The sequence below is a fragment of the Pseudomonas sp. W2-17 genome (genome assembly GCF_041060445.1).
In the GTDB taxonomy this organism is placed as follows: domain Bacteria; phylum Pseudomonadota; class Gammaproteobacteria; order Pseudomonadales; family Pseudomonadaceae; genus Aquipseudomonas.
Genome location: NZ_JAUFNS010000013.1, coordinates 56,571 through 170,227 on the forward strand (window position 1 = coordinate 56,571; position 113,657 = coordinate 170,227).

110 protein-coding genes, 1 pseudogene and 1 riboswitch (1 of these 112 only partly in view) are annotated in these 113,657 nt (G+C 61.2%); of the genes and pseudogenes, 52 read left to right on the forward strand and 59 right to left on the reverse strand.

Annotation, left to right across the window (positions count from 1 at the left end; translation table 11 throughout):
* Positions 1-35: 35 nt before the first annotated feature.
* The 8 genes from rpsA to mtnA form a co-directional block, all read right to left on the reverse strand.
* On the reverse strand, positions 36-1,727 hold the full coding sequence (rpsA, locus tag QWI20_RS17150; protein WP_065992985.1) for a 30S ribosomal protein S1: 1,692 nt from the start codon (positions 1,725-1,727) through the stop codon (positions 36-38).
* A 121-nt stretch (positions 1,728-1,848) separates the two neighbouring features.
* Positions 1,849-2,538 (reverse strand): (d)CMP kinase, encoded by a 690-nt coding sequence (gene cmk / locus QWI20_RS17155; protein WP_065992981.1) that lies wholly within the window; start codon positions 2,536-2,538, stop codon positions 1,849-1,851.
* Positions 2,535-4,742, reverse strand: a complete 2,208-nt coding sequence (locus QWI20_RS17160; RefSeq protein WP_369306553.1) for a bifunctional prephenate dehydrogenase/3-phosphoshikimate 1-carboxyvinyltransferase — start codon at positions 4,740-4,742, stop codon at positions 2,535-2,537. The genes cmk and QWI20_RS17160 overlap by 4 nt, the downstream gene beginning before the upstream one ends.
* Before the next feature lie 28 nt (positions 4,743-4,770).
* Positions 4,771-5,883 carry a histidinol-phosphate transaminase gene (hisC, locus tag QWI20_RS17165; protein WP_369306465.1) on the reverse strand — a complete coding sequence of 371 codons (1,113 nt, stop codon included), beginning with the start codon at positions 5,881-5,883 and terminating at the stop codon, positions 4,771-4,773.
* A 54-nt stretch (positions 5,884-5,937) separates the two neighbouring features.
* On the reverse strand, positions 5,938-7,032 hold the full coding sequence (gene pheA, locus QWI20_RS17170) for a prephenate dehydratase (protein WP_369306466.1): 1,095 nt from the start codon (positions 7,030-7,032) through the stop codon (positions 5,938-5,940).
* On the reverse strand, positions 7,032-8,117 hold the full coding sequence (gene serC, locus QWI20_RS17175) for a 3-phosphoserine/phosphohydroxythreonine transaminase (RefSeq protein ID WP_369306467.1): 1,086 nt from the start codon (positions 8,115-8,117) through the stop codon (positions 7,032-7,034). Before serC ends, pheA begins: the two co-directional genes overlap by 1 nt.
* 122 nt (positions 8,118-8,239) lie before the next feature.
* Positions 8,240-11,035 carry a DNA gyrase subunit A gene (gene gyrA, locus QWI20_RS17180; RefSeq protein ID WP_369306468.1) on the reverse strand — a complete coding sequence of 932 codons (2,796 nt, stop codon included), beginning with the start codon at positions 11,033-11,035 and terminating at the stop codon, positions 8,240-8,242.
* Between the two features lie 305 nt (positions 11,036-11,340).
* A complete protein-coding gene (gene mtnA / locus QWI20_RS17185; RefSeq protein ID WP_369306469.1) occupies positions 11,341-12,417 on the reverse strand; it encodes an S-methyl-5-thioribose-1-phosphate isomerase in 1,077 nt (358 codons plus the stop codon).
* Positions 12,418-12,580: 163 nt separating this feature from the next.
* Between mtnA and QWI20_RS17190 the strand changes: the two genes are divergently transcribed.
* The 5 genes from QWI20_RS17190 to QWI20_RS17210 all read left to right on the forward strand — a co-directional run bounded on the left by QWI20_RS17190 (position 12,581) and on the right by QWI20_RS17210 (position 17,632).
* Complete coding sequence (locus tag QWI20_RS17190) at positions 12,581-13,912, forward strand: TRZ/ATZ family hydrolase (RefSeq protein WP_369306470.1); 1,332 nt, start codon at positions 12,581-12,583, stop codon at positions 13,910-13,912.
* A 67-nt stretch (positions 13,913-13,979) separates the two neighbouring features.
* Complete coding sequence (ubiG, locus tag QWI20_RS17195; protein ID WP_369306471.1) at positions 13,980-14,678, forward strand: bifunctional 2-polyprenyl-6-hydroxyphenol methylase/3-demethylubiquinol 3-O-methyltransferase UbiG; 699 nt, start codon at positions 13,980-13,982, stop codon at positions 14,676-14,678.
* A 3-nt stretch (positions 14,679-14,681) separates the two neighbouring features.
* Positions 14,682-15,353: an N-acetylmuramic acid 6-phosphate phosphatase MupP gene (mupP, locus tag QWI20_RS17200; protein ID WP_369306472.1), complete on the forward strand. Its 672-nt coding sequence runs from the start codon at positions 14,682-14,684 to the stop codon at positions 15,351-15,353.
* A gap of 320 nt (positions 15,354-15,673) precedes the next feature.
* The gene (locus QWI20_RS17205; protein ID WP_369306473.1) at positions 15,674-16,420 is read left to right on the forward strand and encodes a YciK family oxidoreductase; all 747 of its coding nucleotides are present in this window, start codon (positions 15,674-15,676) and stop codon (positions 16,418-16,420) included.
* Positions 16,421-16,705: 285 nt separating this feature from the next.
* Positions 16,706-17,632, forward strand: a complete 927-nt coding sequence (locus tag QWI20_RS17210) for a GGDEF domain-containing protein (protein ID WP_282367524.1) — start codon at positions 16,706-16,708, stop codon at positions 17,630-17,632.
* A gap of 4 nt (positions 17,633-17,636) precedes the next feature.
* Here the strand turns inward: QWI20_RS17210 and QWI20_RS17215 are convergent, their stop codons facing one another.
* The 5 genes from QWI20_RS17215 to QWI20_RS17235 form a co-directional block, all read right to left on the reverse strand.
* On the reverse strand, positions 17,637-18,434 hold the full coding sequence (locus tag QWI20_RS17215; protein WP_369306474.1) for a TenA family transcriptional regulator: 798 nt from the start codon (positions 18,432-18,434) through the stop codon (positions 17,637-17,639).
* Between the two features lie 35 nt (positions 18,435-18,469).
* Positions 18,470-20,935, reverse strand: a complete 2,466-nt coding sequence (locus tag QWI20_RS17220; protein ID WP_369306475.1) for an EAL domain-containing protein — start codon at positions 20,933-20,935, stop codon at positions 18,470-18,472.
* 266 nt (positions 20,936-21,201) lie between these two features.
* Complete coding sequence (locus QWI20_RS17225; protein ID WP_369306476.1) at positions 21,202-23,088, reverse strand: ABC transporter ATP-binding protein; 1,887 nt, start codon at positions 23,086-23,088, stop codon at positions 21,202-21,204.
* A complete protein-coding gene (locus QWI20_RS17230; protein ID WP_369306554.1) occupies positions 23,036-23,638 on the reverse strand; it encodes a DsbA family protein in 603 nt (200 codons plus the stop codon). The genes QWI20_RS17225 and QWI20_RS17230 overlap by 53 nt, the downstream gene beginning before the upstream one ends.
* Positions 23,639-23,674: 36 nt before the next feature.
* Complete coding sequence (locus QWI20_RS17235; protein ID WP_369306477.1) at positions 23,675-24,646, reverse strand: rhodanese-related sulfurtransferase; 972 nt, start codon at positions 24,644-24,646, stop codon at positions 23,675-23,677.
* 224 nt (positions 24,647-24,870) lie between these two features.
* Between QWI20_RS17235 and QWI20_RS17240 the strand changes: the two genes are divergently transcribed.
* The 3 genes from QWI20_RS17240 to QWI20_RS17250 all read left to right on the forward strand — a co-directional run bounded on the left by QWI20_RS17240 (position 24,871) and on the right by QWI20_RS17250 (position 27,001).
* Complete coding sequence (locus tag QWI20_RS17240; RefSeq protein WP_369306478.1) at positions 24,871-25,497, forward strand: FMN-dependent NADH-azoreductase; 627 nt, start codon at positions 24,871-24,873, stop codon at positions 25,495-25,497.
* Between the two features lie 133 nt (positions 25,498-25,630).
* A complete protein-coding gene (locus QWI20_RS17245; RefSeq protein ID WP_369306479.1) occupies positions 25,631-26,332 on the forward strand; it encodes a glutathione S-transferase family protein in 702 nt (233 codons plus the stop codon).
* Positions 26,333-26,437: 105 nt separating this feature from the next.
* Positions 26,438-27,001 carry a TetR/AcrR family transcriptional regulator gene (locus tag QWI20_RS17250; protein WP_369306480.1) on the forward strand — a complete coding sequence of 188 codons (564 nt, stop codon included), beginning with the start codon at positions 26,438-26,440 and terminating at the stop codon, positions 26,999-27,001.
* A gap of 52 nt (positions 27,002-27,053) precedes the next feature.
* Here QWI20_RS17250 and QWI20_RS17255 read toward each other — a convergent pair whose 3' ends face one another.
* Both QWI20_RS17255 and QWI20_RS17260 read right to left on the reverse strand, forming a co-directional pair.
* Entirely contained in the window at positions 27,054-27,350 is a 297-nt protein-coding gene (locus tag QWI20_RS17255) for a BolA family transcriptional regulator (protein WP_065992949.1), read from the reverse strand.
* Positions 27,351-27,362: 12 nt separating this feature from the next.
* Positions 27,363-27,899: a DUF2059 domain-containing protein gene (locus QWI20_RS17260; RefSeq protein WP_065992947.1), complete on the reverse strand. Its 537-nt coding sequence runs from the start codon at positions 27,897-27,899 to the stop codon at positions 27,363-27,365.
* Positions 27,900-28,160: 261 nt separating this feature from the next.
* Between QWI20_RS17260 and QWI20_RS17265 the strand changes: the two genes are divergently transcribed.
* The 3 genes from QWI20_RS17265 to QWI20_RS17275 all read left to right on the forward strand — a co-directional run bounded on the left by QWI20_RS17265 (position 28,161) and on the right by QWI20_RS17275 (position 30,579).
* Complete coding sequence (locus QWI20_RS17265) at positions 28,161-29,555, forward strand: class II fumarate hydratase (RefSeq protein ID WP_369306481.1); 1,395 nt, start codon at positions 28,161-28,163, stop codon at positions 29,553-29,555.
* On the forward strand, positions 29,548-30,162 hold the full coding sequence (locus QWI20_RS17270; protein ID WP_122535668.1) for an NAD(P)H-dependent oxidoreductase: 615 nt from the start codon (positions 29,548-29,550) through the stop codon (positions 30,160-30,162). The genes QWI20_RS17265 and QWI20_RS17270 overlap by 8 nt, the downstream gene beginning before the upstream one ends.
* Positions 30,163-30,357: 195 nt before the next feature.
* Positions 30,358-30,579 carry a DUF6316 family protein gene (locus tag QWI20_RS17275; protein ID WP_369306482.1) on the forward strand — a complete coding sequence of 74 codons (222 nt, stop codon included), beginning with the start codon at positions 30,358-30,360 and terminating at the stop codon, positions 30,577-30,579.
* A 13-nt stretch (positions 30,580-30,592) separates the two neighbouring features.
* Here QWI20_RS17275 and QWI20_RS17280 read toward each other — a convergent pair whose 3' ends face one another.
* Both QWI20_RS17280 and QWI20_RS17285 read right to left on the reverse strand, forming a co-directional pair.
* Positions 30,593-31,183, reverse strand: coding sequence for a tRNA-uridine aminocarboxypropyltransferase (locus QWI20_RS17280; RefSeq protein ID WP_369306483.1), 591 nt, complete (start codon positions 31,181-31,183; stop codon positions 30,593-30,595).
* A 9-nt stretch (positions 31,184-31,192) separates the two neighbouring features.
* The gene (locus QWI20_RS17285; RefSeq protein ID WP_369306484.1) at positions 31,193-32,086 is read right to left on the reverse strand and encodes a LysR family transcriptional regulator; all 894 of its coding nucleotides are present in this window, start codon (positions 32,084-32,086) and stop codon (positions 31,193-31,195) included.
* A gap of 166 nt (positions 32,087-32,252) precedes the next feature.
* On the opposite strand from QWI20_RS17285, the gene speB reads away from it, so the two are divergent.
* Positions 32,253-33,203: an agmatinase gene (gene speB / locus QWI20_RS17290; protein WP_065992936.1), complete on the forward strand. Its 951-nt coding sequence runs from the start codon at positions 32,253-32,255 to the stop codon at positions 33,201-33,203.
* A 352-nt stretch (positions 33,204-33,555) separates the two neighbouring features.
* Complete coding sequence (locus QWI20_RS17295; RefSeq protein WP_369306485.1) at positions 33,556-33,846, forward strand: hypothetical protein; 291 nt, start codon at positions 33,556-33,558, stop codon at positions 33,844-33,846.
* A gap of 123 nt (positions 33,847-33,969) precedes the next feature.
* Here QWI20_RS17295 and QWI20_RS17300 read toward each other — a convergent pair whose 3' ends face one another.
* The 3 genes from QWI20_RS17300 to rmuC form a co-directional block, all read right to left on the reverse strand.
* Positions 33,970-34,095, reverse strand: a complete 126-nt coding sequence (locus QWI20_RS17300; RefSeq protein WP_122535674.1) for a PA1414 family protein — start codon at positions 34,093-34,095, stop codon at positions 33,970-33,972.
* A gap of 182 nt (positions 34,096-34,277) precedes the next feature.
* A complete protein-coding gene (locus tag QWI20_RS17305) occupies positions 34,278-35,729 on the reverse strand; it encodes an NCS1 family nucleobase:cation symporter-1 (RefSeq protein ID WP_369306486.1) in 1,452 nt (483 codons plus the stop codon).
* A gap of 366 nt (positions 35,730-36,095) precedes the next feature.
* The gene (gene rmuC / locus QWI20_RS17310; RefSeq protein WP_192172952.1) at positions 36,096-37,460 is read right to left on the reverse strand and encodes a DNA recombination protein RmuC; all 1,365 of its coding nucleotides are present in this window, start codon (positions 37,458-37,460) and stop codon (positions 36,096-36,098) included.
* 1,079 nt (positions 37,461-38,539) lie between these two features.
* Here rmuC and QWI20_RS17315 point away from each other — a divergent pair.
* From QWI20_RS17315 to QWI20_RS17325, 3 genes are all read left to right on the forward strand, one after another.
* The gene (locus QWI20_RS17315; RefSeq protein WP_122535677.1) at positions 38,540-38,764 is read left to right on the forward strand and encodes a hypothetical protein; all 225 of its coding nucleotides are present in this window, start codon (positions 38,540-38,542) and stop codon (positions 38,762-38,764) included.
* A gap of 291 nt (positions 38,765-39,055) precedes the next feature.
* On the forward strand, positions 39,056-39,547 hold the full coding sequence (locus tag QWI20_RS17320; RefSeq protein WP_369306487.1) for a hypothetical protein: 492 nt from the start codon (positions 39,056-39,058) through the stop codon (positions 39,545-39,547).
* Between the two features lie 138 nt (positions 39,548-39,685).
* Positions 39,686-40,978, forward strand: a complete 1,293-nt coding sequence (locus tag QWI20_RS17325; RefSeq protein ID WP_369306488.1) for an OmpP1/FadL family transporter — start codon at positions 39,686-39,688, stop codon at positions 40,976-40,978.
* A 110-nt stretch (positions 40,979-41,088) separates the two neighbouring features.
* On the opposite strand, the gene QWI20_RS17330 is transcribed toward QWI20_RS17325, so the two are convergent.
* The 18 genes from QWI20_RS17330 to QWI20_RS17415 form a co-directional block, all read right to left on the reverse strand.
* On the reverse strand, positions 41,089-41,640 hold the full coding sequence (locus QWI20_RS17330; RefSeq protein ID WP_369306489.1) for a glutathione peroxidase: 552 nt from the start codon (positions 41,638-41,640) through the stop codon (positions 41,089-41,091).
* A gap of 93 nt (positions 41,641-41,733) precedes the next feature.
* On the reverse strand, positions 41,734-42,681 hold the full coding sequence (locus QWI20_RS17335; RefSeq protein WP_369306490.1) for a GlxA family transcriptional regulator: 948 nt from the start codon (positions 42,679-42,681) through the stop codon (positions 41,734-41,736).
* Positions 42,682-42,748: 67 nt separating this feature from the next.
* Positions 42,749-43,486, reverse strand: coding sequence for an adenosylcobinamide-GDP ribazoletransferase (locus QWI20_RS17340; RefSeq protein WP_369306491.1), 738 nt, complete (start codon positions 43,484-43,486; stop codon positions 42,749-42,751).
* On the reverse strand, positions 43,487-44,059 hold the full coding sequence (gene cobC / locus QWI20_RS17345; RefSeq protein ID WP_369306492.1) for an alpha-ribazole phosphatase family protein: 573 nt from the start codon (positions 44,057-44,059) through the stop codon (positions 43,487-43,489).
* Entirely contained in the window at positions 44,056-45,108 is a 1,053-nt protein-coding gene (cobT, locus tag QWI20_RS17350) for a nicotinate-nucleotide--dimethylbenzimidazole phosphoribosyltransferase (RefSeq protein ID WP_369306493.1), read from the reverse strand. The genes cobC and cobT overlap by 4 nt, the downstream gene beginning before the upstream one ends.
* Entirely contained in the window at positions 45,105-45,626 is a 522-nt protein-coding gene (gene cobU / locus QWI20_RS17355) for a bifunctional adenosylcobinamide kinase/adenosylcobinamide-phosphate guanylyltransferase (RefSeq protein WP_369306494.1), read from the reverse strand. The genes cobT and cobU overlap by 4 nt, the downstream gene beginning before the upstream one ends.
* Positions 45,626-47,095, reverse strand: coding sequence for a cobyric acid synthase (locus QWI20_RS17360; protein ID WP_369306495.1), 1,470 nt, complete (start codon positions 47,093-47,095; stop codon positions 45,626-45,628). The genes cobU and QWI20_RS17360 overlap by 1 nt, the downstream gene beginning before the upstream one ends.
* Positions 47,092-48,084 (reverse strand): threonine-phosphate decarboxylase CobD, encoded by a 993-nt coding sequence (gene cobD, locus QWI20_RS17365; RefSeq protein ID WP_369306496.1) that lies wholly within the window; start codon positions 48,082-48,084, stop codon positions 47,092-47,094. Before cobD ends, QWI20_RS17360 begins: the two co-directional genes overlap by 4 nt.
* Positions 48,077-48,985: an adenosylcobinamide-phosphate synthase CbiB gene (gene cbiB / locus QWI20_RS17370; protein WP_369306497.1), complete on the reverse strand. Its 909-nt coding sequence runs from the start codon at positions 48,983-48,985 to the stop codon at positions 48,077-48,079. Before cbiB ends, cobD begins: the two co-directional genes overlap by 8 nt.
* Positions 48,982-49,632, reverse strand: a complete 651-nt coding sequence (gene bluB, locus QWI20_RS17375) for a 5,6-dimethylbenzimidazole synthase (protein ID WP_369306498.1) — start codon at positions 49,630-49,632, stop codon at positions 48,982-48,984. The genes cbiB and bluB overlap by 4 nt, the downstream gene beginning before the upstream one ends.
* A 165-nt stretch (positions 49,633-49,797) precedes the next feature.
* On the reverse strand, positions 49,798-51,099 hold the full coding sequence (locus QWI20_RS17380) for a cobyrinate a,c-diamide synthase (RefSeq protein WP_369306499.1): 1,302 nt from the start codon (positions 51,097-51,099) through the stop codon (positions 49,798-49,800).
* A complete protein-coding gene (gene cobO / locus QWI20_RS17385; RefSeq protein WP_369306500.1) occupies positions 51,096-51,707 on the reverse strand; it encodes a cob(I)yrinic acid a,c-diamide adenosyltransferase in 612 nt (203 codons plus the stop codon). Before cobO ends, QWI20_RS17380 begins: the two co-directional genes overlap by 4 nt.
* Before the next feature lie 106 nt (positions 51,708-51,813).
* Positions 51,814-52,040: riboswitch (cobalamin riboswitch) on the reverse strand.
* A gap of 127 nt (positions 52,041-52,167) precedes the next feature.
* Entirely contained in the window at positions 52,168-52,704 is a 537-nt protein-coding gene (locus QWI20_RS17390; RefSeq protein WP_192172855.1) for a C40 family peptidase, read from the reverse strand.
* Between the two features lie 88 nt (positions 52,705-52,792).
* Positions 52,793-53,482, reverse strand: coding sequence for a C40 family peptidase (locus QWI20_RS17395; RefSeq protein WP_369306501.1), 690 nt, complete (start codon positions 53,480-53,482; stop codon positions 52,793-52,795).
* Positions 53,483-53,548: 66 nt separating this feature from the next.
* Positions 53,549-54,322, reverse strand: a complete 774-nt coding sequence (locus QWI20_RS17400) for an NAD-dependent deacylase (RefSeq protein ID WP_369306502.1) — start codon at positions 54,320-54,322, stop codon at positions 53,549-53,551.
* A gap of 8 nt (positions 54,323-54,330) precedes the next feature.
* Complete coding sequence (gene hda, locus QWI20_RS17405) at positions 54,331-55,035, reverse strand: DnaA regulatory inactivator Hda (RefSeq protein WP_074890952.1); 705 nt, start codon at positions 55,033-55,035, stop codon at positions 54,331-54,333.
* A 216-nt stretch (positions 55,036-55,251) separates the two neighbouring features.
* On the reverse strand, positions 55,252-56,325 hold the full coding sequence (locus tag QWI20_RS17410; protein ID WP_133776344.1) for an AI-2E family transporter: 1,074 nt from the start codon (positions 56,323-56,325) through the stop codon (positions 55,252-55,254).
* Positions 56,326-56,379: 54 nt separating this feature from the next.
* Complete coding sequence (locus QWI20_RS17415) at positions 56,380-57,441, reverse strand: DUF2066 domain-containing protein (RefSeq protein ID WP_369306555.1); 1,062 nt, start codon at positions 57,439-57,441, stop codon at positions 56,380-56,382.
* Between the two features lie 331 nt (positions 57,442-57,772).
* On the opposite strand from QWI20_RS17415, the gene purM reads away from it, so the two are divergent.
* The 4 genes from purM to QWI20_RS17435 all read left to right on the forward strand — a co-directional run bounded on the left by purM (position 57,773) and on the right by QWI20_RS17435 (position 60,700).
* Positions 57,773-58,831 (forward strand): phosphoribosylformylglycinamidine cyclo-ligase, encoded by a 1,059-nt coding sequence (gene purM / locus QWI20_RS17420; protein ID WP_369306503.1) that lies wholly within the window; start codon positions 57,773-57,775, stop codon positions 58,829-58,831.
* Positions 58,832-58,839: 8 nt separating this feature from the next.
* Entirely contained in the window at positions 58,840-59,490 is a 651-nt protein-coding gene (gene purN, locus QWI20_RS17425; RefSeq protein ID WP_369306556.1) for a phosphoribosylglycinamide formyltransferase, read from the forward strand.
* Positions 59,491-59,498: 8 nt separating this feature from the next.
* Entirely contained in the window at positions 59,499-60,215 is a 717-nt protein-coding gene (locus tag QWI20_RS17430) for a DUF3108 domain-containing protein (protein ID WP_369306504.1), read from the forward strand.
* Positions 60,216-60,511: 296 nt separating this feature from the next.
* Complete coding sequence (locus QWI20_RS17435) at positions 60,512-60,700, forward strand: hypothetical protein (RefSeq protein WP_172609298.1); 189 nt, start codon at positions 60,512-60,514, stop codon at positions 60,698-60,700.
* A gap of 87 nt (positions 60,701-60,787) precedes the next feature.
* Here the strand turns inward: QWI20_RS17435 and QWI20_RS17440 are convergent, their stop codons facing one another.
* From QWI20_RS17440 to QWI20_RS17470, 7 genes are all read right to left on the reverse strand, one after another.
* The gene (locus QWI20_RS17440) at positions 60,788-61,330 is read right to left on the reverse strand and encodes a DUF2058 domain-containing protein (RefSeq protein WP_369306505.1); all 543 of its coding nucleotides are present in this window, start codon (positions 61,328-61,330) and stop codon (positions 60,788-60,790) included.
* A gap of 26 nt (positions 61,331-61,356) precedes the next feature.
* The gene (mazG, locus tag QWI20_RS17445; protein ID WP_369306506.1) at positions 61,357-62,190 is read right to left on the reverse strand and encodes a nucleoside triphosphate pyrophosphohydrolase; all 834 of its coding nucleotides are present in this window, start codon (positions 62,188-62,190) and stop codon (positions 61,357-61,359) included.
* Between the two features lie 170 nt (positions 62,191-62,360).
* Positions 62,361-64,604: a GTP diphosphokinase gene (relA, locus tag QWI20_RS17450; RefSeq protein WP_192172862.1), complete on the reverse strand. Its 2,244-nt coding sequence runs from the start codon at positions 64,602-64,604 to the stop codon at positions 62,361-62,363.
* Positions 64,605-64,760: 156 nt separating this feature from the next.
* Positions 64,761-66,116, reverse strand: coding sequence for a 23S rRNA (uracil(1939)-C(5))-methyltransferase RlmD (rlmD, locus tag QWI20_RS17455; RefSeq protein WP_369306507.1), 1,356 nt, complete (start codon positions 66,114-66,116; stop codon positions 64,761-64,763).
* On the reverse strand, positions 66,116-67,018 hold the full coding sequence (gene cysM, locus QWI20_RS17460) for a cysteine synthase CysM (protein ID WP_369306508.1): 903 nt from the start codon (positions 67,016-67,018) through the stop codon (positions 66,116-66,118). Before cysM ends, rlmD begins: the two co-directional genes overlap by 1 nt.
* 260 nt (positions 67,019-67,278) lie before the next feature.
* On the reverse strand, positions 67,279-68,646 hold the full coding sequence (locus QWI20_RS17465; protein WP_369306509.1) for a histidine kinase sensor domain-containing protein: 1,368 nt from the start codon (positions 68,644-68,646) through the stop codon (positions 67,279-67,281).
* Positions 68,647-68,654: 8 nt separating this feature from the next.
* Positions 68,655-69,401, reverse strand: a complete 747-nt coding sequence (locus QWI20_RS17470; RefSeq protein ID WP_369306557.1) for a response regulator transcription factor — start codon at positions 69,399-69,401, stop codon at positions 68,655-68,657.
* A 351-nt stretch (positions 69,402-69,752) separates the two neighbouring features.
* Here QWI20_RS17470 and QWI20_RS17475 point away from each other — a divergent pair, with 351 nt between their 5' ends.
* From QWI20_RS17475 to QWI20_RS17495, 5 genes are all read left to right on the forward strand, one after another.
* Complete coding sequence (locus QWI20_RS17475; RefSeq protein ID WP_369306558.1) at positions 69,753-72,506, forward strand: response regulator; 2,754 nt, start codon at positions 69,753-69,755, stop codon at positions 72,504-72,506.
* 177 nt (positions 72,507-72,683) lie between these two features.
* On the forward strand, positions 72,684-73,670 hold the full coding sequence (locus QWI20_RS17480) for a 2-hydroxyacid dehydrogenase (RefSeq protein WP_369306510.1): 987 nt from the start codon (positions 72,684-72,686) through the stop codon (positions 73,668-73,670).
* Between the two features lie 85 nt (positions 73,671-73,755).
* Entirely contained in the window at positions 73,756-74,193 is a 438-nt protein-coding gene (locus QWI20_RS17485; RefSeq protein ID WP_065992852.1) for a hypothetical protein, read from the forward strand.
* Positions 74,190-74,594 (forward strand): META domain-containing protein, encoded by a 405-nt coding sequence (locus QWI20_RS17490; RefSeq protein WP_369306511.1) that lies wholly within the window; start codon positions 74,190-74,192, stop codon positions 74,592-74,594. The genes QWI20_RS17485 and QWI20_RS17490 overlap by 4 nt, the downstream gene beginning before the upstream one ends.
* A gap of 279 nt (positions 74,595-74,873) precedes the next feature.
* Positions 74,874-76,793, forward strand: coding sequence for an ATP-binding protein (locus QWI20_RS17495; RefSeq protein ID WP_369306512.1), 1,920 nt, complete (start codon positions 74,874-74,876; stop codon positions 76,791-76,793).
* A 29-nt stretch (positions 76,794-76,822) separates the two neighbouring features.
* On the opposite strand, the gene QWI20_RS17500 is transcribed toward QWI20_RS17495, so the two are convergent.
* The 6 genes from QWI20_RS17500 to QWI20_RS17525 form a co-directional block, all read right to left on the reverse strand.
* The gene (locus tag QWI20_RS17500; protein WP_369306513.1) at positions 76,823-77,389 is read right to left on the reverse strand and encodes an ankyrin repeat domain-containing protein; all 567 of its coding nucleotides are present in this window, start codon (positions 77,387-77,389) and stop codon (positions 76,823-76,825) included.
* Positions 77,390-77,442: 53 nt separating this feature from the next.
* Positions 77,443-78,918, reverse strand: coding sequence for a catalase KatB (katB, locus tag QWI20_RS17505; RefSeq protein ID WP_369306559.1), 1,476 nt, complete (start codon positions 78,916-78,918; stop codon positions 77,443-77,445).
* Between the two features lie 222 nt (positions 78,919-79,140).
* A complete protein-coding gene (locus QWI20_RS17510) occupies positions 79,141-79,305 on the reverse strand; it encodes a hypothetical protein (RefSeq protein WP_369306514.1) in 165 nt (54 codons plus the stop codon).
* 194 nt (positions 79,306-79,499) lie between these two features.
* Positions 79,500-79,928: a molybdopterin-binding protein gene (locus QWI20_RS17515; protein WP_369306515.1), complete on the reverse strand. Its 429-nt coding sequence runs from the start codon at positions 79,926-79,928 to the stop codon at positions 79,500-79,502.
* 91 nt (positions 79,929-80,019) lie between these two features.
* Positions 80,020-80,370 (reverse strand): gamma-glutamylcyclotransferase family protein, encoded by a 351-nt coding sequence (locus QWI20_RS17520; protein WP_369306516.1) that lies wholly within the window; start codon positions 80,368-80,370, stop codon positions 80,020-80,022.
* 45 nt (positions 80,371-80,415) lie between these two features.
* Positions 80,416-82,227: an ABC transporter ATP-binding protein gene (locus QWI20_RS17525; protein ID WP_369306517.1), complete on the reverse strand. Its 1,812-nt coding sequence runs from the start codon at positions 82,225-82,227 to the stop codon at positions 80,416-80,418.
* 240 nt (positions 82,228-82,467) lie between these two features.
* Between QWI20_RS17525 and QWI20_RS17530 the strand changes: the two genes are divergently transcribed.
* Entirely contained in the window at positions 82,468-82,851 is a 384-nt protein-coding gene (locus tag QWI20_RS17530; protein ID WP_369306518.1) for a response regulator, read from the forward strand.
* A gap of 28 nt (positions 82,852-82,879) precedes the next feature.
* Here the strand turns inward: QWI20_RS17530 and QWI20_RS17535 are convergent, their stop codons facing one another.
* The 4 genes from QWI20_RS17535 to QWI20_RS17550 all read right to left on the reverse strand — a co-directional run bounded on the left by QWI20_RS17535 (position 82,880) and on the right by QWI20_RS17550 (position 86,313).
* A complete protein-coding gene (locus QWI20_RS17535; RefSeq protein ID WP_237253660.1) occupies positions 82,880-83,320 on the reverse strand; it encodes a DUF421 domain-containing protein in 441 nt (146 codons plus the stop codon).
* Positions 83,321-83,327: 7 nt separating this feature from the next.
* Positions 83,328-83,840: a hypothetical protein gene (locus QWI20_RS17540; protein WP_369306519.1), complete on the reverse strand. Its 513-nt coding sequence runs from the start codon at positions 83,838-83,840 to the stop codon at positions 83,328-83,330.
* A gap of 203 nt (positions 83,841-84,043) precedes the next feature.
* Positions 84,044-85,042: an NAD(P)H-quinone oxidoreductase gene (locus QWI20_RS17545; protein WP_369306520.1), complete on the reverse strand. Its 999-nt coding sequence runs from the start codon at positions 85,040-85,042 to the stop codon at positions 84,044-84,046.
* Between the two features lie 95 nt (positions 85,043-85,137).
* Complete coding sequence (locus QWI20_RS17550) at positions 85,138-86,313, reverse strand: trans-acting enoyl reductase family protein (protein WP_369306521.1); 1,176 nt, start codon at positions 86,311-86,313, stop codon at positions 85,138-85,140.
* 110 nt (positions 86,314-86,423) lie between these two features.
* Between QWI20_RS17550 and QWI20_RS17555 the strand changes: the two genes are divergently transcribed.
* The gene (locus QWI20_RS17555) at positions 86,424-87,323 is read left to right on the forward strand and encodes a LysR family transcriptional regulator (RefSeq protein ID WP_369306560.1); all 900 of its coding nucleotides are present in this window, start codon (positions 86,424-86,426) and stop codon (positions 87,321-87,323) included.
* A 72-nt stretch (positions 87,324-87,395) separates the two neighbouring features.
* On the opposite strand, the gene QWI20_RS17560 is transcribed toward QWI20_RS17555, so the two are convergent.
* Complete coding sequence (locus tag QWI20_RS17560) at positions 87,396-88,289, reverse strand: LysR family transcriptional regulator (RefSeq protein WP_369306522.1); 894 nt, start codon at positions 88,287-88,289, stop codon at positions 87,396-87,398.
* A gap of 142 nt (positions 88,290-88,431) precedes the next feature.
* Here QWI20_RS17560 and QWI20_RS17565 point away from each other — a divergent pair, with 142 nt between their 5' ends.
* The 5 genes and pseudogenes from QWI20_RS17565 to QWI20_RS17585 all read left to right on the forward strand — a co-directional run bounded on the left by QWI20_RS17565 (position 88,432) and on the right by QWI20_RS17585 (position 93,653).
* Positions 88,432-88,758 carry a YciI family protein gene (locus QWI20_RS17565; protein ID WP_369306523.1) on the forward strand — a complete coding sequence of 109 codons (327 nt, stop codon included), beginning with the start codon at positions 88,432-88,434 and terminating at the stop codon, positions 88,756-88,758.
* A gap of 85 nt (positions 88,759-88,843) precedes the next feature.
* On the forward strand, positions 88,844-89,452 hold the full coding sequence (locus QWI20_RS17570) for an NIPSNAP family protein (RefSeq protein ID WP_369306524.1): 609 nt from the start codon (positions 88,844-88,846) through the stop codon (positions 89,450-89,452).
* 172 nt (positions 89,453-89,624) lie between these two features.
* Positions 89,625-89,860, forward strand: a pseudogene (locus QWI20_RS17575) (cation:dicarboxylase symporter family transporter); the annotation flags it as partial.
* Positions 89,861-90,278: 418 nt separating this feature from the next.
* Positions 90,279-93,269, forward strand: a complete 2,991-nt coding sequence (locus QWI20_RS17580) for an ATP-binding protein (RefSeq protein WP_369306525.1) — start codon at positions 90,279-90,281, stop codon at positions 93,267-93,269.
* A 3-nt stretch (positions 93,270-93,272) separates the two neighbouring features.
* Positions 93,273-93,653 (forward strand): response regulator, encoded by a 381-nt coding sequence (locus QWI20_RS17585; RefSeq protein WP_369306526.1) that lies wholly within the window; start codon positions 93,273-93,275, stop codon positions 93,651-93,653.
* A 198-nt stretch (positions 93,654-93,851) separates the two neighbouring features.
* Here QWI20_RS17585 and QWI20_RS17590 read toward each other — a convergent pair whose 3' ends face one another.
* The gene (locus QWI20_RS17590) at positions 93,852-94,028 is read right to left on the reverse strand and encodes a hypothetical protein (RefSeq protein ID WP_369306527.1); all 177 of its coding nucleotides are present in this window, start codon (positions 94,026-94,028) and stop codon (positions 93,852-93,854) included.
* 487 nt (positions 94,029-94,515) lie between these two features.
* Between QWI20_RS17590 and QWI20_RS17595 the strand changes: the two genes are divergently transcribed.
* From QWI20_RS17595 to QWI20_RS17605, 3 genes are read left to right on the forward strand one after another with little or no spacing between them, the layout of a single operon-like run.
* Entirely contained in the window at positions 94,516-94,770 is a 255-nt protein-coding gene (locus QWI20_RS17595; RefSeq protein ID WP_369306528.1) for a hypothetical protein, read from the forward strand.
* A gap of 21 nt (positions 94,771-94,791) precedes the next feature.
* Entirely contained in the window at positions 94,792-94,866 is a 75-nt protein-coding gene (locus QWI20_RS17600) for a DUF6555 family protein (protein ID WP_369306561.1), read from the forward strand.
* A 27-nt stretch (positions 94,867-94,893) separates the two neighbouring features.
* On the forward strand, positions 94,894-95,406 hold the full coding sequence (locus QWI20_RS17605; RefSeq protein ID WP_369306529.1) for a GNAT family N-acetyltransferase: 513 nt from the start codon (positions 94,894-94,896) through the stop codon (positions 95,404-95,406).
* A 50-nt stretch (positions 95,407-95,456) separates the two neighbouring features.
* Here the strand turns inward: QWI20_RS17605 and QWI20_RS17610 are convergent, their stop codons facing one another.
* A complete protein-coding gene (locus tag QWI20_RS17610; RefSeq protein ID WP_369306530.1) occupies positions 95,457-95,924 on the reverse strand; it encodes a TlpA family protein disulfide reductase in 468 nt (155 codons plus the stop codon).
* A gap of 134 nt (positions 95,925-96,058) precedes the next feature.
* Between QWI20_RS17610 and arsC the strand changes: the two genes are divergently transcribed.
* The 16 genes from arsC (at position 96,059) to QWI20_RS17690 (ending at position 111,837) form a co-directional block, all read left to right on the forward strand.
* Positions 96,059-96,412 carry an arsenate reductase (glutaredoxin) gene (arsC, locus tag QWI20_RS17615; RefSeq protein WP_369306531.1) on the forward strand — a complete coding sequence of 118 codons (354 nt, stop codon included), beginning with the start codon at positions 96,059-96,061 and terminating at the stop codon, positions 96,410-96,412.
* Entirely contained in the window at positions 96,409-97,014 is a 606-nt protein-coding gene (gene wrbA / locus QWI20_RS17620) for an NAD(P)H:quinone oxidoreductase (RefSeq protein ID WP_369306532.1), read from the forward strand. Before arsC ends, wrbA begins: the two co-directional genes overlap by 4 nt.
* 146 nt (positions 97,015-97,160) lie before the next feature.
* Positions 97,161-97,832, forward strand: coding sequence for a DNA-3-methyladenine glycosylase I (locus tag QWI20_RS17625; protein ID WP_369306533.1), 672 nt, complete (start codon positions 97,161-97,163; stop codon positions 97,830-97,832).
* A gap of 90 nt (positions 97,833-97,922) precedes the next feature.
* Complete coding sequence (locus QWI20_RS17630) at positions 97,923-98,606, forward strand: GntR family transcriptional regulator (protein ID WP_122622244.1); 684 nt, start codon at positions 97,923-97,925, stop codon at positions 98,604-98,606.
* A 944-nt stretch (positions 98,607-99,550) separates the two neighbouring features.
* Complete coding sequence (locus QWI20_RS17635; protein ID WP_369306534.1) at positions 99,551-100,501, forward strand: 4-hydroxyproline epimerase; 951 nt, start codon at positions 99,551-99,553, stop codon at positions 100,499-100,501.
* The gene (locus QWI20_RS17640) at positions 100,498-101,634 is read left to right on the forward strand and encodes an NAD(P)/FAD-dependent oxidoreductase (RefSeq protein ID WP_369306535.1); all 1,137 of its coding nucleotides are present in this window, start codon (positions 100,498-100,500) and stop codon (positions 101,632-101,634) included. Before QWI20_RS17635 ends, QWI20_RS17640 begins: the two co-directional genes overlap by 4 nt.
* Complete coding sequence (locus QWI20_RS17645) at positions 101,627-101,863, forward strand: (2Fe-2S)-binding protein (protein WP_065992824.1); 237 nt, start codon at positions 101,627-101,629, stop codon at positions 101,861-101,863. The genes QWI20_RS17640 and QWI20_RS17645 overlap by 8 nt, the downstream gene beginning before the upstream one ends.
* Positions 101,860-103,140 (forward strand): FAD-dependent oxidoreductase, encoded by a 1,281-nt coding sequence (locus tag QWI20_RS17650; RefSeq protein WP_369306536.1) that lies wholly within the window; start codon positions 101,860-101,862, stop codon positions 103,138-103,140. Before QWI20_RS17645 ends, QWI20_RS17650 begins: the two co-directional genes overlap by 4 nt.
* 284 nt (positions 103,141-103,424) lie before the next feature.
* A complete protein-coding gene (locus QWI20_RS17655; RefSeq protein ID WP_369306562.1) occupies positions 103,425-104,174 on the forward strand; it encodes a helix-turn-helix domain-containing protein in 750 nt (249 codons plus the stop codon).
* Positions 104,175-104,530: 356 nt separating this feature from the next.
* Complete coding sequence (locus tag QWI20_RS17660) at positions 104,531-105,343, forward strand: transporter substrate-binding domain-containing protein (RefSeq protein WP_192172921.1); 813 nt, start codon at positions 104,531-104,533, stop codon at positions 105,341-105,343.
* Between the two features lie 174 nt (positions 105,344-105,517).
* Entirely contained in the window at positions 105,518-107,290 is a 1,773-nt protein-coding gene (locus QWI20_RS17665; RefSeq protein ID WP_369306537.1) for an aconitase X, read from the forward strand.
* Entirely contained in the window at positions 107,283-107,948 is a 666-nt protein-coding gene (locus tag QWI20_RS17670) for an amino acid ABC transporter permease (protein ID WP_065992814.1), read from the forward strand. The genes QWI20_RS17665 and QWI20_RS17670 overlap by 8 nt, the downstream gene beginning before the upstream one ends.
* Before the next feature lie 10 nt (positions 107,949-107,958).
* Positions 107,959-108,609, forward strand: coding sequence for an amino acid ABC transporter permease (locus QWI20_RS17675; RefSeq protein WP_282371234.1), 651 nt, complete (start codon positions 107,959-107,961; stop codon positions 108,607-108,609).
* A complete protein-coding gene (locus QWI20_RS17680; protein ID WP_065992809.1) occupies positions 108,602-109,324 on the forward strand; it encodes an amino acid ABC transporter ATP-binding protein in 723 nt (240 codons plus the stop codon). Before QWI20_RS17675 ends, QWI20_RS17680 begins: the two co-directional genes overlap by 8 nt.
* 226 nt (positions 109,325-109,550) lie before the next feature.
* A complete protein-coding gene (locus QWI20_RS17685; protein ID WP_369306538.1) occupies positions 109,551-110,588 on the forward strand; it encodes a proline racemase family protein in 1,038 nt (345 codons plus the stop codon).
* Between the two features lie 331 nt (positions 110,589-110,919).
* Complete coding sequence (locus QWI20_RS17690) at positions 110,920-111,837, forward strand: dihydrodipicolinate synthase family protein (protein ID WP_346630659.1); 918 nt, start codon at positions 110,920-110,922, stop codon at positions 111,835-111,837.
* 215 nt (positions 111,838-112,052) lie between these two features.
* Here the strand turns inward: QWI20_RS17690 and ttcA are convergent, their stop codons facing one another.
* Positions 112,053-112,877 (reverse strand): tRNA 2-thiocytidine(32) synthetase TtcA, encoded by an 825-nt coding sequence (gene ttcA, locus QWI20_RS17695; protein WP_369306539.1) that lies wholly within the window; start codon positions 112,875-112,877, stop codon positions 112,053-112,055.
* A 318-nt stretch (positions 112,878-113,195) separates the two neighbouring features.
* Between ttcA and QWI20_RS17700 the strand changes: the two genes are divergently transcribed.
* A protein-coding gene (locus tag QWI20_RS17700; RefSeq protein WP_369306540.1) for a Yip1 family protein crosses the window boundary here: on the forward strand, positions 113,196-113,657 show its 5' portion. The gene runs 141 nt beyond the window's last position; 462 of the gene's 603 nt are visible here — the first part of the coding sequence; it begins with the start codon at positions 113,196-113,198; its stop codon lies beyond the right edge, outside the window.

Consider the following 113,657-nt stretch of genomic DNA (forward strand, 5'->3'; position numbering starts at 1 on the left):
ACCGAAGTCGCCCTTTTTCAATGGTCAGACAGAACTCAGTTCTGCTTTTCCATTTGAGCACGCAGCAGGTCACCCAGAGTGGTAGGACCAGTGCTTTCAGCGGTTTCAGGCTTGCTACGCAGGCTCTGAATCGCTTCTTTCTCGTCTTCAACGTCTTTCGACTTGATGGACAAGCTGATCACGCGGCTCTTGCGGTCAACGCTGATGATCTTGGCTTCGATCTCTTCGCCTTCTTTCAGAACGTTACGCGCGTCTTCAACGCGGTCACGGCTGATTTCGGAGGCTTTGAGGGTCGCTTCGATGTCGTCGGCCAGAGTGATGATGGCGCCTTTGGCGTCAACTTCTTTAACGATACCGCGGACGATAGCGCCTTTGTCATTGACAGTGACGTACTCGGAGAACGGATCGCTTTCCAGCTGCTTGATACCCAGCGAGATGCGCTCACGCTCTGGATCAACCGACAGGATCACGGTGTCAAGCTCGTCGCCCTTCTTGAAACGGCGAACGGCTTCTTCGCCCACTTCGTTCCAGGAAATGTCGGACAGGTGAACCAGGCCGTCGATGCCGCCGTCCAGACCAATGAAGATACCGAAATCGGTGATCGACTTGATGGTGCCGGAGATCTTGTCGCCCTTGTTGAACTGCCCAGAGAAATCTTCCCACGGGTTAGATTTGCACTGCTTGATGCCGAGGGAGATACGACGACGCTCTTCGTCGATGTCCAGAACCATGACTTCCACTTCGTCGCCAACCTGAACGACTTTAGACGGGTGGATGTTCTTGTTGGTCCAGTCCATTTCGGAAACGTGTACCAGGCCTTCCACGCCTTCTTCCAGCTCTGCGAAGCAGCCGTAGTCGGTCAGGTTGGTAACACGCGCGGTAACGCGAGTGCCTTCCGGGTAACGAGCCTTGATAGCAACCCATGGATCTTCACCCAGTTGCTTCAGACCCAGGGAAACACGATTGCGCTCGCGATCGTATTTCAGGACCTTTACATCGATCTCATCGCCAACGTTGACGATTTCCGATGGATGCTTGATGCGCTTCCAGGCCATGTCGGTGATGTGCAGCAGGCCATCGACGCCACCCAGATCGACGAATGCGCCGTAATCGGTGAGGTTCTTGACGATACCCTTGACCTGTTGGCCTTCCTGCAGCGATTCCAGCAGAGCTTCGCGCTCGGCGCTGTTTTCGGCTTCCAGGACACTGCGACGGGAAACGACAACGTTGTTGCGCTTCTGGTCCAGCTTGATGACCTTGAATTCCAGCTCTTTGCCTTCCAGGTGCGTGGTGTCGCGCACCGGACGGACGTCAACCAGAGAACCTGGCAGGAACGCACGGATGCCGTTAACGTCGACTGTGAAGCCGCCTTTAACCTTACCGTTGATAACGCCCTTGACCACTTCCTCAGCTGCGAAAGCCGCTTCCAGAACGATCCAGCACTCCGCACGCTTGGCTTTTTCGCGGGACAGCTTGGTTTCGCCAAAGCCGTCTTCGACCGCGTCCAGCGCAACGTGCACTTCATCGCCAATCTTGATGGTCAGCTCGCCAGCGTCGTTGTGGAACTGCTCCAGCGGGATGAGGCCTTCAGACTTCAGACCAGCGTGAACGGTGACCCAACCAGCCTGGTAATCGATATCGACGATGATCGCGGTGATGATCGAACCGGCCTGAAGGTTAAGAGTCTTTAGGCTTTCTTCGAAAAGTTCAGCAAAGCTTTCGCTCATTTTAATTCCTGTTGATAAGGGCGAAGAATACGCCCATCTGCCACGCTCCAGACAACGTGGGTTTCGTTCATATGAAAGAAAGCCTGCGGGACTATGACTGGTCTCCCACATGGCTTTCTGGTCATCCGGCGAGATCGCGGAGTGCGACTTCACTCAGGATGCGTTCAAGCACCTGCTCGATGGACAATTCGGTGGAATCCAGCTGAATGGCGTCATGCGCCGGCTTGAGCGGGGCTACCGCTCGCTGGGTGTCACGCTCGTCGCGGACACGGATCTCATCTAGCAGACTCGGCAGACTAACATCGTCACCCTTGGCCTTCAACTGCAAATATCGCCGACGGGCACGCTCGTCGACGCTGGCCGTCAGAAAAATCTTCAATGGCGCCCCGGGGAAAACCACCGTGCCCATGTCGCGGCCGTCGGCGATCAGGCCTGGAAACTCCTGAAAAGCCCGTTGGCGCTGCAGCAGTGCTTCGCGAACAGCCGGCAACGAGGCCACCTGCGACGCGCCACTGCCGACATGCTCATTGCGGATGGCTGACGTGACGTCCTCCCCTTCCAGGATAATTCGCTGACCGTGGTCGTCGGTCGCTGCCATGAATTGCACGTCCAGATGCGCAGCCAGCAGCTTCAATGCTTCTTCATTGGTCAGGTCGACGCCATGATTGACCGCGGCGAAGGCCAGCAGCCGATACAGCGCGCCTGAATCCAGCAGGGACCAGCCCAGACGTTTGGCCAGCTTGCCGGCCACCGTGCCCTTCCCGGAACCGCTGGGTCCGTCGATCGTAATGACCGGAGCTTGAACTTTCACGATTGCCCCTCTTGCGTTACACGAATACCCACCTGAGCACACAGCGTCAGGAAACTGGGAAATGAAGTCGCCACATTGGCGCAGTCCCGGATGTGGATCGGGCCGGCCGCGCGCAGCGACGCGATACTGAATGCCATGGCGATACGGTGATCACCCTGCGCATTGATTTCACCACCGCCGACGGTTCCACCATCAATAATGATGCCATCTGCGGTCGATTCAACGTTTACACCGAGCGTCGCCAGACCGTCGGCCATGGCCTCAAGACGGCCGGATTCCCTGACGCGTGAGCCCTGGGCACCGTTAAACACTGTTCGCCCTTCCGCGCACGCGGCGGCAATAAAGAGTGCTGGAAGCTCGTCGACCGCCAAAGACACCAGCGTCCGTGGAACGTCGATACCCAAGAGGCGCGCAGGACGCACGTGCAGATCAGCCACCGGCTCGCCGCCCGCATCGCGCGGATCGTGCAGCGTAATGTCCGCGCCCATCAGGCGCAGGATATCGATAACGCCGGAGCGCGTCGGGTTGACGCCCACGCCTTCCAGAATCAGGTCGGAGCCTTCGGCGATGGACGCTGCCACCAGAAAGAACGCCGCCGAGGAGATATCGCCGGGCACTTCGATGGGTGCCGCCTTGAGTTCAACCCCTGACTGCAGCGCCACTGTCTCGTCATGAACAGCAACCGAATGACCGAAGCCTTGCAGCATGCGCTCGGTGTGGTCCCGGGTCGGCGCCGGCTCATGCACCATCGTTGTGCCATTTGCGTAGAGACCGGCGAGCAACAGCGCGGATTTCACCTGAGCGCTGGGCAACGGCATGTCGCAGCGGATGGCCTGAAGACCTTGCCCGCCGCGAAGGGTCAGCGGCGGCCGGCCGTCTTCTGCGGTTTCGATCACGGCGCCCATCTGGCGCAGCGGGTCGACGACGCTGGTCATCGAACGGCGTGACAAAGAGGCATCGCCGGTCAGCACGCTGTCAAAGCGCTGCGCGGCCAACAGGCCACAGAGCAGCCGCATCGACGTGCCCGAGTTACCCAGATAAAGCGGCCCCGGCGCCGGTTGAAGCCCGTTGAGGCCGACGCCATGAATGGTCAGGCGACCGTGGTGCGGCCCTTCGATGACCACGCCCATGTCGCGGAATGCCTGCAAGGTCGCCAGCGCGTCCTCACTTTCGAGAAAACCCTCGACGACGCTGGTGCCTTGGGCCAGGGAGCCGAGCATGATCGCGCGGTGCGAGATCGACTTGTCACCCGGCACGCGAACCCGCCCCCGGACAACGCCACCCGGCTGGGCAATAAAGATGAGGTCGGCGCCTGAGGTTTTTTCAACGTAGGCACGACGGGCGAGGATCTTGCCGAAATGCTCCCGGGCGACCCTGGCGCGGGTGAACACACCGAGCAATTGGTGGCCATCGCCTGCATCCACAGCGTCGCGCAGCGCATCAAGGTCGCTGCGGAAGGTGTCGAGGGTGCGCAGCACGGCCTCGCGGTTCGCCAGAAAGATGTCATGCCACATCACCGGATCACTGCCGGCAATGCGCGTGAAGTCGCGGAAGCCGCCCGCCGCATAACGGAATATGTCGAGATTTTCGTTGCGCTTGGCCAGCGAATCCACCAGACCGAACGCCAGGAGGTGCGGCAGATGACTGGTCGCCGCGAGCACTTCATCGTGGCGCTCGACCTGCATGTGCTCGACGTCCGCGCCCAGAGCCGACCAGAGACGATCAACCAGCGCCAGCGCCGAAGGATCGGTTTCGGCCAGGGGCGTGAGGATGACTTTGTGCCGCTTGAACAGCTCGGCGTTGGACGCTTCCACCCCGCTCTGCTCGGAGCCGGCAATCGGGTGGCCGGGCACGAAGCGCGCCGGCATCACGCCGAACGCTTCGCGGGCAGCGCGGACCACATTGCCTTTGGCGCTGCCGACATCGGTCAGCACGGCATTGCCCAGGCCCAGGCCTGCCAGCACGCCGAGGAGTTTTTCCATGGCCAGAATCGGCACAGCCAACTGAATGACGTCAGCCCCCACGCAGGCGGCAGCGAGATTGTCTTCACAGCGATCGACCACGCCCAGTTCGACGGCCAGCGTGCGCGATTGCGGGTCGAGATCGACACCCACGACTTCGCGGCACAGGCCACTTTCCTTCAACCCTTTGGCGAACGATCCTCCGATCAAGCCGAGGCCGACCACCACCAGGCGGCCGATCACAGGCACAGCGGGTTGCAGCGACGTGACATCAACCACGCGCCAGAACCTTGCTCAACGCCTCGAGGAAACGACTGTTCTCGGCTGGCAGACCAATACTCACCCGCAGGTGATCGGGCATGCCGTAACCGCCGATCGGGCGAACGATCACGCCTTCGCGCAGCAATCCTTCGTAGACCGAAGCGGCTTCGCGGCCCAGGTCAACGGCAATGAAATTGGCTTTGGAAGGAATCCAGCTCAGGCCCATCTGACCAAGCCCTGCTTCCAGCTGCTGGATGCCGGCTTCATTCAACTGACGGCTTTGCGCAACATAGTCAACGTCGTCCAGCGCGGCGCAGGCAGCGGCCAGTGCGAGGCTGTTGACGTTGAATGGCTGACGCAAGCGGTTCAGCACGTCGGCCACGACCGGCGAGGACAGGGCATAGCCAACGCGCAAAGAGGCCAGGCCATAGGCCTTGGAGAACGTACGCGACACCAGCAGGTTCGGGTAATCGCTCAGGAAGTTGAGGCCGTCAGGCAGGTCAGCGCCCTCGGCGTATTCAATGTAGGCCTCGTCCAAAACGACCAGCACATTCTCGGGCACCTGCGCGAGGAAGTCAGCCAATGCATTCGGCCCGAACCAGGTCCCGGTGGGGTTGTTCGGGTTGGCGATGAAGACGACCCGGGTGTTGCTGTCGATGGCGGCGAGCATGGCCGGGAGATCGTGACCCCACTCTTTCGCCCTGGCGACGTGGGCGGTGGCGCCCACGGCCTGGGTGACGATCGGATAAATGGCGAATGCGTGTTCGCTGAACACCGCATTGAGCCCCGGCGCCAGGTAGGCGCGGGCGACGATTTCCAGAATGTCGTTGGAGCCGTTGCCCAGCGTCACTTGCTCGGGTTGCACGCCACAGGCTTGCGACAAGCGCTGCTTGAGCTCGAAACCGTTGCCGTCCGGGTAGCGGGTCAACTCCGCCAGTGCGTCTTTGATCGCCTGCAACGCCTTGGGGCTGGCGCCCATGGGGTTTTCGTTGCTCGCCAGCTTGATGATGCGCGCCGGATCGATATCCAGTTCACGCGCCAGTTCGTCCACCGGCTTACCGGGAACGTAAGGCGATAGTTTTTGCACGCCGGGCTGTGCCAGCGCGAGGAAGTCGCCGCTCATGTACCGCTTTACCTCTTCAGAAAAACCCGTGGGGCTGCAAGTCCGGTCGCAGGATCAAAGCACTGCTTTCGGATAAGAACCCAGCACCTTGAGCGCCACGGCTTCCTGACTGATCTGCTCTAGAACGGCCTTGATCAGCGGGTCGCGGTGGTGGCCGACGAAATCAATGAAGAACACGTAGGTCCATTTACCGCTTCGCGAGGGACGCGTTTCGATGCGCGTCAGGTCGATGCCGTTCTGGTGAAAAGGCACCAGCAGCTCATGCAGCGCGCCCGGCTTGTTGCTCATGGAGACGATGATCGACGTCTTGTCGTCGCCGGTCGGCGGCACTTCCTGATTGCCGATCATGAGAAAGCGCGTGGAGTTGTCCGGGCGGTCCTCGATCTTCTCGGCAATCCGTGTCAGACCATAAAGGCCCGCCGCCATATCACCGGCGATCGCCGCCGAATTCCACTCACCCTTGACCCGCTTGGCCGCTTCGGCGTTGCTCGCCACGGCGACGCGTTCGACGTTCGGGTAATGCGCGTCCAGCCACTTGCGGCACTGGGCCAGGGACTGGGCGTGGGAATAGATGCGGCTGATGCTGTCGGTCTTGGTGTTTTCGCCCACCAGCAGATGATGGTGAATGCGCAGCTCGACTTCGCCACAGATGACCATGTCGTGCTCAAGAAAGCTGTCCAGGGTGTGGTTGACCGCACCTTCGGTGGAGTTCTCCACCGGGACCACGCCGAAGTTGACCGCACCGGCGACCACTTCACGGAACACTTCGTCGATCGCTGCCATGGGCTTGCTGATCACGGCGTGGCCGAAATGCTTCAGCGCCGCCGCCTGGGTGAAGGTGCCCTCAGGGCCGAGATAGGCGACCTTGAGCGGCTGCTCCAGCGCCAGGCACGAGGACATGATTTCGCGGAACAGCCGCGCCATCTCTTCGTTGCTCAACGGACCACGGTTACGCTCCATGACGCGCTTGAGCACCGCCGCTTCACGCTCGGGCCGATAGAACACCGGCACCTCGCCAGCCGGGAGATCGGCCATTTTGACCCGCGCCACTTCCTGGGCGCAGCGGGCGCGCTCGCTGATCAGTTCGAGAACCTTTTCGTCCAGGCTGTCGATGCGGACCCGCAGTGCCTTGAGCTCTTGTTCAGACATTAGCCGTGTTCCTTCTCGAACTCTGCCATGTACGCGGTCAGGGCGTTGACCGCACTGAGGTCGATGGCATTGTAGATGGACGCGCGCATGCCGCCGACAGAACGGTGGCCTTTGAGGTTGAGCAGGTTGCGCGCTTCGGCACCCGCGAGGAACGGCTTGTCCAGGCGATCATCGGCCAGACGGAAGGGCACATTCATCCACGAGCGGTCGGACGGGTTGATCGGGTTGCTGTACAGACCGCTGGCGTCGATGAAGTCGTACAGCGTGCGCTGCTTGAGTTCATTGCGCGTGGCCATGGCCTCGACGCCGCCCTGCTCTTTCAGCCATTCGAAGACCAGACCGGACAGGTACCAGGCCAGCGTTGGTGGCGTGTTGTACATGGAGCCGTGGTCGGCCGCGACCTTGTAATTGAGCATCGTCGGGCACAGCGAACGCGCGCGACCCAGCAGGTCCTCACGGATGATTGCCACGACGATGCCACTCGGGCCGATGTTCTTCTGGGCGCCGGCGAAGATCATGCCGAAACGCGAGACGTCGACAGGGCGCGAGAGGATGTCCGAAGACATGTCGGCGACCAGCGGCACGTCGCCGGTATCCGGAATCCAGTTGAATTGCAGACCGCCAATGGTCTCGTTGGGCACGTAGTGAACGTAGGCCGCGTCTTTCGACAGCGTCCACTCGTTCTGGCCGGGAATGGCGAAGTAATCGGAGGGTTTGGCGCTGGCGGCGACATTGATATTGCCGTAGCGCGATGCTTCTTCAATGGCTTTCTGCGACCAGATGCCGGTGTCGATGTAGTCCGCCCTGCCGTTTTCCGGCAGCAGGTTCAACGGAACCTGAGCGAATTGCTGACTGCCGCCACCTTGAAGAAACAGCACTTTGTAATTAGAGGGGACAGACAGCAGATCGCGAAAATCCTGCTCCGCCTTGGTGGCGATGGAGACGAACTCGTCGCTGCGATGGCTCATTTCCATGACGGACAGGCCTTTGCCGTGCCAGTCCAGAAGTTCGGCCTGGGCACGCAGCAGAACAGCTTCAGGGAGCGCGGCAGGACCTGCGCAGAAGTTAAAGGCTCGCTTGCTCATATCCACTCTCGTCGTGTCACTGAATTAATTTGGAACGGGTGAAATGCGGGGAAGTGCAGAACAGGGACTGTATCTATTCCATCATTCTAAGAGAGGGGGCTGTCACCAGCCCCCTTTAAGCGTTACTCCTGGGGCTCTTCTTCGTCAGCCGCGGGATCCGCCTGCACATCATCAGCGGACTCGTCGGTGTCGACGGCGCTAATCACGTCGCCATCAACCTCTTCTCCCTCGAACGCTTCGCCTTCCAGCTCTTCGCCCTCGACTTCCGATGGCTCCTGCACGCGCTCCAGACCGACCAGCTTCTCGTCCTTGGCCAGTTTGATCAGGGTCACGCCCTGGGTGTTGCGGCCCAGACTCGACACTTCGCCAACGCGGGTACGCACCAACGTGCCCTGGTCGGAAATCAGCATGATCTCCTCGCCGTCCTGCACCTGAACCGCGCCGACCAGACGGCCATTACGTTCGTTGCTGACCATGGCGATAACACCCTGACCGCCACGCTTGTACTCAGGGAACTCAGTGATCGCGGTGCGCTTGCCGTAGCCACGCTCGGAAGCGGTGAGGATCTGGCTGCCCTGCTCCGGAATCAGCATCGAAATCAGCTTCTGCCCTTCAGGCAGACGCATGCCGCGCACACCGCGAGCCGTACGGCCCATGGCGCGCACTTCGGATTCCTTGAAGCGGGTGACCTTGCCGCCGTCGGAGAACAACATGATTTCCTGCTCGCCATCGGTGACGGCTGCGGAAATCAGGATGTCGCCCTCGTCCAGCTCAAGCGCGATCAGGCCGACGCTGCGTTGACGACTGAACGCCACCAGCGGGGTCTTCTTGACAGTACCGTTGGCGGTCGACATGAAGATGAACGGCGCCTTCTTCTTGTCGGCGGCCTTGATGCGCGCCTTGCGCTCTTCTTCGGTCTCGTTGCTGTTCTCAAGGTCTTCGGCGTCGGCGTCCACGCCTTCGGCTTCTTCTTCGTCAGCGCGCTTGCGCATGGCTTCGAGGTCGACCGGCAACATGGTGGTGATGTATTCGCCTTCGCTCAGCGGCAACAGGTTGACGAGCGGACGACCACGGGCAGCGCGGGACGCTTCCGGGATCTCGTAGGTCTTGAGCCAGTACACCTTGCCTTTGCTGGAGAACATCAGCAGCGTGGTGTGACTGTTGGCGACCAGCAGGTGAGCGATGTAGTCCTCATCCTTGACGCCGGTGGCCGACTTGCCTTTGCCGCCGCGACGCTGGGCCTGATAGACGGCCAGCGGTTGAGTCTTGGCGTAGCCACCGTGGGAGATGGTCACGACGCGCTCTTCTTCGGGGATCATGTCGCCGAGGGTCAGGTCCAGGCGCGCATCGAGAATCTCGGTGCGACGCACATCGCCGTATTCGGCGCGAATCAGCTCGAGCTCTTCGCGGATGACTTCCATCAGGCGCGTGGCGCTGTTGAGGATGCGCAGCAGCTCGCCGATCTGAGTCAGGATTTCCTGGTACTCGGTCAGCAGCTTTTCGTGCTCCAGACCGGTCAGGCGGTGCAGACGCAACTCAAGGATCGCCTGGGCCTGTTCCGGCGACAGGAAATACTTGCCGTCACGCATGCCGTACTGAGGATCGAGGTTTTCCGGGCGGGACGATTCGGCGCCTGCGCGCTCGACCATCTCGACCACGGCGCTGGATTCCCACGGCGTGCTGATCAGACCTTCTTTGGCTTCAGCCGGCGTCGGCGAGGCTTTGATGAGGGCGATGACCGGGTCGATGTTCGACAGGGCAACTGCCTGACCTTCGAGGATGTGACCACGCTCGCGGGCCTTGCGCAGCTCGAACACAGTGCGGCGGGTAACGACTTCGCGACGGTGACGAATGAAGGCTTCCAGCAGGTCCTTGAGGTTCAGGATGCGTGGACGGCCGTCGATCAGCGCAACGATGTTGATACCGAAGACGCTTTGCAGCTGGGTCTGGGCGTAGAGATTGTTGAGGATGACCTCCGGCACTTCGCCGCGACGCAGCTCGATGACCACGCGCATGCCGTCCTTGTCGGACTCGTCGCGCAGCTCGGTGATGCCTTCGAGCTTCTTCTCTTTGACCAGCTCGGCGATCTTCTCGATCAGACGGGCCTTGTTCAGCTGGTACGGCAGCTCGGTAATGACGATCTGCTGGCGACCACCGACCTTGTCGATGTCTTCGACCATGGAACGGGCGCGCATATAGATGCGGCCACGACCGGTCTTGTAGGCTTCGACGATGCCGGCACGGCCGTTGATGATCGCGGCGGTCGGGAAGTCGGGGCCGGGGATGTACTGCATCAACTCGTCGACGGTGAGGTCGCCGTTGTCGATGAGCGCCAGACAGCCGTCGATGACTTCACCGAGGTTGTGCGGCGGAATGTTGGTCGCCATGCCCACGGCGATGCCGCTGGAGCCGTTGACCAGCAGGTTGGGAATACGGGTCGGCATGACCGCGGGGATCTGTTCGGTGCCGTCGTAGTTCGGCACCCAGTCCACGGTTTCCTTGTGCAGGTCGGCCAGCAGCTCATGGGCCAGCTTGGTCATGCGCACTTCGGTGTATCGCATGGCAGCGGCGTTGTCGCCGTCCACCGAACCGAAGTTGCCCTGGCCGTCTACCAGCAGGTAGCGCAGGGAAAAGGGTTGGGCCATACGAACGATGGTGTCGTAGACCGCAGTGTCGCCATGCGGGTGGTACTTACCGATAACGTCACCGACCACACGGGCGGATTTCTTGTACGGCTTGTTCCAGTCGTTACCCAGTTCGCTCATCGCGAACAGTACCCGCCGGTGCACGGGCTTCAAGCCGTCGCGCGCATCGGGCAGAGCTCGTCCGACGATGACGCTCATCGCGTAGTCGAGGTAGGACTGCTTCAGCTCGTCTTCGATATTGACCGGGAGGATTTCTTTGGCCAGTTCGCCCATGAGAAGCCTGATTCCTTTTTCTGGTGAAACCTCGCTCAGCCATCCGGGATGAACAAGGCTTGCCGCTGCCGACGATTGTCAGGCAACGACTTACGACAAATCAGCGAGTTATGCCATGAATGTGCGCAGTCATATGGGTCGCCATGCGCCCCTGTGGAAACCGCCGGATGGTACCACAATCGCCGTCAGGCACGAAGTCTTTGCAGGCGCCGTGAACACGCCATTTCGCCAACAGACGCCTGAGACGCGCTCACAGAGCCCGATAGCGCGTTTGACGACGAATGGCATTATTGGCTGCAGGGTGATCAATGCAGGCGTTTGCGACACATCAACAGGGCCATTTTGGTCGCGTCGGGGCGTTCGACGATGCCCTTCTCGGTAACGATGGCGTCGATCAGATCGGCGGGCGTGACGTCGAACACCGGGTTGAAGGCGTCGACGTCGGCACCCACGCGCTTGCCGCCGACTTCCAGCAATTCGCGGCCGTCGCGTTCTTCGATGGGAATATCGTCGCCACTGGCAAGGTTCATGTCGATGGTCGAGCTCGGCGCCACGACCATGAAGCGCACGCCGTGGTGCATCGCCGCCACCGCCAACTGGTAAGTGCCGATCTTGTTGGCGACGTCGCCGTTGGCGGTGATGCGGTCGGCGCCCACGATGACCCAGGTGATGCCTTTGGTTTTCATCAGGTGCGCGGCCGCGGAGTCGGCGTTGAGGGTGACCGGAATGCCTTCGTTGACCAATTCCCACGCGGTCAGACGGGAGCCCTGCAGCCAGGGACGGGTTTCGTCGGCGTAGACGCGTTCGATCATGCCTTCCAGGTGTGCCGCGCGGATGACGCCCAGCGCCGTACCGAAGCCACCTGTGGCCAGTGCGCCGGTGTTGCAGTGGGTCAGCACGGTCTGCAGATTGCCCTGGTGCTTGCGAATCAGCTCGGCACCCAGTTGCGCCATGGTCAGGTTGGCTTCGCGGTCGCTCAAGTGAATGGCCACAGCTTCGGCTTCCATGACCTTCAGCGGATCTTCGTGATCCTTCAGGCGATACAGGCGTTCACGCATGCGATTCAGCGCCCAGAACAGGTTGACCGCCGTGGGCCGGGAGTTGGCCAGCAGGTCGAAATCTTCTTCCAGGGCCATTTGCCAGTCGCCGCCTTCGGCCAACCGGTCAATGACCGCCAACACGATGCCGTAGGCCGCACTGATGCCGATGGCCGGCGCGCCGCGCACAACCATCGTGCGGATGGCTTCGGCCACGCCTTCAGCTGTGGTGTAGGGATGCCAGGTTTCTTCGAAGGGCAGGACCCGCTGATCCAGCAGATGCAACGTGCCGTCCCGCCAATCGATGGCCTTTACCTTCTCCGCAGCCAGTAATCGATCGCGCATTGCACACCCCACTTGATGAATTTTTGAAAAGCTGCCGCCACAGCGACGGTGCAAAGAAGCAAATCGCCAGCACCTTAAAAAGCCGCCGATTATAGCGAGCCGCCTGCGAAGACGCTCGGGTATACTTCGCCGTCCCCGTAATAAGCCATTGGATGCCCGCCCCATGCCCCATTCCGCTGCCCCGCTCGACCTGTTGTTGCTGCCGGACTGGCTGGTACCGGTCGAACCCGCCGGCGTTGTGTTGAAGCAGCACGGAATCGGCATTCGCGATGGCCTGATCGTTTACATCGGCCCCCGCGCCGAGGCCCTGCGCCAGCCGGCCATCGAAGTGCGCGAGCTGCCGGGCATGCTGCTCAGTCCCGGGCTGATCAACGCCCACGGCCACGCGGCGATGACGCTATTTCGCGGTCTGGCCGACGATCTGCCGCTGATGACCTGGCTGCAGGATCATATCTGGCCGGCCGAGGCGAAATGGGTCGATGAGGATTTCGTCCGCGACGGCACCGATCTGGCCATCGCCGAGCAGTTGAAAGGCGGCATCACTTGCTTCTCCGACATGTATTTCTTTCCGAAGGTCGCCTGCGAGCGGGTCCATAACAGTGGCATTCGCGCACAGATCACTGTGCCGGTGCTGGACTTCCCGATACCCGGCGCGCGCAACAGCGACGAATCCCTGCACATCGGCATCGAGCTGTTCAACGATCTGGCCCACCACGACCGCATCAAGATCGCCATGGGCCCCCACGCGCCTTATACCGTCAGCGACGAGAACCTGGAGAAGATCCGGGTCATCGCCGATGAACTGGACGCAATGATCCAGATGCACGTTCACGAAACTGCCTTTGAAGTACACGAGGCCGTTCAGCAACGCCAGGAACGGCCCCTCGCGCGGCTGCAGCGTCTGGGCCTGCTGGGCCCGCGTTTCCAGGCGGTGCACATGACCCAGATCAGCGATGACGACCTCGCGATGCTGGTCGAAAGCAACTCCAGCGTCATTCACTGCCCCGAGTCGAACCTGAAACTGGCCAGCGGCTTCTGCCCGGTCGAGTGCCTGTGGCAGGCCGGAGTCAACGTCGCCATCGGCACCGACGGCGCGGCCAGCAACAATGACCTGGACCTGCTCGGCGAAACCCGCACCGCCGCGCTGCTGGCGAAAGCGGTGGCCGGCTCGGCCACCGCGCTGGACGCCCACCGTGCGCTGCGCATGGCCACGCTGAACGGCGCCCGCGCTTTGGGCATTGACGATCACACCGGTTCGCTGCAGATCGGCAAGGCCGCCGACATGGTCGCGTTCGACCTCTCGGGCCTGGCGCAACAGCCGGTCTACGACCCGGTGTCACAACTTATTTATGCAACGGGGCGCGATTGCGTGACCCACGTCTGGGTCGCCGGCAAGCCATTGCTGCAGGACAAACGCCTGACCCGCATGGACGAGGAAGCGCTGACCCGAACCGCCAAAGCCTGGGGCGACCGCATCGCGGCAGACAAAGCCTGACCCATTGAGCACCGCCACGGTCAGATACCGTGGCCGGACACCGAATTCAAGTTTTTGAGGATCACACATGAGCAACGTCGACCACGCCGAAATCGCCAAATTCGAGGCCCTCGCCCATCGCTGGTGGGATCGCAACAGCGAGTTCAAGCCGCTTCACGATATCAACCCGCTGCGGGTGAACTGGATTGACGAGCGCGTGAATCTGGCCGGCAAGCAGGTGCTCGACGTCGGCTGCGGCGGCGGCATCCTGAGCGAGGCCATGGCCTTGCGCGGCGCCACCGTGACCGGCATCGACATGGGCGAGGCGCCGCTGGCCGTGGCGCGCCTGCATCAGCTCGAATCTGGGGTGAACGTAGAATACCGGCAGATCACCGCCGAAGCGCTGGCCGACGAAATGCCCGAGCAGTTCGATGTCGTGACCTGCCTGGAAATGCTGGAGCACGTGCCGGACCCGTCGTCGGTGATTCGCGCCTGCTACAAGATGGTCAAGCCGGGCGGTCAGGTGTTTTTCTCCACCATCAACCGCAACCCGAAGGCGTACCTGTTCGCCATCATCGGCGCCGAATACATCATGAACCTGCTGCCGCGCGGCACCCATGACTTCAAGAAATTCATCCGCCCTTCCGAGCTGGGCGCGTGGAGCCGCGATGCCGGGCTGCAGGTCAAGGACATCATCGGCCTGACCTACAACCCGCTGACCAAGCACTACAAGCTGGCGTCCGATGTCGACGTCAATTACATGATCCAGACACTGCGGGGCGTCTGAGCCATGCGCTTGAGGGCAGTTCTCTTCGACATGGACGGCACGCTGCTCGACACCGCGCCGGACTTCATCGCGATCTGCCAGGCGATGCTGGCCGAACGCGGCTTCCCGCGTGTGGACGACAAACTGATTCGCGACGAGATCTCCGGCGGGGCCAGGGCGATGGTCTCGGCGGCGTTCGCCATGTCCCCCGAGGCGCCGGAATTCGAGGCGCTGCGCCTGGAGTTTCTGGCGCGGTATCAGACCGATTGCGCCGTGCACAGCAAGCTGTTCGACGGCATGGCCGAATTGCTCGCCGACATCGAAAAAGCCAAGCTGATCTGGGGCGTGGTGACCAACAAGCCGGTGCGTTTCGCTCAGCCGATCATGGAGCAGCTGGGCTTGTCGGAGCGTTCCGCGGTGCTGATCTGCCCGGACCATGTGACCAAGAGCAAACCCGACCCGGAGCCGCTGTTGCTGGCCTGCAAGATGCTCGATCTGGACCCCGCCAGCGTGCTGTTCGTGGGCGATGACCTGCGTGACATCGAATCCGGCCGCGACGCCGGCACTAAGACCGCCGCCGTACGCTATGGCTACATCCATCCCAACGACAATCCCGATCACTGGGGCGCGGACGTGGTGGTGGATCACCCGCTGGAGCTGCGCCGGGTGCTGGATGATGCGTTGTGCAGCTGCTGATTTGAGACCGAATGAAATCCCTTGTGGGACGATCGGGGTGGCGCTCCACCTTGTTCGCGAAGAGGACGACACATCCGTCGAATCTTTAGTGAATCCAGAATACATTCGCGAGCAAGCTCGCTCCCACAGGATCGGGGTGGACTCGATATCTTGGTTACACCGCCGGACTTGTGGGGGCGCGCTTGCTCGCGAAGAGGACGGCACATCCGTCGCATCTTTAGTGAATCCAAATTCATTCGCGAGCAAGCTCGCTCCCACAGTAGTGCCGCCAGCCACACACTGCGTTTTACCGCTTGACTACGTGTGATGAAGGAGCCCCCATGTTCAATTATTCCCCCCGCCCCGATCTGCTCAAGGATCGGGTGATTCTGGTCACCGGCGCTGGCCGTGGCATCGGTGCCGCTGCCGCGAGAACCTACGCCGCCCACGGCGCGACGGTCTTGCTGCTGGGCAGGACCGAAGCGAACCTGAGCGCTCTGTACGACGAGATCGAGGCCGCCGGTCATCCGCAGCCGGTGGTCATCCCGTTCGATCTCGAGCGCGCGCTGCCCCATCAATACGACGAACTCGCCGCGATGATCGAAGCGGAGTTCGGCCGGCTCGATGGCGTGTTGCACAATGCCTCGATCATCGGCCCGCGCACGCCGATCGAGCAGCTCACCGGCGAGCAGTTCATGCAGGTGATGCACATCAACGTCAACGCCACCTTCATGCTGACCACCGCGTTGCTGCCGCTGCTCAAGCTCTCGGGTGACGCGTCCATCGCCTTCACTTCCAGCAGCGTCGGGCGCAAAGGCCGCGCGTATTGGGGCGCCTATGGCGTGTCCAAGTTCGCCACCGAAGGGCTGATGCAGACGCTGGCCGACGAGATCGACGGGCTTGGGTCGCTACGCGCCAACAGTATCAATCCGGGCGCAACCCGCACCGACATGCGCGCCCAGGCGTACCCGGCGGAAGATCCGACCCGCAACCCGACGCCGGACGAAATCATGCCGGTGTATCTGTACCTGATGGGCCCGGACAGCAAAGGCATCAACGGACAGGCACTGGATGCGCAGACCCGCTGACCCGGGGCAAGTCGTCCGCTAACCGCAAGGGGCGCTCCCGAACGCGCGCCCTCATCTGCATATCAGACAACGCCGGGTACCTCCCACTCGGCAGTTTCCTGCCGTCTTGTGTAGCCGAATGCCTTCAGGATCGATACGTTAGTCAAATCCAAGGCGCGGAAAGGTATCAAACCTGTCACAATCCGCCGCAACTTATTGATTGACAATACTTTTCACGAAGGCAGTCGAATTGGCACGAGTTTCGCTCTCTCCATTTCAAGCCCGTAGAGGCGAAGGAGCGGAGCCATGAGTTTTCCAACCAACACCAATGCCATAGATTTCGACAGCGCCCGGCTGCAACGCCATGGTTTCGCGCCGCCCCACAGCCTCGTCCGGCCTGCCCTCGATTACGAGCAGCTCAGGCGTCAGCTCGATCTGCAACTGCAGACCAGCCTCGAAGCGGACAAGATCCTGTCGATGCTTTTCCAGAGCGTTCAGCAACTCATCCCGCTGAATGCCCTCAGCTACAAACACCTGCCCACCGATCTGCGCCTGGAACTTGGGGAGCGCGCCCGCCACAGCGCTATCTACCGCATGACCCACGAAGGCGAGCAGTTGGGCGAGCTGTCGTTCCAGCGCGACCACCGTTTCGCCGAGGATGAGCTGGAGCAACTCGAATCGTTGCTGTCCAGCCTGCTGTATCCCCTGCGCAACGCCCTGCTGTACCGCCACGCCAGCTTGAGTGCGCTGCGTGACCCGCTGACCGGCGCCGGTAACCGGATCGCGATGGAGCAGTCGCTGATTCGCGAGTTCGAAATCGCACGCCGCCAGCAACAACCGCTGTCGGTGCTGATGCTCGACATCGACCACTTCAAGGGCATCAACGACACCCATGGCCATGCCACGGGCGATGAAGTGCTGCGCGCGGTGACCAACGCGGTCAAGGATCGCCTGCGCAATATCGATCAGGTGTTCAGATTCGGCGGTGAGGAATTTCTCATCGTGCTGACCAATACCAGCCGTGAGTCAGCCGCGCTGGTGGGCGAACGCCTGCGCAGTGCGGCACTGCAACTCAGTTATCCGGTGACAGGACGGCCTCTGGATCTGACCGTCAGCCTCGGTTGCTCGACGCTGCTGCCGGGCGAATCGTCCGACAGTATGTTACGCCGAGCCGACACGGCCCTGTACGCCGCCAAGCGTAAGGGCCGCAACCGCCTGGAAATGGCGGGCTGACCGATCAGGCGCGGGCGGGGATCCGGTGTTCACGAACCGAGCCGTTACCTTCCTGCGACCGTTCCAGCGTCATGCACCGCTCAAGGAACAGGAACATGTACTCATAGCTCTTGCAGACCGCCATTCGCAGGTCGCTCTGCAACTGCTCGCTGGGGTTGTTTCCGGCCAGGGTGCAGATGATCTCCAGCGCTTCCCAGGGGTGGGAATCGTCGTACTGCGCATGCATCTTCAGCCACTTCATTGCCCGCTTTCGTGTCTCCGGCGGGAACATGTCCGCGTAGGTGTCCTGGGAGCAGACCACCGCCGACCATTCACCGGTGGCGCCTTCGATGGCGTAGTTGGTCGCCGCGATGGCGACCACCAGCGAATCCGACGAACAACTGTGCCAGCACCAGTGATTCAATGCGTGGAGTTCCGAGGGCACCAACTGCGCCTGCAAGTCTTCCAGCGTCACCCCGTGGGCGGCGCTCCAGTTGACCCAGTAATCGGCGTGGTTGAGTTCGACGCGAATGTTGCGCATCAACCATCGTCGCGCCATGTCTTCGCCCGGGTGTCGGGCGAATCGGGTTTTGGTCAGGTTATGCGCCATATAGACCGCGAACTGTTCGACGACCGGCCAGCCTCCAATGAGGTACTGGCGCATGGTCTTAGAACTGAGCCGCCCGTCACGCATGCGTTGATAAAGTTCATGCCCTACCACCTTGGCCTTGGCGTCACTGCAATCGTCAATCAATTGCTGTGCCCAAGCGGGGTAACTGCTGGCATCCATCAGCGGACCGGTTCTAATGAACATATCGATCACTGTGTAGCTCCTTATGTAAGTTGCGTAGGGTGTGTTCAGCGAAAAGTCCCGGGAGCGCTGAACAACAGTGGGGTCTGCCTCGCGGGCCGTGCGTGCAGACATTCACAGGTGAATAATTGCGGTCGCTCGATAACATAACCCTGAGCGTAGTCCACACCGATTTCCAATAACGCCTGCTCTATCTGTGGGCTTTCGACGAACTCGGCGATCGTCTGTTTGCCCATCACGTGCCCGATATGGTTGATCACTTCCACCATCGCCCGGTTGACCGGATCGTCGAGCATGTCTTTTACGAAACTGCCATCAATCTTCAGGAAGTCCACAGGCAAGTGCTTCAGGTAAGCGAATGACGACATGCCTGCACAGAAGTCATCCAGGGAGAAACGGCATCCCAGACTTTTAAGCTCATTGATGAACCGAATGGCGCTGCCCAGATTGGCGATCGCACTGGTTTCGGTGATTTCAAAACAGATAAGTTCAGGAGGGATTGCATAGATCTGGAACTGCTGTCGCAAATACTCAAGAAAGGCGTCGTCGCCAATGCTGGTCCCGGACAGGTTGATCGCACACACGGCCATCGGCCCTTTGCCGTGTCCGGACTTGAGACAGTCGGCGATGATCATGAACACGTGCTGCACGACCCAGCGGTCCAGGGTGGTCATCATGCCGTAGCGCTCGGCGGCAGGGATGAAACTGTCCGGCAGGATCATGCGCCCGGACTCGTCGCGCAGCCGCAGCAGAATCTCGATATGGCCAGGGCCTTGCACGGCGTTGCGGCCCAGTGCTGCAATTTCCTGGGAGTACAGACAGAAGCGGTTGTCTTCGAGGGCCATGTGCAGGCGCTGAATCCAGGCCATTTCGCCAAAGCGGGTGGACAGATCAGAGTCGTCGTCGTGGTAGACCTGAACCCGGTTGCGGCCTTTTTCCTTGGCCATGTAGCAGGCCATGTCGGCGGCGCGCAGCGAGGTCTCCAGCGTGGTCGGGACCTCGTCGATGTGCACCAGACCGATGCTGACGGTGGTGACAAACGGCCGGCCTTTCCAGACAAAGTGCAGGCTTTCCACGGTTTGCCGCAGGCTCTCGGCAACCCGCTCGGCGGCCTCCGGCGCGCAGTGTTCGAGGAGGATGCCGAACTCGTCGCCGCCCAGACGCGCCAGCGTATCGCCTTCGCGCACGCCCTGCTGCAGCAGCGTGCAAATATGCCGCAGCAGTTCATCACCCGCAGCATGACCGCTGGTGTCGTTGACCAGCTTGAACTGATCAAGGTCAAGGAACATCAATGCATGCCGCGCCGGCTGCTCGGCCAGGCCGTTGAGGGCCAGCTCGAGGCGGTACTCGAATTCGCGGCGATTGGTCAGTCCGGTCAGGGCATCGTGGGTCGCCTGCCAGGACAGATTGGCGATGTACTGACGCTCCTGGGTCATGTCATGCAACACCAGCACCGCGCCACTGACTTTGCCTTCGGTGCGGATCGGCGAGCCGACCAGCGCGACCGAAACGGTGCTGCCGTCCAGGCGCTGAATCAGTCGAGAGCTTTCACTGCCGCCGCCCAGACTGCCACTGAGCATGCGCTCGATCAGGGTCGAGGTGTCTTTCTGATCGTTCTCGTCAAGCAGGCTGAACAGCGCGGCCAGCGGCAGACCGGCCGCCTGCTCGTTCTTCCAGTGGGTCATGAGCTCGGCGGCGGGGTTCATGTAGACGATGGAGCCGTCGACATCGGTGGTGATGACGCCGTCGCCGATGGACTCCAGGGTGATCTGCGCGCGCTCTTTTTCCATCTGCAGCGCGATCGCAAAGGCGTGGCGCTGCTCCAGCAGTTTATGAGTGCGCAGCAGCGCAAGGATGATCAGGCACAGCGCCGTGGCGAGGTTGACCACCAGCAGAATCCGCAGGATGACCCGCGAGCCCTCCCCCAGTGCGTCGCTGAAAGCCATGGCCGCCGGGGTAACGCCTTCGTTGATGGCGCTGATGCGTTGGCGCCAGCCCAGGACTTCACTGTTGGTGACGTTGCCTTCCTGAATCCGGGCGTGCATTTCACGGGCGACTTCATCGAGCTGCACCAGGTAGTTGTCACCGACTTTCCACAGGTCGATGGCCTTTTCCAGGTAACTGAAGTGCTGGAAGTTCAGATAGAGCCAGATGATGCTCTGCGCATCGTCGGGATGGTTACCACCCTGAAGAATGCCGGCCTTGGCGCGCGCGATGTCGGGCACCGGCTGATCCATGGCGAGGCGCAAGTCATGACCGCCTTGGGGAATGGCGATCGCCTGCTGGTATTTCAGGTAGTTGATGTCGTCGCGGCTGTTGGCGTAGAGATTCAGATAATAAATGGCGTCTTTCTGGCCCTTCGACCACAGGCTCTCACCGCCGATGTAGCTACGAACTGCGGACATCATGTACAAGCTGACGCAGCCGAGCAGTGCCTGTAACAGCACAACAGCGATAAACGGCCAGACGATGCCCAGAAGACGAGGCTTCTCGAGGATCCGCTTTTGCTTCATGGTGTCCCTTTGATCAGCACTGCCAGATTCTCGGTCCCCCCACGCCAGGCAACCTTCCTGGAGCCTGAGGGACTTCGCTAATTTCCACGACGCAGCAGACAATCTCTCACATCTTTTACAAGACGTAACCAGCCAATTGGATGCGAAGACGTAAATATGACGCTTTTCACATTTTCGGTAAGCGCCTGGGCAAGCATAGCCCAAGAATTGACGTGATCCAGTGGCAATACGCTATTGCGTCCCGCCCCGAAACTCGTCCGGTCTTATCACACCTGTTGCAGGTGCCCGTAGAGCCTGGCGTAGAGCCCGCCATCTGCAATCAGTTGCTGATGATCCCCGTCTTCGGCGATGCGCCCGCCATCGAACACCAACACGCGATCGGCCTGTTTCACCGCTGACAGTCGGTGGGCGATGATCAGCGTCGTGCGGCCACTGAGGAAACGGTTGAGGGCCTGGTGCAGGTTGTACTCGGTGGCGGCATCCAGCGCAGAAGTGGCCTCGTCGAGAATCACCACCTTGGGGTCCGCCAACACCATGCGCGCGATGGCCAGCCTCTGGCGCTGCCCGCCGGACAGTCGCACCCCCGAACGCCCGACCACGCTGTCCAGCCCCAGGGGTAGCGCGCGGATCGTCGCATCCATCTGAGCGATTTCAAGCGCCTGCCAGCAGGCGTTGTCATCCTGCTCGCGGCCCATAAGAAGGTTGGCGCGGACGGTGTCGTTGAACAGCGCCGGGTGCTGCAACACCACGGCGACGTTCTCGCGAACGGTGTCCAGGCCAATCTCCTGCAAGCTTGAACCCCCGAAACGAATGACCCCGGATCGGGCGGTGTACAGGCCAAGCAGCAACTGGACGAGCGTGCTTTTGCCGCCGCCGCTGGCCCCCACGATCGCGACTTTTTCGCCGGGATCGATCGAGAGGTCCAACTGATCGAGGACCCGCTCGTCGTTGTAGCCAAAGCTCAAACCGCGCACGTCGATGCTCACCGTCTGCCGACCCACGAACGGATTGGTCTGCCCCGGGTACTGAGGCTCGTCCGCGCGGGCCAGCAGTTCATTGATACGGGTCAGGGCGCCGCCGGCCGCGTAATAGGCGTACTGCAGATTCAGCAGTTGTTCGACCGGCCCGATCATGAACCACAGGTAGCTGAACACCGCGAGCATGTGGCCGATGGACAGGTCGGAGAACAGCACCGTGAGCATGGCGGCAGCGCGGAAGATGTCGATACCGAATTGAAACAGCAAGCCGCTAGCCCGGCCCGACGCATCGCTTTTCCACTGGGACGACACCGCGTAATCGCGCACTTCCCGGGCGCGCAGGCCGAGCAACCCGAGGAAATAGCCCTGACGGTTGCTGGCGCGGATCTCCTGAATGGCGTCGAGGGTTTCGGTGAGCGCCTGGGTGAAGCGCGAGGTGCTGTCGTTTTCCAGTTTTTTGAGGTGTTTGACGCGCTTGCCGAGCTTCACCGTGGCGAACACCACCAGCGGATTGAACAGCAAGATCAGCAGCGCCAGTTGCCAGTGCATCCACATCAGGATCGCAGCGGTGCCCATGAGCGTGAGCATCGCCACGAGGAACTTGCTCAGCGTCTCGCCGACGAATTTGTCCACGGTGTCCAGATCCGTCACCAGATGCGCGGTGACAGTGCCGCTGCCCAGGCTTTCGTATTCGCTCAGCGAGATGCGCTTGAGCCGCTCGATCAGGCGCGTGCGGATGCGGTAGACGATGTCCTTGGCCAGCCCGGCGAACAACCGCGCCTGAATCACGTTGAACACCAGCGCGCCCAGTCGCAGGCAGAGTGTCGCCACCAGCATCAGGCCAATGTAGCCGACCGGCTTGTGCAGGCTGTCGGGCAGGAACTGATTCATGAAGATCAGCGCCGAATTGCCTTTGCCCAGCAGCACTTCATCGACCAGCAAGGGCAGGAGCAGCGGGATCGGCACCGAGCAGAGGACCGCCAGGACAGCGACGCCATTGGCCACCCACAGTGCCTTTTTGTGCTGCAGGGCAAGGCGGCGGATCTGCGCCCAGTTCAGGCGATCACCCGGCGGACGTTCAGGTGCCGATGCGGCGCTACTGCGATGTTGCAGGTCGGGGACGTCAGGCACTGGCGTTGCGCTCCAGCCAACGACCCAGCAAGGGCCCGAGGACATCGAGGGGTTGATAGCCGTTGGTCAGCAGCGCCAGTTGGCCATTGCGCTCGGCGAGCAACGTCGGAAAGCCGGCAATGCCCAAGTCCTGAACCCAGGAGAAATCCGACGCGGTCGCGGTGTGCTGTTCGACGCTGTCGAAGGCTTCGGCGAACTCGATGCGCGGCAGGCCGGCTTTTTCCGCCAGCTCGGCCAGCACCGAGCCGTGGGTCACGTCGCGGCCATGAAGATAGAAAGCCTGCTGGATTTCGTTGACCAGCCGCCAGGCGACATCCGGCGCCAGGCTGCGCGCCGCAACGATGGCACGGCAGGCCGGCGCGGTGTCGTAGACGAAGCCGTCGGGCAAGGCGCCGTCAAAACGGAACGCCTGGCCCGTGGCCTCGTGCACCGCTTGCCAGTGTTCGAGGATGTAGCGTTTGGTCGTCGGTTCCAGGGCAGCGCCACTGCCGGTGCGCAATCCGCCCACCACCAGATGCAACGGCACCCCCGCCGCTGCCGCCTGCTCGACCAATGCTTCGGCGACGGGAGAAAACCCCCAGCACCACGAACACATCGGGTCCATCACATACAGCAGGCGGGTGGACATGGCTCAGGCCTCGTTGTCTTGGGTTTCAGTCGCTTGGCCGTCAAGCGCACGGTAATTGCGTCCGATCGGGTGCGGCTGATTGCGCGCCTTCGCCAGTTCGATCTGCTTTTGCCGGTCGATGGCGCTGCGGCGGGTTTTCTCGCTCAGCGAATCCCAGCAATGCGGGCAGCTGACGCCCGGCGAATAATGCTCGCTGGCACGGTCTTCTGCGCTGATCGGCGTGCGGCACGCATGGCATTGATCGTAGTCGCCTTCGGTCAGGTCGTGACGCACGGTGACGCGATTGTCGAACACGAAGCAGTCGCCCTGCCAGCGGGTTTCTTCCTGGGGCACTTCTTCCAGGTATTTGAGAATGCCGCCCTTGAGGTGATAGACCTCTTCGAACCCTTCACCGAGCATGTAGCTGGAGGCCTTCTCACAGCGAATGCCGCCGGTGCAGAACATCGCGACCTTCTTGTGCCTGGCCGGATCGAAATTCGCCTTGATGTAATCGGGAAATTCACGGAATGAAGTGGTCTTGGGATCGATCGCGCCTTCGAAGGTGCCGATCGACACTTCGTAATCGTTGCGCGTGTCGATGAGCAGCACTTCAGGGTCGGCCATCAGCGCGTTCCAGTCCTTGGGATCGACATAGGTGCCGACGGCCTTGTTCGGGTCAACGCCCGGGACGCCGAGGGTCACGATCTCTTTCTTGAGTTTGACCTTGGTGCGGTAGAACGGCTGGTCGTCGCAGTACGATTCCTTGTGATCGATATCGACCATGCGCGGGTCTTTCTTCAACCAGGCCATTAAGCCGTCGATGCCCTCGCGGCTGCCGGAGACCGTGCCGTTGATGCCTTCTTCAGCGATCAGCAAGGTGCCTTTGATGCCGTTGTCGACCATCGCCTGCAGCAGTGGCTCGCGCAGTGCGACGTAATCGGAAAGGGTGACGAATTTGTACAGCGCCGCGACGACGATGGGTGCGGGTTGGGTCATGTGGCGTCTCCAGGTGGTGACCCTCGCAAAGGGCCTACCGGGTGAATGATTCAGATGAACGCGTGCCGACCGGGCAACGCGCCGCGGATTCTATCAAGAATCGTACGTGGGCAGGCAGGAGGGTTGATCAATCGGCCCATCACCCCGTTCACCTGCCGGGAACATCGGCCTGAGCTTCACGGACTAAATGACATCGCTTCTCCGCCCCCACAGGAACGAATCCCATGCATATTCTCCACCTTGCCAGCTCTCCCCGCGGCGATCGCTCTGCCTCTCTCAAACTCGCTGCGCGCTTTCTCGAGACCCTGACCTCGCGGCACGCCGAAGCCACGGTGGATGTCCTGGACGTCTGGACGACCGATCTGCTGCCCTTCGATGGTGCTGCTCTGGAGGCCAAGTACGCCGATCTGCAAGGCGTGCAGATGAACGCCGAGCAACAGGCGGTGTGGGAGCAGATCCACACATTGGGCGAGCGTTTCCATCGCGCCGACGTCATCGTTTTCAGCGTGCCGATGTGGAATTTCGGTATTCCTTACCGCCTCAAGCATCTGATCGACGCCGTGTCGCAGCGGGGCGTGTTGTTCGATTTCGACGCTCAGGGCATGCGCGGTCTGCTCAAGGGCAAGAAAGTGGTGGTGTTCGCGACCCGTGGAGTAGCGCTTGGGGAGGACTTCCCCACAGAGGACTACGATCATCAGGTCGCGTACCTGAAAACCTGGGCCCGGATGGTGGGCGTACCGGCCATCGATGCGGTGGTGTCGGAAGCCACCCTCGCGGATGCGACGACGGCGGAGACGAATTTCAACGCAGCGCTGGCGCAGGCCTCGAAGCTGGCTGCCGACCTGACATGAAGGCGCTGCAAATCCAGGATGCGCCCTTACCTAACGAATGTTAGGTAGCCCATTGACCAAGGCGGCATTCAAGCCTAAGGTTGGCCTACCTAACAACCGTTAGGTGCTAAATCTTCCATTACAGGACAGCGCCATGACGACCAGACTGCAGCTATTCACCTCTCCTTCGGCGTTCCCCAATCCCCAACGACTGCGCTTGTTTATTCACGAAAAGGGCATCGCCGATCAGTTCGATGAAACCATCTATGACATGTCGCCGGGTGGCGAGCAGCGTGGCTGGCGTCACCTCAACATGAACCCGTGGGGAGAAACCCCTACGCTGCAGTTGGCGGATGGCAGCTTTATTTCCGAAACACCGGCCATTGCCCGTTTTCTCGACCAGTCTTATCCCGGCCGCAAGATCATGGGCGAAACCGCGCTGGAGCAGGGCCTGGACAACATGTGGGATAACCGCATCTGGGTGCATATCCTTTACCGGATCGTCACGGCTTTTCACGTCTTGCACACCGGGCTGGGCTTCAAGCTGGAGCTGACAAAGAATGAGGCATGGGGTGAGCACTGCCGCAAAGAGGCACTGATGCACGCGGCTTTGGTGAATCGTCATCTGGCCGACGGTCGCGAATGGCTGCTGGACGGCGCCGAACCGACGTTCGCCGATATCACGCTGGCCACCGCCATCGCCTTTTCCAAGTTCCCGGTAAACGCCACTCCGCTGGACGAGCGCTTCGAGCACTTGGACAGCTACTGGCAGCGCTGGCAGAAACGTCCGGCTTTCCAGGCCGCCTACGCCGATCGCAGCAGTGGCATACCGGAACTGGATTCGCCTGCCGAGTGATCCGACTGGATGGGCACGTCATGATCTGAGAGGACGAGGGCTGGAGCTTTTGCTTTAAGATGGCCGGCTCCACTGCAACTCGTCCGACCCATGAAAGGCACGACAATGAGCATCAACGCCCGCGAGGCCATACTCCTGGCTGCCCGAAACATTGCCCAGTCACAGGGTTACAACGGCCTGAATTTTCGCGATCTGGCCCATGAGGTTGGCATCAAGGCAGCCAGTATCTACTACCACTTTCCGAGCAAGGCCGATCTGGGCATTGCTGTCGCCAAACGATACTGGCAGGACGGTGCGGCCGCATTGGAAACGCTCAGCGAGCAGACGCCGGATCCGGTGGAAGCATTGCGCCGATTCCCCGAAATTTTTCGTCGCTCGCTGGAGGCCGACAACCGGCTGTGCCTGGGAAGTTTTGTGGGGGCTGAAGCCGATAATCTTCCCCCCGCGATGGTCAAGGAGATGCAGGCTTTCGCTCAGGTGAACGTTGAATGGTTGAGCCGACTGCTCGTCTCGGCGAAATACTGCGAGGAAGCCGACAGCGACCTCCGCGCGCGCGCCATTTTCTCGGCCGTCGCGGGTGCGCAACTGATCGCAAGAAGCACGTCAGACATTTCGGTTTTCGACACGCTGATTGAAGCCTACCGGGCCTATGGTCCCCTGCCGGCGTAACAGTCGCTTGCCGCCCGAAGAAGGCTGAACACCTTCTCCGGGGCGGCGTGCGTCAGTCGTGCCCACCCGCACAGGTCGGGGAAGACGGCGCGGCGCCGAGCTTCGCCCATTCTTCCGGAGTGTAGGTGTGCAGCGCCAGCGCGTGGAACTCACCCATCAGGCCACCGAGCAGGCCATAGACCTTCTGGTGACGCTTGACCGCGTTGAGGCCAGCGAACTGCTCGCTGACCACCACCGCTTTGTAGTGAGTGTCCGTGCCGCGACTGTGCATGTGGCTTTCATTGAGCACCTGAAGGTACTCGGGCTGAAAGACCGTCAACGCGGATTCGATTCGCTGTTGCATGCTCATGTCAGGCTTCGCTTATGGCTTCTTCGCAGGAGCGGCCGGTGCAGCAGGCTTGGCGCCAGCCGGGGTCAGTTCCTTGGTCATGTCGGCGAGCAGTTTGTTGACCACAGGCACCGCGCTTTCCAGTTTGCTCTGGGTCAGCTGGAATGACTGCTGGCTGATCTGCGGCATCTTGGCCTGGACTTTCTGGCCCAGTGGAGACTGGTAGAAGGCAACCAGATCTTTCAGCTCGCTTTCGGTGAAGTTGGAGGTGTACAGCTTGACCATGTCAGGCTGCAGTTTTGGCCAGCTGATCACCTGATCCAGCGCGGCATTGGCCTTGCCCTGATAGGTTTCGAGGGTGGCTTGCTTGGACGCAGGTGCTTTGGTTTCAGCGAAGCGCTGAGCGAACATCTGCTGGACTTGCATGTAAACCGGCGCACCCAGTTGATCGGCGTGAGCCAGTTTGAGGAACGCTACAGCACTGGCTTCATGGCTGGCGGTATCGGCAAGAACCTGGCCGCTGGCACATACCAGAGCAACCGCAGCACAAATGGCACGAAGACGGGTCATCGAGTTTCCTTATCTAGCAGGCGAGGCAGAACCCCAAGGCCGGCCATTCTGCGCCCCTTTGCGCATTTCCCTCAACCCCTGACCCTACGAGCGGTTATCCCGCGGACCTGACGCACTCGCGCGCACGAAGGTTTAGGGCGACCCGTCCGGGGCTTTTGTCGCACACTGTCCGCACCTGTTCCGACCGCACAGCAGCCACCGGGAACCCCACCGGCTCCCCGGTTACTAAACTGCGCAAATCGATCTTAAGGAGAGAGTCCAGTGAGCCGTACCGAAACCGACAGCATAGGTCCGATCGAAGTCCCCGAAGACGCTTACTGGGGGGCGCAGACGCAGCGCTCTCTGATCAATTTCGCCATCGGCCAGGAACGTATGCCGTTGCCGGTATTGCACGCGCTGGCGCTGATCAAAAAAGCCGCCGCCCGGGTCAACAACCGCAACGGCGACCTGCCCACCGACATCGCCAACCTGATCGAGCAGTCCGCCGACGAAGTGCTGCAGGGCCAGCTCGACGACCAGTTTCCTCTGGTGGTCTGGCAGACCGGCAGCGGCACGCAAAGCAACATGAACGTCAACGAAGTCATTGCCGGCCGTGCCAACGAACTGGCGGGTGGCGTTCGCGGCGGCAAGTCACCGGTTCACCCCAACGATCACGTCAATCGCTCGCAAAGCTCCAACGACTGCTTCCCCACCGCCATGCACATCGCGGCCGTGCGAGCGGTGAAAGAACAGCTGCTGCCGGCGATCGCCGAACTGTCCAGCGGTTTGTCCGAGCAGTCTTCGCGGCACATGAAGCTGGTGAAAACCGGCCGTACGCATATGATGGACGCCACGCCGATCACCTTCGGCCAGGAGCTCTCGGCTTACGTCGCTCAGTTGGACTACGCCGAAAAAAGCATTCGCGCCGCGTTGCCGGCCGTGTGCGAGCTGGCCCAGGGCGGCACCGCCGTCGGCACTGGCCTGAACTCGCCCCATGGTTTCGCCGAAGCGGTGGCCGCCGAACTGGCTGCGCTGTCCGGCCTGCCCTTCGTCACCGCGCCGAACAAATTTGCCGCGCTGGCCGGGCATGAGCCGCTGACCGCGTTATCCGGCGCGCTGAAAACCCTCGCCGTCACCCTGATGAAGATCGCCAACGACCTGCGCCTGCTGGGTTCCGGCCCCCGCGCCGGCCTGGCTGAAGTCAGGCTGCCAGCCAACGAGCCAGGCAGCTCGATCATGCCGGGCAAGGTCAACCCGACCCAGTGCGAGGCGCTGTCGATGCTGGCCTGTCAGGTCATGGGCAACGACACCACGATCACCTTCGCCGCCAGTCAGGGCCACCTGCAACTGAACGTGTTCAAGCCGGTGATCATCCATAACCTGCTGCAATCGATCCGCTTGCTGGGGGATGGCTGCCGCAACTTCAACGAGCACTGCATTGCCGGCATGGAACCGGATGCCGCCAAGATGGCCGAGCATCTGGAACGCGGCCTGATGCTGGTGACCGCGCTGAACCCGCACATCGGCTACGACAAATCGGCGCAAATCGCCAAGAAAGCCTACAGCGAAGGCCTTACCCTGCGTGAAGCGGCGCTGCAACTGGGTTTCCTCACCGACGCCGAGTTCGACGCCTGGGTGCGCCCGGAAAAAATGCTCGAGGCCGGCAGCAATGGCTGAACCCATCAGCGGCGCCACGCCACTGGAAGGCTACGGCAAACGCATACTGATGATCATCGGCACGCCGAAAAGCATCAGCCTCGGCCACGCGTTGGGCGAGGCTTATGCCCAGGGCGCGCGGAGCAAAGGTCATGTGGTGCGGGTGCTCAAACTTGACGAGATGGATTTCGACCCGGTGCTGCGCGGTGGCTACGAATCCGCCCAGACCCTGGAACACGATCTGCTTGAAGCCCAGCGCGAGGTGCACTGGGCCCAGCATCTGGTGTTCGTTTATCCGGTCTGGTGGGGCGGTTTGCCGAGCCTGCTCGGTGGATTCTTCGACCGGGTGTTCATGCCCGGTTTTGCCTTCAAGGCCCATGGCAGGCATCACCCCTCCAATGAGCTGCTGAAGGGCCGAACAGCAGAATTGCTGGTGACAATGGACACGCCGTCGCGTTATTTTCGCTGGGTCTTCAAGGCCCCTGCCCACCGGCAGATGGTTAGAACGATCCTTGAGTTCTGTGGGATCAAGACCACACGGCTGACGGAGTTCTCGCCGGTACGCACCTCTACCGAAGAGCAGCGTCAACAGTGGATTCGCGACGCCGAGGCGCTGGGCAAACGCTGAAGCGCAAGGGCGCAATAAGGCCGTCGCCGGAAATCTGGCGCGACGATGCGGTGCCGTTGTGCAAATTCATTGAACGCTTGTGAAACGTCGCCTTCAAACCCTGTAACTTAGCGGCAGCAACTTGGCGGCAGCCATTTAGGGGGCATCACTGCCGTTCATTTGCCCAGCGTAATGACCCAGAGCCCGGAGAAGGCCATGTTGAGCAAGCGTGAACAAGATCCAGCACCCACCGTGCGATTTCGCAGCGACCGCGTTTCCCGCGTCAATGGCCTGTATTTCTTCAGCACCCGGGAAAACACCCTCGAAGGTCCGTTCACGAGCAAGGAAGACGCTGCTCGTGAAACCGAGGTTTATATCCGTCGCATGCAGGCCGCCAGCGCGTATCAGCCAGGCATGCCCTCCTCGCTCAACGGCTGATTCAACCCCGCCTTTACGCATGATTGCGGCGAAAGGTCTCCTCGCCCATTGCTGCGATCTGTCCGTCGATCAGCGCATCGAACGGACGCAACAAGCCATTGAACGACGTCTCCGGCTCCAGCGTGTGCAGCGCATGGACGATGGCCTCGAGTGTCGACAACGCCTCGGGGCCCGGTGCTTTGCGCAATCGGTAGCGTGACGCTGGCGCGTCGGTCAACACCACTCTGGGCAGCGCCGCCAGCAGCGGATTAAGGTGCAGCAGCTTGCGCGCCTTGCGCCAGGTGCCATCGGGTACGACGAGCAGCACGGGTGCATCGTCGACACGGTTAGCCTTCAGCGAAACAGCCTCCTCCCCCGGAAACAGTAAACACGCTTGGTAACCGGGCCGGCTCAGCCATTGCCGCAGATCCTCGAACACCTCCCCCACCTGCGATTCCGCATTCGTCAGGCCAAGTGCTGCCAGGCGCGCCGTGTTGAGCGCGTGATTGACCTCGCTGGGATGCTGCAGGATCAACACGCGCGTGCGGCTGCCCAACGCGGGAATCAGCGCACACAGGCAATGATCGGTCGGACGCAGGCAGCGTTCGCAGCGGGCACGGGACATCGTCGTTTCCTACAGTGGATTGAGCTGCGCTTTGAGCAGGTCGCGGAAGGTCTGAATCAGCGGCTCACGGCTGCGCCCGCGACGCAGGATCATCGAGAACGGCGCCTGATAGCCAAAGGTCGCCGGCAGCAAGACGCGCAAGTGCCCGGAATCCACCCACGACTGCGCGTAATGTTCAGGCAAATAACCGATGTAGGCGCCGGACAGCACCAGAATCAGCTGCGCTTCCATACTCTCGACGGTCGCGGCGCTATGCTTGAAGCCGTGGCGAGCCAGCTCGGCCTGGCTCCAGTAGCCGCGCCCGACCATGCGCTGCTGAGTAATGACCGGTTCCGGAATGCGCCGCTCGGCATACAGCGGGTGGCGATTGCTGCAGTACAGCCAGTGCTGTTCGCGGTACAGCGGCTGGTAGAGCAGGCCGTTCATGCGTGTGGAAAACGAGCCGATCGCCAGGTCCAGCCGGTTGTCCAGCACGCCCAACTGCAATTCATAAGGACTCATCACCGCCAGGTGCAAATGCACGGCCGGATGCTCGGCACTGTAGGCGCCGATGACTTCCGCGAAGGGCAATGCCCGGTCACTGACCGTCGAGTCCAGCACCCCGAGATTAAGCGTGCCACGCAGTTCACCCTTGAGCGCCGCGGCGTAAAGTTCGAAGCCTTCCAGCTCGCCGAGCAGGCGCAGGGTTTCCTGATGAAACAGCTCGCCCTTGCTGGTCAGGCTGAACCCGCCGCGCCCGCGATGACAGAGCACGATGCCCAACGCCGCTTCCAGCTGGCTCATGTAGGTGCTGATCGCCGAGGTCGACAGATTGAGTTCTTGCTGGGCACTGGCGAAGCCCTGATGGCGCACCACACAGGCGAAGATGCGCAGCAATTTGAGGTCAGGGAGCGCGCTGGGCATGGTCGTTCCAGGGTGGGTTTTGCGCGCAGCTTACCCGATACTTCAGGAAAATCTGAACTAAGTATTTCGCCTGGCCGATTGTTCACGGCGGGCCCGGTCAACAGAATCGGGGCCATGTCGGAAGACCGCTTCCGCCCCCTTTGATTACCACCGATGAGGCATTCCCGTGGACAAGATTTTCCATCAACCACTGGGCGGCAACGAAATGCCGCGCTTCGCCGGCATCGCCACCATGATGCGTCTGCCGCACCTGCAAACAGCGGCCGGTCTGGATGCGGCCTTTGTCGGCGTGCCCCTGGACATCGGCACGTCCCTGCGCGCCGGCACCCGTTTCGGCCCGCGGGAAATCCGCGCTGAATCGGTGATGATTCGTCCCTACAACATGGCCACCGGTGCCGCGCCTTTTGATTCGCTGTCCGTGGCGGACATCGGTGATGTGGCGATCAACACCTTCAACCTGCTGGATGCGGTACGCATCATCGAAGAGGCCTACGACGGTTTTCTCGAGCACGGCATCATCCCCCTGACCCTCGGCGGCGATCACACCATCACGTTGCCGATCCTGCGCGCCATGAAGAAGAAACACGGCAAGGTCGGGCTGGTGCACATCGACGCCCATGCAGACGTCAACGATCACATGTTTGGCGAGAAGATCGCCCACGGCACTACCTTTCGCCGGGCGGTGGAGGAAGGTCTGCTGGACTGCGATCGCGTGGTTCAGATCGGTTTGCGCGCTCAAGGCTATACCGCTGAAGACTTCAACTGGAGCCGCAAGCAGGGGTTCCGGGTGGTCCAGGCCGAGGAATGCTGGCACAAGTCGCTGGCGCCGCTGATGGCTGAGGTGCGCGAGAAGGTAGGCGGCGGTCCGGTGTACCTCAGTTTCGACATCGACGGCATCGACCCGGCTTGGGCACCGGGCACTGGCACACCGGAAATCGGCGGGCTGACGACGATTCAGGCGATCGAGATCATTCGTGGGTGCCAGGGGCTGGACCTGATTGGCTGTGACCTTGTTGAGGTCTCGCCGCCCTATGACACCACCGGCAACACCTCGCTGCTGGGCGCGAACCTGCTGTATGAAATGCTCTGCGTGCTGCCGGGTGTGGCGCACCGCTGACAGCGGGACTGCACGCTTTGCTTTTAGCAGGAGCGGCTTCAGCCGGGAAAAGGCCCGTCCGATTGTCCTCAATTTTCGCGGCGTGACCACTGACGCTTTCCCGGCTAAAGCCGGTCCCACAATGTGTGCGCTGCATCGGGCGCGCCGTTCCTCCATTGCGCGCCGTTACAAAAAATCTCCACACACCTGTCATTCCCCTGCCGCGAACTTGGGCTAGCCTTAATCCGAGACCGTCGGCGTTGTGCAATGCAGCGCGGGTTCTTCAGGGTGGTTGCTTTTAGGGATTCCTGCCACAACCCTCTGTATTTTGATGTTGGGGTGATTACCACTTGAATCAAAGCAGAGGCCTGCCATGAAGCGGAGCGAAGTCAGACAGCATGTGATCGACACAATCGGGAAGATCCTGGTCGACAAGACCCTCATTCAGGAAGAAGACGACGTGATGCTAAGTGCGCTTGAGCTGGATGAAGAAGACTTCAGAGAGTTCTTCTCAATTCTGCAAAGCGACTTCGGCATCGCCCTCCCCAACCAGATCAAAGCCGATATTGCAGGCATGTCAGCACATTCACCTAATGGCCAACTGACGCTGCAGGGGCTTGTCGAGCTGATTCTAGACGAGAAAAAACGCCGAGCTCATCACTGAGTGGCAAATGGGATCGATTTAGAAGAGACAGGGAGGCGAGCTGGTTGTTTGACCGAACGGTCGGAGGGAACGGAGCGGGCTATCGGGCGATAGCGCCGCTTTTAACGCGGCTGGCGAAAGCAATTAGCGCCGTGGACGACGACGCTCATCATCATTGCTGCGCACGGGAATGGGCTGCAGCTTTGGCTTTTCAATCAACCCGAGCGCGACGCCTACATCGTGAAGCCATTCTTGCAATTTGCTGTTCATATAACGCCCCCTTCAGGGAAATACTCGGCAGCCAATGTCTGAACTGCTTAGCGCAGATCATAGTGCTAAGGCGCACTTTACGCCTGCTACCGAGTGTCGCGGCAGGAATTTTTTGCCTTACATGACGTTGTGACACTGCAAATCGCCCATTCGAAGACTTCACGCGACAAACGGCAGGCCCGTCAACCCGCCACGCCTGGCGTCAACACCACGCATTCATGGGCCTGGCGATGTCTGGCGAGCAGATAGAACAACCCGCCGCCCAGGAAACATCCTGTAAACCATGCAAAGTTGGCCATCGGCTGCAACGCCGGGACGAAGGTGATCGCAATGCCCGCCACGGTCGCGAGGATCAAGGCCTTGACCGCCGTGTAGTTCACCCCGCCTGTGTACCAGTAGCGCCCGGTCGGGCCATCATTGAACAGCGCATCGACGTCGATCTGCTGCTTCTTGATCACGTAATAGTCCACCAGCAAGATACCGAACAGCGGCCCGATGAATGCCGCCAGCACGTCCAGCGTGTAATGGATGACGGCGGGGTTGTTAAACAGGTTCCAGGGCGTAATGAAGATCGACGCCACTGCCGCAATCATCCCGCCTGCACGCCAGCTGATCTTGCTGGGGGCGACGTTGGCGAAGTCGAACGCCGGTGACACGAAGTTGGCGACAATATTGATGCCGATCGTCGCGGTCACAAAGGCAAACGCGCCGAGCAGTACAGCAACGTCGTTGTCGATGCGGGCCACGGTGGCGATCGGGTCATGGAGCATCTCGCCGAACACCGGCAGTGTCCCCGAAACAATCACGACGGTGACCAGCGAGAACGCCAGAAAGTTGATCGGCAGGCCCCAGAAGTTGCCGCGACGCACTTCAGACATGCTCCGGCAGTAGCGACTGAAATCGCCAAAATTCAGCGTAGGCCCCGAGAAGTAGGACACCACCAGGGCCGTGGCCATGATCACTTGGGAGAACGCTTCCCAGCCGGTCAGGGATTTCTCGGAGAGGGTGAAGCTGATGTTGGCCCAGCCCGCCTTCCAGACAATCCAGCCCGCCAAAATAAACATCACGGCGTAGACCACGGGGCCGGCCCAATCGATGAACCGGCGGATCGAATCCATGCCGGTCCAGAACACTGCTGCCTGAACTACCCAGAGCGCCAGGAAGCCCATCCACCCGAGGTAGGACAAGCCGGCAAAGTGCGGCTCTGCGTAGACCGACATGTGTGGGAAGAAGCGCAGCACGACGATGATCAGCGCGCTTGAAGCCAGATACGTTTGCACCCCGTACCACGCCACCGCGATCAGGCCACGAATCACCGCCGGAATATTCGCTCCGAACACACCGAAGGCCAGACGACAGATCACCGGATACGGCACGGCTGCCTGCTGACTGGGCCTGGCCAACAGGTTGGCGATGACTTGGATGATGCAAATGCCCACCAGCAGCGCGATCAGCACCTGCCAGCTCGCCAGCCCGAGGGCGAACAGACTGGCGGCGAAGACATAGCCGCCCACGCTGTGCACATCGCTCATCCAGAACGCGAAAATGTTGTACCAGGTCCACTTCTGCGGCACGGGACCCAGATCCTCGTTGTATAAGCGGGGGCTGTAGCCCTTGGGCAATGGCTCGGTCATCGCATTTCTCCCTTAAAGGACGAACCGGCTCCCGACATCACACGTGCGCACACTGCGTACGGGAGCTAGTGTGGGTTGTATACGAAATGAGAGGCAGAATGCGTGCCATTGCCTGCTCTTACGTCTGGCAAGGCGCCAAAACTGCGGGTTACCGGCAATCGGGGACGCTTGCAGTTGTGATCTTGAACAGCAAGGGTGGCGCACCCCGCGCCTGCTGGCAGTGCACCGTGATCAATGTCGGTGCATTTTCGCCAGGCAGGAACCAGGCATAGGGAAGAGATAAAATCTGTATACGATCAGCACGTACTTTGTTCTAACTTACACACCCTTGTGCCAGCACAGCGTTATGAAAAAAACAGTTCCAGATCACTCCGGCAACTGCGCCAGTCCATCCGGGTCGGTCATGGCCCGCTCCAGAAGATCCGCAGGCAGGCTCTTGCTGGCCCGCGCGCCGAGCAGCTTGAGCTGTTCGCTGCGGCTGACCAGATTGCCGCGCCCCTCGACGAGCTTGTTGCGCGCGGCGCCGTAAGCCTTGTCCAGCTGCTGAAGACGGTTGCCGACCTCGTCCAGGTCCTGGATGAACAGCACGAACTTGTCATAGAGCCACCCTGCCCGCTCGGCGATCTCCCGGGCATTCTGGCTCTGCCGCTCCTGTTTCCACAGACTGTCGATGACCCGCAGCGTCGCCAGCAACGTGGTCGGGCTGACGATCACGATGTTGCGATCAAAGGCCTCTTGGAACATGTTGGGCTCGGCCTGCAACGCCGCAGAGAACGCTGCTTCGATCGGCACGAACAGCAAAACGAAATCGAGGCTGTGCAGCCCTTCAAGGCGTTTGTAGTCTTTGCCGGACAGGCCTTTGACGTGATTGCGCAGGGACAGCACATGCTGCTTCAGCGCCGCCTGGGAAATCACCTCATCGTCGGCCGACACGTACTGCTGATAGGCCGTCAGACTGACCTTGGCGTCGACAACGACCTGCTTGTCGCCAGGCAGCATGATCAACACGTCAGGCTGGAAGCGCTCGCCGTCGGGCCCCTTCAGGCTGACCTGGGTCTGATACTCGCGGCCCTTTTCAAGACCGGCATGTTCGAGCACCCGCTCCAGAATCAGTTCGCCCCAGTTGCCTTGGGTCTTCTGGCCCTTCAGCGCACGGGTCAGGTTGTTTGCCTCATCGCTCAGGCGCAGGTTGAGCTGCTGCAAGCGCTCCAGCTCCTTGCTCAAAGAGAAACGTTCGCGGGCTTCGTTCTGGTAACTTTCTTCGACGCGCTTTTCAAACGACTGGATGCGTTCCTTGAGCGGATTGAGCAACTGCCCCAGCTGCTGCTGACTGGTCTCGGCGAAGCGCTGTTCGCGCTCATCGAAAATCTTGCCGGCCAGTTCTGCGAACTGCGCACGCAGCTCGTCGCGGGAACCCTGCAGATCGGTGAGGCGCTGCTGGTGACTGTCCTGTTGTTCGCGCAGCTCGGCGCCAAGGGATGCGCACTGGGCGTCGAGTCGGCGCAGCTCGGCCTCTCTGGCGGTCCGTTCGCGGCCCCAGTCTTCCTGGGCCTCGCGCGCGCCTTCATGCTGCTGGCGCAGCAACTCCACTTCCCGGCGCAGTGCTGCGAGGTCTGCCTGCTTCACTGCATTGGCTTGGGCGAGATCACTGATCTCGTCGCGGCTGGCATCCAACTGAGCATTGAGCCCATCCTGCGCCATCTGCGCGTTACTCAACCTCTCGTCGAGCAACGCGGCGTCCGCCTCCCGTTGCGCCAGGCGCCGCTGCAACTGCCACGCCAGCCCCAGCAAAGGCACCGCCGCCACCGTCAATCCCAGCAACAGGCTGGTTAACTCAAACACCATAAACTCCAGACTCCGACATTCAGGCAGGCAGCATTATGCGCAGAACCGAGCTCGACGTCCGATCCAGATAAAACAGTGCAAGGCCAAGACAAAAATACGAGCGGATGCTTCAGAAGCAGCGTCGTAGAGCCAGCGCTTGGGACAATCCACAGAACCTGTGGATAACTCAGTGGACAACACCCCTTAAGCTCTCGCAAAGGCACGTAGAATGGGGCCTGCGTTCAAACTGACGATTTTTTCACCAGCGAAAAAAAACGATGGTTTTCATTGACTTAATAATTCGTTGCATTAAATCAAGCGGTTAGCGGACGACGTGACAGTGACATGACAGATACCTTTCGCAATGTGCACAAGTGGATTTCGTCTACGCATAAGCGGGTTTTCGCAGCCATGGCATCCGCTCAAAATTCGCGGGAATAAGGCACGGGGCCACCCTTCCCGCTCCATATGCTGTAGTCTTTCCGTCCCGCGTTATGTCGCTTAGCTGACATATTGCAAATCAGCGCTTGCGTTGTGCCTGTAACTCCATTAGCATCGCCGCCGTTAGTACCAAGCTGAAAGTCAATTCTGATCGAACAAATCCCCCAATCCAGTTTCGCCAACTGAGCGAACGGATTGAAAACAGGGATCGATCACCTCGATGGTTTCCAGACATGAACTCACACGACCTGCCGTCGAAACGGAGGGGTGTGCAGACCATTCATGCTCTTATCAACCAGCCTGCAAATTGATCAGGATCTTCACCTCGAGCATCGAACCTTAGCTCGCGTTGTGTTGCCTGCCCTCCTAAGTACCTACCAGTCAGCCCCGCGCCACATTTTAAACGCGCTCAACTGGCTGCTTTTTGTTCCAGACAGGTTCTGCGCCCTGCCACTGACTCGCATTCGAGCATCGGTCCGCGTTTACTGGAACGTTTTTATTTTGCACGCCTCTTATTGCGTGTCGATTCAGGAAACACCCATAACATGACTACTCATATCCAGACTCAAAACGCTATTCGTACACTGACCAACGCTTTTGCCCCGATGAACTGCCTGATCATGGCAACACGCAAGGGCTGCTTCAGCTTCACCATCGTCAACGAGCACGGCATCGCCCGCCATAGCGAGCGTTTGTACCCGGATCAATACTCCACCGATGCTCCGCTGCAGGCTGTCATCGACCGTACGCGTCAGGCCCTGGTTGCTTGATACCGTTGGCTGATACCGTCCGTCGGTAAATATCGCTGCATCGACAAGGCCTCACCCGATAACGGTGGGGCTTTTTTGTATCTGTTTTACTTACAGAAAAGGCGACAGATGCGGTAATGAATGCCAGTCACCATTTTCAGACTGCATGGGAACTGACCGTAAAACAGACCTTTACACCGTAAATATCACACTACACTTCAAGTCAGCGGCGCAGGTCGCTGCCGGTGGGCCTACTCCATCAATGCTGCCAAGCGCCAAGGCCCGCCGACTCATCAACTCCCCGAGGGTGTTATGGGAATCGCCGCCAGTGAACTGTGTCGCTACGTCATCCGCCCGACGCTTCTCTACCTGGGCCGAGCCAATCGGGCCGCTGAATCCTTGCTGCTGGGGGTCGCCGCCAGCCAGTCCGCGCTAGGCGCAGAGCTGGATAACCCGCGCGGCCATGGGCTTTACAGCATTGCGGACACTCAGCACCGCCAGCTCTGGGACGAATACCTCGCCCGCGATCCGGACCTTGCCAGCCTGGTTCGGGGCCTGGCGAGTCAGCACGCGTTCCTCACTCGCCCCGATCTGGAACTGACGGTCAACCTGCGTTATTCGACCGCGATCGCCTGGTTGATGGTCGAAGCGAGCCATATTTCGCTGCCTGATGCAGATGATTCGTTGGCCATGGCGCAAATGTGGCGCGAGATATTTCAGCCCGGCGGCCAACTGCAGGATTTCACCTCGGCCTGGCAAACATGGGTCAGCCCCTTGTTTCAGCCCTCAACGGCCATTTCGTGACCGATTGGTATTGATTGAAAAAGCTGCGAACTTTCAGGATTGTCCTACAAGAACCGCTCTAAATCGGCTGATCCAGGCTATAGCGCAAGGACAGAAATATTGGTAATTTCCGCGCGGTGATCAACAGGAGTTCTAACAATGAAAAAAACAATGATCAAATCCAGCCTCAGTCTCGCCATCACTCTTGCCTCCACCCAGATTTTCGCCTCCGGCTTTGCCCTGAACGAACAAAGCATCAGCGGCATGGGGACCGGTTTTGCGGGCCGTACCTCGTCCGTCGATGACGCCAGCATCGTGTACGGCAACCCGGCCGGCATGTCGCGTCTCAAGCGCGCACAGGCGACCGTGGGGGTCGCCGCAATCGATGCCTCGACTGACATCACCGACACCAGCGGCCGCAGCACCGGCTCCAACAAAGGCGACATGGTCCCTTTCATCGCCGTGCCGATGGGCTTCTACGTGAACCCGGTCGACGAGCACTGGGCGTTCGGCTTCGGTGTCTACGCGCCATTCGGCCTGGTCACCGACTATGAAGACAACTTCCAGGGTCGCAACTTCGGCAGCAAGAGCATCGTCAAGGTCGTGACCTTCCAGCCGACCGTCAGCTACGCATTCAACGACAAGGTGTCGATCGGTTTCGGTCCGACCATCAACCGTATTTCCGGCGCGCTGGAATCGGCACTCAATGTCAGCCCGCTGCTGGGTGCCCGCACCGGTGACGGCCGCGTGCAGGTCAAGGGTGATGACGTCGGTTACGGTTTCAACGCCGGTATCCTGGTGCAAGCCACTGATACCACCAGCGTCGGCCTGACCTACCACTCCAAAGTGACCTACAACCTCGAAGGCCACACTGAAGTAACCCCGGGCGCAGGCGTGCCTGCCCAAGTATTGGGCGCGGGTCGATATGACGCCAAGCTGAACATTGACACGCCTGAAACCGTGGACTTCTCGGTCACGCAGAAGATGAACGATGCCTGGAAGCTCTACGCGGGGGCCACCTGGACACGCTGGAGCCGTCTGGAAGACATCACCGTGAAGAATTCGGGCGTCACGCGCGCGGGTGGCGTCGCTGCGCCAAGCCTGGTTGGCACTATCAGCGAAGAGCAGAACTGGCACGACACCTGGGCCTACGCCGTGGGTACGTCGTATCAGTTGAACAAGCAGTGGGTGTTGCGTACCGGTCTGTCGTTCGACCAGTCGCCGACCAACAACGAGAACCGCTCGCCGCGCATCCCGACAGGCGATCGCACGATCTTCAGTCTGGGCGCCGGTTACAGCCCGACCGACGACATCACCATCGATGTGGCCTACTCCTACCTGCAGGAAGAGAAGGTCAAGGTTGCCGACTCGAACGCTCTGGGTCAAAGCTACAACGCCAAGTACGACAACAGCGCCAACGGTTTCGGCGTAGGCATGACCTACCGCTTCTGATGCAGTTGGCGGGACAGGGAAATCACCTGTCCGCCCTACAAAAAACCCCGGAGCCAGCAATGGCTGCGGGGTTTTTCGTTGTGGCCGGCCTGTTTGGTGTCAGGCCGCTTTTACGGTTTGGAGGCGATGGCCTTCTCGATGGCCGAAATCAGCTCGGGATCATCAGGCGCGGTTTTGCTGGAGAAGCCGGCAACCACGTTGCCTTTGCGGTCGACCACGTATTTATAGAAATTCCAGCTTGGCGCGCCGCTTTGCTTGGCGAGAACCTTGAACAGGTTGATGGCGTCGGCGCCACGCACCGGCTGCGGTTCGGTCATGGTGAACGTGACGCCGTAGTTCACGTAGCAGACCTTGGCGGTCTCGGCAGCGTCTTTGGATTCCTGCAGAAAGTCGTCCGAGGGCACCCCAAGGACTTCAAGCCCCTCACCCTTGAAGCGCTGATTGAGCGCTTCCAGGCCTTTGAACTGCGGCGCGAAGCCACAGAAGCTCGCGGTATTGACCACCAGCATCGGCTTGCCGGCGAACTGTTTGCACAGGTCGATATCCTGTTTCGCCCGCAGCTTGGGCAGGTCGCCCTGCAGCAGCGGCGGGCAATCGGCGGCCGCCGCGGCGCCACTGAGGGCAAGCAACAACAGAGGCGCGTGAATCCAGCGTAGGGCCATGGTGACGTCCATTCATGAGCGGGCAGGAAAGGTGGGGCTGCCGCTACGCTACTCCGCCCCGCGATGAATGCCTAGCGCCAAACAAACGGGCTATCAGCCGGCTTTGTCGGTGGCCGTGAACGCCCGCTGGATCGCCTGGGGTGGTTCGCCGAAGTTGCGCAGAAACGCCTGGCGCATCCTTTCCCGATCGCCGAACCCGGTCTCCCGGGCGACCACTTCGATGGGGTGCCGACTGGTTTCCATCATCGCCCGTGCCACTTCCACCCGCAGGCATTCAATGGCTTTCGCCGGGGTCTGGCCGGTCTCCTCGCGGAACACTCGACTGAACTGGCGAGGACTCAAGCGGGCGATGGCGGCAAGTGCATCAATGGAGAGATCACTTTTGAGGTTCTCACGGGCGTAGGCCAGCGCCAGCTGCACGCGGTCGGACTTGGGGTCCAGTTCCAGCAGCGTCGACAACTGGGAATGCTCGCTGCCGCGACGTTGGTAGATCACCAGCTTGCGCGCGACCTGCCGGGCGATGTCGGCGCCAAGGTCGTTCTCGACCATCGCCAGTGCGAGATCAAGGCCGGCGCTCATGCCCGCACCGGTCCAGATTTGGCCGTCCACGGTAAACAGTTTGTCGTCCTCGACGCGAACGTTCGGGTAGCGCTTGCGAAACTCGGGGGCGTGAATCCAATGCATGGTGGCGCGTTTGCCGTCGAGCAGACCGGCCTCGGCCAGCACGAACCCTCCCGTGCACAGCGACGCCACCCGCCGCGATTGAGCCGACGCGGTGCGCACGAATTCAAGCAGGCTGGGGGTTGGCAATTGCAGGTCCATGTAGCCGCTGACGATGATCGTGTCGTAGCCGTCAGCCTGCAAAGGCGTGGTGTTGACCGAAAAGCCTTCGGACGACATCACCGCCCCGCCGCTTTCCGACACCAGATGAAAGGAGTACGCCGCCTCGCCCTGCATCAGGTTGGCGCAGGTCAGCACGGACCCGACCGACAGGCTAAGGGACTGGAATTGCGGGTACACCACCAGCGCAACGCTATGCATGACACCTCTCAGAATGATCAGCCGACCGCAGATCCTGTGGGAGCGACCGGGGTGGCGCTCCCACAAATCAATCGCACATCAGCGCCAACGTCACCAGCACCAGGGTTTCCAGCAGTTCGAGCATCGCGCCAGCGGTGTCGCCGGTAGTGCCGCCCAGCCGTTGCATCATCACCCGGCGCAGCCAGAAGAAGCCGCACGCTGCCACCACCAGCACCCACACCGCCGCGCCGCCACCGGTCAGCACGCAGACCCCCGCCACCGCCGCCAGCACCCGCACACCCGTCTTGCGCGGCAGGTGATCGGCCAGCGCCTGGCCCAGCCCGCCGGCGCGTACATACGGCGTATTCAGAAACAGCGCCAGCATCGCCGCGCGGCCAATCACCGGGGCCAGCAAGAGGCCGACGCTCGTGTTCGCTTGAATCAACGCCAGCAACGCGCTGAATTTCAACAGCAACACCACCACCAGCGTGACCACCGCAATCGGCCCGCTGCGCGGATCCTTCATAATGAGCAGCGTGCGTTCGCGGTCGCCGAAACCACCGAGCCAGGCGTCGGCGCTGTCGGCCAGGCCATCCAGGTGCAGCCCACCGCTGAGCATCACCCATGCCGCCAGCAGCAAAGCGGCATGCAACAACATCGGTGCTCCGTCGAGCAGATGATTCAGCGCCATCAACAGCACGCCGAACAGCAAACCCACCAGCGGGTAAAACAGCAGCGAGCGCCCCAACTCCTGGGGCGAAGGCATGCCCGGCAAGCGAATGGGCAGGCTACTGAGGAACTGCAAGGCGATCCAGAACGGCAGCATTCAAACCTCCGTCAACCCACCGTCGGCCTGCACATCCAGACCGAACAGACCGCCGTGGCCCACGGTGACCTGCAGCAGTTGCTCGCGAGGCAGACCGCGGGCGCGGGCCAACAACAGACGCATCACCCCGCCATGGCTGATAAGCAGAATGCGCTGTCCGTCATACGTCCGCTGCAACCGCTCAACAGCGGTCAGCACGCGGGTAGCAAATACCTGAACCGGCTCGCCATTGGGCGGCGTAAACCCGTAAGGATCTTCCCAGAAGCGTCCCAACCCGGCAGCATCGGTTTCCATCAATTGCGCAGGGCTCTGGCCTTCCCAGTCACCGAAATGCAATTCCTTAAGACCGGCTTCCAATTCCACGGGCAAGCCCAGCCGCCCGGCCAGCTCGTCGGCAAAGCGGGCGCAGCGTTGCAGTGGCGAACTGACGATCCGGTCCCAAGGGCCACGATCAACCACCGCCGCGCGCATCTGCTGCCAGCCGGTGTCGGTCAACGCGTCGTCGATGCTGCCGCGCAAGCCGCCGCCGAATTCGGTTTCGCCGTGGCGCAGCAGGTCCAGATGCAAGGTCATGCCGGGCGGTCTGCCACGGCGGCTTCGGCGAAGGTCGCCATGCCGTTATGCAGCTCGCAGGCCAGACGCAACAACGGCACCGCGAGCGCCGCGCCACTGCCTTCGCCCAGACGCAATCCCAGGTCCAGCAACGGCTCGGCCTGCAACGCGTCCAGCACCAGGCGATGGCCCGGCTCGGCGCCACGATGGCCGAAGAACAGCCACTCCCGGCACGACGGATTAATGCGCACCGCCACCAGCGCCGCCACGGAACAGATAAAACCATCGACCAGCACCGCGATGCCCTCCTGCGCGCAGGCCAGGTAGGCGCCGACCAGCGCCGCGACTTCAAAACCACCGAGGGCGCGCAGACTGGCCAGCGCGTCACCGACAGAAGCGGCATGCAGCCGCAACGCACGTTCGATCACTTGCGCCTTGTGGCTCACGCCCTCGGCATCCAGACCGGTGCCGGGGCCGACCAGCGAGGTGGACGGGCAATCGAGCAACGCGCACGCGAGCGCACTGGCGACGGTAGTGTTGCCGATGCCCATTTCGCCGCCGATGAACAGCTCGGCGCCCGCAGCCTTGGCGCGCAGCACGCTGTCGCGACCGCCATCGAGCGCAGCGTACAGTTGCGCCTCAGTCATCGCCGGGCCTTGGGCAAAATTCGCAGTGCCAGGGCCGAGGTTGAGATGACGCACGCCCGGCAGGTCCAATGGGGCAACCGTGCCCAGATCGACCACGTCCAGCTGCGCCGACAACTGCCGCGCCAATACGCTGATGGCCGCGCCGCCCATGATGAAGTTGTGCAGCATCTGCCCGGTGACTTCCTGGGGGTATGCCGAAACCCCTTCAGCGACCACGCCGTGATCGCCGGCAAAAATCGCGATCCAGACCTCATCGGCCTTCGGCTTCAGGCGACCCTGCAGGCCGGCCAGTTGCACCGCCACGTCTTCCAGTCGACCCAAAGAACCGGTCGGTTTGGTCAATTGCTGCTGACGGGCCAGCGCGTCTTCGCGGCTGGCGTGATCGACTTCTCGGGCAGGGGCGAGCCACCAGGCGTTACTCATAGTGCGGGTCCTTTCAGGGTTATGGGCAGTCCGGCGACGGTGAACACCACGCGATGGCAACGTTCGGCCAGCGCCTGATGCAGCCAGCCGGCTTCATCGACATAACGACGGGTCAGCTCACCGAGGGGCACGACGCCCAGCCCGGTTTCGTTGCTGACAAAAATGATTTCGCCCGGCAGGTCCGCCAGGCCATCGAGCAAGGCTTCGCGCTCTTGAACCAGCCGCTGCGGATCGTCCAGCATCAGCAGATTGGTCAGCCACAGGGTCAGGCAATCCACCAACAGGCAGCGGCCCTCCCCGGCGTTTTCCCGAAGCACGCGGGCCAGCTCGACGGGTTCTTCGATCAGCCCCCATTCAGCCGGACGACGCTCGCGGTGCAAGGCGACGCGCTGGTTCATTTCGCCGTCCAGAGGCTGGCTGGTGGCGATATAGATGACGTCGAGGCCGCTGTCGCTGGCAAGCTTTTCAGCCAGCCGACTTTTGCCGGAACGTGCGCCGCCGAGGATCAATTGCAGCATCAGGGTTGCTCCAGGCCGCAGAGTTCACGCAGTAATTTGCCGTCCAGGTAGGTTTCCACCAGATCGGCCAAGCGTTCGATGTCGCGCTCGCGCAGGGCGTGGTAATCCACCGACTGCACGTTCTGCAGCCCGGCCCATCGCAGCAAGGCGCTGCTCGACGCAGGATTCTCGAACAGGCCGTGGAGGTAGGTGCCGAGCACTTGGCCGTCAGGACTGCGCGCGCCATCACAGCGACCGTCGGCGAGCTGGACCAGTGGACGTTCCAGCGCTGCGCCAGTGGTCACGCCCGCGTGGATTTCATACCCGGTAACGTCGGCGTCTTCGAGGGTCAATCGACCGCTCACATTGCGCAGCTGTTTTTCTTCTTCCAGCACCGTACTCAGGGCCAGCAGCCCCAACCCCAGGCTGGAACCGGCCGCGCCTTCGAGCCCCAGCGGGTCGTGCAACTCTTCGCCGAGCATTTGCAGGCCACCGCAGATGCCCAGCACTTTACCGCCGTAACGCAGGTGGCGGCGGATGGCGGTGTCCCAGCCATTGGCGCGCAGGTAGGCGAGATCGCTGCGCACGCTTTTCGAGCCGGGCAGGATGATCAGGTCGGCGCCAGGAATCGCCTGCCCAGGGCCGACGAATTGCAGATTGACCTGGGGGTGCAGACGCAGCGGGTCGAAGTCGGTGTGATTACTGATGCGCGGCAGGACCGGCACGATGACATTGAGCACCTGCTCGGCCTTGTCGGTCTGGCGCTGATCGAGGCCGTCTTCAGCCTCCAGATGCAGGTCCATCACGTAGGGCAGCACGCCCACCACCGGTTTGCCGGTGCGCTGTTCGAGCCAGTCGAGGCCGGGCTGAAGCAGCGCGATGTCGCCGCGAAAGCGATTGATGATGAAGCCTTTGACCCGCGCCTGTTCGCTGGGCGACAGCAATTCCAGCGTGCCAACCAGATGAGCAAACACCCCGCCGCGGTTGATGTCCGCCACCAGCAGCACCGGGCAATCCACCGCCTCGGCAAAGCCCATGTTGGCGATGTCGCCGGCGCGCAGGTTGATCTCGGCCGGCGACCCGGCGCCTTCGACCATGACCACCGGCCAGCCTTCGCTGAGGCGGCGATGGGAAGCGAGTACGGCCTGCATCGCGATGGCTTTGTAGTCGTGGTAGGCGACGGCGTCCATGGTGGTGACGGCGCGCCCGTGAATGATCACTTGCGCGCCCGTGTCGCTGTTGGGTTTGAGCAGCACCGGGTTCATGTCGGTGTGGGGTTCGAGGCCGCAGGCCTGGGCTTGCACGGCCTGAGCGCGGCCGATCTCGCCGCCGTCGGCAGTCACGGCGCTGTTGAGCGCCATGTTCTGCGGCTTGAACGGCACAGTGCGCACGCCCTGACGAGTCAGCCAGCGGCACAGCGCCGTCACCAGCGTGCTTTTGCCGGCGTCGGAGGTGGTGCCTTGCACCATCAGGGTTTTGCCGATGCTCATAAGCGCTCCCGGGAGAATTCGCTGAGCGTCTGGTGCAGACGCTGCCAGTCGGCGTCTTCGCGGGGCAGGCCGAAACGCAGGCTGCTGTTGTGCGTAAAGATGCGCAGGAGGATGCCCCGGTGTGCGCAGAACTCGTAAAGCTCTTCCGCCAGTGGCGTGATCAGCCACTGGAACAGCGCGCAGCCGCCCTTGGGTGCAAAGCCATGGCGACTGAGCACATCGACCAGACGCTGACTGGCCTGCTCGGTGCGCTGGCGCTGGCGTTGATGCCCGGCCACGTCATTGAGACAGGCCTGTCCGATGATGCGGGTTGGCCCGCTGACCGACCAGGGTCCGATCTGCCGCGCCATGACTTTGAGAAAGCGCGGCTCCGCCAGCACAAAACCCAGGCGCACACCGGCCAGTCCGAAAAACTTGCCGAACGAGCGCAACACGATGAGCCCCGAACGCTGGGTGTAAGCCGCCAGACTCAACTCCGGCGTGTTGTCCATGAACGCTTCGTCGACCACCAGCCAGCCACCACGCTGGGCCAGCCGCGTGTGCCATTCCAGCAAGCGTTCGGGCGTGAGGCTCAAGCCGGTGGGGTTGTTCGGGTTGACCACGACGAGCACATCAAGGGTGTCGAGGAACCGCTCCACTTCGTGCTCCAGCACTTCGCGCACCAGAAAGCCGGTGTTGCGCCAGGCCTCAGCGTGCTCGGCGTAGCACGGCGACAGCACGCCGACCTTGCCCGCCTGACGCAGACGCGGCAGCGCTTGAATCGCCGCTTGGGAACCGGCTACCGGCAACACGTCCGTGGCGCCGTAATAGCGGCGGGCGGCGGCTTCCAGACCGTCATCGGTTTCCGGCAGGCGCGCCCAGGCCGCTTCAGGAATCGCCGGGATTGGCCACGACCACGGCGAAATCCCGCTGGACAGGTCCAGCCAGTCCGCCTCATCAATGCCGTATTTCAGGACTGCGCCACGCAATCGGCCGCCGTGCTCAAGCATAGAATTCTGTCCCCAGACACAAGATCAGCAACCACAGCCACACGCCGCGCTGCACCAGTTGCCATCCACGATCGATGGAGTTCGCGTCCGCTGGAATGCCTTCGCCCAGCGTCGCACGCTCATGAAGCTCGCCGTGATAAATCGCCGGGCCACCCAGTTCGACGCCCAGCGCACCGGCGCCGGCGGCCATCACCGGGCCTGCGTTGGGGCTGTCCCACTTCGGTGCCTGGGTGCGCCAGCAGCGCAGGGCCAGTCGGGTGTTGCCCAGCAGCGCGTAGGTCAACGCCACCAGACGGGCCGGAATGTAGTTGAGCAGGTCGTCGATTTTCGCCGCCGCCCAGCCGAAGCGTTCGAAGCGCTCGTTGCGATAGCCCCACATGGCGTCGAGGGTGTTGCTCAGGCGATAGAGCACAACGCCCGGAGCGCCCAGCACGACGAACCAGAAGATCGCCGCGAACACTGCGTCGCTGCCGTTTTCCAGCACCGATTCGGTGGCCGCGCGGGCCACTTCGGTGCTGTCCAGCTCTGACGTCTGGCGACTGACCAGATAACCGACCCGCCGCCGCGCTTCGGGCAGATCCTCGCTGCGCAGCGCCTGGGCGACCGGCTCGACGTGCTCGCCCAGGCTGCGCAGACCCAACGCGCAGTAGAGCGCCAGGACTTCCACCAGCCAGCCAATGAACGGCAGCCAGCTGAGCAGCGTGGCAATCAGGGTCAGCGGAATGACGGCGATGAACCACGCGGTCACGCCATGGCTGCGCCAGCCGCGGCCGCCAGCGTTCAGACGCTGTTCGATGCGCTCGGCGAAACGGCCGAACGCCACCAGCGGGTGGTTCCGTTTTGGCTCGCCGAGCAATGCGTCCAGCGCGACCCCGGCGACGCTCAATAACGCCACGCTCATGCAATCACTCCCCATGTGTTCTCGTAGACCAGCTCTTGCAGCGCACGCGGCTGCGCCCAGCCCTCCAGCACCAGCATCGGCGCCGGATAAAATGCCTTGACCGGGCCCAGGCACAGAATTGCCAGGGGTTTTGAACCGGTTGGCATCTTCAGCAAATCGGCCAAGGCCTGGGGATCGAACAGCGACACCCAGCCCATGCCGAGGCCTTCGGCACGGGCCGCCAGCCAGAGGTTCTGGATTGCGCACGACAGTGACGCCATGTCCATTTCCGGCAGGGTGCGGCGGCCGAAGATGTGTTTGTCGCGGTCGTCCATCAACGCAGCGACCAATACCTCGGCGCAGTCGCTGATGCCCTCGACTTTCAGCTTCATGAAATCGTCGGACCGCTCGCCGAGGGCTTCGGCGGTGCGAATGCGCTCCTCCTCCACCTGCGCCTGAATCTGCGCGCGCAGCGCCGGGTCGGTGATGCGCAGGAAACGCCACGGCTGCATCAGGCCAACGCTGGGCGCGTGGTGCGCGGCTTCGAGCAGGCGGGCCAGCAACTCGGGCGCGACTGTGCCACCGCAGAAGTGGCGCATGTCGCGACGCTCGGCGATGGCGCGGTAAACGGCGGCGCGTTCGGGGTCGGTGAAGGTGTGGTCAGTCATGGCTCGCCTGTCCCGCGCGTGAAACACAGCAATCACCCGCGATGCGCCCCTTGTAGGAGTGAGCTTGCTCGCGAAAGCGGTTTTTCAGACAAGGAGTGGGATCGGACGCGCCCACTTCGCGAGCAAGCTCGCTCCCACAGAATGCGGCGATTGCATTGGCCAGGCTCATGGCAAAAACAGCGCCGCCATCGCCTGGGGATTGGAGGGGAAATAGAAGTGCACATATGACGCGGTCATGCGCCCTTCTCGATACACCGCTTCGGCGCCGCGCCCCCCATTGGGGCTGAGGCCGCGGGCGATGGGTGTGAGTTCGGTGCTGGTCAGGGAGTGGTGATAGGTGTGGCCGCGCAAGGTGCCTTCCGGCAGTTCGACCGATTGCAGGGCCAGCGCCGCCAGACGCTTTTGCATCACGGCTTCACCCTTGAGCAAGCCCACCCCTTCGGCGCGCTGGCCCTCGACATCGGTCAGCGCATCGAGCAAATACAACATGCCGCCGCATTCGGCGAGCAGGGGTTTGCCGGCGGCGTGGTGCGCGCGGATGGCGGCGAGCATGCTGAGATTTTCCGCCAGCGCCGTGTGATGCAGTTCCGGGTAGCCGCCCGGCAGATACAGGCTGTCGGCGTCCGGCAGTTCGCGGTCGCGGATCGGCGAGAAGAACGACAGTTCGGCGCCCATCTCCCGCAGCAGGTCGAGGCTGGCACCGTAGAAAAACGCGAACGCCTCGTCGTGGGCGATGGCGATTTTCACACCGGCCAGCAGCGGTTCGGCGGGCACGAACTCGGGCGCGGTGAAGGTCACGGCCGGCGGCAACGTGGCATCGCAGGTGCTGGCCAGCGCGGTGGCCGCAGCGTCGAGGCGCATGTCCAGGTCATTCAGTTCACTGGCCTGAACCAGGCCGAGATGCCGGCTGGGCAGTTCAATGCCGGTCTCACGGGACAGTGCGCCGTACCAGCGCAGGCCTTCGGTCAGGCTGCCTTCCAGCAACTGCGCATGGCGCACCGTGCCGACGCGATTGGCCAGCACGCCGGCGAACGGCAGATCCGGCTGATAGCGCGCCAATCCCAACGCCAGTGCGCCGAAGGTCTGGGCCATGGCCGTGCCGTCAATCACCCCCAGCACCGGCACGCCGAAACGCCGGGCAAGGTCTGCGCTGGACGGCGTACCGTCGAACAAACCCATGACGCCTTCGATGAGGATAAGGTCGGCGTCGGCGGCGGCTTCCCACAACAGGCGCCGGCTTTCGGCCTCGCCGATCATCCACATGTCCAGTTGGTACACCGGATGGCCGCTGGCGCGCTCGAGAATCATCGGGTCGAGAAAGTCCGGCCCACACTTGAATACGCGCACCTTGCGCCCCTGATTGCGGTGCAGACGGGCGAGTGCGGCGGTGACGGTGGTTTTGCCCTGACCGGACGCGGGCGCGGCGATCAATACTGCCGGGCAGTGCCGAGGCTGGCGCTCACTCACAGTTCGATGCCTTTCTGCGCCTTGATGCCGGCCTGAAAGGCATGCTTGACCACGCCGATGTCGGAAACCGTGTCGGACAGGTCGATCAGTTCCTGCTTCGCCCCGCGACCGGTGACGATCACGTGCTGCATCGGCGGGCGTGCCTGCAAGTCGCCCAGCACCTGCTCCAGGTCCAGGTAACCGTGCTTGAGGGCAATGTTCAGCTCATCGAGCACGACCATGCCGATAGAGGCGTCCTTGAGCATTTCCCGGGTCACGGCCCAGGCGGCTTCGGCGGCGGCGATGTCACGCTGGCGGTCCTGGGTTTCCCAGGTAAAGCCCTCGCCCATCACGTGGTAACGCACTTGTTCGGGAAAGCGGCGGAAGAACAGCTCTTCGCCGGTGCTGTGGCGGCCTTTGATGAACTGCACGACGCCGCACTGCATGCCGTGGCCCATGGCGCGGGCAAGCATGCCGAACGCCGAACTGCTTTTGCCTTTACCGTTGCCGGTCAGGACCAGCAGCAATCCGCATTCATTTGGCGCGCTGGAAATGCGCTCGTCCATCACCGCCTTTTTGCGCAGCATGCGCGCCAGGTGGCGTTCGTCACGTTCGGGGGATTCGCTCATCTCAGCTCTCCGCTTGAGGGCAGGTGTGGCAAACGGAGGGCACAGGCAAAGACTGTCAGCAGGCACCGGACAAATCCCGGCCTGCAGCAGAGCATCGCCCTCCGTGATGCTGTTGGATGGATCAGGCCGGTCTCCGGACTCATGAGTTGCCACAACCGTGGCAGGCCAGGCGCCTTCCCATGTTCAGCGAACACAGTGGCATTGTGCGTGGCCTTGGCTCATTTACCGTTGCGGAGGCAGCGCCGGAATTGATCGCATGAGCAATCGCACCGGCTTCCCTGTTTCACCCTGTGGACCAACGAAGTCCCGGGCACCTGAAACATGGCGCGAAGGTTAGAGGGTTGACTGGGGAGCGTCAATCGAACCGTGGGCAGAGCGGCCACGGGTTAACGGGATTTCACCCTGCAATGCACCGGTGTTCAAGCAGCAACAGCCCACGAACACATTGCCTCAATAGCGACTATTGCCTGGCAAGATTCGATGGCTGGATGACACGCTTGGCATTCAGCCAGGCTTTCTGCCAATAAGGCTTGTCGAGGCTGTCGAGTTTGACGGTGCCGCCGGTGGCCGGAGCGTGAACGAATCGCCCTTCCCCGACGTAGATGCCGGCGTGACTGACGTGGGAGCCGCCGCCTGTGGCGAAGAACACCAGATCACCGGTCTGCAGCTGACTGCGGTCGATGTCCGGGCCACGCAGGGTAATCATCTCCCGCGTCGATCGCGGCAAGGTAATGCCCGCGGCGTCGTGGTAGACATAGCCGATCAAGCCACTGCAATCGAAACCCGAATCAGGCGTGTTGCCGCCCCAGCGATAGGGCGTGCCAACGAGGCCGATCGCGCGCAACAGGACGTCGTCGGCGAGCGGTGAAGAAAACTGGGGAGGAGCGGAGACCACAGGCCGGTAGACAACCTTGCGTGGAGCGGGCGGTGGAGTGCTGGAACATGCGGCCAGCAGCACAGCCAGAGAGGCGACGATCAGGCGAACCGTTAACGACATAGACACGACAACCTGTGCGGGGTGCAGCTTACTTTGCCGAGGGCCGGGGTCGCGCGCAAGAGGGGGTTAGCCCTTTGCGCGCCCGGAATTAACGGGTTTGGCGCTTGAGTGTAGTCGAGCTCATCGCGGTGGTGGTTGCAGGGACCGTTGAAGGTGCCATTGCCAGCGCGCGTTTGGCTTCGATGAACGTCTTGGCCCAGTAAGCATCGTCGAGGCTGTCGACGCGGACACCGCCGCTGCGACGGCTGCTGGAGTGGATGAATTGGTCATCGCCCAGGTAGATGCCCGCATGGCTGACACGACCGCGACCGGCGGTGCTGAAGAACAGCAGATCGCCTGGTTTGAGGTCATTGCGTTTAACGAGGGGGGCATCGATGTTGATCATTTCGCGCGAAGAACGCGGCAGGCTCATGCCCGCCTCTTCACGGAAGAGATAACCGATGAAACCGCTGCAGTCGAACCCAGAGGTGGTCGACGTGCCGCCGAAGCGATAGCGAGTGCCTATCAAGGATTTGCCGCGTTCGAGGATGCTGTCAGCCAGAACCGGCAGGCGGTACGGCTTGTTGTCGGCAAATTGAGCGAGCTCGTCTTCGGTGGCGACCTCGTCATCCAGTACGGAGGATGCGTAATCAGCACGCTTGCTGGCGGATTGGGCGGTGGCAGAGTCCCGGAACTGGGGGCTTTGCGACTGTTGTTGCGACGTCGGCATCTGGGCCGCGCAGCCGAACAACAGCGTAACGAGTGCGAGAGGCACGAGGGGTGCGAAGCGGTTTAGCATGTGCACGACCGTGGCTGAAGTGTAAAGAAGCCGAGACTATGCCTTCAATCGTACCCATTTGCAAATTCAATCGAAACAAATGTGACTTACGATGTCGTCCATCACTTCTAAGGCTCTACACCTCAGAAACGCATCCATGTGCGCGGAGTGATCGGTCGGCGAAGGGTTTATCTCGGCAGTAAAGCCTCCCGTCACCCGAGCGCGCAGCATAGGCTCATGAATGTACGGGAAGCTGGCAGTGGTTCCGATGCTGAGCACAGCGTCAAAGCCTTTTGCCATCTCTTCCTTAAGCACGTTCAATGCCAGCTCTGGCAACATCTCCTCAAACAACACCACCGACGGCCTCAAAACGCCAGTACAGCCGGCACACAGCGGTGGCAGTGGTCGGTCAAGGTGCTCGCTCAGCAGCGGATCCTCGGCGCCACAAGATTGACAGTAGAGCGGCGCCAACTGGCCATGAATCTCGATCAGCCGTTCTGGCGGACTGCCCGCCGCGCGATGATAGCCGTCGACGTTCTGCGTCAACACCCAGCATTCGGGCTTGCGCCGCTGCAATTCGGCGATGGCATAGTGCGCCGCATTGGGACGTCCGCCCAGGCAAGCGCTGCCCAATTGTGCAATGTATTTCCAGCACAGCGCCGGATCACGACGCAGCATCGGGCCGGACAACGCCATTTCGATCGGCAGGCCGTCGTCGGTCTCGCCGTTGTACAGACCACCGACACCGCGATAGGTCGGCAAGCCCGAATCCGCCGAAAGGCCGGCACCGGTGATGATCAGGATGCGTGTGGCACGGCGCAGGGCCGCGGCGGTTTGCAGCACCAAAGCCTGATCGACCATGGACGCGCTTACCAACCGAGGGTTTCTTTCAAGAAGGGAATGGTCAGCTTGCGCTGGGCCTGCAGCGAGGCTTGATCGAGCTGTTCAAGCAGGTCGAACAGCGCGCTCATGCTGCGTTTGCCACGGGTGAGGATGAAATGCCCCACTTCGTCGGTGAGGTGCAGGCCCCGACGCGACGCACGCAATTGCAGGGCGCGGAGTTTTTCCTCGTCGGACAACAGGCGCATCTGGAACACCAGCGCCATGGTCAGCCGCGATTTCAGGTCCGCCAGCTTGACCGGCAGCTCCCGGGGCGAGCACGAAGCAGCGATGAGCAAGCGTCGGCCACTGTCGCGCAGCCGGTTGAACAGGTGGAACAAGGCCTCTTCCCATTCAGGCTTGCCGACCACCGCCTGAAGGTCATCGAGGCACACCAGTTCGTACTGCTCCAGATGATCGAACAGGCCGATGCCTTGATCGAGCAGTTCGGCCATTGGCAGGTAAACCGCTGGCTCGCCCATCTGTTCGAATCGCAGGCAGGCAGCCTGCAACAGGTGCGTGCGCCCTACCCCGTTCTTGCCCCACAGATAGATGAGGCTTTCTGTCCAGCCGGCCTCGGCTTCGCACAGCCGCTCGACATAGCCGAGTGCAGCGGCATTGGCGCCTGGATAGTAATTGATGAAGGTGGCGTCATCACGCAGACGCACACTCAGGGGCAGCTGAACTGGTTTCATGCTGGCTGAACGGTTCATGACGAACCGCCAAGGGGCCTCTGTGAAAAGTGCGCAAAGTCTATACCCGCAGGGCTGGCCGCACAATGCGGCAGACCGCCAGCAAAATCAAAGGCTTGCGTATGTCACTGGTATCACTGGGGAATACGGGCAAAACCCGCCGAGAAAGGAGGCGCGCGGTGAGCACCGCGCGCCGGTACGCATCCTGATTCGCGGGAATCAGAGATCCGGGTCGTCCAGACCGCCGTAGATGTCCGAATCCTTGTACAGGTCATGAACATGGCGCACCAGGACCATGATCACCGCCGCCACCGGCAGGGCCAGCAGGATGCCGGTGAAGCCGAACAGCTCGCCGCCCGCCAGGATCGCGAAGATCACCGCAACCGGGTGCAGACCGATGCGGTCACCCACCAGCAACGGGGTCAGCACCATGCCTTCCAGTGCTTGACCGACCATGAACACCGCGACGATGCCCAGCATTGGATACAGGTCGCCGCCGAACTGGAAGAAGCCCGCCAGAATCGCCGAGCCGATGCCGATCACGAAACCCATGTACGGCACGATGGCCGCCAGGCCGGCAATGACACCGATCAACAGGCCCAGCTCCAGCCCGACCAGCATCAGGCCGGCGGCGTAAATCACGCCCAGCGCAACCATCACCAGCAACTGGCCGCGAATGAACGCACCCAATACCTCATGGCACTCGTCCGCCAGCGCGACGATCTTCTTCTCGCGGTGACGCGGGAGCAGGCTGCGCACCTTCGCCATCATCACGTCCCAGTCGCGCAACAGATAGAAGCAGACCACCGGGATCAGCACCAGGTTGGTCAGCCAGCCGATCAGCGCCAGGGTCGAGGTGGTGGCCTGGGACAGGACGATGCCGACGATGTCGCCGGTCTGGCCCATGTGCTCGGAGATCGCCGCCTTGACCTTGTCGAACTTCCAGAACCCTTCTGCCAGCCCCAGCTTGGCCTGCGCCCACGGCATGGCCGTGTGTTGCAGCCAGTCGAGAATCTGCGGTGCCAGTTCATACAGGCGGTAAAGCTGCTTGGCCAGCATTGGCACCAGCACCAACAGCAGGCCCATGAAAATCAGGGTGAACAACAGGAACACGGTCACCACACTCATGGTGCGTGACAGCTTCAGTTTTTCCAGCCGGTCTGCCAGCGGATCGCCCATGTACGCCAGCAGCAGCGCCACGAGGAACGGCGTCAGAATCGAATGCAGCAGCCAGACGAACAAACAGACCAGGACAACCCCGCCCAGCCAGAACCAACGACGCGTATCAGTCATTACTGCCTCTTTCCCCAGGATGATGTGCTTCGTGCAACGTCGTTATGAACCTGTTCACCAACGGAAGTGCAATGCGCTGTCCGAATCAGCAGGCGGCTGCGGTGCTACCGGCGTGCCGTCCGCAGCAACGGGCGCGGCGCTGACCGGCGCGCTGGCGATTTCACCGGCCGGCACTTCCTGCAGTTTCGCCAGCGCCAGTTGGGAACGCAACTGATCGGGGCTGCCGCTGACGTCGAACGCGATGCGATCACCGTCGGCTGATTTCAAGCGGCCGCCGAACGGTTCGAGCAGGCGCAACAGCTGCGCGTAACGCTCAAGATTCATGCCTTGTACATCCAGCACCATGCCCGTCGCGGCACCCGGTTTGACCACGAAGCGCGGCGCCAGACGCTGGCTCACCGCCAACAGCACCGCGTCGGCCAGTTCCGCCGAGCTCGCGCCGCTGGCACTGCCCTGCTCCATCTTGTCGCCCAGCCACAGGTGCCATTTGCCCTGCCACTGGCCGCCGTTTTCCTGCGCGTGAACCGCCAGAATCGCGTCCGAGCCGTAGCGCTCGGAAGCCTCCTTGAGCGGGCCGACGTTATTGCCGTCGAGGGTCTTGGCGTTGCCGATGCCCTGCTCGCCAAGGTCCGCCAAGGGGAGACGCAACGGCAGACCGCGATGCTGAGCGGCGCGGCGAAGAGGTTCGGCAGACGCCTGGCCGTCGCCGACGAGGTTGGCGCCGTCAGTCGCGTCGTTCAGCCACCAGGCCATGATCACCGGACGGTTGGTGCCCCACAACGACAGCCCCGCCTGGCGCATCACGCGTTCGGTGCTCGCCGGATCGAAATCGACCTGCAGGGTTTCAGGCGGGCCGGCGTCGTAGCCGTACTGGCTGATGATTTGCTGAGGGTCCTTGCGCACCTCGGCAAGGCCGCCGTTTTGCACAGCCTTGGGATCGCCGGTCAGGCGGATGACCAGGGTTTCCAGCGCGGCCTGGGTGGCGCGGGTTTTCTCGTCAGGGGTCTGGCCGCTGACGGGCTCGCGCACCTGATAAAGAGTGTTCATCGTCTCGGCGAGCGCCGGCAGACTCATTAATGACAGGCAACCCACGAACAGGCAGTTTTTTAGGCGCATGAATGAAGGTGGACGCATGAAGGATTCCCGCTGGGTAAAAAGGCAACGCTATAAATAGCTGCATGAACATGAGTGACTCGACTCTGACCGCAGACGCGTCCGAATCGCTCACTCAGGCGCCAACGTTACACCGGATCCCGCCAGCGACGAACGGGTGCGGCGGGATAAACCGGGTTATTTTTTCTTCACGACAGTCCTGCCCGTCGGCCCAAGGATGGCCGCTTGCGCCCAACCCTGATAAAATCGCGCGCCTTCGCAGACCGGCGATGACAAGGCCCCGCGTCGTTGCCACTCGGTCGTTACCCCGAATCCCCCCCTAAAGGCCTGGATCATGAGCAAGCAACCCTCCCTGAGCTACAAAGACGCCGGTGTTGACATCGACGCCGGTGAAGCGCTGGTCGAACGCATCAAGAGCGTCGCCAAGCGCACCAAGCGCCCGGAAGTGATGGGCGGCCTCGGGGGCTTCGGCGCTCTGTGCGAAATCCCGGCCGGCTACAAGCAGCCTGTTCTGGTGAGCGGCACCGACGGTGTCGGCACCAAGTTGCGTCTGGCCTTGAACCTGAACAAACACGACACCATCGGCATCGATCTGGTCGCCATGTGCGTCAACGATCTGGTGGTCTGCGGCGCCGAGCCGCTGTTCTTCCTCGACTACTACGCCACCGGCAAACTGAACGTCGACACCGCGGCCCAAGTGGTCACCGGCATCGGCGCGGGCTGCGAGCTGGCCGGCTGCTCCCTGGTCGGTGGCGAAACCGCTGAAATGCCTGGCATGTACGAAGGCGAAGACTATGACCTGGCCGGTTTCTGCGTCGGCGTCGTGGAAAAAGCCGAGATCATCGACGGCTCCAAGGTTGCCGCCGGTGACGCGCTGATCGCTCTGCCGTCTTCCGGTCCGCACTCCAACGGCTACTCGCTGATCCGCAAGATCATTGAAGTGGCAGGTGCCGATATCGAAAACATCCAGCTCGACGGCAAGCCGCTGACCGAACTGCTGATGGCACCGACGCGCATTTACGTCAAGCAACTGCTCAAGCTGATCAAAGACACCGGCGCGGTAAAAGCCATGGCCCACATCACCGGCGGTGGCCTGCTGGACAACATCCCGCGCGTGCTGCCTGAAGGCGCCCAGGCCATCGTCGACGTGGCGAGCTGGATCCGTCCGGCGGTCTTCGACTGGTTGCAGGAAAAAGGCAACGTCGATGAGCACGAAATGCACCGCGTACTGAACTGCGGCGTCGGCATGGTCATCTGCGTCGCCCAGGAACACGTTGAAGTCTCGCTGAACGCCCTGCGTGAAGCCGGCGAGCAGCCTTGGGTGATCGGCCAGATCGGCACGGCTGCCGAAGGCGCTGCACAAGTCGAGCTGAAGAACGTCAAGGCTCATTAATGCCTGACATGCCCCAACCCTGTGATGTGGTGGTGCTGCTGTCCGGCACTGGCGGCAACCTGCAGGCGATGATCGACAGCTTTCAGGACAGCGCGAGCCCTGCGCGCATCCGGGCGGTGATTTCCAACCGCGCCGATGCCTTCGGGCTCGAGCGGGCCGCTCGCGCAGGGATCGACACCCTGGTGCTGGATCACACCGGCTACGAAGGTCGCGAGGCTTTCGATGGGGCGCTGATCGAGGCCATCGATTCGTTTCAGCCGTCGCTGGTCGTGCTCGCCGGCTTCATGCGCATCCTCACGCCCGGATTCGTCCGCCATTACCACGGCCGACTGCTGAACATTCACCCTTCCCTGCTTCCGCTGTATAAAGGCTTGCACACCCATCAACGGGTGCTCGACGCCGGCGATGCCGAACATGGCTGCAGCGTGCACTTTGTCACGGAGGAACTCGATGGGGGGCCTCTGGTCGTACAGGCAGTTGTTTCTGTAGAGTTGCACGACACGCCTACCACGCTGGCACAGAGGGTTCACGCCCAGGAACACCTGATTTATCCCCTGGCCATTCGCTGGTTCGCCGAAGGACGTTTGACCCTCGACGAACATGGCGCCTCACTGGACGGCCAGCCCTTAGGGCCCAGCGGCCACTTGATCCGACCTTAGGAGATATTATGCGTCGCGCTTTGCTCTTCGCTTTCGCCCTTTTCGCACTTCCCGCAGTCAACGCGGCAGACCTTCAACCTTTCTCCGCCAGCTACACCGCTGACTGGAAACAGCTGCCCATGAGCGGTGGCAGCGCCAGCCGCAGCCTCGAGAAGAACGCCAACGGCTCCTGGACCCTGAGTTTCAAGGCGTCGATGATGATCGCCAGCCTGACCGAAGTCAGCACCCTCAAGGTCGACAAGGATCAACTGCTGCCACAGACCTACCACTTCGAACGTGGCGGCCTGGGCAAGAGCAAGACGGTCGATCTGGTATTCGACTGGCCTACAAAGTTCATCACCGGTTCGGACCGTGGCAACGCGGTGAAAATCCCGCTGAATGCCGGCATCCTCGACAAGTCCACCTACCAGCTCGCGCTGCAGCATGACGTGGCGGCGGGGAAAAAGAGCATGTCGTATCAGGTCGTCGACGGTGACGAAATCGATACCTATGACTTCCGCGTGCTGGGCACCGAAAAGGTCGACACCAAAGTCGGTTCGGTAGACGCCATCAAGGTCGAGCGCGTACGTGATCCAACGCAGAACAAGCGCATCACCGTGATGTGGTTCGCCAAGGACTACGACTACCTGCTGGTTCGCCTGCAACAGGTTGAAACCGACGGCAAGGAATACAACATCATGCTGCAGGACGGCACGGTGAACGGTAAGTCGGTCAAAGGCAGCTGATTCAGCCAGCTGTTACACGCACGACACCGAGCGCAATCCAAAAAAACCCCGCCTTCATGGCGGGGTTCTTTTTGGCGTCGATAAGTGATTCAGGCCTACATGAAAGATTCTTCATGGCCTTCAACCGGGTGTGACAAAACGCCACACTCCCTTCGAATACAAGCATTTAGCGCACTGTTACGGATTCTGTAAATAACTGTTGCCGGATGTGCACATTTACTTGGCTGGTCGGCAAAAACTATAAAGAAGTCCTGCGACGTCCTGCCGCAGATATTCAAGAGTCAGGAGTTTGCACTATGACCGTAACTGTTACTGAACGCGACGACGCCCATATCTCCCACGAGACCATCGCCGATGGCATCCAGATCTGGGATGTACGCCAACAAGACCAATTGGTAGGGATGTTTCATTACGAATCGGACGCACAGCGTTACGCAGCAGAGCTTGCCGAGCAAGAAGCCAAGCTACAGGCCAGTCACTCGTAATTTCGGAATCGCAGCAAAACAAAACCCGCCTGTTGGCGGGTTTTGTTGTTTTAGGGCGTCACGCGCGGGGGCGCTTATTGCGGACGCTTACCACATCAGATCATCCGGGATCTTGTAGGCGGCGTACGGATCGTCACCCTCCGGCTCTTCAGTCGGGGCGCTGAGCATGACGATGCGGCGCGGGTCGCGCTCCTGCACCTTGAGCGCGGCTTCGCGGGGGATCACCTCGTAGCTGCCGCCGTGGTGCACGATGGCCAGCGCGCCGCTGCTGAGCTTGCTGCGCATCAGGCCGTTGACCGATAGGCGCTTGACCTTTTTGTCGTCGACGAAGTTGTAGTAGTCCTCGGTGGTCAGCTTCGGCAGGCGCGTGGCTTCGATCAACTGCTTGACCTGGGCGGCACGGGCTTTCTGCTCGACCTTTTCCTGCTGCTGACGATTCAACTCCTGGTCACGTTTGGCTTTCTCTGCCATTGCTTCTTGGGCAGCGCGCTGGCTGGTGTCGTCCGCCACTGCCTGGCCCTTGTGCACCAGACGCTGCTCCTTCTGCTTGCTCTTGCTGGCCTGCTTCGCCTGTTTTTCATTGACCAGGCCGGCTTTCAGCAACTGGTCACGAAGGGAAATACCCGCCATCTGTTTTCTCTCTCTAAATAGTCAACTCAACCGCAGTTGGGCGTGATCTTTTCCTGACGCTTGGCTTCGCCCCAGAGCGCATCCATCTCTTCGAGGCTGCAATCTTCGATGGGGCGCCGGGTGTCGCGCAAGGCCTGTTCGATAAATCTGAAGCGCCGCTCGAATCTGGCGTTGGCGGCGCGCAGGGCATTTTCCGGATCGACCTTGAGGTGCCGAGCCAGATTGACGGCGGCAAACAGCAGATCGCCGACTTCTTCGGTGATGGCCGCGCTGTCGTTGTCGGCCATGGCTTCGAGAACCTCATCGAGTTCCTCACGGACGTTATCGACCACCGGCAATGCGTCCGGCCAATCGAACCCGACCTGGGCGGCGCGCTTCTGCAACTTCGCTGCCCGCGACAATGCCGGGAGTACACCCGGCACGTCGTCGAGCAGGGAAAGCTGCTCGGGGGCATTGGCCTTTTCGGCACGCTCCTCGGCCTTGATCTGTTCCCAGCGATGCTTGACCTGATCTTCGCTGAGGCGCGGGGTTTCAAGCGGCGCGTACAGATCGCCGGTCGGGAATACGTGGGGATGGCGGCGAATCAGTTTGCGGGTGATGCCGTCGACCACACCGTCGAACTCGAAGCGCCCTTCTTCCTGCGCCAGCTGGCAGTAATACACCACTTGAAACAGCAGATCGCCGAGCTCACCGCGCAGGTCATCGAAGTCGCCACGCTCGATGGCGTCGGCCACTTCGTAGGCTTCTTCAAGGGTGTGCGGCACGATGCTCGCGTAATTCTGCTTCACGTCCCACGGGCAACCGAATTGCGGATCGCGCAAGCGGGCCATGAGCGTGAGCAGGTCTTGGAGGCTATACATTGAAATCCGGCTCATGTTGTAGCGAACGGGTCATGTTATGTGATCCCAGGTCGGGCATCGGGTGCCTGATGAAGCGTCATCGCGAGCAAGCTCACTCCTACAGGTAAATTGCGTTCGCCTGTAGGAGTGAGCTTGCTCGCGATAGCGTCAGTGCAGACAACACAGCGCCATCAAGGCGTTCTATTACGCCGCGTTTCGATGATGTTCGGCAGTTGCGAGATGCGTCCCAGCAGCCGGCCCAGCGCGTCCAGGCCCGGGATCTCGATGGTCAGCGACATCAGCGCGGTGTTGTCTTCCTTGTTCGAGCGGGTGTTGACTGCCAGCACGTTGATGCGCTCGTTGAGCAGGATCTGCGAGACGTCACGCAGCAGCCCGGACCGGTCGTAGGCACGGATGATGATGTCCACCGGATAGGTGAGCACCGGCACCGGGCCCCAGCTGACCTGAATGATCCGTTCGGGTTCGCGCCCGCCCAGTTGCAGCACCGAGGCGCAGTCCTGACGGTGAATGCTCACGCCGCGGCCCTGGGTGATGTAACCGACGATCGCATCGCCCGGCAGCGGCTGGCAGCAGCCGGCCATTTGCGTCATCAGGTTGCCGACGCCCTGGATCTGAATGTCCCCGCGCTTGCCCGGCTTGTAACCCGTGGCCTTGCGCGGAATCAGCTCCAGTTGCTCGTTGCCGCGTTCCGGCTCCACCAGTTGCTGAGCCAGATTGACCAACTGCGCAATGCGCAAGTCGCCGGCACCGAGGGCCGCGAACATGTCTTCGGCCATCTTCATGTTGGCCTTCTCGGCCAGCTTGTCGAAGTCCACCTGAGGCAGCGCCAGACGCGCCAGTTCGCGCTCCAGCAGCACCTTGCCGGCGGCGACGTTCTGATCGCGGGCCTGCAGCTTGAACCAGTGCACGATCTTCGCTCGCGCCCGGGACGTGGTGATGTAACCCAGGTTCGAGTTCAGCCAGTCGCGGCTCGGCGTGCCGTGCTTGCTGGTGATGATCTCCACCTGCTCGCCGGTCTGCAGGCTGTAGTTGAGTGGGACGATGCGGCCGTTGATCTTGGCACCACGGCAGTTGTGGCCGATCTCGGTGTGCACGCGGTAGGCGAAATCCAGCGGCGTCGCGCCCTTGGGCAGGTCGATGGCGTGACCGTCCGGGGTGAACACGTAGACGCGGTCGGGCTCAATGTCGACGCGCAGCTGTTCGGCCAGCCCGCCGATGTCGCCCAGCTCTTCATGCCACTCGAGCACCTGACGCAGCCAGGAGATTTTCTCTTCGTAATGATTGGAGCCGGATTTGACGTCGGTGCCCTTGTACTTCCAGTGCGCGCAGACGCCCAGTTCGGCCTCTTCGTGCATGGCGTGGGTGCGGATCTGCACTTCCAGCACCTTGCCCTCAGGACCGATCACCGCTGTGTGCAGCGAGCGATAGCCGTTTTCCTTGGGGTTGGCGATGTAGTCGTCGAATTCCTTGGGAATGTGCCGCCACAGGGTGTGGACGATGCCGAGGGCGGTGTAGCAGTCGCGCATCTCAGGCACCAGCACGCGAACGGCGCGAACGTCGTAGATCTGGCTGAATTCCAGGCCTTTGCGCTGCATCTTTCGCCAGATCGAGTAGATGTGCTTGGCCCGGCCACTGATGTCGGCCTTGACGCCGGTGGCCAGCAATTCGTTCGACAGCTGCGACATCACGTCGGTGATGAAGCGCTCGCGATCGAGCCGACGCTCGTGCAGCAACTTGGCGATCTGCTTGTATTGCTCGGGCTCCAGGTAACGGAAGGACAGGTCCTCCAGCTCCCATTTGATGTGACCGATGCCCAGCCGGTGGGCCAGCGGCGCGTAGATGTCGAAGACTTCCCGGGCAACACGGTTGCGCTTTTCATCGTCGGTGTTCTTCACCGCGCGGATGGCGCAGGTGCGTTCAGCCAGCTTGATCAGCGCGACTCGCACGTCGTCGACCATGGCCACCAGCATCTTGCGCAGGTTTTCGACCTGGGCCTGGGTACCGAGCACCAGGGACTGGCGCGGGCTGAGACTGGCGCTGATCGCCGCCATGCGCAGCACGCCGTCGATGAGCTTGGCGACTGTGGGGCCGAAGCGCTGGTTGACGTCAGGCAGCGAGATTTTGCCTTCGCGCACGCCGCGATAAATCACGGCGGCGACGAGTGAATCCTGATCGAGCTTGAGGTCGGCCAGAATTTCAGCGATTTCCAGGCCCGTCTGAAAACTCGACGTGCCCTCCGCCCAGAGGTTCTTGGCGGCGTTGTCCTGCTGCTCGGCGTGCCGGGCAAATTCACAGGCCTCTTTCAAGGCCTGTCGGTCCACTGCGAGGTCGACGCTGACCACGTGATCCAGCCACGCGTCGAGGTTGATACTGCCGTCTGTGTTGATCGGCTGGTGGGGTCTCACCTGTACCATGTTGCTTACCTTCCCTACGGCGCGATGAAATGCGCCTTCAGTCGCCGGCCTTCTTGAGCGCGTGCGCCTTGCGGGCCATGCAAGGTCGCGTACGCGCGGGCCAGTCGGATTAAACGAGACTCCGTGTAAGGCATCGGCATTTCCTGAGCCGCCGCCTCACTTGCTCGCTTCAAATAACGCCATCGCCTCGACATGCGCTGTCTGCGGGAACATATCGAGGATTCCGGCACGTTTTAAACGGTAGCCCTGCTTGATCAATTCAACGGTATCGCGGGCCAGCGTAGCCGGGTTGCACGACACATAAAGGACGCGCCGAGCGCCCAGTGACTTGAGCTTGCCCACTGCTTCGAACGCACCGTCACGCGGCGGATCGAGCAGCACTGCGGCGAAACCTTCCGCCACCCAGGCCGCCTTGTCCAGTGGCTGCGACAGATCGGCCTGATAAAACTTCACGTTGTTCAAACCGTTGCTGGCGGCATTGGCCGTCGCCCGCTGAACCATGGCGTCGACGCCCTCCACGGCCACCACGTCGCGCGTCATTTGCGCCAGCGGTAGAGCGAAGTTACCAAGCCCGCAGAACAAGTCCAGCACTCGTTCGTCCTTGCCGGGCGCGAGCCAGTCCAGGGCCTGTTCGATCATCGCGGTATTGACCTGAGCGTTGACCTGCACGAAGTCGCCGGGACGATAGGCCAGGGACAGATTCCACGGCTCCAGGCGGTAGCCCAGTTGCGCAGAAGGGTCGACCGGCTGTGGTTCGCCTTCGCCGTGCAACCACAGCTGCGCGTCATGGGTTTCGCAAAATGCTTTGAGAATTGCCAGATCGTTTTCAGGCAGCGGCGCGGTGTGGCGCAGCAGCACGGCGCTGGCCGACCCGCTGAACAGCTCGACATGCCCCAGCGCCTGAGGTTTGCTCAGGCTGCGAAGCATGGGCGCCAGCGACGTCATGATCGGTTGCAAGGCCTGTACCAGCACCGGGCATTGCTCGATGGCGATGATGTCCTGACTCGCTGCGGCGCGGAATCCGACGTCCAGCCGTTTGGCGCGGGCGTCCCAGCGCACCGCGACGCGGGCGCGGCGACGGTAGGCATATTCATCACCGGTCAGGGGCGCGGCCCATTGCTCCGGCTCGACCCCGGCGATGCGGCTCAATTGCTCGGCAAGCATGCTCTGTTTCAGGGCGAGCTGTTCGGCGTGGGGCATGTGCTGGGTGCTGCAACCGCCGCAACGGCCGAAATGCGGACACGCTGCGGGGCGCCGTATCGGGCTGGCCTGGAACACGCGTTCGGTGCGGGCTTCAACGACTTTGCCGTGGGCATTGAGCACGCGGGCCTCGACCTCTTCGCCGGCCAGACTGCCCATGACAAACCAGGTGCGACCTTCGACGAAACCGATGCCGCGACCGTCGTTGGCCAGCCGCTCGATGGTCAGGCGTTGTTTTTTACCGGTAGGAACCTGCGTGGTCTGGGTGCCACCGCTGGGCTGGAAACGCAGGCCTGCATCACGCTTGGCCATCAGTTGGGCGCATCGTAGACGCCGGTCGACAGGTAACGGTCGCCGCGGTCACAAATAATCGCGACCATCACCGCGTTCTCGACTTCCTGGGACAGCCGGAGCATCCCGGCCACTGAGCCGCCCGACGACACACCACAGAAAATGCCTTCTTCCCGCGCCAGACGACGCATGACGTCCTCGGCTTCGGCCTGGCCCATGTCCATAATCCGGTCGACACGCTCGGCCTGATAAATGCTCGGCAGGTATTCGGTTGGCCAGCGGCGAATGCCCGGAATCGACGCGCCGTCCATAGGCTGGAGGCCGACGATCTGGATGTTTGGGTTCTGTTCCTTGAGGAAACGCGAGGTGCCCATGATGGTGCCGGTGGTGCCCATGGAGCTGACGAAATGGGTAACGGTGCCGCCGGTCTGCTGCCAGATTTCCGGGCCGGTGCCGACGTAATGCGCCTGTGGGTTGTCGCCATTGGCGAATTGGTCGAGCACCTTGCCGCGGCCTTCCGCCTGCATGCGCTCGGCCAGGTCACGGGCGCCTTCCATGCCCTCTTCCTTGCTGACCAGAATCAGCTCGGCGCCATAGGCAGTCATGGCGGCCTTGCGCTCGGCGCTGGAGTTGTCGGGCATGATCAGAATCATGCGATAGCCCTTGATCGCCGCGGCCATGGCCAGGGCGATGCCGGTGTTGCCGGAGGTGGCTTCGATCAGGGTATCGCCGGGGTGGATCTGCCCACGCAATTCGGCGCGGGTAATCATCGACAGCGCCGGGCGGTCCTTCACGGAACCGGCCGGGTTATTGCCTTCGAGCTTGAGCAGCAACGTGTTGCTGGTGTTCCCAGCCATGCGTTGCAGACGCACCAGCGGGGTGTTGCCGACGCAATCGGCGATGGTTGGATACTGCAGGGTCATGGCGTTTTCGCGATCCAGACGTGCGGGGGTCGCCTATCATACCGGCAATCGTTGCCAGCCCATATCACGCAAAGTGAGGGGGTTATCGCTGAATGGAATAAGGCATGTCCCTGGGATTGTCTGGGCCGGGCACTGAACCCTGTAGGAGTGAGCTTGCCCGCGATTGCATTATCACCGGCAACCTTTACGTCACAGACACCACGCATCGCGAGCAAGCTCACTCCTACAGTTCGGGTTGAGCTGCAGATCCAGCAGCGACATCAGGCCTGCCGGGCCGGCAAACGCATGATCATTCTCAAGCCCCGCCCCGTGTTTTCGGCCCACAAGTCCCCACCCTGCAGACGCAGGGAATTGCGCGCGATGCTCAGCCCCAGCCCGAATCCACCGTCACCGGGGCGGGCGCCGTCCAGGCGGATGAACGGCGCAAAAATACGCTCGAGATCGCCCTCGTCGATCCCGCCACCCTGATCTTCCAGCCACAACAACCAGTCTCCCCCTTCGCGGCGACCGTCGAGGCGCACGATGCCCTCGGGCGGAGAATGGCGAATGGCGTTGCGCAGGATGTTTTCCAGCGCCTGGGCCAAGGTGTTGAGATGGCCACTGAGCCAGCATTCGCTGTCCAGATCGCAGCGCAACTGACGGGCCGGCCAGCAGGTTTCGAAACAGGCGTCGTCCACCAGCATCTCCCACAGCGCCACCACCTGAATGTCTTCGCCGGGGAGTTTTTCGCGTTCGGTGTCGAGCCAGGCCAGTTGCAGGGTGTCGTCGACCAGGCGGCGCATGCCGTCCACTTCCCGGCTCAGGCGCTCGCGCAGTTCAGGGAGGGTTTGCTCGCTGTCGCACGCCACCCGCAGGCGACTCAGGGGCGTGCGCAATTCGTGGGAGAGGTCACGCAACAATTGCTGCTGAACCTGCACCGTCGAGTGCAGGCGCGCGGCCATGTGATCGAAGGCGCGGTTCAGCTCGCCCAACTCGTCGCGTCGCTCGGTCATTTGCGGGGACAGTCGGCTCGACAATCGATCGGCGCGCCACGCGTTGGCCTGTTCGCGCAGTTGGTTGAGCGGACGAATCAGCAGGCGATACAGCCCAACGCACAGCAGCAGGGTAAACAGCGCGGGAATCAGCACGTTGGTCAGGATTTGCCCGACCCACGCATACCGACCCGGTTTGAAGCGCTCGGGCAGTTCGATCACCAGACTGCCGGCGCCCGGGTTGCCGGGAAACGCGATCTTCAGCCAGGGAACGGTCTTCTGCCGCGTGCTCATCGGCCAGTCGATGCCGCGCATGAACGTCAGCCGTTGCGACTGATCGCGGGTCAACGTCGTGCTGCCGAGCGATTGCAAGTCGCTGCCGATGACCCCGACCCAGCCGGTTTCCTGCTGACGGACCTGTTTCAGCCATTCGTCGATGCCGGGCTGACCGCCGCTGGTCCACGCCCTTTCGGCCTGCGCCGCATAGTCGTTGAGCACCTGATGGGCCTCGGCATTCAGATAGGCGTTGCGGGTCTCGATGTAGCGGCCCCAATACCAGCTGAGCCAGATCATCAACAGGCAGAAACCGACCAGCAGAACGGCCAGTTTCCAGAACAGCGAATGCCGGCCGGGTACCCGTTTGCGCGGCTCAGCCATTCGACACCTCAGGCATCCAGCACCGCCGCGGTCAGCACGTAGCCCTTGCCCCACACAGTGCGCAGTTGCCGCGCCTGATAGCCGACGGCCTTGAGCTTGCGACGAATCTGGCTGATGTGCATGTCCAGGCTGCGGTCGTGCTGGGAATAGCCGCGCTGCAGGACATGCTGATAAAGGAAGGCTTTGCTGAGGACGTCTTCCTGGTTGCGCCACAAGGTGTCGAGCAGGCGGTATTCGCTGCCGGTCAATTGCGCAGGGCTACCGGCGAAGAAGACGTCGCAGCGGCCTTCATCGAAGGTCAGGCCGTCTTCTTCAGGTTTCTCCACGTCGGCATCGGGCTCGTTGGCGGTCTGGGCATGGAAGCGTCGTTCCAGGTCGACCCGGCGCAGGATCGCTTCGATGCGCACGCGCAACTCATCGACGCTGAAGGGTTTGGGCAGGTAATCGTCGGCGCCGTTCTGGAAGCCGGTGATGCGGTCGGCCTCGGCGCCGAGGGCGGACATGAGGATGATCGGCACCGTGTGGCGGCGGCGCAGATGGGTGAGGATGTCGAGGCCGTTCATGCCCGGCAGCAAGATGTCCATCAGCACCACATCGAAGGGTTCACGTTGCGCACAGGCCAGTCCTTCGGCGCCGTTCTGACACCAGGTCACCAGAAACCCGCAGCGATCGAGTTGGTCGTGGACAAAAGCGCCGAGCACGACATCGTCCTCGATGGCGAGTATGTGGGGGCGGTGGATGCTGGCGGGAGTCATTGGCGTCTGCGACTGATTCTCAAGAAGAGGATTATTCAAGATTGCGCGCGACGGGGCAATGCTGGCTTGCCGGCGATGCGTTCTTTTTGGCAGGACTGCGTCGCTTAGGCAGGACCGGCTTCATCCGGGAAGAGGCCAGTGTGAACGACGCGTATTTTGCGGCGTGACGACCGACGCCTTCCCGGCTAAAGCCGGTCTTACAGGGGAAGTATCCAGTCCCATCACGTACGCAAGCGCCGGTCCCACTGTGTGCAGGAAGCGCAAATGACTACACTGCGCAGTGATTGCGCGTCACACGCTGCATTGGCGCAGCAGTTGCCTGAATTCGTGCCGGGTTGGTGGAGAAGAAGTGTGCTGAGAAAAGTGGGCATCAAAGGCCGCGTCATGCTGCTGACCCTGCTCCCGGCCTGCCTGATGGCGGCGTTGCTGGGGGGTTATTTCACCTGGATGCAGCTGACCGAGTTGCAGACCCAGCTGCTCAAGCGTGGCGAAATGATTGCCAACGAGTTGGCGCCGCTGTCCGCCGGCGCGCTGGCCAGCGGCGATCAGGCCATGCTGGAACGCATCGCCGGGCAGGTGCTGGAACAGGCCGACGTGCGCGCGGTGTCGTTCCTTGACGCTAACCGGGCGATGTTGGCCCATGCCGGCCCGAGCATGATCAACCAGGCCCCCATCGGTAACAGCACGCACATGCTGCAGCGCTCGGAAAATGACGCCACGCGCTACCTGATGCCGGTGTTCGGGCGCAGCCGTCATCTGACCGGTGATGTCGTGCCCGCCGAAGCCGACCGTCTGCTGGGCTGGGTCGAGTTGGAACTGTCCCACAACGGCACGCTGCTGCGCGGTTATCGCAGCCTGTTTGCCAGCCTGATCCTGATTGTCATCGGCCTCGGCCTGACCGCCATGCTGTCGCTGCGCATGAGCCGCACCATCAACGGCCCGATCACCCAGATCAAACACGTCGTCGCCCAACTGAAGGATGGCAATCTGGAAGCGCGATTGCCGCCCATGGGCAGTTACGAGCTGGATGAACTGGGTTCGGGCATCAACCGCATGGCGGCGACGTTGCAGAACGCCCAGGAAGAATTGCAGCACAGCATCGAGCAGGCCACCGAAGACGTACGCCAGAACCTGGAAACCATCGAGATCCAGAACATCGAGCTGGACCTGGCGCGCAAGGAAGCCCTGGAGGCCAGCCGGATCAAGTCCGAGTTTCTGGCGAACATGAGCCATGAAATCCGCACGCCGCTCAACGGCATCCTCGGTTTCACCCACCTGTTGCAGAAAAGCGAACTGACGCCGCGTCAGTACGATTACCTGGGCACCATCGAAAAATCCGCCGACAACCTGCTGAGCATCATCAACGAGATTCTGGATTTCTCGAAGATCGAGGCCGGCAAGCTGGTCCTCGACGCGATCCCCTTCAACCTGCGCGACCTGTTGCAGGACACCCTGACCATCCTCGCCCCCGCCGCCCACGCCAAACAGCTGGAGCTGGTAAGTCTGGTTTATCGCGACACGCCGCTGTCGCTGGTGGGCGATCCGCTGCGGCTGCGGCAGATCCTGACCAACCTCGTCAGCAACGCGATCAAGTTCACCCGCGAGGGCACTATCGTGGCGCGGGCGATGCTGGAGGAGGAGCACGACACCACCGTGCAACTGCGCATCAGCGTGCAGGACACCGGCATCGGCCTGTCCAGTCAGGACGTGCGCGCGCTGTTTCAGGCGTTCAGTCAGGCGGACAATTCGCTGTCGCGGCACTCCGGCGGCACCGGCTTGGGGCTGGTGATTTCCAAGCGACTGGTGGAGCAGATGGGCGGTGAGATTGGCGTCGAGAGCACGCCGGGGGAAGGCTCGGAATTCTGGATCAGCCTGACGCTGCCGAAAACCCGCGACGACCTCGAAGACCTGCCCGCCCCGCCGCTGCTGGGCCGGCGCGTGGCGGTGCTGGAGCATCACGACCTGTCGCGCCAGGCCCTTGAACATCAACTGGAAGACTGCGGCCTCCAGCCGATGGTCTTCAACAATCTGGAAAACCTCATCAATGGCGTGACGGTGGTGCACCAGACGCCCCACGCCATCGACATGGCCGTGCTCGGCGTCACCGCCCACGAGCTGCCGCCCGAGCGCCTGCGCCAACAGATCTGGGACCTGGAAAACCTCAACTGCAAAGTGCTGGTGCTCTGCCCCACCACCGAACAGGCGCTGTATCAGTTTTCCGTGCCCGATGCTTATAACCAGTTGCAGGCCAAGCCGGCGTGTACGCGCAAATTGCGCCGTGCGCTGTCGGAGCTGATCCAGCCCAAGCAGTTGCGCAACGAGGTGCCGGAGCCACTGTCGAGCCGGCCGCCGCGCATTCTCTGTGTGGACGACAACCCGGCGAACCTGTTGCTGGTGCAGACCTTGCTCGAAGACATGGGCGCCAGGGTCAAGGCCGTCGACAGTGGTTATGCGGCGGTGCAGGCGGTGCAGGATGAACCCTTCGATCTGGTGCTGATGGACGTGCAGATGCCGGGCATGGACGGGCGTCAGGCCACCGAAGAAATTCGCAGCTGGGAGAGCGAACGTCAGGCCTCGTCGCTGCCGATCGTCGCCCTCACCGCCCATGCCATGGCCAACGAAAAGCGCGCGCTGTTGCAGAGTGGGATGGACGATTACCTGACCAAGCCGATCAGCGAACGTCAACTGGCGCAGGTGGTGCTGAAGTGGACCGGGCTGGCGCTGCGCAATCAGGCGCCGGAGCGGCACGTCGAAATCGCCCAGGGCGGTATCAATCTGCAGGTGCTCGATCACGAGGAAGGGCTGCGGCTGGCGGCGGGGAAAGCCGACCTGGCGGCGGACATGCTGGCGATGCTGCTGGCCTCCCTCGCCACCGACCGCGAAGCCATCCTCACTGCCCGCGAGGCCAGGGACAACGTCGCACTGATCGAACGCGTCCACCGCCTTCACGGCGCGACCCGTTACTGCGGCGTCCCGCAATTGCGCGCGGCCTGTCAACGCAGCGAGACCCTGCTGAAGCAGGAATCGGCGGACAGCGACAAGGCCCTGGATGAACTGGAGAAGGCGATCAACCGCCTGGAAACCGAGGCCCGTGTGAGTGCTTGATCTGGGTCCCTGGTTTTTTGTTCTGTGATGGATAGGCTGCAGGGTTCGGGGTGGGTCAGGTCAAATAGAGGGCCTGACAGAACGCCTTCGCGAGCAAGCTCACTCCTACAGTGGATGCGGGGTGCCTAAATCCTACGTTCGACGCGACATTGCAGGCCCATCTATAAAGGAACAACCATGCGCACGCTTATCTACAGCAGCCAGACTTACGACCGCGAGAGCTTTCTTGGCGCGCAGATCGCGCCGGACATCGAACTGCATTTCCAGCCCGCGCGATTGACCCTGGACACCGTGGCGCTGGCCGATCAGTACGAGGTGGTCTGCGCCTTCATCAACGACGACCTGAGCGCGCCGGTTCTGGAGCAACTGGCCGCAGGCGGCACACGACTCATCGCCCTGCGCTCGGCCGGCTTCAATCACGTCGACCTCGACGCTGCCAAGCGCCTGGGCCTTAGCGTCGTGAGGGTTCCGGCCTACTCGCCCCATGCCGTGGCCGAACATGCCGTGGCGTTGATCCTGTCGCTGAACCGCCATCTGCACCGCGCCTACAACCGCACCCGCGACGGCGATTTCAGCCTGCACGGCCTGACCGGTTTCGATCTGGTCGGCAAGACCGTCGGCGTGGTTGGCACCGGGCAGATCGGGGCAACGTTCGCGCGGATCATGGCCGGCTTCGGCTGCCAACTGCTGGCCTACGATCCGTACCCGAACCCGCTGGTCGAAGCACTGGGCGCCCGCTATCTGCCCCTCGACGAACTGCTCGCCGAAGCGCAGATCATCAGCCTGCACTGCCCGCTCAACGAGCACACCCGGCACCTGATCAACCCCGACTCGCTGTCGCGCATGCAGCACGGCGCGATGCTGATCAATACCGGGCGCGGCGCGCTGGTGAACACGCCGGCGCTGATCGACGCGCTGAAGAGCGGCCAGCTCGGCTACCTCGGGCTGGACGTCTATGAAGAGGAAGCGCAGCTGTTTTTCGAAGACCGCTCGGACCTGCCGCTGCAGGACGATGTACTGGCGCGACTGCTGACATTCCCCAATGTGGTGATCACCGCCCATCAGGCGTTTCTGACCAAAGAAGCCCTCGGCGCCATCGCCCAGACTACGCTGGATAACATCACCGGTTGGGCGGCGGGCAGCCCGCAGAATCTGGTGCAGTGAGCGCGTTCTCTGCCGATCCCGGGCCGGTCGGCAGCGAGAATCCCCTCTCTAAAGTGTTAGCATGCGCGCCTATTTGGAGACCCCCATGGCCGAACACGATTTCCGTTACAGCATGCTCACCCCGCAACACACCCTGATCGAATGCCGCAGCCTGGCCGTCGGTCGCTACCAGGTCACCGGCAACGGCGGCTCGATCAAGCCCGACGACGTGCTGCTGGTCACCGTCAAAGGCAGCAAAGAGCTGTTCATGCGCTTGAACGTCGAAAAAGTCCGTCACCTGATCAACCCGACCGGTCAGTGGGTCGCCGTTGCCAATGGCCCGGCGTTCACCGAGTTGGCGATCCATCAGTGGAAAGTGAACTGCAACGACTGCGGCAAAGAGCGCGACATCGAATTCATGGTCGACGGCAAAGACGGCAAAAAAGCCCTCAAGCCTGCTGCCACCGCACGCATCGAGGAACTGGGCTGGAAGGTCGTCGGCGAGAACCACCTCTGCCCTGCCTGCGCGAAGAAAGCGGCATGAAACCGCTTTTGCTGACACTGCTGGCGGCCACGCTGCTGGCGGGATGCGCCACCGAAACCCCCGCGCTCAAACAAGACCACGGCTACGTGCTGGAATGGATCGGTGAACGGCCGTTGATCGACAACAGCCACCTGACCATGACCCTGGGCAACGACGGCCGCGCCTACGGCAACGCCGGCTGCAACCACTGGTTCGCGTCGTACCAGTTGCAGGGCAATACGATTACCTTCGGCCCGGTCGGCAGCACCCGCAAAATGTGCGCGCCGGCGCTGATGGAACAGGAACACCGGTTCCTCGAAGCGATGGGCAAAGTGCAGCGGTGGGATGTGTCGCCCATCGAGCAATTGCGGTTGTGGCCGGCGCAGGGCAAACCGTTGCGGTTCTGGCTGGAAGAGGACTGACTGCCTTAGTCCACGTAAATCGCCACCCTGCGCCGCAACAACTGCTTGCCCTCTGAGCGCGACCTGGCGGCAGGTCGCGCTCGCTAGCGTAGCCACTCCGCCGGAGCGCTTGCATGTGGAGTGGTCCACTGCTCATATAGGCGGGTGCCACAGGCCGCTCAAGCAGCCCGCGCTTTCGCCGATAGCCCTTACACCATCGCCCTTACACCGCTGCCCCTCTCTTTCATGCACGACTGGCTGTGCGTACCCGAGAGTCCGGATCTGAACCCTGGAGCCCACTTGATCAGTATTTTGTCATCGCGCCTTGAGCGGGTTCGACGCTTTGCCCGCACTCGACGAGGCAAGCCGGCTCGTTACGCGGGCGCACTTCTGATCGTTACGCTGTGCTGCGTGCTTCGCTCCACGCTTCCCTTTACCGCCCTGCCCTACCTGTTTTTCATTCCCGGATTGATGTTCATCGGCTTTTGCTTCGGGATCGGGCCATCCGCGTTTGGTTGCGTGCTGGCGGTTCTGGCTGCGCAATATTTCTTCATCGGCGAGATCGGTTTCAACGATGGCTTTTCGGCCTGGGCCAGCAGCGCGAGCTTCGCATTGGTGACCTTCGGCATGTCAGTCATCTGCGCCTTGTTCCAGAAGAGTCTGAACGCGCTCTCCGATTTAAATGAGCGTCTGGAGCATGAGGTCGAGCGCCGCACCCTGGAACGGGATGGCATATGGAATATCTCCCCTGACCTGATTTGCATGCTGTCCGAACGTGGCGAAGTCGTAGCGATGAATCCATCCTGGCCACTCGCGACGGGATACGCTGAACATGCACTCAAAGACGGGGCATTTTTCAGCTTTATCTCTCCTTCGCAGTTGTCCGATGCCGTGGGCAGGCTGAGCGAGGTGCCGGTCGCTGAACTCGACAGCCAGGGCCCGCGCAGCAATGGAACGCCGCTGCATCTGAACTGGCGAATTGCACGCCGCGGGAGGTATTACTTCGCAGTAGCCCGAGACATCTCCGTTCAAAAGGAACGCGAGGAGGCCTTCGAAGAGGTCAGATCGCAATTACAGCAAAGTCAAAAAATGGAAGCGGTCGGCCAGCTGACGGGCGGTCTGGCGCACGACTTCAATAACCTGCTGACGGTGATCACCAGTAGCCTGGACATGCTTGAACAACGGCTTGCTCAAGGTAAGCACGGCGAACTTCCACGGTACGTTGGTCTGGCACGCAATGCATCCGATCGCGCCGCATCTCTCACCCATCGTCTGCTGGCCTACGCCAGGCGTCAGACACTGGCAAGTACGGTAATCGATCCGGCAGTGTTGGTTGAGGAAATGAAGGATCTGATCAGCAGAACGCTTACCCCTCGTATAGAACTGGAGGTACTGGCGGCCAGGAACGCGGTGCTGTGCTTTTGCGACGCGCATCAGTTGGAAAATGCGCTGCTGAACCTGTGCATCAATGCACGCGACGCCATGCCCCAAGGGGGCCGGCTACAGATTGAGGTCACCTCCGTGCGCATCGAGCCGGCGCAAGCCACCGGGACGCTCAGCGCAGGTGGATATGCACGCTTCAGCGTCAGCGATACCGGAACCGGTATGCCGCGCAGCGTGCTCGAGCGCGCATTTGATCCGTTCTTCACGACCAAACCCCTAGGTTCCGGCACTGGCCTGGGCCTATCGATGGTGCATGGCTTTGCCCGACAGTCATCCGGGGACGTGCAGATTGAGTCCCAGGTGGGCACAGGCACTACGGTGAACCTGTTTCTGCCCTTGCATCAAGGTGCGGCATCGGCACCCGGCCTTGTCTCGCCAGCGGCGGCGGAGGACAAGGCTCACACGCCGTGCGGATCCATATTGGTGGTCGACGATGAAGACGCCATCCGCGATCTGATAAGCGAAACATTGCTGGATATGGGCTATCAGGTCGCCAAGGCATCAACCGCTGCTCAAGCGCTACAGCAGCTCGAGCGACTGCCTGAGGTGAGTTTGCTCATCACCGATATCGGCCTGACGGGCGGCATGAGTGGCGATGAGTTAGCCGTAGCCGCGCTGGATGCGAGGCCGACGCTCAAAGTCTTGTTCATCTCCGGTTTCGCCGAAAACAGCATCCCCGCGATCGCCTTGAAAAGCGGCCAGACTGAATTGCTGCTCAAACCTTTCGCGATGAAACATCTCAAGGTGCTGACTCAGCAATTACTGACGCCGGGCTGAAAGCGCCCGCCTTTAGCGCCTGCGAGCAGTCATCTGGTCGCCGGCAACGGCTGAAACTCGCCGCGCTCCAGGTTTTGCACCTTATTGCCCATGGCGTCAGTGGCGTTGAGATCCGCGCCTTTGGCTGCCAGTGCGTCAAGAACATCCTTGCGATGGAACAGCGCCGCGTACATGGCGGCGGTCTGACCCGCGTTATTGCGTTGATCGGGCGCGCAATTAGCGTCGACCAGTTGCCGAGCGATGCTCAGTTCGCCTTTGAAGATTGCCCCCATCAACGCCGTGTTGCCCCGCAGATCCTTGGCGCAGGGATCAGCGCCGGCGTTCAGCAGTTGGGTCACGGTCGATTGTTGGCCGTGGTACGCGGCGAGAATCAGGGCGGTATAGCCTTTTTCGTCCTGCACGTTCAGGTCAAACTTTGCGTTGATGAATTCGGTGAGCATGTCCTGGCGGCCGTCTCGGGCGGCCTGGAAAAACAGCTCCCGAAGTTGCGCCTGGGTGTCGCCGGCAGTGTCGGCACCGTTGCCGCTATCGGATGGGCTGGCTTGGGCCACGCCCGCCGCCAGACACAGCAGCAACGCATAAAAGGTTGTGCGCATGTGATGTCCTCCAGAAACCCCGACCCACCGTGCAAACGGGTCGGGGTGGTCGGTCAGTCCTGCAGTGCCGCGGCCAGTTGCTTGACCTTGGCCAGATCGCCATTGGCAACCTTGGTCACGCCGGTGCCGTATTCCGGATCTGCCTTATAGAGAAACGACAGCATGATGTTCTTGCTCTCGGTATCGGTGGTCGCCAGGGATTCACCAAAACTCTGAATCAGGTCCTTGCGGTCCTTCTCGCTGTAGGAACGATACAAGTCGCCCGCCTGCTTGAAGTTTTGCTCTTTCTGGATCTTGGCTTGCTGTGTGCTGCCGGACAGTGGCAGTTGGCTGTAGCGCGCCTCTTCAGCCGCTGGACGCGGATTGAGTCGGCTTGGCTCGTAGTTCACGCCAGTCGTGGTGTGCCCGGTATTGAGGGGGCCGTCCTGGTTGCCGTTGTTGACCTTGACCCGTGGCGCGTTGATCGGAAGGCTCAACACGTTAGGCCCCACGCGATAGAGCTGGGTGTCCGCGTAGGAAAATACCCGGCCTTGCAGCAGGCGGTCTTCCGAAGGCTCGATACCCGGCACGACGTTGGCCGGCGCCATGGCGACCTGCTCGGTCTCCTGGAAGAAGTTGTCCACGTTCTTGTTCAAGACCATCTGGCCGATTTTACGCTCGGGGATATTCGGCCAGATTTTGGTGGCGTCCAGCGGGTCGAAGTCGAACTTCGCCAAGTCCTCAGGCTTGACCACCTGGACGTACAGGTCCCACTTCGGGAAGTCGCCTTTGTTGATGGCGCCCACCAGATCGTGGGTCAGGTGGCTGTAGTCCTTGGACTGCACTTCAGCAACCTGCTTGGGATCGAGGTTCTTGAGGCCCTGCAGGCTCTTCCAGTGAAACTTCACATAGTTGACTTCGCCCTTGGCGTTCACCAGTTTGTAGGCATGCACGCCGTTGCCATCCATAGTGCGATAGCTGGCGGGTGTGCCTTCGTTGGAGTACAGCAAGGTCAACGTGCGCGTGGCTTCCGGGACGTGGGAGAAGAAATCGAAACGTCGCGAATCGTCATCCAGATTAGTGCGCGGGTCAGGCTTGAAGGCGTGGACCATATCCGGGAACTTGATCGCGTCGCGGATAAAGAACGTCGGGAAGTTGTTACCCACCAGGTCCCAATTGCCGTCGGCCGTGTAGAACTTGGTGGCAAAGCCGCGCGGGTCACGCAGGGTTTCAGGGGAGTTATTGCCGTGGACAACGGCGGAGAACCGCACGAAAACCGGGGTGTGCTCGCCTTTGCGGAAGACCGTGGCCTTGCTCAGATCGGAGGCGTCGTCGGATGCAACGAATTCGCCATGCACGCCGGTGCCGCGAGCATGCACGACACGCTCCGGAATGCGTTCACGGTCAAAGCGCTGAAGTTTTTGCAGCAACTGCACATCTTGCAGCAGGACCGGACCGTTTGGGCCGGCAGTCTGGGAGTTCTGGTTATCGCCAACGGCGGCGCCGTTGTCGCGGGTCAGGGTGTCAGCGTACGCTGCAGAACTGACCATCAGGCTCGCGCCAATCAGGCTGGCTGCGATAGGGGATCGGGGTAAGTACATCTCGGTCTCTCTCTCTGTTTTTGGTTGTTCTGAGAGTGAAAGCCTACGGCCAGAGCCCGCGATTGCTGAATTAGTTCTGTCTATGTGCTTGATACATTTAAAGATATTGACGTGCTGACGACAATGGCCGGCCCGATCAGCACAGTATTCGTTGTCGTTCCAGGTGTAACGTCAGCCCGTGGGCACCGCCATCCTGTGCCGCAACAACCGCTTGCCCCCCTGCGCGCTGAGCTCGACATAGTGATAAGTCGCGCAGGAAATCGTCACGACCACCGCCAGAATCAGCCGTGCCGTCAGGTCGTTCAGCCAGGCATGCTCACGGATATCACCCAGCATCGGCGCGGCTTCAAAGCCGGTTTTTTCTCTGCAGCCAGATCGCGGCTCGACGTGAGTTCCACGGGAATGGAAGGATGTCGCTCGTGGTGCATCGACGCTCTCGATAAGCGCCGCAACAGGGCATCAGAAAACCGAAACCACGTATTAAAGGGAGTTGATTCACCGGTACGGATAAACCGGCGAATCACAGACAATCAGGCGGGTACACCCAGCACGACGTGAGATGCCTTGATCACGGCCGTGGCACTGACACCAGGCTTAAGTCCCAGCTCGTCGACCGCTTCGCGGGTGACAATGGAAAACACTTCCGTGCCTCCCGACAATTGAACAACCACTTCGGAGTTGACCGAACCCTCGCTGACTCGGCTGACCTTCCCTTCCAGGCAGTTACGCGCTGAAAGGCGAATATCGCTGGACTCAGTCATTAGCATTACCCAAGGTGCCTTTATCAGCGCAATGGCTTCCTTGCCGACTGCAATACCCAAGCTCTTGATGCTTGCCAAAGTGACCACGGCCACTAATGTTTCGCCGCCGGCGAGGGTCAGCACCACTTCAGCATTGACGGTGCCGTTGTGAACCTCACTGACCGTACCCTTGAAAACGTTGCGTGCACTGACCTTCATTGACCGATTACCTATTTATCGAGGAGAACTTAAAAGTTACTCGCCATCATCAGGAAGCGCGTTGGGTGAATGCAACCACAACGCTCAAGAATCACGCCTGGATATATACCCAAGCCGTCAATCCCGATGCCAATGCCACCGACACCCTTTTGTAATCCGCAACCTCATAGGCGTCAGCAGCCGCAAGCTCCTGCTCTGTAATCTGGAATACGGTCCCCGCAACTTGGTCCTCGACATCACTGGGCGCGATGATCGGATGGTGAGTCTTACCGCTTGCCGCCAGCACTTCGGCGTCAGTGATTTCGACCCATGATTGTGAATAGCCGAGCATATGGTCGGCATCGCCGACCAGTTCACGACCAAAATTCGCAAGCTGTACCGCTTTGTCTTGCAGCGTGCCGTAGGAAAATAGAAGTACGGGACGTGCGATGGAATCGTTCATTGAGCTCTCTTCGTTGGACATAAATAGTTAAGGCTGTCGGCGCGGCTATTGATACCCACGCGCCTGGATGTTGAACAGGCTCGCATAGCGCCCGCCGCCAGCCATCAGTTGCACGTGGGTGCCTTGTTCCAGAATCCGGCCCTGATCCAGCACGATGATGTGATCGGCGTTGCGCACGCTGGAGAATCGGTGAGAGATCAGCAACGTCATGCGCCCTTTGGCGTATTCGCGGAAGTGCTCGAACACGGCAGCCTCGGCCCCGGCGTCGAGGGCCGCCGTCGGTTCGTCCAGAATCAGCAGATCAGCCTCACGGCGCATGTAGGCCCGCGACAGCGCCAGCTTTTGCCATTGCCCACCGGACAGTTCCTGCCCACCGGCGAACCAGCGCCCCAACTGCGTGTGATAGCCGTTGCTCAAGCGCTCGATGAAGTCGGCGGCGATCCCTTGGGTGGCCGCATCGCGCCAGCGGTCCTGGTCATCGAACGCGTCGACGTCACCCACCCCAAGGTTTTCGCCGACGGTCATCTGGTAACGGATGTAGTCCTGAAAAATCACCCCGATGCGCTGGTGCAAGGCCTGTTCGTCCCAGTCCTGCAAATCGCTGCCGTCCAGCAGGATCCGGCCTTGGTCAGGCGTATAGAGTCGGGTCAGCAGTTTGATCAATGTGGTTTTACCCGAGCCGTTTTCGCCCACCAGGGCCAGGCTCATGCCGGGCGTCAGGTGCAGGCTGATATCGCTGAGCGTGGGCTGCGCGGCCCCCGGATAGCGGAACCCCAGACCCTCGCAGCGCAGGCCATCGCCCGGGCGTGCGCCGGCCTTCAGCGTGCCGCGTACAGGTGCCACCGTCACCCCGAGGTATTCGTAGAGGTCAGACAGGTACAGGCCGTCCTCGTACAAACCGGCAATCGCGCTGAGGCTGGCGGTGATGGCGACTTGTCCTTGCTTGAACAGCACCAAGTACATCGTCATCTGCCCGAGGGTGGTCTGGCCGCGCACGGTGTCGAGCACCACCCAGGCGTAGGCCACGTAGAACGCGGCAGTGCCCAAAAGCCCGAGGGCAAAGCCCCAGGCGTCGCGTCGCACAGTGAGCCGGCGGTCTTCAGCGTACAGGCGCATGAAATTGTCGCGATAGCGTTGCAGCAACAACGGCGCCATGCCGAACAGCTTCACTTCCTTGGTGTGCGACTCATGGGACAGCAAGGCCTCCAGGTAATTTTGCTGGCGGGTTTCCGGGGCACGACGCTGAAACAGGCGGAAGGCATTACCGGAAAAATGCGTCTCGGCGAAGAACACCGGCAGCGCACCGAGCACCAGGATCAGCAGCGCCCAAGGGGAAAAATGCACCAGCAGCACCGCAAAGCTGACCAGCGAGATCAGGTTTTGCGTCAGCCCCAGGCCTTTGGTGACGAGGCCCAGTGGCCGGGTCGAGGCATCGCGGCGCACGCGCACCAACTTGTCGTAAAAGGCCGAGTCCTCGAACTGCAGCAGCGACAAGGTCTGGGCCTTTTCCAGGATCATCAGGTTGACCTTCTGCCCCAACTGCACCCGCAGCAGCGCCTGTTGCATTGAGAGCGCCCGTTGCGCCGCCGCCAGCAACGCCAACACGCCCGCCTCGGCCAGCACGTAACGCAGGACAGGCCACACCGGCGCCTGGCTGCCATTGCCGTGGATCTGCATCGCGTGAACCACCGCATCGACGATCCGCTGACCGATCCAGGCGGCCAGCGCGGGCAAAATGCCGGCGATCAGCGTCGCCACGATCAAGCCGCCGAACAAAGGGCGGGAAGTGGCCCAGACAAGGCCGACCGCCCTGCTGCTCTGGGTCGAAAATGCAGTCAAACGATTGAACAACGACATTAAAGGCGCAGGCTCCGGGTTGGCGGTGACGAGGGATTGTAGCGGCAAGTTCGGCACGCTTCGCCGGTCTTGTGGGTAGCGATCTGGATAATCAGGGGCGATTCAGGCTTTCCATAGAACTGCAGGCCACTCAATCAGCGCGGTATAACCGTGCAGAGAGACTTGAGCTATGGCGGTATCGGAAGTGGGAACCCGCAGCCAGTGGCCCAGTCCAACTGCACAACAAACCAGGATGGGCAAATGACAGTGTTATCAACCGTTTTAGTGGTGGAAGATGACTGGCTCATTCGCAGTTTGATCCATGAAATCTTAGAGACGGAAGGCTTTGAGGTCTTCACAGCAGAGACAGGCGACGACGCTTGGGACTGGTTGTGCGAGACCTCGGGAGGGGCAGATCTCATCCTGTCCGACATCCATATGCCGGGCGGTCTGAGCGGTATCGGGCTGGCCAATCGGGTGCAAGCGCATTGGCCGCGCATCCCTGTGATCCTGTCCTCCGGGGGACGGGGGCAACAAATCCTGGAGTCTGGATATGCGCCACTGTTCATCCCTAAACCCTGGCATTCCCAAGACATAGGCACCATTTGTCGGCGCGCATTAGCCTTGGCAATTAACCGAGAGTGATCCTGCCGATCCCATGGGGGGCAGATGATCAGGCGGGAATGATCGAGATCTTGCCGTTTCGCTCCAGGATCGCGTACTTGATCTGCTCCACTCGTTCGAAACCCTGCTCAATTCTTGCGGCCTCCAGGATGTCGTCTTCCTGAATACGGGCCTCGTGCATGCGATGGCGCAGGAACGCGCCGTTCTCAACGATGATCGTCGGGCCCCCATCGATCAGCTTGGCCAAGCGTTTGGAGCGTCGTTTGACGAGGGAAAGCCCGATATCGATCACCATCAACGTCACAATGACCAGAACCGCATTGGTCACGGAGAAGTCATCGCCCAGCAGCGCTTGCTGGGTCGCTTCGCCAATGACCATCAGCAGCACGAAATCAAACGACGTCAGCTCCCCCAATGATCGTCGGCCAGAAATCTTGAAAAGCACCATCAGTGCCAGATAAATCGCGCCCGCGCGTAGTACGGCATCCATTGAGCACCTATGGGTAAATGAACTGAGTGACTGGAATGTGGCCGCCGCCTACGACACTGATCTGACTTTTGAACAGCCCAATGCCGTCGCTGCGCCATGAGATGAAGAGCGTGACGTGACCGCTCTTGTCGGTGGGGAAATTAAGACTCAAACCTTCGGGACTGCCCATGGAGCTGACCGGCTGCGGCTGAATAGACTCGATGCTGAAGCCATCCAGCATCGGCTTGCTGATCGACAGAGTGACCTCTTTGCCCGGCTGCCCAGTGGCCTGAACGATCATCGGATTGGTCCCGCCAGCACGGTGGAAACGCTCGTACTGCACCGTGAGATCACCCTGCTCACTCACCGATTCGAGCGTGCTGAGCGGGCCTCTGGAAAACAAACCAAGCAATGTCAGGATGACAACCGCCAGCAGCACAAACCAGCCAACCCTCTGGAACCGCCAGACTTTGCGCTGCAACGCAATGTCCTCGGCCACGGGGTGTTCACGGTCCTGCATTTCTTGTTCTAGGAGGCTCATACGCATCACTCGTCGGGACTAGCGATGTGACTGCTGTGATCTGTGGGAAGTTCTGGTGGGGTAAGCGTCGGCTACTGATTCCTCAGCATGCGGCTAAAACCGGACAAAAGCAGCCGCTCGCCCCCCACACGACCATGGACACCTCAAACAAAAAATGAACAACGCCCGGCAACAGTCAATGACACGCACCGGGCGATTCCCGTTCACACCACCTTCAGCACGATTTTGCCGATATGGTCGCCCTGTTCCATTCGCTGATGCGCCTGTGCTGCGTCGGCAAGAGGGAAAACACGGTCAATGATCGGCAGGCATTCGCCTTGACTGAGCAACGGCCAGACATTGGCCAGTACGGCGCGTGCGATCTCGGCTTTTTCCTCCGCGCTACGCGAACGCATCATCGACCCTGTCACCGAGCCCTGCTTTTCCATCAACGCCAGCAGATTGAAGTCCTTGACGGAGCTGCCGCCCAGAAAGCCGATAATGACCAGTCGACCGCGTCGTGCGAGTGACGCCACGTTGTTCTCGAAGTAGCTCCCGCCCATGATGTCGAGAATCACGTCCACGCCCTTCTCGTGGGTTTGCCGGGCGATCTCCTGAGCGAAGTCCACCTCGCGGTAGTTGATCGCCTCGCCACCCAGCGCGCGGATTCGGTCGCACTTTTCCTGGCTGCCGGCCGTTGCAAAAGCCTTGATCCCCAAGGCTTTGCACAGCATGAGCGCGGTCGTGCCGATGCCGCTGGTGCCGCCATGGATCAATACGGTGCAGCCCTTTTGTGCACGGCCCAGCTCGAAAAGGTTGGCCCACACGGTAAAGAATGTTTCCGGAATGGCCGCGGCCTGAATCATGTCCACGCCGTCGGGGACCGGTAATGATTGGGTGGCCGCCACAACGCAGTATTCGGCGTAACCGCCGCCATTGGTCAGCGCACATACGTTGTCGCCCAGCTTGAAGTTGGCCACTTTTGCGCCAACCCCAACGACCTCACCGGCCACTTCCAACCCGGGCACAGGGGTCATGCCGGGTTTCATCGGGTATTTGCCCGAACGCTGTATGACATCAGGACGATTGATGCCGGCGGCGTGAACCCGGATCAGCAACTCGTGATCCCCCGGCGTTGGCACATCGGCCTGCATTATCTTTAATACGTCGGGGCCACCGGGTTCAGTGATCTCGATGTAGTTCATACGGTTTGGCACATTCATGGGACACCTTTTGTTGAGAGGCTAATTGTTGAGAGTGCTAAAGACTCTGAAAGCTGAACGTCCAAGACATTCAGCCTGTTTAGCGGCCCATCGAATTAACCCTCGACGGTAAACCTCAGTCCGGCTTTTTCAGTCAGGCGCTTGAGCAACGCCTCATTCAACGCCGCCGCGGGCGTCCAGCAACCGCCCGGGGTCTCCTCTCGTGTCACATCGAACGCCAGCGCCATCGCTGACTCGGCCAACATCTTGGAGGTCGACAGGTAGCCCGGATCCTCGTCGCAACTCACGGATGCCTTGAGCACCTGACCGTCTGCCAGTTCTGCGATGAACAACACATCATAAAAGCCTGCATCAAGCTCCTTCTGTGTCGGCCCTTGCCCCGGTTGCGGATGACCGCCCTCATTAAAGGAGAAACCCGCCAGGCCAAGCTCATCGTCTTCGCTCGGTTGCGCATTGAGCATCAGCATTTCGTCGTACTGAAACGACGTGCCCCACAGGTGCCCTTCCAGCAAGTTTGTGCGATGCACCGCCTTGGAATTGATGCCGGACATGATGAAAGGGCCGACCCAGCTCTGAGCCAGTTCATCCCGGTAGGGGGTCTGATCATCAGGTTGCTCAACACCTTTGAATCCCGGTGTGTAGGCAAATGGATCGGCCACCAGTGCGCCAAGCGCAGGATCCTGCGCTGCCGCTGCAACCACAGCATCGACACTCAGGAACGTGCCACCGGACAGCACGCCTTGCATGCTGCGCACCCGGCCCCTGATCCGAGGCGCGTAGCGAGCGAACTTCTTCATCACCTGCTGCTGGGTGAACCATACGCCGAGGTCGAACGGCACCGAATCGAAACCACAGGAGAACACCAGTCGCGCGCCCGATGCCTGGGCCTGGGCCTGATGGCTGCCGATCATTTGGGCAATCCAGGGGATCTCCCCCGAGAGGTCGACGTAGTCCGTCCCCGACTCGGCGCAGGCTGCCACCAAGTCCGAGCCATAGACCGAAAACGGCCCTGCGGTGGTGATCACGACCCGGGTCGCGGCAACCATGTCGCGCACGGACGCCCGGTCCTGGGCATCGGCCACGATCAGCGGCAGCGCTGCGGCGTCTGCCCAACTGTCCCGGATGGCTTGCAGCTTGCTCAAGCTGCGACCGGCAATGGCCCATTTGACAGGGCCGTCCACGCCGTATTGAGTGAAGAAGTATTCAGCGACCAGCCGGCCGGTGTACCCCGTGGCGCCAAAAATGATTACATCGAATGTTTGTTTACTCATGGAAAAGATGATTCCTGAAAGCGCCGCGAAGCAAAGGCGACACTCTAGCCATCCTGCCTACAAATGATTAGATGGTATGGTTGGAATAGACCTATAACCGCAGAGCATCAATCGTGCGCGACAACGTCACCGATCTCTTGGCCCTCCTGCGGGTCGCCCGTGAAGGCAGTTTTACCAAAGCGGCGGCGCAGCTTGGTGTTTCCCAGCCTGCGCTGAGCCGCACCATCACCAAACTGGAATCGCGCCTGGGTGTGCAATTGCTGACACGCAGTACCCGCAGCGTCGCGCCGACCGAAGCAGGCGCGCGGCTGATCGACAGCATCGGGCCGCATTTTGACGGGATCGAGTCAGGGCTCAACGAGCTGAGCGAACTCAGCGGCACGCCGGCGGGTAGCCTGCGCATCACCTCCATGGAGCACGCAACCCAGCTAGTCCTTGCCCCGGCTGCGCTGCAATTGATGACCGACTATCCGGGCATCAAGGTTGAAATCAACGACAGCTACGCATTGGTCGACATCGTCGCAGAGCGCTTCGATGCCGGTATCCGCCTGGGGGCGCAGCTGGCTCAGGACATGATCAGCATGCCCATCGGCCGGGATTTTCGCCTGGCATTGGTGGCCGCCCCCGCCTATCTGGAACACCGCGCTAAACCACTGACGCCACAGGATCTGACCGAGCACGCCTGTATCAACCTGCGCCAGCCCACCTCGGGAGGATTGTGGGGTTGGCCTTTCGCAAAAAACGGGAGAGAAATCAAAGTACGCGCCGACGGGCATCTGGTGAGTAACAACATCTGGCTCATGCGCGATTTTGTCAGGGCGGGCGCCGGACTGGGCTACTTCCCGGAGCATCTGGTCGAGCAGGATCTGGCACAAGGTCGCCTGGTGCGGCTGATGGAGGACTGGACTGGCACCGTCACCGGGTATCACCTCTACTACCCAAGCCGGCGCCAACACAAACCGGCTTTTCGACTGCTTCTGGATGCATTGCGTGATCAGTCAGGGCGCTGAGTGTCTTCTTCTGGCCGATAGCGGTCGATCCCACAGTGCGTTTTGGCCAAATGCAATCATATGAGCCAACTCTCAGCCCAAAACCTCCATCAAATAATCGACAAAACACCGCAGTTTCGGGGTCATGCGCCGGTCCGCCGCGTATAGCAGATGGATAGGGCGGATGGGGCCTTCGTATCCAGGAAGTATCTGAATCAATAGGCCCGATTCGAGGTCAGCCGCAACAGCCTGCTCGTAACTAATCAAGATGCCGAAACCGTCGAGCGCGGCACTGCGCAGGGCTTCCCAGTCATTGACTTGCAACCGACCTTTCACCGGTACCTCGATGACGCGGCCATCTTGCCGGAAATGCCAAATGCGACTGAGATCGGACACCCAAGGTGCGAAACCCAGGCATTCGTGGCGAGTAAGATCCGTCGGTAATTGCGGTATTCCGTGGGTGAGCAGGTAAGCCGGCGATGCACACGCCACAAGACGGTATGTACGAAGCGGCCGCGCAACCAGCGCAAGGTTCGTTTGCAGTGGACCTAGCCGCACGACAGCCTCGTAGCCTTCCTCCATCGGATCGATCAAGCGATCAGACAATGTCAGCTCAACGTCAACTTGGGCATAGCGATTGAGGAACTGTGTGACCACCGGCAGCAGCGTATGACGCCCGAACGTAACGGGGGCGTTAATGCATAGACGACCATGGGGCTCGGCGTGTGAAGCCTGCGCCAGCCTGTCGGCGACCTGTACTTCGGCAAGCACCGATTGGCATTGCTCCAGATAAAGCCTGCCAAACACCGTCAAGCTTTGCTTGCGGGTAGTCCGATTCAATAATCGGGTTTCAACACGTTGCTCTAGCGCTTCGATATGTTTGGCGACCATTTGAGGCGACATACCGAGCTTTTCAGCCGCCGCCGCGAAGGACCCGGAGCGAACCGTTTGGGCGAACACTGTCATGCTGGTCAGTCGATCAAGCATTGCCAACCACCAGTTGTTAAAAAAATTACTCTATACCCATTTATCCAGCCGGCGACGGCAATTATCTTCGTCTTGTGTCCTTGACCCGGCTAGATGCAGGCTCAGGCGCGAATCACCAACACGGCCACAAACGGAGGAATGCATGTCTATATTTATCGCTCGTATGGAACATCCCGAAGGACCAGTTTGGAACACCTACGTGATTGAGCACATCGAGTATTTGAAAGCTTTGATAGAGGAAGGCCATTTGTTGGCGTCCGGTCCAGTGAAAGGTTCGCCGCTAAGGGCCGGATTCCTTATTTTTAAAGCCGATTCAAAACTGGAAGTACAGGCCATGATTGATGAGGATCCATTTGCCCGCGAGCACATCATCAGCGCGCTGACCATTGAACAGTGGGACCCGTTATTCGGTTTGTTTGCCGAAGAATCGTCCAAACAATTGCCTTCTATCTTGGCGAATGCGACTTGACAGGTAATTTCGGCTCGACATCGTCCGCCTGCTTATGACGACGCCGAAGCAGGGTTTTGCCGGTCTTGAGTTATTGAGGTGCAGCATGGTTTATGAACTCACGACAATCAGTTGTTCACCGCTCACAGAGGGTGCGGTCGCTCTCGCTGCGTGCGACTGGATGGCACAAGGGCCTGGCCGGTTACTGGGTGTCTGGCGCTCTGAAATTGGCGACCTGTTCCAGGTCAAACTGTTGCGCGGTTTCGAGACATCAAATGCACTCCAAGAAGAACGTCGCCGCGCGCTGATGGCCGTGGCACCCTTCGGGATCACCGATGCCACGATAAAGGTGCACATCGAAAGTTATAAGCGCTTTCCATTCCTGGCGGAGATCGAGCCGGCAACGTTTGGCCGCTTTTATGAATTCAGAACGTACTTTCTGAAGCCGGGAGGATTAGCACCGACGATGGCCAGTTGGCAGGAGACTATTGCCCCCGCGCGTGAATACACCTCACATCTGGTGACCAACCTGTACGCCTTAGACGGGCCGCCACGCATAACACACATCTGGGGATTTTCCAGCCTTGAAGAGCGGAGTGCGCTCAGAGCACATCACTACGCTGCTGGGTTGTGGCCGCCTAAGGGCGCACCTCAGCAGATCGCAAGAGCGACGACGATGATCTGTGTGCCGGAGGATTATTCGCCCTTGCGGTAAGCAGGTATCGGACAAACACATGATGGTCTGCGGCAAGTAGGGTTAGAAAGTTTGGTCCACAAGTGATCACGCCTCGGTGTAGCCAGCTTGTTAGCTGTCTATGGTGAGCGGCAGCAAACGACCCAAAGCGGACAGTCGCGACTGAGGAATCTGAGCCGAAAGCAGCCTCGCGTCCTTCGGGGCGATTGCGTTCACCATCGGCAAATACGGCTTTGGCTCTCTGTTCTCCGTCGGCAAGCTGATGGCATGCGTCTACCTCACCTGCGTGGTGTTTGTCATCTGCGTGCTAGAACCGATCTGCCGTTACAGCGGTTTCAACCTGTGGAAATTTTTGCGCTTCATCAAGTAGAACTGTTCACCGCGCTTGGCACCGGTTCCTCGGACTCGGTGCTGCCGCAGATGATCTCGATCCGCCTCCGCCTGCACCATCAGGGCCGCCTCTTTCGTGAGCATAAGAGTCCGACATCAACAAGCTGACTAGCCGCTGACGGCGTTTAAGTGCAATGACCTCCAGAGAAATTGTTATCCGGAGGCTGTTGTGCAACGGCAGAGTTTAAGCGTGCTGCTCAAGGTTTCTCCTGTATGGTGAGTGGCTGCATCTGCTGACGGGGACGTAAGTCCGCGACCCTCTAACAGTTCGGATGCATTCACGTCCTCATACCGCACCTTTGCGGCAACCTCGCATACCCTGCGCGTCCACCATTTTCTCACCTGCCCTAGCCTCTTGCTGCGTATGGGGCGCTTATCAAAAGTCTTCAATCTCCATGCTATCGCGCCGTGCGCAGCGTCTTGCTGCTCCCGAATGAAACACTATTGGAGTGGCAAAATGACTGGGCACATGCAAGGCGCTGGCATTGACACCGCCCTGGAAGCTGCGCTCGCGGGCTGCGCGCAGGAGCCGATCCGAGTTCCCGGCGCAATTCAACCGCATGGCGTGCTCATGGCACTCTCCGGCGATCCTCTTTGCATCCAGCAGATCAGCGAAAACTGTGTGCTCGCTTTAGGGGTCGAAAGCGGCCATCTGCTAGGGCAGCGGCTGTCTGCGCTTTTATCCCAGGACCAGGTGCTGCTCATTTCTCAGTTCTGCACCAACCCTCCCGGGGTTGAGAGCGATCCGATGCGTCTGACCATCGGCTCCACAGATTTCAGCGCATCAATGCACATGCGCGACGGGATGTTGATCATCGAGCTGGAACCGTTTGTCGAGCCGTTGTGGGAGCAATCCAGAATCATCACCCGGGTGCTGCGGAACCTTCAGGCGGCAACAACACTGGAGACGTTATTCGACATCAGCGTCCATGAAATACAGGCCTTGGTAGGCCACGACAGGGTGATGATTTATCGCTTCGAGCCAGAGGGGCACGGGAAAGTCGTGGCCGAGGCGCTCACTGGCAGCCTGCCTAGCTACAGCGGCCTGAATTTTCCGGGATCTGACATCCCGGCTCAAGCGCGCGAGCTCTATCGTCTGAATTGGATCAGGGTGATACCCGACGCGGAATACGCGCCCGTGCGAATCGTGCCAGAACTGCGGCCTGACACGGGGCTCCCGCTCGATCTGGGCTTTTCGTCACTGCGCAGCGTGTCCCCGGTCCACTGCGAATACCTCAAGAATATGGGCGTGCGATCATCGATGAGTATTTCCTTGCTCGATGACGGGAAGCTCTGGGGATTGATCGCCTGCGGCCACCCCAGTCCACTGCTGGTCGCACGCGAATACCGCGACGCCTGCGTGCTCATAGGGCAACTTCTATCGGCGAAAATCTCCGCCATCGTGGCCACTCAATTGCAGCACGAGCGTGAGGACAAAGTTGTGCTGGTCGCCCAGCTGGCTGAGGCCATGGGCAGGGCCGACCGTGAAATCCTCCTTGGTCTGGTGAGCCGTCCCGAGGAGCTGCAAGCGTTGACCATGGCAAATGGCGCGGCCGTGCTGACGGAAGATCGTCTGCACCTGTTCGGCCACTGCCCGACGCAGGAACAGGTGCGCGAGCTGTACCTGTGGATCAGGGACACGGGGCTCAAGACCCAGAAGCTCAAGGAACGCGCCGTTGGGCTACAAGGTCTGGGCATTTTCCACACTCACTCACTGCAACAGGATTACCCTGCGGCCAGCGCCTACTGCGATGTGGCCAGCGGTGTTATCGCGTTCATTCTTCCGAAGCCGGTCGACAACATGGTGCTGTGGTTTCGGCAGCAGCTCACCTCGACCATGAACTGGAGTGGTAATCCGGCCCAGCACGCAACCCTTGGCACGGCGGGGTCTGCAGCCCACCGCCTGCACCCGCGGCAGTCGTTTGGATTGTGGGAGCAGCAGGTCACCGGAATTGCGAGCCCCTGGTCTCGCGGTGATCTGTACGCGGCCGAAGACATCCGTCGCTCGGCGCTGGAACTCGATCTTGAGCGCCAAGTGTTGCGCGAGCAGGAGGCAGTACGTCTGCGTGATGAGCTGGTTGCCGTCGTGTCCCATGACCTGCGCAGTCCCATGTCCATCATCATCATGCAATGCGGAATGATGCAGCGCTGGGCCGGCAGTGACGCGGCCGTCGAGAATCGCCATATCCACCGCGCGTTAAGCACCATTGAAAAAGCCACCACGCGAATGAACAGCCTGCTGGAAGATTTGCTGGACACCGCCAAGATAGAGTCCGGCCGGTACCAGATGGCCTGCGTGCCATTGAATGTGACAAGCCTGCTTGAAGAGGCCTGCAGCCTGCTGGTGACCTTGACCAGTGAAAAGGACATTGAGCTTAACTGCACTGCCACGCCCGACTTGGTGATCAAGGCCGATCCCGAGCGGATATTTCAGGTGCTGTCGAATCTGGTGGGGAATGCCATCAAGTTCACCCCCCGAGGCGGCAAGATCAGTATCCACGCAACCGGCAGCGAAATAGATGTCGTATTCACTGTCCGGGACAGCGGCGTCGGCATCAGCGCAGAAGACCTCCCTCATATATTCCAGCGCTATTGGTCGGTCAGGAAAGGCAATCCCAAGGGTAACGGCCTGGGACTGTATATTTCAGAAGGCATTATCTCGGCTCACGGCGGCCAGTTGTTGGTCGAAAGTCTACCCGGGGAAGGCAGCGCGTTTACCTTTAACCTGCCGGCCCATGATGGGCCTGCGACGATGGGAGAAAACGCTTTTCTCAAACAGAACGACGCCACCGGCCGGCTGGCCCAATCCATTTCCGGCAAGCTGGAGCGTCAGCAACTTGAAGATCGGCAAGCGCGGTTGGGTTTGTTGAACGAGCTCAATCACCGGGTCAAAAATACGCTGGCAACGGTTCAATCCATCGCCACCCTGACCGCTGCTCATTCCGACTCGCTCCCCATATTTCGCAAAAGTTTTGACGCTCGCCTGTTTGCCCTAAGCCGCGCTCACGACGCTATGGCCCGTGCCGAGTGGCTGTCAAGCGACCTGAGTGACCTGATTGCAGGGCTTAAAGAAGCGAACCTCGAGACAAGCAGGATCATCATGACCGGCGACCCTGTGGCCCTTGAGCCCAGAGTGTCGCTGAGCCTTTCCATGGTGTTTCACGAGCTTATGGCAAACGCCCTGCAGCACGGGGCGCTATCAAGGCCCGACGGACGAATCCATTTCACTTCAACGCTGGATATCAACCAGAGCCCGCCGACTTTAACGCTCGACTGGGAGGAGACAGGAGGCCCGAGCATTGAAGTCAGTCATATCAGAGGCTTTGGCTTTCGACTGATTGAGCGCAGCATCGAGCGAGAGCTGAGTGGCAAAGCAGTCGTCCATTTCGCCAAGTCAGGCTTACGTTGGTCAATGTTAATCCCAAGGCTTGGCAGTACCCGGATGTGATTTATGAATGTGAAGTTGCGCTACTCGAGCGGTTCGCCAAAAGTATTTTTGGTCGAGGACGAAACCATGCTCGCGATGCTCATGGAGATCATGCTGGAAGAGTTGGGATACAGCACCGCTTTTCACGCAAGCACGTTGGAGGATGGTGTGGAATACGCCCGCACCGGCAGCTTCGATGTGGCAATTCTGGACATCAACATCATTGGAGGAAACTCGTTTCCAATTGCCGAAGCCCTGGCTCAGCGCGGCATCCCCTTCACTTTCTGTTCCGGTTACGGACGGCTGGGGATTCCTGAGGCTTGGGCAGGGCAGCATTGCGTGGCGAAGCCCTTCAGCGCTGAACAATTAGACGCCGCGCTAACGCTAGTCCTGGGCCAGATATGATCGCGTGCTGCACTGACTACCGGGAAAAGCTGTTCTGATGGACTCCGCCTGTACGGCGGGCTGGCAGCAGAGGTTGCGCTGAGTTTCAGAGTTAAGATCCGTCAGCGCCGTGTCAGGAAGATCTGATAATCCTGCTTTCTAGAGGGGTTACGCCAACTGAGCCTAATCGCACTGTTAAGTAGGCCTTCCCGACCCACCTCACTGCGCTTTGTGCGGCTGCCCAACCGCCGGGCCAAGGAGATCATAAAGGAAGAAGTGGAGATTGGCCTCTTGCTTCTTGCCTTCCATGTGCGCGCGGATTGCGTTTTTCAAATGCCAGTCTCGCATGCGGCGCAGGCCTGCCAGCTGCCGTTTGGAGCGAGTGCTGGTTGACATAGACTCTCCGCTCCTGATGTCCCTCGCCAGCGGTTATTGATATGGATACGTTCATATATCTATGCGAATAGATTTGTATAGGGAGACAGGTGAACTTATATATCTGTATGAATAAGCATGTATCTTTGCGCACGCATTAATATATTCGTCCGAGCAGTTAGCTGGTTTAACACGCACCCTATTTTGTCTGTTGTGTTTGGATATGCCTCACGGAGAAGGACGCACCCCCGGCTAAATCGCTCGACCTCAGGCGATGAGGGACTGGCATCTGGAGATGTTTGCCAAACCAGGACGCTGCGGTTGGTTTCAGAAGCCCGTATTCATCTGATCCTCGCTAAACAGTTAGAGCCCGTTGATACCTCTCCCGGCCGATGAGCGGCCATCATTCCCGCTTTGGTCTGAAAAGAAGTTTGATATGACGCCTGAGGAGGCCTGCCTAACCATATTCCTATATTCCTCGGAATCGAATCAAAAGGAGTTGTCAAAGATGGCCATGACACCCGAGCGCATCTCGATACGCGTCGAATTATTGATTGAATCGATCCGTGGCGGCATGAGAGACGCGTTCGCCGAGCACAATGCTGCGCTGACCATCGACTACGTCGAGCAGGTGTATCGGATGGGCATTATTAATGAAGCGCAATTCACAGCCTTGGTGATTGCCGTAAACGAAGCGGCGGACAACTGGGAGCCAAGTGGCGATGCCAATGGTCTGCCGCTTGAGCACACGCCCGACTCTTAGTGCGGGTATTATGGCCAATCGATGCAGCTCCAGGCTTGGCACTGGGCTGCAGTAGACTCGGGGGTTGCGCAGCTTCCGAAATATCGCCGAGACTAGGTTCAGGTCTTTAGCAAGCCAGATAATATGCAAACGCCAGACGTTAAGCTCGCCCGGGTGACACGCGCCGATATCGACGAGCTTCTGCACGCGAATCGGGAAAGCCGGGACTACCACGGTCGTTGGGTACAGCCATTCACAAGCGCCACAGGGTTCGAGGAGTGGTACTCCGCTCACATCACAGGCGCAAGCGTTGGGCTCGTGGCTCGCGATAGAGAATCGGGTCAGATTGTTGGAGTGACCAACCTGAGCCAGATTTTCTATAAAGGATTTCAGAACGCGTATCTCAGCTACTGGGGCATGGTCTCGTTCGCCGGGACGGGAAGAATGTCCCAGGCGGTGGAACTGACGACGAGGTATGCCTTTGAAGAGTTGGGTCTTCACCGTCTCGAGGCCAATATTCAACCCGAGAATGTGCGTTCAATCGCGCTGGTCAAACGTCTAGGATTTCGGAAAGAGGGCTTCTCCCCGAAATACCTTCAGATCGCCGGGGTCTGGTGCGATCACGAGCGCTGGGCACTTCTGGCCGATGAGCGTTAATCAGCGAGCAGTGCCGTTGAACATCGAAGCTCACTGCCCAATGATCTGCCTCAGCCCTTCCCTTTCAACTCCGTCAGCTTCTGCATCACCCCCGCCGCCGTCTGTTCGCCCATCAACTGCTCCCGCACTTTGCCCTTGTCGTCGATGATGTAGGTCACCGGCAGGGCTTCGCTTTTCGGCAGGTCGTATTGTTCAGCCGGGTCCTGGGCCAGGACGGTGAAGCTGATGCCCAGCGCTTTGCTGGCGCTTTTGAGGTCTTCGCCCTGGAGGTTGTCGAAATTGACACCGAATACGCTGACGTTCTGGCCTTTGACCTGCTCGGACAGGGTGTTGAGTTCAGGGATTTCAGTCCGGCACGGGCCGCACCATTCGGCCCAGTAATTGACCACCAGCCAGTGCTTGTCGACGCGACTGCTGGCGACTTTCTCGCCATTCTGGTCGGTGCCGAGGTCCACGCCACACCCGCTGAGCAACAGACTTCCAATCAGTGCTGCCGCCGCTGCCAATCGCCTTGCCATGATGCTGTTTCCTTCTAGGTGCTCTTTTTTCCAGATACACGCGACGCCGATTGCGCATCGCTCGCCGCGTGTTGCCGGTCGTTACCGTGACGCAGGTAGAATAGCCGCCACCTCAGGCAAGATGCGACCCGCAAATGACCGATCTCACGCTTTATCACAACCCGCGTTGCACCAAATCCCGCGGCACGCTGGAATTGCTTGAAGCCCGCGGCCTGACGCCGACCATCATTCATTACCTCGAAACCCCGCCCGAGGCCGCGCAACTGCGCGACCTGCTGGGCAAGCTCGGCATCGGTGCTCGCGGGCTGCTGCGCACCGGTGAAGACGAGTACAGAACCCTGAACCTGGCTGACACCAGCCTGAGCGACGAACAACTGATCGCCGCCATGGCGGCCCATCCCAAGTTGATCGAACGCCCCATTCTCGTCGTCGGCGACAAGGCCGTGATTGGCCGTCCGCCGGAAAACATTCTGGAGATCCTGCCGTGAGCGCGCCCTACATTCTGGTTCTGTTTTACAGCCGTAACGGCGCAACCGCGGAGATGGCGCGGCAGATCGCCCGTGGTGTAGAGATGACCGGCATGGAAGCGCGTCTGCGCACGGTGCCGGCGGTGTCCACCGACTGCGAAGCCGTGGCGCCGAGCATTCCGGACGCAGGCGCCTTGTACGCCACCCTCGACGACCTGAAAAACTGCGCAGGCCTGGCACTCGGCAGCCCGACCCGCTTCGGCAACATGGCCGCGCCGCTGAAGTACTTTCTCGACGGCACCAGCAACCTGTGGCTGACCGGCGCACTGGTGGGCAAACCGGCCAGTGTGTTCACCTCCACCGCCAGCCTGCATGGCGGGCAGGAAACCACGTTGCTGTCGATGCTGTTGCCCCTGCTGCACCACGGCATGCTGATCAGCGGCCTGCCCTACAGCGAAGCGGCGTTGATCGACACCCGTGGCGGCGGCACGCCTTATGGCGCCAGTCACCACGCCGGTGCCGACGGCAAACGCGCGCTGGATGAGCACGAAACCACGCTGTGCCGTTCGCTGGGTCAGCGGCTGGCGAAAACCGCGCTGTTGCTCAACCCGCCGCAGGGCTAGACAGCTCAAGGCGTTGCTCGCGCTCGATTGCTGGAACCCCTTGCTCAAACCGGGTCAAACACAGAGCCCCTGCCGGGGTTCTGCGTCAGCGCTCGGAAATGCGCTACGTCAGCGATCGCGCACATGAATTTTGTTTTGGAGAGGGCATGCAAGACTACAAATGGCTCCATGAATACTGTCTCAACCGCTTTGGTTCCGTCGTCGCCCTCGAGGCGCATCTGCCGACCCCCGCCACGCCGAAAAAACTGAAAGCCCTCAGCGACGACCGTTACCTGTCGACCATGGCGCTGCGGGTGTTTCGTGCCGGCCTCAAGCACAGCCTGGTGGACGCCAAGTGGCCGGCTTTCGAGCAGGCTTTCTTCGGCTTCGATCCGGAAAAGGTCACGCTGATGGGCGGCGATCACTTGGAGCGCCTGATGCAGGACGCGCGGATCATCCGTCACTTGGGCAAGCTCAAGAGCGTGCCGCGCAACGCGCAGTTGATCCTCGACATCGCCCACGAACACGGCAGCTTCGGCCATTTCATCGCGGAATGGCCGGTCACCGATATCGTCGGGTTGTGGCGTTACCTGTTCAAGCACGGCAATCAGATGGGCGGGCTGTCGTCACCGCGCTTCCTGCGCATGGTCGGCAAGGACACCTTCATCCCCAGCAATGACGTAGTCGCGGCGCTGAATGCGCAGAAGATCGTCGACCGCGTGCCCAGCAGCCAGCGTGATCAGGCGGCGGTGCAGGCGGCGTTCAATCAGTGGCATGCCGATAGCGGACGGCCGATGTGTCAGCTGTCGATGATGTTGTCGTACACCGCCAACCATTGATCGTTTTGCCGGTGGAGTGAAAAGACACAGCGCGTAACAAATCGGACGTCGTATACAATATTCGCCGTCCCCCATTGCTGAGTCATTCGCGTGCCTTTCCTTCTTCCTGACGCCCCCAACCTCGGTGTCGCGCCCTCCGCGTCCGAGGTGATTTCCAAGTACTTGCGCGAGTCGATCATCTCCGGCCAGTTCGCCGAGGACGAGCCGATTCGTCAGGACGACATCGCCCGCGTGTTCAACGTCAGCAAGATCCCCGTGCGCGAAGCGCTCAAGCGTCTGGAAGCCGAAGGGCTGGTGCAATTCCAGCGCAACAAGGGTGCCGTGGTCACGCGGATTTCCGAGCCGGAACTGGCGCAGATTTTCGAAGTGCGGGTGCTGCTGGAAGTGCAGGCCATCCGCCTCGCCGTGCCGCGAATGACCGCTGCCCAGCTGGATCGGGCCCGGGCCATCTGTGACGAATTCATGCGCGACGACGACATCGGGCGTTGGGCCGAGCTGAACTGGGCGTTTCACACCTGTCTGTATGAGGCGGCGCAACGGCCGTTTTTGCTGAACATGATTCGCTCGATCCACGACAAGGTGGAGCGCTACCTGCGGGTGCAGATGAGTTTCGACGAAGGCAAAGAGCGCGCCGACCTGGAACACCGCGAGATCCTCAAGGCCTGTGCCGATCGTGACGTGGACAAAGCGGCCGAACTGATCGAACACCACATCATCGGCGTCTGCCGAACCCTCTACGCCCACCTCCCCCACGCAGTGCTTAGCGAGATCTGATCGACCGGCGACTGTGCCGATTTCGTCATTGGGGCGGGTGAAATCGGTCAAGACCTTGGGCGACGTACGCGCCACTCTATTGGCAATAGTGATGAACGCCTTCCCGGCTGAAGCCGGTCCCACTAGGGATCGTCGTACTCAGTTCCATCGGATGTACGCAGCGCTTTTAGTGGGACCGGCTTTAGCCGGGAAGAGGCCAGTGTGAACACCATAACTCTCGGTGTGGCGACCGACGCTTTCCCGGCTGAAGCCGGTCCCACTAGGGATCGTCGTAGCCAGTTCTATCGGGTGCATGCGTTGCTTTTAGTGGGACCGGCTTTAGCCGGGAAGAGGCCAGTGTGAACACCAAAAATCTCGATGCGGCGACCGACGCCTTCCCGGCTGAAGCCGGTCCTACTAGGGATCGTCGTACTCAGTTACATCGGGTGCACGCAGCGCTTTAGTGGGACCGGCTTTAGCCGGGAAGAGGCCGGTGTGAACACCATAACTCTCGGTGTGGCGACCGACGCTTTCCCGGCTGAAGCCGGTCCCACTAGGGATCGTCGTACTCAGTTACATCGGATGTACGCAGCGCTTTTAGCGGGACCGGCTTTAGCCGGAAAGAGGCCAGTGTTAACGCCATAACTCTCGGGTGTGGCGACCGACGCTTTCCCGGCTGAAGCCGGTCCCACTAGGGATCGTGGTACTCAGTTACATCGGATGTACGCAGCGCTTTTTGTGGGACCGGCTTTAGCCGGGAAGAGGCCAGCGTTAACACCATAAATCTCGGGCGTGGCGACCGACGCTTTCCCGGCTGAAGCCGGTCCCACCAGGGATCGTCGTAGCCAGTTCCATTGGGTGTGCGCAGTCCTACCAGGGACCGTCGAAGCCAGTTCCATCGGGTGTATGCGGTCCCTCCAGGGATCGTCGCACGCAGTTCCAGACTCAGTCCGACAGGGGAATACATGAAACGCATCCAGATCCTCGATTCTCATACCGGCGGCGAGCCGACGCGGCTGGTGCTCGACGGGTTTCCCGATCTTGGGCGGGGGAGCATGGCCGAGCGGCGTCAGCTTCTGGCTGACCGGTTCGATGACTGGAGGGCGGCGACAGTCCTCGAACCCCGCGGCAGCGATGTGCTGGTCGGCGCGCTGCTGTGTGAGCCGGTCGATCCCCAATCCTGCGCCGGAGTGATCTTTTTCAACAACAGCGGCTACCTGGGCATGTGCGGCCACGGCACCATCGGGCTGGTGGTGTCGCTGGCCCATCTGGGCAAGATCGGCCCCGGCGTGCACCGCCTCGAAACCCCGGTCGGCACGGTTCAGGCCACGCTGCACGACGACCGCTCCGTCAGCGTCGACAACGTACCCTCCTACCGCTACCGCAAGGATTTCGTTGTCGAAGTGCCGGAACTGGGCAGCGTGACCGGTGACATCGCCTGGGGCGGCAACTGGTTTTTCCTGATCGCCGACCACGGCCTGAGCGTCGCCGCCGACAACCTCGACGCCCTCACCGATTACACCTGGAAGGTCCGTCAGGCGCTGGAAAGCCAGGGCATTCGCGGTGAAGACGGCGGCGTCATCGACCACATCGAACTGTTCGCCGACGACGACCACGCCGACAGCCGCAACTTTGTGCTCTGTCCCGGCAAAGCCTACGACCGCTCGCCCTGCGGCACCGGCACCAGCGCCAAACTGGCGTGTCTGGCAGCAGACGGCAAACTACAACCCGGCACCCTGTGGCACCAGGCCAGCGTGATCGGCAGCCAGTTCGAAGGCCATTTCGTTTGGGAGCACGGCGAGCGGCAGATGGGCGACCGCATCGTGCCGACCATCCGCGGCCGCGCCTACATCAGCGCCGAAGCCACCTTATTGCTGGACGACGAAGACCCGTTCGCCTGGGGCATTCGCTCGTGACCAACGCGGCCACGCTGCAGGGCCATGCTGCTGATGTGATCGTCATCGGCGGCGGCATCGTCGGCGCGGCGTGTGCGGATGAGCTGGCGTCTAAGGGTTTGCACGTGCTGGTGCTAGATTGTCAGCGCCCCGCCGCGACGGCTGCGGGCATGGGTCACCTGGTTGTTCTCGATCACAGTGCTGCCGAGTTGGCGCTGGGGGAATATTCCGTCAGGGCCTGGCGCGACCTGGCTTCGCAGATGCCGGACGACTGCGCGATGCGCACCAACGGCACCCTGTGGCTGGCCTGCAACGAGGAAGAAATGGCCGAAGCGGAGCGCAAACACGCCGCGCTGAGCGAATACGGTCTGGCCTGCGAGTTGCTGTCCGGCGCCGAACTGGCAAAAGCCGAACCGTCGTTGCGATCCGGCCTGCTTGGCGCGTTGAAGGTCAGCGGCGACGGAATTCTGTACGCCCCCAATGCCGCGCGCTGGCTAATGCAGCGCCAGTGTTCACGGGTGGTTCAGCGTCAGGCCGAAGTCGAGGAAGTCCAGGGCAACCGTGTTCGGCTGGCAACCGGTGAATGGCTGCAAGCCCCGGCCGTTGTGCTGGCCAGCGGCATCTATGCCCGCGAGCTGTGCCCTGACCTACCGTTGCAAGCGAAGAAAGGCCACCTGCTGATAACCGACCGTTACCCCGCGCAGATCACCCACACGCTGGTCGAATTGGGCTACGTCACCAGCGCCCACAAGGGCAACGGCCCGTCGGTGGCGTTCAATGTGCAGCAGCGCCCGACCGGCCAGTTGTTCATCGGCTCATCGCGGCAGTTCGACAACCATAACCCTGAAGTGGACGCTGCCATGCTCGGGCGAATGCTGCGCCGGGCGATGGATTTTCTCCCCGGCCTGGGCGACATGAACGGCCTTCGCAGCTGGACCGGCTTTCGTTCCGCCAGCCCCGACGGTCAGCCGCTGATCGGCCAGCACCCGCATCAGCCCGGCCTGTGGCTGGCGGTCGGGCACGAAGGCCTCGGCGTCACCACGGCAACCGGCACCGCCCGCCTGCTCGCCGCGCAAATGCTGCGCACACCGCCGCCCCTCGACGTTGAACCGTATTTGCCGCAACGCTTTATCGGAGCCCGCGCCCATGCCTGAGTTGAGCATCGATGGTCAGCCTTTTCGTTTCGCCCAGGGCACTACGGTGGCCGCCGCGCTGATGTCCAGCGGCGATCGTTGCAGCCGCACGTCGGTCAGTGGCCAGCGTCGCGCGCCCTTGTGTGGCATGGGTATTTGCCAGGAATGCCGGGTGAGCATCGACGGCCTGCGCCGGTTGGCCTGCCAGACAATCTGCCGCGACGGCATGCGCGTCGAGACTCAGCCATGACCGTGGCCGTGAACGCGGCAACGACCGAGCATGTCGATCTGCTGATCATCGGCGCAGGTCCGGCCGGCATGGCGGCAGCTCTGGCTGCGGCGCCTCGCGGGCTGAGCATCGCCCTGCTCGACGACAACCCGCTGCCGGGCGGGCAGATCTGGCGCGACGGCCCGAACGCTGAGGTGCCGAAACAGGCTCACGATATGCGCGGGCAGTTGCAGGGTTTAAGCAACGTTCGCCTGCACAGCGGCTGCAAAGTGGTCGCGCTGGCCGGGCCGAAACGGTTGCTGCTGGAAGACGCCGAGCGCGGCTGGGTGTTGAGTTACGACAAACTGATTCTGTGCACCGGCGCGCGCGAGCTGTTGCTGCCCTTCCCCGGCTGGACGCTGCCGGGCGTCACCGGCGCCGGCGGCTTGCAGGCGCTGATCAAAGGCGGCCTGCCAGTGACAGACGAACGCATCGTGATCGCCGGGACCGGTCCGCTGTTGCTGGCATCGTCGGCGACCGCGCAAAAGCACGGTGCCGAGGTCGTGCGCGTTGCCGAGCAGGCGCCCTTGAGCGCCGTCGCCGGATTTGCCTCCGGGTTGTGGCGCTGGCCGAACAAGGCGATTCAGGCGATCACCCTGGCCAGTGCCGCCTATCGAACGTCGGCCCATGTGCTGGCGGCGCTGGGCACGGATCGGCTGGAAGCCGTGCGCATTAAGGTGGGTGACAAGATTGAAGAGTTGGCCTGTGAGCGTCTGGCCTGTGGTTTCAGTCTGGTGCCCAACGTCGAGATCGGCCGGGCGCTCGGCTGTGCTGTTCAGAATCAGTCCATCGTGGTGGATGAGTGGCAGGCGACGCGTCTGGCCGATCACTTCGCAGCGGGGGAATGCACCGGTTTCGGTGGCAGTGAACTGGCATTGGTCGAAGGGCAGATTGCCGGGCTGGTGGCGGTCGGTGAACGGGAAAAGGCGCGAGGGTTGTGGGCTGAGCGGCAGCGCTGGCAGGGTTTTGCGGGTCGGTTGAACACAGCGTTCCGCCTCAATCCTGCGCTGAGACACTTGGCGATGCCGGAAACACTGGTCTGCCGTTGCGAGGACGTGCGTTACGCGGACCTTGCGGCACATGACAGCTGGACCGGGGCCAAACTCGCCACCCGTTGCGGGATGGGCGCGTGTCAGGGGCGGATCTGTGGGACGGCAGCGCAGACGCTGTTCGGCTGGGAACCTCCGTTGTTACGTCCGCCGTTCAGCCCGGCGCGGATTTCGACGCTGGCGTGTCTGGACGAGGGCGACCCTGTTTAAAGCGCCTTATTTATTAAATTGCGTGAGTGAACGGGGTGGCGCTCCATCTTGCTCACAAAGACGGTGTTTCGAACGCGGAATATCCAGCGGATGTCTCGGCCCCTTCGCGAGCAAGCTCGCTCCCACAGTTTCTTCGTCTGCAGGGATATCGGCACTCAGAGCGCTGTTCCAAGAGGACTGATTTATTGATACGGCGGCTCCAGTCGCCCACCGACTAGCCGCCGCACCCAACATCCCGCATCATCGATCCCATCCTCAGCCCGGCCCTCCTGCCCGTGAACACGATCGACCTCATCCCCGCCGCGCCCTTGCACGATCTCGACCAACTGCTTGCCAGCCTGGCGTTGGTCGCGCCGCTGTTCGATGCGATTCCCGGGGTGGTGTTTTTCGTCAAGGACGCCCAGGCGCGCTATGCGCTGGTCAACCAGACGCTGGTGCAGCGTTGCGGTTTCAAGGAGAAAAGCCAGATTGTCGGGCTGACCGCCGAAGAAGTGTTCCCTGCCCGCTTCGGCCCGCTGTACACCGCCCAGGACCGCCGCGTGCTGGCCGATGGCAGGCAACTGAGCGATCAACTGGAACTGCACCTTTATTACGGCAATCAGCCAATCTGGTGCCTGACCCACAAGATCGCCCTGCGCGATCGTCAGGGCGCGATCATCGGCCTGGCGGGTATCTCACGGGACCTGCAAATCCTGCAGACGACCCACCCGGCGTATCAGAAACTGGTCGAGGTCGACGCGTACATTCGCGAGCACTTCGCGCGGCCCATCACCCTTGAGCAACTGACAGCCATTGCCGGGCTGTCCATCGCCCAGCTGGAGCGGCACTGCAAACGCATCTTCCAGCTGACGCCCCGGCAGATGATCCACAAGGCGCGGCTGGGTGAGGCGTCGCGGTTGTTGCAGGAAGACCTGTCGATCACCGAGATCGCCCTGCGCTGCGGGTATACGGATCACAGTGCGTTCAGTCGCCAGTTCAAGGCGCTGACCGGTGCTTCGCCGAGTGAGTATCGGGATTCGCAAAGGCGCATCTGAATTGGTTGCTCCCCCTGTAGGAGTGAGCTTGCTCGCGAAGCGGCCGGTACGGACACAACGTCTTTAGCGTCTGACGTGCAGTCTTCGCGGGCAAGCTCACTCCTACAGGGGCGAGTCATCGGGGAGGATGCATTCATGCCGCGGTACACCAACGTGCATCAATGAAGCACGCCGCGCATTCCTGCTCCTTTATGTAACACCCATTCCCTCTCTGAAAACACGCTGCAATCTGCGACCCCGCCGATCCAGAGCCCTGCACGGCGTACTGGCAAAACAGGCACGCTGCGTGCATATCAAATATCGTATACGAAATTACTTATCCGACCGTTTCTCCATCTGCACGCACCGAGGCTTCTATGAAAAACCAAGCAGTCGCCGTCGCCCTCCTCGCAGTCATGAGCTCGTCCTTCATCAACACCGCGCTGGCCGACAAGCTCGATGACATCATCGACTCCGGCAAACTTCGCTGCGCCGTGACCTTGGACTTCCCGCCGATGGGGTCCCGTGATGACAAGAACAACCCGGTCGGGTTTGACGTCGATTACTGCAACGATCTGGCGAAGGTGCTGGGCGTGACTGCCGAGGTGGTAGAAACGCCGTTTCCAGACCGCATTCCTGCGCTGGTTTCAGGGCGAGCTGACGTGATCGTGGCGTCGACCTCGGACACCCTGGAACGGGCGAAAACGGTGGCGATGACCATCCCGTATTTCGCCTTCCAGATGGTGGTGCTGACCCGCGACGACGCCGGCATCAACAGCTACGACGACCTCAAGGGCAAGGATGTCGGCAACACCAGCGGCACGTTCGAAGCCATCGCGCTGGAGAAAGATCAGAAGAAATGGGGCAGCGGCAGTTTCCGCGCCTACCAGACCCAGAACGACACCATCCTCGCCGTCGCCCAGGGCCACATCAAAGCGTCGGTGGTCACCAACACCGTCGCCGCCGCCTCGATCAAATCCGGCAAGTACAAAGGCCTGAAGATTGCCGGTAACGCGCCCTACACCATCGACTACGTGTCCCTTGCGGCCAAACGTAACGAGTACGGGCTGATTCATTACCTGAACCTGTTCGTGAATCAGCAAGTGCGCTCGGGACGCTATGCCGAGCTGTATGAAAAGTGGGTGGGCGGCAAGCCGGTGGACCTGACGGTGCCGGGGGTTTATTACTGAGATCGCTTGATCGTTACGACGCCTCACGATGATCGTTCCCACGCTCCGCATGGGAATACAGCCTCAGACGCTCTGCGTCAAAAAGCGCAACGCGGAGCGTCGCAAGCGGCGTTACCACGCGGAGCGTGGAACGATCAAATTCTCAGGAACCGGTTCATTACTCAGGAGCCCACGATGTCTGAAGTCTCGTTGAACGGGCGCTGTCTCGTCTCCGGCAGCGCTCAGGGCGAATTACTGTACGCCGACGTGTGCCTGAGTTTCTGGGGTGGGGTCGAGCCGTTTACCGGGGAAGTGATCGACCGCCATCACCCCCTCAGCGGCCGGTTCATCAACGGTCGCGTGCTGGCCATTCCCAGCGGGCGCGGCTCGTGCACCGGCAGCAGCGTGTTGCTGGAACTGATCCTCAACGGCCACGCGCCGGCCGCGCTGGTCTTCGAACGCGTGGAAGACATCCTCACCCTCGGCGTGTTGATCGCCGAGCAAATGTTTGGCCATTCGATTCCGGTGATCAGCCTCGGCGAAGCGGGTTTTGCGGCACTGCGGGATGTCGCTTTCGTGCGGGTCGAGGATGACCGCGTGAGCGGCTTTTCCAGCCCACCCCCGCCACTCTTTCGCGATCACCCACTTCAGGCGGACCGCCGCGCCATCAGCACCATCGCCCTGACCGAAACCGACCAGGGCTTTCTCGACGGCGCCTACGGCAAAGCCGCGCAAGTGGCGATGGGCATCATCCTGCGCATGGCCGAGCTGCAAGGCGCAACCGAACTGCTGGACATCACCCAGGCGCACATCGACGGCTGCATTTACACCGGGCCGGCCAGCCTGCGTTTCGCCCGGCAACTGGTGGCCTGGGGCGCCAAGGTCCGCGTACCCACCACCCTCAATTCCATCTCCGTGGACAAGCGACGCTGGCGCGAACTCGGCGTCGACCCGGCCCTCGGCGAGCCGGCCAGTCAGTTGGGCGATGCCTATCTGGAGATGGGCGCGCGGGTGAGTTTTACCTGCGCGCCGTACCTGCTGGACAGCGCCCCGGAGCTCGGCGAGCAGATCGTCTGGGCCGAATCCAACGCCGTGGTCTACGCCAACAGCGTGATCGGCGCGCGCACCCTGAAATACCCGGATTACCTCGACATCTGCATCGCCCTCACCGGCCGCGCGCCGAAGATCGGCTGCCACCTGACCCAACAACGGCTGGCGACCCTGCGCATCGACGTCCCCGAACTGGACGGCCTCGACGACAGCTTCTACCCGCTGCTCGGTTATCACGTCGGGCTGCTGTGCGGCGCCACGATCCCGGTGATCTGCGGGCTTGAGCACAAGGGCCCCACACTGGATGACCTCAAGGCCTTCGGCGCTGCGTTCGCCACCACCTCCGCTGCGCCGATGTTTCATGTCGCCGGCGTGACACCCGAAGCCACCACCGCCGAACTGGCGCTGGACGGGCACGCGCCGGAAAAAACCCTGAGCGTCAGCCCCGCAGATCTGCTGCACAGCTGGCGCGAGCTGAACAGTGCGCAAACACCGGAAGTGGACGCCGTGACGCTGGGCAATCCGCATTTTTCCCTGAGCGAATGCGCGACGCTGGCGCGTCTGTGTGGCAGCCGGCGCAAGCATGACAACGTGGCGATCGTGATCACCTGCGGCCGCGCCACCCTGGAGCGCGCGCAACAAGCCGGCTATGTCGAGACGCTCGAAGACTTCGGCGTGCAGTTCGTCACCGACACCTGCTGGTGCATGCTCGGCGAGCCCGTCATCCCGCCAACCGCGCGCAACCTGATGACCAACTCCGGCAAATACGCGCACTACGCTCCGGGGCTGGTGGGGCGTCGCGTGCATTTCGCCAGCCTGGCCGAGTGCGTCGACAGCGCGATCACCGGTGTCGCCAGCGGGCGCCTGCCAGCCTGGTTGATGGCGGCGCACCAGGCGGAGGTCAGCGCAGATGTTTGATTACAACTTCCACTGGCGCGCGGCGTTCAAGGCCCTGCCCGACATGCTCAACGGCGCGTGGGTCACCTTCGAAACCGCCGCGCTGTCGATGATCCTCGGTGTCACCATCGCGCTGTTTCTGGTGTTCATGCGCCAAGGCAAAAACCGCCTGTTCCGGGGTTTCGCCGCCACCTGGATTTCCATCGCGCGCAACACGCCGTCGCTGTTCCAGGTGTACATCCTGTATTTCGGTCTGGGCTCGTTCGGCCTGCACATCAGTTCGTGGGCCGCGTTGCTCGCCGGCATCACCATCAACAACGCGGGCTATCTGGCGGAGAACTTCCGTGGCGGTCTGAAAGCCGTGCCCGACACCCAGTTGCGCGCCGCCCGTTCGCTGGGCATGAGTGCCCCCCAGGCCTATCGGCTGATCGTCATCCCGCAGTTGCTGCGCATCGTTTTCTATCCGCTGACCAACCAGATGGTCTGGGCGGTGCTGATGACCTCGATGGGGGTGATCGTCGGCCTCAACAACGACCTCACCGGCGTGACCCAGGACTACAACGTCAAGACCTTCCGCACCTTCGAATTCTTCGCCATTGCGGCGGTGCTCTATTACCTGATCGCCAAGCTGATCGTGGCCGTTGCCCGGCTGCTGTCCTGGCGGCTGTTCCGGTACTGAGGAGATGGGCATGTTCGAGAGCACGTTCACCTGGAACGACCTGCAATTCATGCTTCAGGGCGCCTGGGTCACGATTTTGCTGACCGTGGTGTCGATGATCATCGGCACGCTGGCCGGGGTGGTCTGCGGCATGGCCCGCGCCCTCCTGCCGCGCAGCACGATTCCGCTGGCATGGGTGCTGGACGTGTTCCGCAGCGTGCCGTTGCTGATTCAGTTCGTGCTGTTCAATGCGCTGAAAAGCATCGTCGGCCTGAACTGGAGCGCCTTTGCCGTGGCCTGCGTGGTGTTGGGACTGTACGTCACCGCGTACTGCACGGAGATCGTGCGCAGCGGCGTGCTGTCGGTGCCGCTCACGTTGCGTCGCGCCAGCCGTTCACTGGGGCTGACGTATTGGCAGGACCTGCGCCAGATCGTCATGCCGATGGCCACCCGCGTCGCGTTTCCCGGCTGGATCAACCTGCTGCTGGGAGTGATGAAGGACACCGCGTTGGTGATGTGGATCGGCATTGTCGAACTGCTGCGCGCCTCGCAAACCATCGTCACGCGCATTCAGGAGCCGCTGTTGGTGCTGTGCATCGCCGGCCTGATTTATTACGTCATGAGTCTGGTGGTCGCTCGCCTGGGCGCCCGGCTGGAAACGAGGTGGCAGGAAAATGATTGAGATCGACAACGTGCACAAGTCATTCGGCGAGCTTGAGGTCATCAAGGGCGTGAGCCTGCAGGTGAACAAGGGCGAAGTGGTGTCGATCATCGGCGGTTCGGGCTCGGGCAAGTCGACGCTGCTGATGTGCATCAACGGCCTGGAATCGATCAAGAGCGGCAGCATTCGCGTCGATGGCACCGAGGTGCATGCGCGGGGCACGGACATCAACAAGCTGCGGCAGAAGATCGGCATCGTCTTTCAGCAGTGGAATGCGTTTCCCCATCTGACGGTGCTGGAAAACGTCATGCTCGCCCCGCGCACGGTGTTGGGCAAAAGCAAGGCCGAAGCCGAGGCGCTGGCGGTCAAGCAACTGACCCATGTGGGCCTGGGGGACAAGCTCAAGGTGTTTCCCGGCAAGCTGTCGGGCGGCCAGCAACAGCGCATGGCGATTGCCCGGGCGCTGGCGATGTCGCCGGATTACATGCTGTTCGACGAGGCGACCTCGGCCCTCGATCCGCAACTGGTCGGCGAGGTGCTGGACACCATGCGCATGCTGGCCGAGGACGGCATGACGATGATTCTGGTGACCCACGAAATCCGCTTCGCCCGGGACGTGTCGGACCGCGTGGCGTTTTTCCGCAACGGGCTGGTGCATGAGATCGGCACGCCCGATCAGGTGATCGGCAACCCGCAACGGCCGGAAACGGCGGATTTTTTGCGGTCAATCAATTAGGGGTTTGGCTTGAAGAGGGCGTCCATGGAAACCACCACCTGTAGGCGTGAGCTTGCTCGCGATGACTGCATTGCAGGCGCCAGAGAGGTTGCGACTGTACCGGCCCCTTCGTGAGCAAGCTCACTCCCACACGTCATCCAGCGTGATGAGAGATCGAAGGCTCGCCTCATTTTCTGATGAGCCCAAGCAAATCGATACGTATTTTTTTAGAGGAGGGCCTTAGGTCATGCGCTCATCGAAAGTGATTCATGTGGTCAGTTGTCACGCCGAAGGTGAGGTGGGCGATGTGATTGTCGGCGGGGTTGCGCCGCCACCGGGGGAGACGATCTGGGAGCAGTCGCGCTGGATCGAGAAGGACAACGTGCTGCGCAATTTCATGCTCAACGAGCCCCGCGGCGGGGTGTTCCGTCACGTCAATCTGCTGGTCCCGCCCAAGCACCCGAAGGCGCAGATGGGCTGGATCATCATGGAGCCGGCCGACGTGCCGCCGATGTCTGGCTCCAATTCCCTGTGCGTGGCGACGGTGCTGCTGGACAGCGGGATTCTGCCGATGACCGAGCCGGAAACACGCCTGATCCTGGAGGCGCCAGGCGGTTTGATCGAAGCGATTGCCCAGTGCCGCGACGGCAAGGTGACGAGTGTCGAGGTGCACAACCACCCGTCGTTCGCCGATCAGCTGGACGCGTGGATCGAGGTGCCCGGGCTGGGGTCGATTCAGGTGGATACCGCCTATGGCGGCGACAGTTTTGCCATCGTCGATTCGGTGAAGCTGGGCTTTTCGTTGACCGCCGATGAGGCGAAGGATCTGGTGGACACCGGCCTGAAAATCACCAAGGCGGCCAACGAGCAACTGGGTTTCAGTCATCCGCTGAACAAGGACTGGAATCACATTTCGTTTTGCCAGATCGCCGCGCCGGTCAACTTTGACGGCGGCGTGGCCAATGCGGCGAACGCGGTGGTGATTCGCCCGGGCAAGATCGACCGCTCGCCCTGCGGCACCGGGTGTTCGGCGCGGCTGGCGGTGTTGCATGCGAAGGGTCAGTTGAAGGTGGGCGACCGGTTTATCGGGCGTTCGATCATTGGCTCGGAGTTTCACTGCAGGATTCAGAGCGAGACCGACGTGGCCGGGCGCAAGGCAATCATCCCGAGCCTGTCCGGGCGGGCGTGGATCACCGGCACGCACCAGCACATGCTCGACCCGAGCGACCCGTGGCCAGAGGGGTACAAGTTGAGTGATACCTGGCCGGTGGGGTTGAAGCTGTAGATGCTGCGGCTGCTTTCAATAAATGCGAAACCGATTTTTCTGAATGAATGCAAAACCGATTTTTCTGGATGAATGCAAAACCGATTTTTCTGGATGAATGCAAATCCTGTAGGAGTGGGGGGGGGGGGGGGGGGGGGGGGGGGGGGGGCCCCGCCCGCGGCCCCCCCCCCCCCCCGCCGCCCCCCCCCCCCCCCCCCCCCCCCCCGCGCCGCCCCCACTCCTACAAGGGATTGGGGCGGCCTGAAGTATTGGTCAAACGCAGCAATCGTTGGGCGTGATTCGTCCGAAATTAAACGTATACGAAATACCTTTATCCAATCAGGAGTCAATCATGAGCCAGTCCGTGTCCTGGAGCGGGGTCTTCCCTGCCGTTACCACGCAATTCAACGACGATTTCTCCCTCAATCTGGAGGCCACCCATAAGGTCATTTCCAACCTGGTGCGCGATGGCGTGTCGGGGCTGGTGATCTGCGGGACGGTGGGGGAAAACACCTCGTTGAGCGTCGCTGAAAAGATCAGCCTGGTGGAAGCCGCCAAAGACGCCTCGGCCGGGCGCGTGCCGGTGATTTCCGGCATTGCCGAGTTCACCAGCGCCAATGCCAGTGCCGTCGCCAAAGAAGTGCAGAAAGCCGGCGCCGACGGGATCATGCTGATGCCAGCGCTGGTGTACTCGGCCAAGCCTTTCGAGACCGCCACGCACTTCCGCACCGTGGCCGCCGCCACCGACCTGCCGATGATGGTTTACAACAACCCGCCGATCTACAAGAACGACGTGACGCCGGACATTCTTATCTCCCTGGCGGACTGCGACACCATCGTGTGTTTCAAGGATTCGTCGGGCAACACCAACCGCTTCATCGACGTGCGCAACGAAGTCGGCGATCGCTTCGTACTGTTTGCCGGCCTGGATGATGTGTTGGTGGAGAGCGTTGCGGTGGGCGCGGTGGGCTGGGTGTCGGGGATGTCCAACGCCTTCCCGAAAGAGGGCGAAACCTTGTTCCGTCTGGCCAAGGCCGGGCGTTTCGCCGAGGCGATGGCGCTGTACGAGTGGTTCATGCCGCTGCTGCACCTGGATGCGCGTCCGGACCTGGTGCAGTGCATCAAGTTGTGCGAAGCGATCATGGAACGCGGCAGCGCCCTCACCCGCCCACCGCGTCTGGCGCTGCCGGACAGCGATCGGGAATATGTGGAGCAGTTGATGAAGACGGCGTTGGCGAACAAGCCGGTGTTGCCGGATGTGGGGCTTTGATGCCTGCGGTTTTGGGGTGAACGGATTTGCGTGTTTTGGCGTAGATCTATGGTGTACAGACCGGCCTCTTCCCGGCTGAAGCCGGTCCCACAGGGTCGTGCATTCGGCCGGGGACCGGGTTTCAGCCGGGAAGGCGATTCCACGGTTTGAACGCGGTTTAGTGGGACCGGCTTTAGCCGGGAATGCGGTTTAACAGGTTCAACGCGCGTCGAGCCCTACACATTCACCACATTCACAAACCGCGACGCAGCAGTTTCGTCGATGCGCAGGTTGGTGAAGTCGAACAGGTTGCGGTCCGCCAGTTGCGAGGGCTGGACGTTCTGCAGGCTGCGGAAAATCATGTCGGAGCGGCCCGGGGTTTTGCGGTCCCATTCCTGCAGCATGTCCTTGACCACCTGACGCTGCAGGTTTTCCTGGGAGCCGCACAGGTTGCACGGGATGATCGGGAATTGCTTGAAGTCCGAATACGCCTGAATGTCCTTCTCGGCGCAGTAGGCCAGCGGACGGATCACCACGTTGCGGCCATCGTCGGCGCGCAGCTTGGGCGGCATGGCCTTGATACTGCCCTGGAAGAACATGTTCAGGAAAAACGTCTCGACGATGTCGTCACGGTGGTGACCGAGGGCCATCTTGGTCGCGCCGATTTCATCCGCAAACGTATACAGCGTGCCGCGACGCAAGCGCGAACACAGCGAGCACGTGGTCCGGCCCTCGGGCACCAGCTCCTTGACCACCGAATAGGTGTCTTTCTCGACGATGTGGTACTCGACGCCCAGTTGCTCCAGGTACGCCGGCAGAACGTGCTCGGGGAAGCCCGGCTGTTTCTGGTCCATGTTCACCGCGACGATATCGAAATGGATCGGCGCGACTTTCTGCAAATGCAGCAACACATCCAGCAGGGTGTAACTGTCCTTGCCGCCGGACAGGCAGACCATCACCTTGTCGCCCTCTTCAATCATGTTGTAGTCGGCCACCGCTTCGCCCGCGAGTCGACGCAGACGCTTCTGCAGTTTGTTCTGGTTGACTGAAAGGGTGCCCATGGCGCTGGTATCCGCTCGCTGTGGTGGGAAGAGACGTGGGGAAAGGGTCGGCATTTTACGCAAAAAGACCGGCTCGGGTAATGGCTGTCGCGGGTGAAACCGCCGTCGATTACGGAGGGCCCTTGATCGCCAACCGCTATCAACAGCGCCCTTGAACGCCTCAATCGCTCTAACGCATTCGGTTTACAGGTGCTCAGCTTTCTATACTGACCTGAGAGGTCCCAGCCATTTCCCTTGCTCGACTGTGGCCTTGTCCTGACGGCATCTGCAGTCGGGCCTTCGTCGGAAGCGGCGGCACACTTCACGGGAGTAACGGACATGATCCATCACGTCTTGGGGCTGTTCACCCACCCCGATCAGGAATGGCAACAGATACGTGGCGAAGGTGAAGAAACCATCGGCCATATGTACTTCACCCACACGCTGATCCTGGCGGCGATCCCGGCGGTGTCGGCGTACATCGGCACGACGCAGGTGGGCTGGCAGATCGCCGACCGCACGCCGGTCATGCTGACCAGCGACAGCGCGGTGTGGATGGCGCTGATGTCGTACATCGCCATGCTCGCCGGCGTCGGCGTCATGGGCGGCTTCATCCATTGGATGGCGCGCACCTATGACGCAACACCCAGCCTGGCGCGCTGCGTGGCCTTCGCGACCTACACGGCGACGCCGCTGTTCCTCGGCGGACTGGCCGCGCTGTACCCGCACATGTGGCTGGGGATGATGGTCGGGCTGGCGGCGGTCTGCTACACGGTGTACCTGCTGTACGTCGGTTTGCCG

Coding starts and splice junctions, on each gene's coding strand:
- QWI20_RS17520 (WP_369306516.1), bottom strand. CDS start 80,370: ATGAACGATTCCATCGCACGTCCCGTACTTCTATTTTCCTACGGCACG.
- mazG (WP_369306506.1), bottom strand. CDS start 62,190: ATGTATAGCCTCCAAGACCTGCTCACGCTCATGGCCCGCTTGCGCGAT.
- QWI20_RS17580 (WP_369306525.1), top strand. CDS start 90,279: ATGACTGGGCACATGCAAGGCGCTGGCATTGACACCGCCCTGGAAGCT.
- arsC (WP_369306531.1), top strand. CDS start 96,059: ATGACCGATCTCACGCTTTATCACAACCCGCGTTGCACCAAATCCCGC.
- QWI20_RS17675 (WP_282371234.1), top strand. CDS start 107,959: ATGTTCGAGAGCACGTTCACCTGGAACGACCTGCAATTCATGCTTCAG.
- QWI20_RS17485 (WP_065992852.1), top strand. CDS start 73,756: ATGGCCGAACACGATTTCCGTTACAGCATGCTCACCCCGCAACACACC.
- QWI20_RS17645 (WP_065992824.1), top strand. CDS start 101,627: ATGCCTGAGTTGAGCATCGATGGTCAGCCTTTTCGTTTCGCCCAGGGC.
- QWI20_RS17230 (WP_369306554.1), bottom strand. CDS start 23,638: ATGTGTTCGTGGTGCTGGGGGTTTTCTCCCGTCGCCGAAGCATTGGTC.
- QWI20_RS17660 (WP_192172921.1), top strand. CDS start 104,531: ATGAAAAACCAAGCAGTCGCCGTCGCCCTCCTCGCAGTCATGAGCTCG.
- QWI20_RS17320 (WP_369306487.1), top strand. CDS start 39,056: ATGGGAATCGCCGCCAGTGAACTGTGTCGCTACGTCATCCGCCCGACG.
- QWI20_RS17275 (WP_369306482.1), top strand. CDS start 30,358: ATGTTGAGCAAGCGTGAACAAGATCCAGCACCCACCGTGCGATTTCGC.
- QWI20_RS17360 (WP_369306495.1), bottom strand. CDS start 47,095: ATGAGCATCGGCAAAACCCTGATGGTGCAAGGCACCACCTCCGACGCC.
- QWI20_RS17530 (WP_369306518.1), top strand. CDS start 82,468: ATGACAGTGTTATCAACCGTTTTAGTGGTGGAAGATGACTGGCTCATT.
- QWI20_RS17305 (WP_369306486.1), bottom strand. CDS start 35,729: ATGACCGAGCCATTGCCCAAGGGCTACAGCCCCCGCTTATACAACGAG.
- QWI20_RS17570 (WP_369306524.1), top strand. CDS start 88,844: ATGGTTTATGAACTCACGACAATCAGTTGTTCACCGCTCACAGAGGGT.
- mtnA (WP_369306469.1), bottom strand. CDS start 12,417: ATGCGCGATCGATTACTGGCTGCGGAGAAGGTAAAGGCCATCGATTGG.
- QWI20_RS17500 (WP_369306513.1), bottom strand. CDS start 77,389: ATGCGCACAACCTTTTATGCGTTGCTGCTGTGTCTGGCGGCGGGCGTG.
- QWI20_RS17510 (WP_369306514.1), bottom strand. CDS start 79,305: ATGCTGGGTGATATCCGTGAGCATGCCTGGCTGAACGACCTGACGGCA.
- QWI20_RS17300 (WP_122535674.1), bottom strand. CDS start 34,095: ATGAACAGCAAATTGCAAGAATGGCTTCACGATGTAGGCGTCGCGCTC.
- cysM (WP_369306508.1), bottom strand. CDS start 67,018: ATGACCCTGCAGTATCCAACCATCGCCGATTGCGTCGGCAACACCCCG.
- QWI20_RS17390 (WP_192172855.1), bottom strand. CDS start 52,704: ATGTCGTTAACGGTTCGCCTGATCGTCGCCTCTCTGGCTGTGCTGCTG.
- QWI20_RS17210 (WP_282367524.1), top strand. CDS start 16,706: ATGAGTTTTCCAACCAACACCAATGCCATAGATTTCGACAGCGCCCGG.
- QWI20_RS17535 (WP_237253660.1), bottom strand. CDS start 83,320: ATGGATGCCGTACTACGCGCGGGCGCGATTTATCTGGCACTGATGGTG.
- QWI20_RS17245 (WP_369306479.1), top strand. CDS start 25,631: ATGACGACCAGACTGCAGCTATTCACCTCTCCTTCGGCGTTCCCCAAT.
- QWI20_RS17685 (WP_369306538.1), top strand. CDS start 109,551: ATGCGCTCATCGAAAGTGATTCATGTGGTCAGTTGTCACGCCGAAGGT.
- QWI20_RS17560 (WP_369306522.1), bottom strand. CDS start 88,289: ATGCTTGATCGACTGACCAGCATGACAGTGTTCGCCCAAACGGTTCGC.
- QWI20_RS17465 (WP_369306509.1), bottom strand. CDS start 68,646: ATGGCTGAGCCGCGCAAACGGGTACCCGGCCGGCATTCGCTGTTCTGG.
- cobT (WP_369306493.1), bottom strand. CDS start 45,108: ATGAGTAACGCCTGGTGGCTCGCCCCTGCCCGAGAAGTCGATCACGCC.
- serC (WP_369306467.1), bottom strand. CDS start 8,117: ATGAGCAAGCGAGCCTTTAACTTCTGCGCAGGTCCTGCCGCGCTCCCT.
- rpsA (WP_065992985.1), bottom strand. CDS start 1,727: ATGAGCGAAAGCTTTGCTGAACTTTTCGAAGAAAGCCTAAAGACTCTT.
- QWI20_RS17590 (WP_369306527.1), bottom strand. CDS start 94,028: ATGTCAACCAGCACTCGCTCCAAACGGCAGCTGGCAGGCCTGCGCCGC.
- QWI20_RS17415 (WP_369306555.1), bottom strand. CDS start 57,441: ATGCGCCTAAAAAACTGCCTGTTCGTGGGTTGCCTGTCATTAATGAGT.
- pheA (WP_369306466.1), bottom strand. CDS start 7,032: ATGTCTGAACAAGAGCTCAAGGCACTGCGGGTCCGCATCGACAGCCTG.
- QWI20_RS17565 (WP_369306523.1), top strand. CDS start 88,432: ATGTCTATATTTATCGCTCGTATGGAACATCCCGAAGGACCAGTTTGG.
- QWI20_RS17285 (WP_369306484.1), bottom strand. CDS start 32,086: ATGCCCAGCGCGCTCCCTGACCTCAAATTGCTGCGCATCTTCGCCTGT.
- QWI20_RS17410 (WP_133776344.1), bottom strand. CDS start 56,325: ATGACTGATACGCGTCGTTGGTTCTGGCTGGGCGGGGTTGTCCTGGTC.
- QWI20_RS17470 (WP_369306557.1), bottom strand. CDS start 69,401: ATGACTCCCGCCAGCATCCACCGCCCCCACATACTCGCCATCGAGGAC.
- QWI20_RS17270 (WP_122535668.1), top strand. CDS start 29,548: ATGGCTGAACCCATCAGCGGCGCCACGCCACTGGAAGGCTACGGCAAA.
- rlmD (WP_369306507.1), bottom strand. CDS start 66,116: ATGGCCAAGCGTGATGCAGGCCTGCGTTTCCAGCCCAGCGGTGGCACC.
- QWI20_RS17525 (WP_369306517.1), bottom strand. CDS start 82,227: ATGTCGTTGTTCAATCGTTTGACTGCATTTTCGACCCAGAGCAGCAGG.
- QWI20_RS17295 (WP_369306485.1), top strand. CDS start 33,556: ATGAAGCGGAGCGAAGTCAGACAGCATGTGATCGACACAATCGGGAAG.
- QWI20_RS17340 (WP_369306491.1), bottom strand. CDS start 43,486: ATGCTGCCGTTCTGGATCGCCTTGCAGTTCCTCAGTAGCCTGCCCATT.
- QWI20_RS17240 (WP_369306478.1), top strand. CDS start 24,871: ATGCATATTCTCCACCTTGCCAGCTCTCCCCGCGGCGATCGCTCTGCC.
- QWI20_RS17250 (WP_369306480.1), top strand. CDS start 26,438: ATGAGCATCAACGCCCGCGAGGCCATACTCCTGGCTGCCCGAAACATT.
- QWI20_RS17625 (WP_369306533.1), top strand. CDS start 97,161: ATGCAAGACTACAAATGGCTCCATGAATACTGTCTCAACCGCTTTGGT.
- cobU (WP_369306494.1), bottom strand. CDS start 45,626: ATGCTGCAATTGATCCTCGGCGGCGCACGTTCCGGCAAAAGTCGGCTG.
- QWI20_RS17430 (WP_369306504.1), top strand. CDS start 59,499: ATGCGTCGCGCTTTGCTCTTCGCTTTCGCCCTTTTCGCACTTCCCGCA.
- relA (WP_192172862.1), bottom strand. CDS start 64,604: ATGGTACAGGTGAGACCCCACCAGCCGATCAACACAGACGGCAGTATC.
- hisC (WP_369306465.1), bottom strand. CDS start 5,883: ATGAGCGGCGACTTCCTCGCGCTGGCACAGCCCGGCGTGCAAAAACTA.
- cbiB (WP_369306497.1), bottom strand. CDS start 48,985: ATGAGCGTGGCGTTATTGAGCGTCGCCGGGGTCGCGCTGGACGCATTG.
- hda (WP_074890952.1), bottom strand. CDS start 55,035: ATGAAACCAGTTCAGCTGCCCCTGAGTGTGCGTCTGCGTGATGACGCC.
- mupP (WP_369306472.1), top strand. CDS start 14,682: ATGCGCTTGAGGGCAGTTCTCTTCGACATGGACGGCACGCTGCTCGAC.
- ttcA (WP_369306539.1), bottom strand. CDS start 112,877: ATGGGCACCCTTTCAGTCAACCAGAACAAACTGCAGAAGCGTCTGCGT.
- QWI20_RS17610 (WP_369306530.1), bottom strand. CDS start 95,924: ATGGCAAGGCGATTGGCAGCGGCGGCAGCACTGATTGGAAGTCTGTTG.
- gyrA (WP_369306468.1), bottom strand. CDS start 11,035: ATGGGCGAACTGGCCAAAGAAATCCTCCCGGTCAATATCGAAGACGAG.
- QWI20_RS17335 (WP_369306490.1), bottom strand. CDS start 42,681: ATGCATAGCGTTGCGCTGGTGGTGTACCCGCAATTCCAGTCCCTTAGC.
- QWI20_RS17280 (WP_369306483.1), bottom strand. CDS start 31,183: ATGTCCCGTGCCCGCTGCGAACGCTGCCTGCGTCCGACCGATCATTGC.
- QWI20_RS17680 (WP_065992809.1), top strand. CDS start 108,602: ATGATTGAGATCGACAACGTGCACAAGTCATTCGGCGAGCTTGAGGTC.
- QWI20_RS17235 (WP_369306477.1), bottom strand. CDS start 24,646: ATGACCCAACCCGCACCCATCGTCGTCGCGGCGCTGTACAAATTCGTC.
- QWI20_RS17585 (WP_369306526.1), top strand. CDS start 93,273: ATGAATGTGAAGTTGCGCTACTCGAGCGGTTCGCCAAAAGTATTTTTG.
- QWI20_RS17690 (WP_346630659.1), top strand. CDS start 110,920: ATGAGCCAGTCCGTGTCCTGGAGCGGGGTCTTCCCTGCCGTTACCACG.
- cobC (WP_369306492.1), bottom strand. CDS start 44,059: ATGACCTTGCATCTGGACCTGCTGCGCCACGGCGAAACCGAATTCGGC.
- cobD (WP_369306496.1), bottom strand. CDS start 48,084: ATGCTTGAGCACGGCGGCCGATTGCGTGGCGCAGTCCTGAAATACGGC.
- QWI20_RS17545 (WP_369306520.1), bottom strand. CDS start 85,042: ATGAATGTGCCAAACCGTATGAACTACATCGAGATCACTGAACCCGGT.
- QWI20_RS17440 (WP_369306505.1), bottom strand. CDS start 61,330: ATGGCGGGTATTTCCCTTCGTGACCAGTTGCTGAAAGCCGGCCTGGTC.
- QWI20_RS17395 (WP_369306501.1), bottom strand. CDS start 53,482: ATGCTAAACCGCTTCGCACCCCTCGTGCCTCTCGCACTCGTTACGCTG.
- QWI20_RS17650 (WP_369306536.1), top strand. CDS start 101,860: ATGACCGTGGCCGTGAACGCGGCAACGACCGAGCATGTCGATCTGCTG.
- QWI20_RS17595 (WP_369306528.1), top strand. CDS start 94,516: ATGGCCATGACACCCGAGCGCATCTCGATACGCGTCGAATTATTGATT.
- QWI20_RS17550 (WP_369306521.1), bottom strand. CDS start 86,313: ATGAGTAAACAAACATTCGATGTAATCATTTTTGGCGCCACGGGGTAC.
- QWI20_RS17225 (WP_369306476.1), bottom strand. CDS start 23,088: ATGTCCTCGGGCCCTTGCTGGGTCGTTGGCTGGAGCGCAACGCCAGTG.
- QWI20_RS17435 (WP_172609298.1), top strand. CDS start 60,512: ATGACCGTAACTGTTACTGAACGCGACGACGCCCATATCTCCCACGAG.
- QWI20_RS17605 (WP_369306529.1), top strand. CDS start 94,894: ATGCAAACGCCAGACGTTAAGCTCGCCCGGGTGACACGCGCCGATATC.
- purM (WP_369306503.1), top strand. CDS start 57,773: ATGAGCAAGCAACCCTCCCTGAGCTACAAAGACGCCGGTGTTGACATC.
- QWI20_RS17220 (WP_369306475.1), bottom strand. CDS start 20,935: ATGAAGCAAAAGCGGATCCTCGAGAAGCCTCGTCTTCTGGGCATCGTC.
- katB (WP_369306559.1), bottom strand. CDS start 78,918: ATGGTCAGTTCTGCAGCGTACGCTGACACCCTGACCCGCGACAACGGC.
- purN (WP_369306556.1), top strand. CDS start 58,840: ATGCCCCAACCCTGTGATGTGGTGGTGCTGCTGTCCGGCACTGGCGGC.
- QWI20_RS17325 (WP_369306488.1), top strand. CDS start 39,686: ATGAAAAAAACAATGATCAAATCCAGCCTCAGTCTCGCCATCACTCTT.
- QWI20_RS17515 (WP_369306515.1), bottom strand. CDS start 79,928: ATGAAGGTCAGTGCACGCAACGTTTTCAAGGGTACGGTCAGTGAGGTT.
- ubiG (WP_369306471.1), top strand. CDS start 13,980: ATGAGCAACGTCGACCACGCCGAAATCGCCAAATTCGAGGCCCTCGCC.
- QWI20_RS17205 (WP_369306473.1), top strand. CDS start 15,674: ATGTTCAATTATTCCCCCCGCCCCGATCTGCTCAAGGATCGGGTGATT.
- QWI20_RS17330 (WP_369306489.1), bottom strand. CDS start 41,640: ATGGCCCTACGCTGGATTCACGCGCCTCTGTTGTTGCTTGCCCTCAGT.
- cobO (WP_369306500.1), bottom strand. CDS start 51,707: ATGAGCGAATCCCCCGAACGTGACGAACGCCACCTGGCGCGCATGCTG.
- QWI20_RS17670 (WP_065992814.1), top strand. CDS start 107,283: ATGTTTGATTACAACTTCCACTGGCGCGCGGCGTTCAAGGCCCTGCCC.
- bluB (WP_369306498.1), bottom strand. CDS start 49,632: ATGACTGACCACACCTTCACCGACCCCGAACGCGCCGCCGTTTACCGC.
- QWI20_RS17260 (WP_065992947.1), bottom strand. CDS start 27,899: ATGACCCGTCTTCGTGCCATTTGTGCTGCGGTTGCTCTGGTATGTGCC.
- QWI20_RS17490 (WP_369306511.1), top strand. CDS start 74,190: ATGAAACCGCTTTTGCTGACACTGCTGGCGGCCACGCTGCTGGCGGGA.
- QWI20_RS17540 (WP_369306519.1), bottom strand. CDS start 83,840: ATGAGCCTCCTAGAACAAGAAATGCAGGACCGTGAACACCCCGTGGCC.
- QWI20_RS17665 (WP_369306537.1), top strand. CDS start 105,518: ATGTCTGAAGTCTCGTTGAACGGGCGCTGTCTCGTCTCCGGCAGCGCT.
- QWI20_RS17315 (WP_122535677.1), top strand. CDS start 38,540: ATGACTACTCATATCCAGACTCAAAACGCTATTCGTACACTGACCAAC.
- QWI20_RS17255 (WP_065992949.1), bottom strand. CDS start 27,350: ATGAGCATGCAACAGCGAATCGAATCCGCGTTGACGGTCTTTCAGCCC.
- QWI20_RS17190 (WP_369306470.1), top strand. CDS start 12,581: ATGCCCCATTCCGCTGCCCCGCTCGACCTGTTGTTGCTGCCGGACTGG.
- QWI20_RS17480 (WP_369306510.1), top strand. CDS start 72,684: ATGCGCACGCTTATCTACAGCAGCCAGACTTACGACCGCGAGAGCTTT.
- QWI20_RS17400 (WP_369306502.1), bottom strand. CDS start 54,322: ATGGTCGATCAGGCTTTGGTGCTGCAAACCGCCGCGGCCCTGCGCCGT.
- QWI20_RS17635 (WP_369306534.1), top strand. CDS start 99,551: ATGAAACGCATCCAGATCCTCGATTCTCATACCGGCGGCGAGCCGACG.